Source organism: Bacillus cereus (assembly GCF_007678085.1).
GTDB classification, from domain to species: Bacteria; Bacillota; Bacilli; order Bacillales; family Bacillaceae_G; genus Bacillus_A; species Bacillus_A cereus_BE.
The window spans coordinates 57672-173014 of the sequence record NZ_VEDW01000007.1 but is presented as its reverse complement, the minus strand read 5'-3'; the positions used below and the strand labels follow the sequence as shown (position 1 = coordinate 173014).

Below are 115343 nucleotides of genomic sequence, written 5' to 3'. Positions count from 1 at the left end.
ATTGGAACAATTCTAAAAATAAATGAATATTTTTAAAGTACCAATTGACAGCATCATCCAATGTAGTCTACTATATTACTAACAAAAAGTTTACCTAAGGAAACTTTTTAAACTTAAACTAACAATATAGAGATGAGGTAACTTTTATGGTATCGGCTAATACAAAACCACTTTCCGAATTTAAGACAGGAGAGTTTGTACAGATTGAGAAGATACAATTAGAAGGAACTATGAAACGACGTTTATTAGATTTAGGATTTATCCCTGGCGCAACGATTAAAGTATTACAGCGCAGTCCACTTGGAGATCCGGTCGCTTATCAAGTAAGCAATACAACTATTGCACTACGTAAGGAAGAAAGTTCCCTTATTTTCGGGGTATTAATAGGAGATGATTTCAGATGAGCAAACATCGCATTGCTTTAGCTGGCAACCCGAACACCGGGAAAAGTACATTATTTAATACTTTAACAGGCTTAAAACAACACACTGGAAACTGGACGGGAAAAACTGTTTTAAAAGCTGAAGGGGAATATGAACATAACGGAAGTAAATATACATTAATAGATTTACCTGGAACTTACTCACTATATTCAAATTCTGCGGATGAAGAAGTAGCAAGAGATTATATTATATTTGAAAAGCCAGAAGTAACTGTAGTTGTTATTGATGCAACTGCAATGGAAAGAAATTTAAATTTAGCACTCCAAGTGATGGAAATGACAAGCAATGTAGTCATTTGTATTAATTTAATTGATGAAGCGGAGAAAAAAGGCATCGTTATTGATGAAAAGAAATTAGCGAAATCACTTGGTGTACCGGTAGTTAAAATTTCAGCCCGAAACCGAGTTGGTATTGGGCATTTACTAAGCGTCATTGCTAAAGTAGCAAATAAAAAGCTAATTCCAACACCAATTAAAATTTCTTACAGCGAAAAAATCGAAAGTATGATTCAGGAATTAGAACCACAAATTTATAAAGTGTTCGGTGATATGTATCCAGCACGTTGGATTGCGTTACGTATATTAGATGGAGATAAAAATTTCTTAACTACACTTCAAAAATATCATAACGAACCACTTGTAAGGGAGGTCGTAATAAATGGAATCTCACTCAGCCAGTAAAGCTCTTCCATTGGACTATATTATTCAACATGCACAAACACTTTCAAAAGAAGATATACGAGATGACATTGTCGGAGATATTTACCGAACATCTGCAAGCATATGTAAAGAATCTGTTCAATATACAAATACTGATAAATTGTATCGTTCCGAAAAACTAGATAAAATTTTCACATCTCCAATCTGGGGATTCCCAATTATGCTCGGTATTTTATCTATCATTTTTTATCTTACAATCGCTGGTGCTAACGTACCGTCTGATATGATTGCTGAGTTTTTCGGATGGGCCGAAGGATATTTAACATCTTGGTTCCAAGCTGCGCATGCACCTGAATGGTTACATGGTATTTTAATACTCGGTTTATTCCGTGGTATCGGTGCTGTTATTAGCGTTATGTTACCACCTATGGCCATCTTTTTCCCGATGTTCGCACTATTAGAAAACTACGGATACTTACCACGCGTTGCATTTAATATGGACCGCTTATTTAAACGCTCTGGTGCACATGGCAAACAATCTTTAACAATGGCAATGGGCTTTGGTTGTAACGCAGCAGCCATCATGTCAACGCGTATTATTGAATCACCACGTGAACGTATGCTTGCAATCTTAACAAACAACTTCGTTCCTTGTAACGGTCGCTGGCCGATGTTAATTTTAATGGCTTCATTATTTATGGCTGCTGGTTATACAGGTAGTATGCAAACATTAGTTACTGCTGGTGTTGTAGTTGGGATGGTTGTAATTGGTGTTATTATGACATTAACTGTTTCTTGGGTACTATCAAAAACAGCTTTAAAAGGTGTTCCAACTCACTACACACTTGAGTTACCACCGTACCGCAAGCCAAAAGTTTGGAATACAATTGTACGTGCAACACTTGATAAATCAGTCTACGTTTTAAAGCGAGCTGTCGTTGTTGCTGCCCCTGCGGCTGCATTAACTTGGTTACTAGCTAATATTTTTATCGGTGACACAAGCTTACTTATGTATTTTGTAAACTTCCTAGATCCCTTTGCTAAAATGTTAGGACTTGACGGTTTTATTTTAGCTGCGTTCATTCTTGGACTACCGGCGAATGAAATTGTTATCCCAATTTTACTAATGTCTTATTTATCAACCGGAGCTTTAACTGAAATAGATGATTTTAACCAAATTAAAAATCTATTCTTAGAAAACGGTTGGACTTGGTTAACAGCGTTAAACACAATGTTGTTCTCACTTCTTCATTTCCCATGTGGAACAACACTGGTTAACATATATAAAGAAACAAAAAGTGCCAAATGGACATTCTTATCGTTTGCAATCCCTACCGTTATCGCCATTGTTGTGACATTCCTCTCTACACAATTGGTACATTGGTTAGGGCTTGTATAAAGCAAAGCATACATAGAAGGTATCCCCCTTCACATTTGCTTTGCGCGAAAGAAACCTGAAAATCATTCAGGTTTCTTTTTTTGCGCATCAGTATTCCAAGGCTGCGCTCCATACATTGTGAGTTTCTTATGAATAAAGTATATGGCTCCCGGAAGAGCCGCCATTAATATCGTGCAACTAATTCCTAATCCAGTAAACAATTTCCATCACCTTATTTCACTTTCTTCGGTAAAGCTGAGCCTGAATGTTCAATTGTCGGATTAACATGAACATTAATTTCAGCATTACTAAAATAATTCTGACCTTGATCCCAATTCTTACTAATTTTCTTCCACTCTTTATAATTATGCCTCTTATATGCCTCTCCTAATTCCAATACATCTACCTTATATTTTTTTTGAACAAGCTGTATAGACTTTTCAATACGCTTCTTCATTTCCTTTGAAATCTCTTTCTTTAAAAGCTTTTCATTCATCACTTGTTTCGGTTCATTAAAATGTAACTCAGCTAATATGCCTTCTGTGGACAATTGAATATCAAACTTCGGTTTTGTAGCATTTTCAGTAGACACCTGGATCTTTCGGCGCAACTTATGAATTTCATATGTAATGAGCTGATTCTTTTTACGAACAGTAAAGAAACCTCCAATTTTTTTACCTATTACATAGTTCATTCCTAATGTTTGTTCTCCACTCAAAGTTCCAACGCACTTATTATCCTTTCCACGGATCAATGCCGCTCCTTCCATTTGTACCCCTTGTTTAGTTAATCCTAAGAGAGGTAATGCAAAACTTCGATCCGCGATCATTTTCCCTTGTACCTCACCAATTCTCGCCGCCTCAATCATTTGAGCGTTTTTCGGAGGATGTTCAGCTAACATATCAATGTACTGCGCCGGTAAGTTTTCAGGTTTGGCGCTCTGTTTTAAAATAGATTCTGCATTTTTCTTGGAAACGAACAAACGAATATTTCTTCTCATTTCATGATCACGAAAATATACATCTAACGTATTTTGCAAAACATACGGATTCGCTAGTAATTCATCCGAAAAAATAATGACTTGTATATGCGGAAAAAATAATGTTCGACTAATTTTTTTAGCAATTATTCTTATTTGCTCAAAGACGCTATCTGCTTTCGCACTTACGTTAATATAATTTTCACTATCTCCATCGCCCTGTCCACCTTGTTGTGCTAACTTACTGGGAAGTACCATCTGATACGTCCCTTTCATAATCGGATTTGATTTCTTTTTCTTCACAATATCGTAAGCTGCGCCTACTACAAATCCTCTTTCTTCTATTTCTTCCAGTTCAGAACACCCACTTATAAATCCAGCTAAAACCATAACCATTATAATTTTAAGAAGGTTTTTCATTTCTACCATTCCTTCTTTTTATTTTATATACAATAAAAACTAACAAAGGAGCTAACACGACAAACCCCATATCTATCCAGGCTAAATATGTTCCATAACTTGATAACGTATCTAAATTACCAGGGAGCATATTCAACATAAAAATTATAGGCGCGCTTCCGAAAATAAAAATATGTTTCTTCACTTTCGGAAACATGGCACAAAACAATAAAGATGCGACGTCATAGTACATTGCTGTAGTGTTATAAATAGTAATAATCCAAGTCGTAAAAAAAATTGCATCGAACCTTTCTAAAAAACCTCCACCAATTTCAATCTCTTTCCCTAATTCAATTGTTGGATATGTCAATCCACGAGTTGTCATATACGTAAAAACACTAATACAAGTTACATAAATTAAAATATATGAGAGCACATTTACTATCACGGCTTTTGCAACTGCCATTGGTGCCTTTTTCGCTGTCTTATCATTCAACAACACAGCATAAAACAGAGCTACCTCAAATCCAATAAATGTGAATATAGAATTTTTAACCCCAACAGCGTACTGACTTACTTCCGTTTGAAAAGCTGGAAATAAATTATTTATTTCCATTAAATTTATATTCAATAAAGAAAGAAGCACTATCGCAATTAAAACAATAGGTAAAAATAGAACATTTAACCTTAATAAAGCCGCTCTTGATCCTGCTATTCCGTAAATAACAACTAGTAAGAAGAAGAAAGACAGTAGTTGTATCGGTGTCTCACTAAATAAATATGTTTGAGAAATAATTGAAATCATTCGCGATTCATATGCTGTCAAAGCAGCAAACGTCAATACTAAAATACTACTAATTGTGTATGCAACAGGCTTCGTCAAATGCGCACTTGTATATTGAACAAAGTTTTGTTTCGGGAATAAAATAGCTACCCTCGTTACAAACCAACCTAAAACTGCACATACTAATCCACCCAAAAGTAAAATAATCCAACCGTCCGAAAATAAAGTTTGATTAGCAATATCTCGTGGCATAGACAATGCTCCTATACCAATAATGGTCGATGATACCGCAAACCCAATTTCCCGAGATCCAATCTCTTCATCGCCATACTCAAATGGTTTCAATTATTTTCGCTCCTTTGGACGTATTGTAGAATCTTTCGTTTGTAAATATTCTGGTCTATCTTTCAACATCGATTTCGGCATACGAATAAACTCTTCTTTCCAATCTTTATAAAATGCAGGAGCGATTGGAGTTGTATACGGTACACCAACGCTTGTTAAATTTGTAATATGAACAGCAAGCGCAATAAGCGCTAAAATAATCCCATACAAACCAAAAGCAGTCGCTGCTAATACAAAGACGAAAAGTAAAATACGAAACGTAATCGTAATGCTATATACAGGGAGAGAAAAGGTAGCAATAGCTGTAACCGCAATAATAATAACTAAAAAAGGATTTACAATTCCTGCGTTCACCGCTGCTTCTCCAATTACAAGGCCACCTACAATCCCAATTGTTTGCCCCATCGGTTTCGGCAACCTAATTCCTGCTTCTCGTATTAGCTCCATCGTTAATGCCATCATTAACGTTTCAATATATGCAGGAAACGGAACCCCTTCTCTTGCCCCAGCAATTGAATAAGCCAATTTAGAAGGAATAAGCCCTTGGTGATATGAGACGAGCGCCACATACATCGCTGGCATTAAAATCGCAATTATACCAGAACCCATCCGCAAAATTCTTAATAAAGTCCCAATTACCCAACGCTCATAATGATCTTCCACAGATTGAAAAATATCAACAAATACTAGCGGAGCTATAAGGGCAAACGGTGATCCATCCACCAAAATAGCTGCCTTTCCTTTCGCTAATGAGGCCACAATATTATCAGGCCTTTCCGTATTCAAAAACTGCGGAAACGGTGACAAATTATTATCTTGAATTAATTGCTCAATCGTACCAGTCTCAAAAACGACATCTGTCTCTATTGATTGAAGACGCCGATCTAGCTCTTTTACAATGTAAGGATTAATAATGTCTTCTATATATACTAACGTCACTTCTTTTTGGGATCTCTTCCCCATAATATAAGATTGGAATCTCAGCTTTGGGTCACGTAAACTACGACGAATTAACATTTTATTCACATTAATATCTTCATTTAACCCAACTCTTGGTCCACGGATTAAATCTTCTGTTACCGGCGGTTCTAAACTTCTTTTTTCCCACGCTCTACTATTAATCACGATAGCGGTTTGAATATTATCAATTAATATAACCGTATCTCCCGCTAAAATCGCATTTATAATATCCGGAAACGTTGTCTTCTTACCAACTTCCGCAATAGAAATAAAACGATCTAATAACGTCTGAACGACAGCTGCTTCTTTTTGTACTTCTTCATATTGGAGTGTACGAACTACATATTTATAAACATTATCCTTATCTGTTAACCCACATAAAAAAATAACAGCACAGCGTGTAAAACTACCAGCAAGGGCAACCTCCCTAATTGTTAAATCATTAGGCGAACCTAACTCATCCCTAATTTCTTTCATAACTTCAAATAAGTTACCTTTTAGCTCTAACAAGTCCCCCACCTAACTTCCTTTTCAACAAGTTTTTAGTTAGATTCCGCTAATAGAAGAAAATATATACAAAAAAGAGCTATCTCTTTTCAAAGATAGCTCTAGCTCACAGATTACTTTCCTACTATTATATTGTCTGTTTGTATAGATACATTTTTCGTGAATCCGCTAACGATAAACATTACAATCATATTCATTAACAATGCGACTATACCTACATTTAAATCTTTTATATATTGAGGAAAACCCGGAAACATAGTAGCTATAGTTGAACCAGATAAAGTAATATATGCGACCACTAACAACCCCATGCACATTCCTGCAATTGCACCTTGCTTCGTAATAACTTGACGTGGAAACAAACTACATACAAGGGCCGGGAAAAGTTGCGTTACTATACTATACCCCATTAAAAGAAGTGCCCCTATTGTTTCTCCACCTTTAAATGTAAACAATACTGCAACAAGTGTTACTACAGGCACAAATAATTTTGCAACTTTCGCAACTTGTCTATCTGAAGCAGATGGGACCATTGTTCGGTAAATGTTTTTTGCTAACAAAGTAGATGCCGCCATAACAAGCATGGAACCCGGAACTAATGCGGTTAAAACCCCAGCACTACCAATAATCCCAATAAACCACGGATCAAAAGTTTGAAGAGCGAGACGGAATAACGAAAGATCTACATCCCCTCCCTTTAATCCAGGCACTTGCAGTATAGCAGCAAAACCTGCAAAGAATACGAAAAGTAAGACTAAAGAATAGAGTGGCATAATGGCCGCATTTTTACGAAATACTTTTTCATTTTTTGCAGAGAAAGCCGAAGCAAATGTATGGGGCCACATATAGAAACCGAGAGCTGTTAATACAATAGTAGAAACAAACCAAGAAATGCTCATTCCTTCATCAGGTAAAGATAAAAAGCCTGGTTTCGCTGCTTCTACCGCTTCAAACATCGGCTGAAATCCTCCGTAATAATGGTACGGTAAATATATACCTAAAAACATAACGATAAACAGGATCATAATATCCTTCAAAGCGGCTGTCCAAGCAGATCCGTGTATGCCTGAAACCATTACATATATCGTTATGACAATTGCACCAATCCAAACTGCAATAACCGGTGATACCCTTCCGTAAGAGGCTTCCGAAACGATAATCCCCAACCCTTTTAACTGTAAAACAAGGTAGGGGATAATTGAAATAACCCCAATGATAGAAACGATAATGCCAAGTGTCTGACTCTTATATTTCTTCACAAAAAAATCTGGCTGTGAAACAAGATTATGCTCTTTCGCATACTTCCAAACTGGCGGCAATAAAAAGTAAGATAAAATATAAGCTAATGCACCATAACCTAAAATATAGAACGTAGGCGCTCCTTTACTATAAGCCCATCCACTTCCGCCTAAAAATGTGAACGTCGTATAAATTTCACCTGCCATTAGAAGAAAAACAAAAATAGTGCCAAATCCTCTTCCACCAACTGACCATTGCTCTAAATTCATATCTTTTCCATGTTGTGCCCGAATCCCTAAAAATAGTGCGAGAAACAAAAATAAAATAATGATAAGTAATGCGGTCATTTCACATCCCCCTTATTAGCAGGATCAAATATATAAACGAGCCCCATACAAAGAGACGTAATGAGCACCGATAATAATACCCAAAATAATAAAAATGGCATCCCTAATACGTAAGGAGTAACTGAATTAGCAAATACTGGTCCAATAACTAAACAAAAAACTGGAATAAGCGCTACTACGTGTATTTTCTTCATCTCATTCTCCTTTACTTATAAAATTCATAATGGATGATACAAAGACTTCCACTCCAATCGGTAATGCATCTTCATCAATCGTAAAACGAGGGTGATGGTGAGGATATATAATTCCTTTCTCCTTATTTCCTGCACCGATAAAAAAGAATGTCCCTGGCGCCTTTTGTAAAAACGCTGAAAAGTCTTCCCCAGCCATCGTCGGCTGTAAACGAGTAACGCGTTCCCTTCCATAAAGCTGTAATGCCGTTTGCTCAATAACCTCTGTAACTTCATAATCATTTACTACCGGTCGATATCCATATTCATAAGAAAACTTATATTTCGCCCCGTAAGCTTCCGTCACATGCTTCACAATCCGTTCAATCCTTTTCTCTGTTACTTCTCGCAACTCATGTCTTAAACTCCGCACTGTCCCCTCAATCTCCGCTTGTTCTGGAATCACATTATGTGTTGTCCCAGCGTGAAATTGCGTAACAGATACTACAAGGGAATCTAACGGATCTGTGAGGCGAGATACAACTTGCTGAAGTTGCGCAACAACTTGTGTACCGATTGCAATACTATCAACTGTTTCATGAGGGATTCCAGCATGTCCACCTTTTCCTTCTATCGTAATTTTAAAAACATCCGGGGCAGCCATTGCAGCACCATAAATTACACCTATTTTACCAACCTGTAACGATGCCCAAAGGTGAGCACCAATAATATAATCCACACCTTCCATTACACCCGCTGCAACCATTTCCTCTGCACCGCCAGGAAAGTTTTCTTCTGCATGTTGAAAGAGAAAACGAATCTCCCCTTTAATCTTCTCTCTTTCCTCTACTAACTTATGTACAACCCCAAGTAATATCGCTATATGTCCATCATGGCCACATGCATGCATCACACCTGAATATGTGGAAATAAAATCAAACTCATTTTCTTCGTGAATAGGAAGAGCATCCATGTCAGCACGGACCGCGATGGTTTTACCAGGCTGTTTACCAATTAACCTTGCCATTACACTATATTTAGTAGGTCTTGACACTTCTAAATGTGGGATTTCCCGAAGTATATTGAATACAAACTGTGATGTTTTTTCTTCTTGAAAAGATAACTCTGGATACTTATGAAAATGCCTTCTCCACTCAATCAACTGATTCTTTAATAAAACAAGTTCCTTTGCGACATCCATTTCTCTTCATCCCTTCTTCACTAAGTTAAATGTTATTATAACGTGAATTGTTAACTTTTAAAAGAATCTTCTGAATTTTCTATCACTAAGAACTAAAAATAAAAAGCCATCAAAAAGATGACTTTTTCATTATTATAAAATAGTGATTGCTTGTTTCCCCATTTGCTCCCAAGCTCTCTCAAACTCTGCACGCGGAACAGCCAAACGCGGATTATTTTTAAGCGGATCATTTACATACACAAAGTTTTGATCATATCCAATTACTACTACACTATGCTCAAAATATGTAATTTTCACTTCGCCAGAGCTTGTATTCCATGTTTCAAAACTACTCTCAGCTAGTGGTTTAAACGTTGTATTAATAATGACCCATACTGGCGACCCAGAACTAACTACTTTATACATATCTTGCACGTCTCTACCTGTTAAATTAACTACTTTTCCAGGAATATATTTTTCTGCTAAATTAAAAATGGGTTGATTATATACACCATATCCTGGCTCGGTCTTCGTATAAATATTTCCAACGAATCCCTCATAAGGATTTCCACGTAAACCATTTTGTTCAAATGGAACACGATGAATCTCGCTAGCAAGTTGCATCTTATCTACTTGTATACCTTTGTATTGTAGCAACATAGCCAAACTTGTAACTTCACATCCACGAGGTAATTCTGGTAACTGTTTTATAAACGGAACATTTTCAATCATAGTCGCTTCTTTCATTTCAGATAGAAACTCTAAACGGAACACTTGCGCCTTTTGTATAATTTTATCTTTTCCTATAAAAAACGCGGCAGCAAATATAATTCCAAAAACAAAAAGATATTTTAACTTTTTCATTTTAAACAAAACTCCATTAATTATTATTTTACAGACATACCTCTTATCATTGTACCTTTCTTCTTACTAGTTTGCTAGAAAGATTCTGTGAATTATTGTTCACACTTTCATCGTTATAAAATTCTAATTATTTTTAATAAAAAGAAAAAACGATATACTTTTCTGAATATTTTTGCTAAAATCAAAATAATTAACATAGTGAAGATATCACCTTGTTAATAAAAATATTCTTAAAGTATTTAGTCATAGTTCGCATTTTTACATACTCCATTCATTTCATAATAAATAAACCGAGTATGTGTCACATCCCCCACTAATGATTAAAAACTCGGAATGAAAATCAATTCATACATACAAGAAAATAACGAGGTGAGGGGCATATGAATCAACAAGTAGAACAAACAGATTTAAAACGAACAATGAAAAGTAGACATCTATTTATGATTGCACTTGGTGGCGTTATTGGAACTGGCCTATTTATGGGATCTGGTCAAATCGTCCATAATGCCGGTCCTGGCGGTGCTATTCTTGCATTTTTAGTCGGTGGATTTGTTATGTATTTAACGATGTTATGTCTTGGTGAATTATCCGTTGCTATGCCAGAAGCAGGTTCATTCCAAAGCTATGCAAGCAAATTTATTTCACCTGGTTTTGGATTTGTTGTCGGTTGGATGTATTGGTTAAATTGGGCTGTTACAGTTGGGGTAGAGTTAACAACTGTAAGTATTTTAATGAAACGTTGGTTTCCAGACGTTTCTTCTTGGATTTGGTGTGTTACATTTGCAGTTGCACTCTTTCTTGTAAACGCATTATCAGCAAAGGCATATGCAGAAGCAGAATTTTGGTTCGCAAGTGTAAAAGTCGCGACCATTGTTATTTTCATCGCACTCGGTGGTGCAGTTATGTTCGGTCTACTAGATTTTAACGGAAAACCAGCGCCAATGCTTCACAATTTCACTGAAAATGGTGGATTATTTCCAAATGGTGCATTAGCTGTTCTTCTTACGATGATTACAGTAAATTACTCCTTCCAAGGAACAGAATTAATCGGAATTGCTTCAGGAGAAAGTGAAAACCCTGAAAAAACAATCCCAAAAGCGATTAAAAATACCATTTGGCGAACTCTCTTCTTCTTCGTCCTAGCAATAGCAGTTGTTGTAGGTTTACTCCCATGGCAAGAGGCTAATCTAGTCGAAAGTCCATTTGTGCTTGTATTTGATGTGGCTGGTGTTCCATATGCAGCTGACATTATGAACTTTGTTATTATTACAGCGGTATTATCCGTAGCCAACTCTGGTCTATACGCAAATTCTCGTATGCTTTGGGCGATGGCAAAGCAAGGAATGGCAAGTCCAGCTTTTACAAAGTTAACGAAAAAAGGTGTGCCACTAAACGCATTAATTTTCAGTCTACTCTTTGCAAGTTTGTCTCTATTAACAAGTATATTTGCGGCAGATACTGTCTTTTTAGTTTTAACATCTATTGCAGCTATGGCCGCTGTCGTAGTTTGGATGTCAATCGCGGCTTCACAGTTTTTCTTCCGTAGAAACTTCTTAAAAAACGGCGGAGACATTAACGATTTAAAATATCGCACACCGCTTTATCCAATCGTTCCAATCGCAGCATTCTCACTCAACTTCATTACATTTGTTAGTTTAGCTTTCATCCCAGATCAGAGAATTGCTCTTTATTGCGGCATTCCATTTATGATCTTTTGTTACATTTTATACCAATTAAAATATAAAAAAGTTGTCACATTTGAACAACAAATACACCTAAAAAAAGAAGTAAACTAAATATACAAAATATTCAGCTATCTTTCTTATGATAAGATAGCTTTTTTCTATTTCTTGGATATCTTGGTATAACTTTATTTATCTTAAAATTTTCACAATCACGTTTTTCTCTGGAAAATAGTTTACAATGTAATCAAGTTACAAATGATATTCACCTTAAAAAGTGTGCATTTGTGTCTATTTTTTAACAATATCACAAAAACTATTGCCATCTATAAATTAATAGGTTTATATTGTTTTATTGGCATAGTTTCAATCCAAGGAGAAAGGAGATTTTCAATCGTGCAACTAAAGAAAACGTTTTGGAAGCTGGCTTCGCTTCTTCCGTTATCATTACTTCTGTTCCTCGGTGGCTGTGATAAGAAACTCGCAGTATTAAATCCGCAAGGACCTGTTGCAAAAGCACAGTATGATTTAATTGTTTGGTCATTCTTGCTTATGTCATTAATTATCGCAATTGTATTCATCTTGTTTACAGTCATCTTGATTCGTTATCGTGAAAAACCAGAGAATATGGACTATGAGCCACCTGAACAACACGGTAACACATTATTAGAAATCATTTGGACGCTTGTTCCTGTTATTATCGTTATCGCATTATCGATTCCAACAGTAAAAGCAACTTATGCTTCGGAAGAGGTTCCGAAAGAGTCCAAACATATTAAACCAGTGGAGATTTATGTTACATCTGCAAACTGGAAATGGTTATTCAGTTACCCAGAGGAAAAAATTGAAACCGTTAACTATTTAAACATCCCAGCTGGTGTACCAATTCAATTCAAACTGACTTCTGTCGGCCCAATGAATGCTTTCTGGGTACCAGAACTTGGTGGTATGAAGTACACAATGGATGGCATGATTATGGACCTTTATTTACAAGCTGATAAGCCAGGTTCTTACCTAGGTCGTAGCGCGAACTTCTCTGGTGAAGGATTTACTCATATGGAGTTCGAAGTTGAAGCAAAAACTAAAGAGAAATATGACAAGTGGGTTAAAGAAGTACAACAAACTGCTCCTAAACTAACAGAAGATAAGTACAACGAAATTGTTAAACCTGGTGTAGTTGGTCGTATGACATTCTCTAGCCATCACTTAAGTTATGTAGATCCAAAATCACTTGAATATTGTGATTACAACTACTACAAAAACAAAAAATAATAGCTATAATTCCAACAGATTGGAGTGAACACAGTGAAGCTTGATGAATTCTTTGTCACAGGTGACCCGATTATTTACGGTGCAGACGCTTCTATCGTTCTTGTGACATTAGCAATCATTTTCGTACTAACAAAGTATAAAAAATGGAAATGGCTTTGGGACGAATGGTTAACAACTGTTGACCATAAAAAGATTGGGGCCATGTATATTATCTCTGCGGTTATTATGTTATTCCGTGGTGGTATGGACGGTTTAATGATCCGTGCACAGTTAACATTCCCAGAAACAACTTATTTAAACGCTGAACACTATAACGGAATCTTCACAACACACGGTACAGTTATGATTCTTTTCATGGCGATGCCATTCGTTATGGGATTAATGAACCTTGTAGTACCATTACAAATTGGGGCTCGTGACGTTGCATATCCGTTCTTAAATGCTTTAAGTTTCTGGTTATTCTTTGTCGGAGCAATGTTATTCAACATCGCTTTCGTAATCGGTGGTTCTCCAGACGCTGGGTGGACTTCTTACTTCCCAATGGCAGGTACAGAGTTTACTTCTGGTGTAGGAAATAACTACTACGCAATTGCATTACAGATTTCAGGTCTCGGTACGTTAATGACAGGTATTAACTTCCTAGTTACTATCTTAAAAATGCGTACACCTGGTATGACTTTAATGAGAATGCCAATGTTTACTTGGTCAATCTTAATTACAACAATTATCATTATTTTCGCTTTCCCAGTATTAACAGTTGCTCTTGCATTAATGACATTTGACCGTCTATTCGATGCTCACTTCTTTACGATGGCGAGCGGCGGTATGCCGATGTTATGGGCCAACCTATTCTGGGTATGGGGTCACCCTGAAGTATATATCGTTATTTTACCGGCATTCGGTATTTTCTCTGAAATCATTAGTACATTCTCACGTAAACGTCTATTCGGTTACAGTGCGATGGTATACTCAATGGTTGCAATTTCTTTACTAAGTTTCGTCGTATGGCTTCACCACTTCTTCACGATGGGTGCAGGTCCAGCGGTTAACTCATTCTTCTCGATTTCGACAATGGCGATTTCGATTCCAACCGGTGTTAAGATCTTTAACTGGTTGTTTACACTGTATAAAGGACGTATTCGTTTTACAGTTCCAATGCTTTGGTCATTGGCATTTATTCCAAACTTCGTAGTCGGTGGGGTTACAGGGGTTATGCTTGGTATGGCAGCAGCTGATTATCAGTACCATAACAGCTACTTCCTAATCGCTCACTTCCACTACGTATTAATCGCAGGTACAGTATTTGCTATGCTTGCTGGATTCACATTCTGGTATCCAAAAATGACTGGTCATATGTTAAATGAACGCCTAGGTAAATGGACATTCTGGATCTTTATGAGCGGATTCAACATCTGTTTCTTCCCAATGTACTTCTTAGGTTTAGACGGTATGACTCGTCGTATGTACACTTACTCTGAAAGTCTTGGATGGGGATGGCTAAACCAAATCGCATCTGTTGGTGCGGTAATGATGGGTATTGGTTTCCTACTTCTTTGTTACAACGTAATTTGGAGTGCTCGTCACGGTGAACGTGACACAACTGGAGATCCATGGGATGGCCGTACACTTGAATGGGCAACTCAATCTCCTGTACAACATTACAACTTCGCGCAACTTCCTGAAATCAAAGAAGCTGATGCTTTCTGGTACATGAAAAAACGCGGAGAAACAGTTACACCAGCAGCAGAAGATATTAAACCAATTCACATGCCAAGTAACTCTGGTGTGCCTATTATTGCGTCTTTATTCTTCGGTCTTGCAGGTTTCGCATTAGTATTTAGCTGGTTCTGGCTTGCAGCAATCGGCGGCGTTGGTATTTTAGCTTGCTTAATCTATCGTTCATTCGATTACGATGACGGTTACTATATCAGTGTTGATGAAATTAAAAAATCAGAACATGTAGCATGAGAGGTGAAATGATATGGCGGCTTTAGATAAAAGCTTACCTTTGGAATATCAATCCGAGCAAAGCAGATTGAATATCCTAGGATTCTGGATTTTTCTTGGGGCTGAAATTATGCTGTTCGCAACACTTTTCGCCTCTTATCTAGTACTTGCTGGTCGTACGGCAGATGGCCCAACACCAGCACAACTGTTTGAACTTAAAACGCTTTTAATTCAAACATTACTACTTTTAACAAGTAGTTTCACATGTGGTATCGTAATTCACGAAATGCGTAAGCACAATCAAAAAGCAATGCTTGGATGGTTCATCCTTACATTACTTTTAGGTGCAGGTTTCCTATTCTTTGAAATCGAAGAGTTCATTTTGTACATCGGTGAAGGCGCAACAATTCAAACAAGTGCTTTCCTATCTGCATTCTTCGTTCTTCTTGGAACGCACGGAGCCCACGTAACAGGCGGTATCATTTGGGCAATTTGTGTTATTATCCAAATTTTAAAACGAGGTTTAACACCAGTTACAGCTCGTAAAGTATTCATTATCAGCTTATACTGGCATTTCCTTGATCTTGTTTGGGTCTTTATTTACACACTAGTTTACTTGAACGGGATGGTGGCGTAAATGGGTCAAAATAACAACCAAGCAAACGGGCACGCACATAGCGGATTCCCTTGGTCACACGTTTTCGGATTTATTTTATCGCTTGCACTAACGTTTCTAGCGTTATATGTGGCACTTTATACAAACCTGCCACTTTCAACGATCTTAACAACTATTATCGTAATGGCTGTTGCGCAAGCGTTGTTACAATTAATTATGTTCATGCATTTAAAAGAAGGAGAAGGAAGAGTTCAAATTCTTACTATGATATACAGTTTCTTCGTTGCAACAGCAACAGTTGGTTTAACTGTATGGATCTTCTTCTCAATGTAATGTACATGAAAAGACTGCTGAGGTTTCTCAGCAGTCTTTTTTTATTCCCTCCCCTATTACATCCACTTTACGGAATTAACAACAGAATCATGAAAAATATACTTATTATGACAAATGTTAAGAAAACTCTTTCTTTATGAAATCGAATCCATATGCGTTGCTTTTCTACCTATTATATGGCTAAATAAGTACTATATTTATTTGAAGGGAGAGAACGCAATGGAACATCACACTTCTGTTCTATCACTTATGGTTGTCGTTGCAATCGCGTTTTTCGTTCCCCTTTTGTTACAACGCTTTAAATTAAAAGCACTTCCTGTCGTTGTTGCAGAAATCATCGCAGGAATCTTTGTAGGTAAAAGTGGGTTTAATATTATTGAGCCAGATATGTGGCTTCAAGTCTTATCGACACTAGGATTTATCTTCTTAATGTTCTTAAGCGGTTTAGAAATTGATTTTTCTATCTTTAAACAAAAAGGGAAAAAGAATACGACAAACGAACCAAACACATTCCAAGCAGCAAGCATTATCTTCTTATTTATTTTCATCTTATCTTATGCCCTATCATTACTATTCGTATGGCTAGGATTCGTAGATAATGCAATGTTTATGACTTTAATTATTTCAACTATTTCTTTAGGTGTTGTTGTACCAACATTAAAAGAAAATAACTTAGGAAAAACGGCAATCGGACAAATCATTTTATTAGTCGCTGTTATTGCAGATTTAGTTACAATGATTTTACTTGCTGTATTCGTCGGATTAAATTCCGAAAGCGGCCAAAGTATGTGGCTCCTTCTTCTTCTATTCGGCGCTGGTATTGTTATTTACTTCGTTGCAAAACGCTTTAAAAACATTCCATACTTAGATAGCTTAAAAGCTGGTAGTGTACAAATTGATACACGAGCTGTTTTTGCACTCATCTTAATATTAGTTGGGTTATCTGAATCTGTTGGAGCTGAAAATATTTTAGGTGCCTTCTTAGCAGGTGTACTTGTATCGTTATTATCACCAAATGAAGATATGGTTGAAAAGCTTGATTCCATCGGCTACGGTTTCTTCATTCCTATTTTCTTCGTGATGGTTGGCGTAAACTTAGAGGTTTGGTCTATTTTTAAAGAACCTTCTAGTATGCTAATGATCCCAATTTTAATTGTAGGACTCTTTATCTCAAAATTGTTACCATCACTCGTTTTACGAAAATGGTATCCACGTAATATCGTACTAGGAAGTGCCATCTTATTAACATCGACACTTTCTTTAGTTATTGCAGCTGCACAAATTGGTGAAAAACTAGGAATCATCAGTCCAAGTTTATCTGCTTCGCTGATTTTAAGCGCAGTTATTACTTGTATTTTTGCACCTATATTATTTAAAAAAATGTTCCCGAAAGTAGAAACACCAAAACCAAAAGTTTCTATTATTGGTGCGAGCAGAATTACCCTTCCGTTATCACTTGATTTAAAACGAGAAGATTATGACGTAACACTTTATATGATGCGTCAAAATAAAATAAATGATGAGGAAGCGAAATCACATGACTTCCCTATCGTAAAATTAGATGACATCACGATCGCATCATTAACTGAACAAACAGCATTTAACGCAGACCGCGTTGTTGTTGCAACAAGTGATGATGAGCAAAACTTATTATTAGCAGAACACGCAAAAGAACTAGGTGTTGAACATGTTATTGCAAGTGTAGAAGATCCTCTTCTACAAGAAAAAGCAACGCAAGAACATATCGCTGTATTCTCAACAATTAACTCTACACGCATTCTATTACGTGCACTTATTGATAAACCAAGTCTCGTTCGCTTAATTACAACAGCAAACGAAACAGTCCGTGAAGTTGAACTACGAAGCAATAAATATAACGGCGTGGCACTTCGCCGCCTTCCGTTTTTAGGCGATGTACTAGTCATTCAAATTTATCGCGGGAATAAAGCATTAATTCCGCATGGTGATACGAGACTACAGCACGGTGATACATTGCTTGTCACAGGTTCAAAAGAACATATTGATACGTTGAAAAACATATTAGAATAGAAAATGCCCCTCACATAATTGAGGGGCATTTTTTTCATTTCATATGGTAAAATGTTACTATCACATATTATGGGGATGGATCACATTATGTCTATTGTAACTTTAGCTCTTTTATTATTAGCGGAAATACTCATTGCCATTATTCTCATCGGTGTTAGCATTGAAATTTGCAGTTACGGATGGAAAAAATCGAATGGAATAAAATACTCTTGCCTCTTACTTTCACTCCTTCTCGGAACTGCTAGCATACTCGGACTTTTCGCCGCACCTGCCTATTTCTTTATACAATTAACAGAAAACGCCTTATAAGAAAGGATGTTCATATGATTACCGTGAAAAACATTGATGGATCTGAAACTTACGTATTACGTCAAAAAATTTTACGCCCGAATCAAACATTAGCAGATTGTAAATACCCTTCCGACTATGAAACAGACACCTTCCACTTAGGTGCATTTATAAACGATGAACTGATTAGTATCGCTTCCTTCTCAAAAGAAATATATCCTGACTTACTAGCAGGTGTTCATTATCGTCTAAGAGGAATGGCCACATTACCTGAATTTCGAAACAAACGTGCTGGAAGCTCCTTAATTCAGAAGGCGGAGCAAGTCTTGCAAGAACGCCAAGCAAATATATTATGGTGTAATGGCCGCATTACTGTAGCTGACTATTACAAGCGCTTAGGCTTCCAGGAATATGGTGAAATCTTTGAAATTGAACCGATTGGCCTTCATAAAGTACTATATAAAAAAATATAAGAAAAGCTTTCCGCAATATCGGAAAGCTTTTCTTATATTTCAATCTTCACTTTTTATTCTTTTCATATATATGTATATAAACAAACTAGGAACTAAAAAACTAGCAAACATAATAAGTCCTGTTATACTAATTTCTTTTATCGAAATATCCGGTGTTACAATGATACAAATAGCTAAAATCCCAATAACAATACCTACTGGAATGAATAATAGCTTCCTAAAATAACTACGAGATACTCCCCCTGTATGCTCATACACTTCCACCGAGTTTTTTAAGTTTAAAAAGTTGATAACTATTATCCCGACCATAAATACCATTAATAAATCTGAAACACTTTCATATCCTGCATCTTGCAAAACATAGCGATAAAACACAATACCTAGTATGACGATATTTTGTAAGATGAAAACGAGTCTAATATGTTTTAGCCCCTCAATCATTAAACGTTCATCTTTCACCATTCTCATCCCCTCACTTCTCTTCCTCCCAAAATAAATCATTCAATGTTTTGTCTACCGCATAACAAATTTTCAAACATAAATCTAAAGACGGGTTGTATTTCCCCTTCTCAATTAAACTAATCGTTTGCCTTGTAACGCCTACTTTTTCTGCTAATTGTTGCTGTGTTAAATCTAACTGAACACGCGCGACTTTTATTTTGCTTACAGCCATTCATGTTCCTCCTCTATCCTTATTGTAACATATATATTCCATTATGTAATTTATATTTTACTTAATTGACTATAATTTCACTTTATCTCGCTATTTATAAGCAGGAACATCCCTACTTCAATATTCGGCTAGAGCAAAATAGTTCGGCGGGAAATTAACTGCCCCCACTGATTATAGTTTCACTTTATTATACACAAAAAAAGAGCCTCTCATAAGAAGCTCCCTCTCCTATATCTATATTATATGAATAAATGACATCCAAATAAAATTGTAAATAAGTATAGTAACGGATGTACTTCCATACCTTTTCCTTTCACAATTTTTAAGACTGGATACACTAAAAATCCAATTGCAATTCCATTCGCAATACTAGACGTTAACGGAATACCAACGAAGATTAAAAATGCTGGTAATGCATCATCAAATTCATTCCAATTAATATCACGAAGACTTTGCGCCATTAAACTACCTACAATAATTAATGAAGGAGCTGTAATAGCGGCTACACTTGATAAAGAAGCAATAACAGGGCTGAAGAATGCCGTTATAACCGTTAGGCCAACTACTACAATACCTGTTAATCCTGTTTTACCACCTGCAGCAATACCAGCTGACGATTCAATCGTCGCTGCTGTTGGGCTTGTCCCAAAGATAGAGCCTGTAGTCCCGCCAATTGCATCCGCAATAAACGCTTTACCAAAACGTTTCTCTGTATTATCTGTAATTAAACCTGCTTGTTTAATTAAACCGAGTAATGCACCTGTTGTATCAAATAACAGTACAAGTAAAAATGAAAATACAACGCCATATAATCCATATTCAATGACATCTGAAAAGGCGTTGATTGGATTTGAAACGATAATTCCCTCTGGTAAATGAGGCATCGCAACAATTTTATCCGTAAACTTCAGTTGCCCTGTAAAGAAGGCGATAATTCCCGTCACAATCATACTAATAAATAATGCACCGCTCACACGCAATGCCATTAATACCGCCGCTAAAATCAAACCAATTAAAGTTAAAATAACGGCTGGAGAATGGAAGTCACCAATCGTAACTAAGTTAGATGGATGATCAACGATAATTCCAGATAGACGTAATCCAATAAAAGCAATAAATAACCCAATCCCACCTGCAATCGCATGTTTTAAACTGTCAGGAATTGCGACAATTAGCTTTTGCCTAAATGAAGTGAATGATAATAAAAGAAAAATGATACCTGTTACAAATACTGCTGAAAACGCAATGACATATGTAATCCCCTCTGCCTGTTGAACAACAGAATAAGCAAAATACGCATTCATTCCCATAGCTGGAGCAATAACAATTGGATAGTTAGCTAAAAACGCCATACATAGCGTCCCTACAACCGTCGCAATAATAGTTGCCGTAAAAGCTTGATCAAATGGTACACCTGCATCAGATAATATTTTCGGATTGATGACAAGAATATACGCAAATGTAAAAAAAGTTGTGATGCCAGCTAAAAGCTCTTGCTTCACAGAAGTGTTATATTTTTGTAATTGAAACATGGTTATGTACCCTTCCTACATCTAAATTATTATCACACATTCTTTTCTTACTAGTATGTGAGAAAATATAATACTTAATCTTAACAATCAATAAAAAGAAGAGTCAATATATTCGCTAATAGTTCGAATTTTAAGTTTAAGTCTGACAAGTATAGATGTAGTACAGTTAACTATGTTTATTTTTGTAGCATAACAGATAGAAATGTTTTATAATTTGAAATAGTTAAATATTTAGCAAACGCATTCAAATATCGTTCACTCTACAAGGGGGATTCTTCTTATGCAGCAAACAAACAAATCTGGAACTTTAAACCGAGGTTTAAAAGAACGACATATTACTTTAATGTCACTCGGTTCAGCTATTGGCGTTGGACTATTTTTAGGATCCGCTTCTGCTATTAAGCTAGCTGGCCCTTCTATTCTACTAGGCTATATGATTGCTGGACTCGTTATTTTTTTCATTATGCGAGCACTCGGAGAAATGGCAATTGAACAACCTGTTGCCGGTTCTTTTAGTAAATATGCTTATGATTACCTTGGACCGCTAGCTGGCTATATTACCGGTTGGAACTACTGGTTCTTATGGGTTGTGACTTGTATGGCTGAAATTACAGCAGCTGGCATTTACATGCAATACTGGTTCCCTGATATTCCGCGCTGGACTTGGGCTTTACTCGCTCTATTATTAATGAGTGCTTTCAACTTTTTATCCGTAAAAGTATTTGGAGAACTTGAATTTTGGTTTGCTCTCATCAAAATTGTCACAATTATCTGTATGATATTAGTTGGTGCTGGTATTATTTTATTCGGATTCGGAAACGGCGGTATCGCTACCGGCATTTCTAATCTTTGGTCACATGGTGGCTGGTTCCCAAATGGTTTTTCCGGGTTACTACTCTCCATGCAAATGGTGTTATTCGCTTATTTAGGGGTTGAATTAATTGGGGTTACAGCGGGTGAAGCACAAAATCCGAAAAAAACACTCGCAAAAGCAATCGATAACGTATTTTGGAGAATATTACTGTTCTACGTTGGGGCTCTATTCGTTATGATGGCAATTTATCCATGGAACGAACTTGGTGAGAAAGGAAGTCCATTCGTATTAACATTCCAGCAAATCGGTATCGCAAAAGCAGCAGGAATTATTAACTTTGTCGTATTAACAGCAGCTCTTTCTTCTTGTAATGGTGGTTTATTTAGTACAGGCCGTATGCTATATACATTAGCTCAGCAGAAAAAAGCTCCTGAAAGATTCGGTCGTTTAAATAAAAATGGCATTCCAAGTCAAGGGATTGTAGCAACAGCTACCGTCTTACTCGTTGGTGTTATATTAAACTATCTTGTGCCCGCAAAAGTATTTACATGGCTCACTAGTATTTCAACTTTCGGAGCGATTTGGACTTGGGGCATCATTTTAATCGCTCAAATTAAATTCCGTAAAGGATTGCAAACTGATCAAAAGGACAAGCTAACATATAAAATGCCTTTACATCCATTCAGTTCATATTTCTCACTCGCTTTCCTTGCACTAGTATTAGGTATAATGGCGTATTCAGAAGATACAAGAATTGCATTGATTGTTGGTCCTATTTGGCTTATTGGTTTAGCTATCGTGTATTACATGAAAGGGTTCCATAAAATTGACGAAACACCTAATTCAAAAATTAGTTAAGCCCAAAATCTCTTCCTATTTACTAGGAAGGGATTTTTTCATTATTCACACAAATATTTCTCAATTAAATTAACGCTATCTTTACACTATTTAATATTTTCTATCTTTCTTTCCCTCAAAAAATAGATTACATTATTAAAGCAAATATGTTTATTAGGGGGATTCTTCTATGAAGAATAAAAAATGGATTACATTTTCTTTAGCAACAGCAATTACACTAAGTATAGGAGCTTCATTCATTCCGTCTACTTATGCGGAAAGCTCAGTAGACCCAGCTCCTGAAATTGCTGCAAAAGTTGTAAATCAAAATAGTGGGAAGAAAGTCTTATTCGATAATACACACGGTCAAACTGCCGGGACCGCTGACTGGGTTATTGATGGCGGTTTTTCTGACTTCGGAAACGGTATTGCCCAAAACGGATATCACGTAAAAGAACTTCGTAAATCCACGCCGATTACGTACGAAGATTTAAAAGACTACAATGTATTTATCGTTCCAGAAGCTAATATTCCTTACAAAAAATCTGAACAAGATGCAATGTTACAATATGTGAAAAATGGCGGAAGTATTTTCTTTATCGCTGACCATTATAATGCAGATCGTAATAAAAATCGCTGGGACTCTTCTGAAGTATTTAATGGATATAGACGCGGTGCGTGGGATAATCCTGCAAAAGGAATGTCTGCTGAGGAAGTAAATTCACAAGCTATGCAAGGAGTAGAAAGCTCTGATTGGCTATCTGACAACTTCGGTATTCGCTTCCGCTACAATGCAATCGGTGATGTTGCAGCTCAAAATATTGTGTCACCTGAACAATCATTCGGAATTACAAAAGGTGTTTCATCTGTAGCAATGCATGCTGGTTCTACTCTAGCAATTACAAATCCAAAACTAGCAAAAGGACTTGTTTATCTTCCAGAAAACCCGTCAAAATGGAATAACGCTGTTGATAGCGGTGTTTATAACGGCGGTGGTGTTGCAGAGGGACCTTATGCCGCTATCGCTAAAGTAGGACTTGGAAAAGCTGCCTTTATCGGTGACTCTTCTCCTGTTGAAGATGCATCGCCAAAATACGTTCGTGAAGATTCTGGCCAAACAAAGAAAACTTACGATGGCTATAAAGAAGAAAACGATGCTATCTTACTAGAAAACATCGTAAATTGGCTATCGAATAAAGAAACATTTACAAGTTTAGATCAAGTAAATGGTTTACAACTTGATTTGCCTACCACTTTACAATCATTTGAACAACCAATCTTATCAACTGAGCCACAACCTGAACCTTGGAGTGCGCCAAATGCAGGTTATCAATGGTTTAATACAAATACTTTCAAACCAGGTTCATACGGTTATAACGGTGCTGTAACAGCAAACGACTACGTAGTTACACACCCTAGCACTCTACCAAACAATGAAGTGTTCCAAATCAAAATTCAAGTAAATAACTTATTACCAAACACAACATACAATAATTACTCTTTAGGCATCTTCACTACTGGTGGTACACAAGTAGCAAAAGTTCAAAATTCAAATGGTACTTGGCCATCTACTTTTGGATATAGTAGTGCATTTTCTTTCACAACAAACACCTTAGGTTCTGCTGAGAAGATTGTAAATGTGCAAATCAACCCAAATACGACTGGACAAGCAACACTTCGTCTACGCCAAAATACAACAGCGAAATATAGTGAGACTGTAACGATTAATAAGAAATAATGAAAAAGGCAATCCGGATATGGATTGCCTTCTTTTTACTTCTCTTCTTTTGAGAAAAACATCCTTGAAATAACGATACCTATACTACCGACTATTAAGAATAAAACTGCCCTAATCATCATCGATACTTCTGGTAAGTCCAGAAGGAATAGCTTCCCTATCGTTACAACTAACACGACTAAGCCGGCATACAATATTTCACTCATATTTTTATTCCGTCCAAGCCAAACTGCAAATAATGCATATACCATCCATAATAACGATACAGATACACTTATTATACTTCCATCTGTAGAAAGCACTTCACCGACTCTAGTAATTGCAATAAATATGATAACCATAAACCAATAGAGCGCTATAGAATAAACATATTTTCCAAAGCTCATTAACACATCTTTCGCTTGTTTCATGCAGTAATAAAATGTACCTATTAAAATAATATGAGCAACGAACCCAGCTGAAAGGAAATGATCAAACGGGCTAAAAATAGTCTGTATCATTCCAATCGCATAAACCGTCGCACTAACATACAATTTTATTTGTTGTTTTACTTTAATAGCAGTCACCATACCGAGGAAACCTTGTAATAATAATACAATCGCTGCATTCACTAAACTATACTCATATAAAATTGCTAAACTAAATGCCCCCATTGCGAAACCAAATAAAAGATTTGTAAACGTAGAATGTCGATTCTTCCTATATTCAAACGCGAACATAGTAGCGTGTACGAGAGCACTTATCATTAATCCCCATGTTGTAAATTCAGGTATTTTTGAAATAGCTAATATAAAGAAAACTGCATTCGCACTAAATATTGCCAAGCGTGGTTCTACTATAAAATTTCTCTCCGTAAACATATGCCAAAATAATAGTAAGTGAATTAAACCATAAACAACTGTTAACTGTACTTGCAAATCTTCTACTAACATTGACATAATGGCAAAGAAGACGAAAAGGACAATAGCAGCAACAGCATAAGAAATCATATATAAATACTGATAACGATTTTTCAGCGCATACCATAATAAGCTAATTGTTAGTATCGTCTCATATCCAAAGAAAATATACGGATTAGGAGTCGTACTATTTAATAAGAATGGCACGAAGAAAGCTCCTACCGCTACGAAAATAGTAAGATATTCCGATTGATACCTCTTGGCTACATAAATACCTAAAATGACCCATGCAATATTACACGCAAATGCAACACTTGCTGGAATAAATCCATATAAATAATGTGCCGCAAATGTCGTTAAAACTATACCCGTAATACTTCCTCCTGCTAATACTAACCCTAACGCTTGCCGCTCTCGTTTAATTTGAATATCCCCTATATAATAAAAACCGATTGATAGGACAATACCAAACACAATTCGTATTGCTGGCGTTAATAATCCAGCATCTACCCCTGCTTTAAATAACCAGATTACTCCAAGTAACATAATACCGACAAATATGCGTGGTAACCACGTTTGGCAAAACTGAATAATATTAAATGGTTCTGGTTTAAAAGCAGATATATCTACTTGTTTTACCTCCCGTTCTTGCACGGGCTCTTTTATTGTAACTACTTCTTCTTTTGGTTTTTCTTCCGTTACCGTTTCAATATATTCTTTCTTTTCCTCCCTAACATGTTGCTGAGCATTTTCTACTTCTATTTCTTTTTGTTTTGCTTTCAATTCAAAGAGTGCTTCTTGAATTGTTTCAATTGCCGTTTCGAGCGCTTCTATTTTCTTATTTAAATCTTCCTTCATACGCTCCCCCCTCACCATTCATTCAAAACCTATATATTACCAATTAACTTTATCATACTATTAGTCTATTCATTTTCAATACCATTTTTCCAAAAAAGAAAGGTGCTTTCCGAAATAGGAAAACACCTCTTACTTATTTCTTCTTATTGAAAACAATACTCACGATAACACCAATGCAAACACCTATAATAGCTGGAACAATCCATCCCACACCTTCTGTATAAAACGGAATGTATTTCAATACTGATGTCCACTGATTCATCATTACATTTTTATTAAAAATATCGATTGCACTAAATACCGCTACAACCCCAACTGTTACTACATATACGTATGCATGCTTTCCAATATACTTATGGAATAACCCTAAAATAATAAGCGTTAATGCAATTGGATAAATAAATCCAAGAATTGGTACTGATACTTTTAAAATTTGTGTTAATCCTAAGTTAGCTAAAATCATACTAACAAAACTTAATATACATGCCCAAACTTTATACGCTACTTTCGGAAATGCACTTGCGAAAAATTGACTACAAGATGTAACAAGTCCAATTGAAACACATAAACACGCGATCGTAAAAATAAGACCTAATAAAACGACTCCACCTTGTCCAAATAACGTCGTCATCACTTGTGCTAATACGTTCGCCCCATTATCAAATGTACCTAACGAACCGCTAATTGAACCAACATATCCAAGTATGACATAAATAATAGATAATAATAGTCCTGCTCCAATTCCTGCAATGCTCATATATTTCGCTAAACCTTTATCATCTTCAATACCTTTTGCCCGAAGAGCATTTGCAATAACAATCCCAAAAATTAAAGCTGCTAATGCATCCATCGTTAAATACCCATCTAAAAACCCTTGGAACATAGGAGCTTGTCCATAATTTCCAGCAGCTTCTTTCACACTACCTACTGATGTAAACATACTCTTTATAAATATAAGGGCAATCATACCTAATAATAACGGTGTTAAAACCTTTCCGAACAACCCCATTAATTTAGACGGTGATAAACTTAACCAGTACACGATACTAAAGAAAATAACCGTATAACATAATAAAACTACGCTTCCCGCTTCTGGGAAGAACTGACCTGGCCCCATCTCAAAAGCTAAACTTCCTGCACGTGGTATACCAAGTCCTGGTCCAATAAATAAATACACGATACACGGAAAAATAATGGCAAATGAAGAATGAACCCTACCCGCTAACGTTTGAAAGCTTCCTGCTTTTGCAATCGCAATAACTCCCAATATAGGCAGACCTGTTGCTGATATAATAAACCCTACTAATGAAATCCACACATGTTCTCCTGCTTCATACCCAAGGAAAGGTGGGAATATAAGATTCCCCGCTCCAAAGAACATCGAAAATAACATAAGACTAATAAGTAAAATTTCTTTTTTCTGTAACAATTTCATTTCTTTCTCCTTCTTTAATTTCATCTTTTATGAAATCAATTTCACATATAAAAAAGTGCAATAAACCGCTTCCTTACAAAGAAAACATAGTCCATAGTCTAACATAAAAGAAACACCCATTCTATAGCTATATCTCTTTTCCAATTTCTTCTGAAAAATCAACCTTTATTGACTTATAATAGTTAATAAGGTAAAATATTAAATGTACAAAATTATTAACTTTGTGTTTGTTTGTGTCAGGAGGAAAATAACATGGAATCAGCGATACAACTAGAAAGAGAACAACAAAGAAAAAAGAAACATCCTCCAGGTTTATACTTACTCTTCTTTACAGAAATGTGGGAAAGATTTAGTTACTATGGATTACGAGGATTATTAACATTATATTTAACGACAGCTTTAGTAAGCGGTGGTCTTGGGTTTAGTCCCGCATGGGCACTCTCCATTTACGGATTTTATACTGGAGCCTGTTATTTCACACCAATGATTGGTGGATACTTAACAGACCGGTTCCTAGGTAGACGAAAAGCTATCACAATTGGTGGTATAACAATGGCAATCGGTAACCTTACACTATTCGCCATGCAAAACCAAGTCGGCCTATACCTCGGATTAGCGCTTATTATTATCGGTAATGGATTCTTCAAACCGAATATCTCTACACTTGTTGGAGAATTATACGAAGAGAATGATCCAAAACGTGACAGTGCATTTACCATTTTCTATATGGGTATTAACGTCGGATCATTTTTAGCTCCACTCGTTTGCGGATTTTTATCAGAAAATTTATTCAAAACAACAGTTGATGGCGTTGTACATTACGGATTCCGTTACGGTTTCTTAGCCGCTTCAATTGGAATGATCATTGGACAAATTTTATTTACAACACTATCAAATCGCTTCCTTGGTGATATCGGTAAAAAACCAACTCGCGATTTACAAACAACAGATGGACAACCATCAGTAGGAGATACACCGTTAACAAAAAAAGAAAAACAGCGTACCGCAGTTATCGTCATTTTAACATGCTTCGTTGTCTTCTTCTGGGCTGGCTTTGAACAAGCTGGTAGTTCATTAACATTATATACAAACAAATTTGTAGACCGCTCTGTGTTCGGATGGGAAGTTCCAACATCTTGGTTCCAATCGGTCAATCCATTATTTATTATTTTACTTGCTCCAGTTATTTCGGCATTATGGGCAAAACTTGCAACTCGCAAGCGCGGGGATTTAAAAATCCCAACTAAAATGGGACTTGGTATGATCTTGCTCGGTATCGGTTATATCATTCTCGTTATCGCTACATTAAAAACTGGTAGTGATGAACATAACATTACAGAAAAAGCAAACTTACTATTTATCGTCTTTACGTATCTTTTCCATACGTTAGGTGAGCTATTCTTATCACCTGTTGGACTATCAATGGTTAGTGCACTTGCCCCAGTAAAACTTGCTTCTTTATTAATGGGAGTATGGTTAGCAAGCTCAGGAATCGCTAACATTTTAGGCGGACAACTTGCAAGCTTCACAACTTCACTTGGATATGCTGAAGTATTTACCGTAATCGGAGCTGTAGCAATTGTATTAGGTTGTGTTTTATTACTAATTTCTAAGAAATTAGTGAAATGGATGGATTAAAAAAAGATGAGGGATTTCCCTCATCTTTTTTTATGCATTCTTACCTTTTTCTATCGCTTGTTCGTACAGCTCTTTATGTTCTTTATATTCACTTGGCACAAAATTCTTATAGAAGAACGCAAGCCAACTGTCGCCTTTTTTATATCCTTCTTCTCTAATTTCTGCTGCTTTTTTATTTGATTTAAATCCTTTAATAAACCATTTCTTTAATGATTCATTTTTTTCATACTTAGCAGGAACTTTCAAATCATAGTTTTCAAATGCATACTTATAGCCAGCTTTTTCTACTGCTTTTTTTGTAGACTTATAGCCCTTTTCATAAGCTGTTTCATACGCCTTCACGTACACATCTTTCTCTCTATTTCCAGGATTCTTTTCAGCTAGTTCCTTACCTGCCTTTTCCCCTAGTTCAGCTTGCTCTTTTTCAATTTTTTCTGTTCTTTCTTTATTCCCTACTTGGAAACCTTCTGCAAAGTTCGACTTAAACTCCGGAGCAATTTGACTGTCTTCCATCGTCTCTTGTGCTAAACCTTGCTCTTTTCCTTTTTCAAAATGCGTTTTCTTCTGCTCTTCTAAAGACCAAGATGCAGTATAAGCTGTTTTAAATGCTTCTTTATATGTATCTGATTTTCCAGCTAAATGTGATTCCGCATCATTTTTCCCTGCTTTAAAATCAGTCCCTCCACTTTTTTGTCCCTCAAGCTGTCCTTTTTCCATATCAGCTTGACGCTGTGCTTCCTCTCGCTTACGTGCCTCTTCTGCTTTTCTTTGATCTTCAGCTACACGTTGTCTCTCTTCCTCTGCCTTTCTTTGTTCCTCCGCTACACGCTGTCTCTCTTCTTCAGCTTTACGCTGCGCCTCTGCGGCACGTTGTTTTTCAGCCTCAGCATTGCGCTGCGCTTCCGCTTGTCTTTCAGCTTCTACAGCACCATTATTATTTTGACTAGGAGCTGGACTCGTTGCACCACTACTAGAAGCTGGCTTATTGTGATAATGATATTCCCCGTACTGCAATCCCCATTTTTCACAATTTGTACGACACGTATGTCCCCCATTAGCATCTGTACGCCCTGGATGCGCATAGGCTGAAATTGGAGCTACCAATAACGCTACACTTGTTGTTAAAAGAAGTTTCTTCACCTGTTGCTTCACTCTTGTTCCTCCCAAAATCTTGAATTCTAACTTTATTATACATAAATAGAAAAATACTTAAATACCAACTAAAATATTCTATTATTTCTCAACATTAGTAAAAAAGAAGGTCAACTCTTTAAAGAGTTGACCTTCTTTTTTACTTTTTCGCCTTCGTTCCTAATAAATCACCAGCAACAACGTAACGCTTAGAATTATCCTTCACAGATACACATGTAATAAGCGTTATTTCATCTTTCCCATGATCTTCAACAACTTCCCACTTATCAGGCGTTACTTCAGATACACCAGTAACCGCATATTCATATTCGTTTTCATTATCATACAAATAAATTTTGTCGCCTTTTTTTAAAGAGGCTACATCACTAAATAAAACACCTTTTTTAGACATGTTATGTCCTGCTAATGCATAATTCCCTTTTCCCATTACTTGATTTTCTTTTACTGTCGCTGCACCTGATAATAGGTTTTTCTCAGTAGAAGATTTTAAAACAGGAAGTTCTAATGAAACACTCGGGATCGAAATACGACCAATTACTTGTTTCTTATCTAATGATGCATTCGCTACTTCTGCCAAGTCTGGTTGATCAATTTTCGAAGCATCTACAAATTCCGTCTCATGTTTTTCATAATCCATTTTTTGAACAGCCTGTACATTTTCAGTCTGTTTCTTTTCAGCCTGATATCCATCATAAAATGGCTTTCCGATTAACACACCACCTACAACAAATAGAAGGATTGCTACTATACTATAAATTCTTTGCTTATTCATATACAATTCCTTTCCCTTACAAAATCTTACTCTATATAAAATGATAAGATAATATTGCTATATGTACAAGTGTAAGCTGAAAAGAAACCTTCTTGCCGATGCAAGAAGGTTTCTTTTTAAGCTAATTTATTTCTGTATAGTGATACGTGGAATACTGTCATTTGAATAAAGAAAATAGAAAATAGAATATACAATGGGTATCCAGGAAGATATTCATTAATAATAGGCGAAAAAGTTAAAAATCCAACTGCACAAGGTAACACAAACCATAACGATACAAATGTTGTTCGACAAGCTTTATCCGTAATGGCTTTTTCACGTTCATCTTCTAGTGGAAATAATAATGGATACATCCAAAAAGATAAATTCTTGTACTTTTTCTTTTGAATTCTATAAAAAATTGTAACTATAATAGCTCCAATAAATAATAAAATGAATGGCACTCCATTAAACCATACTTCAAATGGGAATCTCTCGTTTTTAATTATATCTGCCAACTCTGTAATAACACTATAAAATTCAACAAATGTCCAGCATGCTAAAGCAGTATAAAGCACATTTATAATATAAGAAAAACCAATCCTATTCATCCTCTTCCCCCTCCTTATTTAAAACAAACACATCTTCCATCTTTAACTGAAATACATCGCAAATCATAAGCGCTAATAATAATGAAGGAACATAATCCCCTTTTTCAATTGCAGCAATCGTTTGTCTCGTCACTCCAACCTTTTCTGCTAATACACTTTGCGAAAAATTAAACCGAGCTCTTAATTCCTTCACTCTATTTAAAATGGTCAAATTTACCACCTCTCATTTATATTGTATGCTAACCTTAACAAAATGTAAACTCTACTTAACATTAGTTTCATAAAAAAATCCAACTTGACGTATTGTAAAGTTGGATTACATGTTAGTTTAAAATTGTAACTTTAACTGTTCTTCTGCCCCAGCTACTTGATGAACCTTTATCTGGCATTAAAACATCAATTCTGTGACCTTTAATAGCTCCGCCAGTGTCTGCTGCAATAGCAACTCCATACCCGTCAACCTTTACAGTAGAGCCTAATGGAATAACAGCTGGATCAACCGCAATTAATTTCATTCCTGGGTTTGCAGTTAAATTATAACCTTTACCACCTGGTCCCCATGCAGAAAATACTTGTTGACCTGGCGCATAACCATTTTCAGCTGGATCCGCTGTATAAGCTGTAGCTTCTACATAGATCTCTCTTCCACCAGCAGTTGGCTTCGAAGGCTGTTCAGGTTCTACCTTCGAATTATTATTAGCAACTGGTTCGGCTGGTTTACTAGCTTGTTCTTGCTTTTTCTTTTCAGCAATTTCTGCTTGTGCTTTTACTAAAGCTTCTTGCTCTGCTTTTGCAGCCGCTTCTGCTTTTGCACGCTCTTCCGCTGCAATTCTTGCTGCTTCTTGCTCACGAGCAATCGTTTCTTGCACTGCCTTCATGTTTGATTCGATTTTAGCTTTTTCTTCTGCAGCTAAATTAAGTTGGCTTGCAACCTGATTATATTTAGCTTGAACTGTTTGTAAGTTAGCTTGACGCTTTTTCAAGTTATCTTGCAGTTCAGCTTGTGCTTTTGCTAATTTTTGTTTGTCTACTACTAAAGATGCTTCTTTCTCGTCAATTGTTTTCTTATCTTCTTCAATTTGACGAAGGTCTTGTTCTTGTAGACGTAAAATCTCTTTATCAGCTTCTAGAATAGTAGAAACTGCGTTCATACGTTGTAGGAAATCAGCAAAGTTTTTTGACTCTACAACAACTTCTACTACTAAACTTGTATTTGAACTGTTTTGAACAGAAACCATACGTTTTCTCATAATGTCCTTGCGCGCAAGAACTTTATCTTCTAAAACGACAATCTCTTTCTTTTTTTGTTCAATCTGCTTATGTGTTTCATCAATTTTACGTTGAATAGCAGCTTGATCCTCTTTATTTTTTGCAATTGTATTATTTAAATTATGTAGTTCGTTTTCGATACCTTGAATTTCTTTATTAACAGCTTGCTTCTCTTGCTCTTTCTTTTGCATTTCTGCATCGTTTTGCTGCAATTGCTGTTGCATGTTGTTAAGTTTCTCGTCGTTTGACTCTGCTTTAACAGCGACTGTACTAGAAAGACCTATAATTCCTGCTAATACTAGACTACTGATTCGCTTAAAATAGTTCATAATCCGACTCCCTTCTTATACAGTTATACATGATTTATTTTACAGTTTGTTTACAATATCATTAAATACAGTTTATTTTTCATGACGAAAAAAAGGGAATTATGCATAAAATGTAATAGATTCTTAAATATTTAACAATTCCTATATTTAAAAATTATAAAAGATGCTAAAATCCAAATATAGAGAAAATATAACTTCTAAAGGCGGTTGAAATAAATATATGTTTACTCAAAAGAAATCACTCCAACATAAAATTGATCAATTAGAAAGTCGTATACAAGAACTAGAAGCAGAATTAAAACAAAAGGATATCGAACAACAAGAGACTATTTCTTCTATCCACGATCGTGTACAAAGCGTTGTTCAAGAACATAAACTTGTAAATAGCCAGCACCATACACTTCAAAATTTAGTTCAACAATTAAACTCATGTTTCGAAAATGTTTCAACGCGCACGACACATTCCAATGAATTGAATAACGAAATGTTACAAAAAGAACAAAGTTTAATTCAATCTATTGAAGAAATTATTGACTGTTCTAATGAAGGTAAAGAATCTGTTCACCGTTTACTTATTGTAATTAACAAATTAGGTGAACAATCTCAGCGTACGTCTAACAGTATGAATCATTTAAGTGAACGCTCAAAAGAAATCGAACAAATTGTAGAAGTCATTCAAAACATTGCAGCACAAACAAATTTACTTGCTTTAAATGCAAGTATTGAAGCCGCGCGTGCTGGAGAGCACGGTAAAGGATTCGCTGTCGTTGCTAATGAAGTAAGAAAACTAGCAGAAAGTACAGCGGAAAGTACAAAAAACATCGGCAACTTAACGAAAAAAATTCAAGAAGAAATTGAAAAAGCATACGATAATACAAAAGATAATTTACATTTAGTCGATGAAGGTGTAGAAATGAGTGCCGATACAAACGCTAGAATCGAAAATATTTTAATTATGATTCAAACGTTACAAAACGGTGCTACCAATGTTATTAAAGCTATCGAAAACCAAAAATCTTGTAATGATGATATATTACGAGAATTTGCTAATACACAACAAATGTTCCAAAAGTTAAATACTACTATTATGAATCACATTCATGATGCTGAGAAAGTCGATGTTCAATTAACGAAAAGTCTTGAAGAAACAGTAGTTTTTCATTAATAATAAAAATCCCTTATACTTTTATAAGGGATTTTTATTATATTTCGAATATTTATTTCTTCTCAATATTCATCTGTATCTTTGTTATAATGGACAAGTTATTTCTTTAGACTATTAAACAAGGAGGTTATTATGGAACAATTTCACTACATTTTAAAATATTTAATTCTTGGTCTGTTCCAAGGACTAACAGAACCCATTCCGATTTCTTCAAGCGGGCATCTCGTTTTAGCACAGCACTTGCTAGGACTAAAAATAGAAGGGTTTAGCTTCGAACTACTTGTTAATTCAGCTTCATTATTAGCTGTGTTACTTATTTATAGAAAGGACTTAATTCGTCTAACGAAGAATGGTCTATCTTATATCTTTACAAGAGCAGAGGACGCAAAATCAGATTTCTTCTTTATTATTTATCTTGTTGTTGCGACGATTCCAGCAGGTGTTATTGGTGTTTTATTTAAGGATTACATCGACCAGTACTTAAAAGGTGTGAAGATGGTTGGGATTTCCCTTCTTATTACCGCTGTCGGTCTCTGGATTATTAGAAATTTGCGTGGACGTAAAAATGATGGCGATCTTTCTATGAAAGATGCAATCATCGTCGGATTAGCACAAGCTTGCGCACTCATTCCTGGAATAAGCCGCTCAGGTGCAACAATTGTAGCGGCGATGTTACTTGGTATGAAGCAAGAAACAGCACTTCGTTTCTCATTCCTACTATATATCCCTGTTAGCTTAGGTGGCTTATTACTAAGTATTACAGACATTGCAAAAGATCCAAATCTAGACACACTATTCGTACCATATGTCGTTGCTTTTATCGCAACATTTATCATGACATATATTTCGTTAAAATGGTTTATGAACATTATGGCAAAAGGAAATTTAAAATATTTCTCTTTCTATTGTATTATCGTAGGTGTACTTACTCTTATTTTCTTATAAAGTGAAACTTACAAAGCGAAAAGCGAATCATTCTATTAAACTAGGAGGCATCGCTTTTTTATACCTTTATAATGATAAAGCCCCTCTTACTTTTTTGTGCAGTAAGGGGGGCTCTTTTATGCGTATACTTTCTTTTCTTGACAATACAAACGAATAACATGTTTATTTTGTTGAAATACATCATGCGTTAGGCGGATAATAATAAAATTTCGTTTTGTTTGATCATCATGAACAAAAATCTGTTCTCCCTCCTGAAAATGCCATGCACTTTCAAAAGTTGTAATATGATCCCCACTTACAGAAAAAAGCTCATATCGCATATCTTGTACCCTCTCTCAACTAATGATAATCATAATATTCTTATATTAAATTTAGTATAACTTAATTCCATTGAAATTTGTAATTTTTTCTATTTCGAAATATTTTAATTTTGTTTTAAGGTTCTTTTAACGTTATAATGATAAACGAATTTTCATTGAAAGGAGCTTCATTTTGACTGCATATTTATTTCCAATAAAAACAGCATTTATTTTATTTCCTATTTTAGCGATGTTTCTATTAATCCCTTTTTTAATATTTAATTATCGCAAATATGGTTATTTGAATAAATGGCGTTCATTTATTTTATATTCACTATTACTCTATGTATTAAATGCTTATTTTCTTGTTATTTTACCTTTGCCACAAACATATGATACATGTAGCCTACAACCGGCTAATACACAACATATGCAACTCTCGCCATTTTATTTCATACAAGAGATTAGTAATCATACCTCGGCAATTTTAACGAAGCCAGCTACGTACTTCTATTTATTAAAGGAATCTGCGTTTTTACAAGTCGCTTTTAACGTTTTATTAACTGTTCCATTTGGTATGTACTTACGCTATTATTTCCGACGTAGTTTCTTACAAACAGCGTGCATTTCTTTTTGCCTTTCGCTGTTCTTTGAGTTAACACAAGTAACTGGATTATATGGTATTTATAATTGTGCCTATCGCTTATTTGATATTGACGATTTGTTTTTAAACACACTAGGCGGCGTAATTGGTTTTATCATTGCACCAATATTTACGTACTTCCTTCCGAAAACAAGCGAACTAGATATTCGTATTGATTTAGAAACAAAACCAGTCGGATTTATTCGTCGTCTCATTGCTATGCAAATTGATTGGATTTTCTTATCTATCGTTGTACCGTTCATTAAAAACAAAGGGAATTCACTATTTATCGCTAACATCCAATCTTATACAAATGTATACGAACTCCTTTTCATTACATGTTCAGTCTTCATTTACTTTATTATCATTCCATACTTTACAAATGGAAGAACAATAGGAAAAGCATTGCTTCGGATTTACATTAAAGGCCAGGCAGAGCGTATTACACTAAAAGAATTATTCATCCGCTACGGTATATTCTATTTCATTTTAGGTGGAATCAATTATATTCTTTCGAGTAGCTCTATCTTAAATCTTAAAGAGCCTTTGGTATTAGTAGTTATATTATTATTCCAACTCGTAATTAACGGTCTATTTATTATTCATGTTTTATTACATGTATTTAGTCGTGATAAGTTACTATTTTACGAGCACATTAGTCACACAAGAAATGCGATCATACTAAAAAAAGCTGACAAGTAATACTTTGTCAGCTTTTTTTCATAATCGTAAATAATTTTTCTGTGTAAGGATTTGAAAACACTTCTGCTTCATCTAGTAACTTTCTCACCTTTAGAAACGAATGCATTTCCGGATATATATTTTGTAATTTTTCGTACGTTAACGTATGCATTTTCCCCCAATGCGGGCGCCCTTCATACTTTAGAAAAATTTTCTCCACCTCACCAAAATAAGCAGCATACTTCATACCTTTATACATATGAACAGCAATGTACGCTGAATCCCTTCCGTATGCTGGACTGAGCCATATATCATCACTTTTCACATAACGACATTCAATCGGAAAGTGTACTTTATACTTTTTCTTTTCAATAAGATTTGATATTTCTTCTACAACGACCTGCATATACTTTGACGGAACACTATACTCCATTTCATAAAATGGAACTGCACGAGATGTAGCAAATACTTCATAACTCGGACCAATTATTTTTGTATTCGGTACAGCTTTAGCTGATAATCGACTTACTCCTTTACTTATAGAAGGAAACCATTTACATCCTTTAGATAACAAAGAGAACATCTTATTTTCAAGCAACTCTACCTTGAGTTTATGCCATTTCAAATCACTTTTTTTACCCGTCGTTTCATTTGTAAATTTCACTTGTACTTCATCTGAATAAGGAAAAACGAAAAATTCAAAATGGCGATTTTTTTTATATTCTTCTAGCTTGTTCATTACAGTAGATAATGACTGTTTTTCACTTTTATAAACAAGTGAATAGGCTGGAATAACCTTCAATTTTATTTTTACAATGATACCTAACATTCCAAGCGATAACTGAAAGCCTCTCCAATATTCCACATTCTCAGTTTCCGAACAAACTATACTCTCACCTGTAGATAAAACTGCAGTAATCTCTATCACTTGTGTTGATAAACTTCCAAAGGTAATACCCGTTCCATGAGTCCCTGTACTAATCGCTCCTGCAATTGATTGTGAATCAATATCCCCTAAATTTTCTTGCGCATAACCTTTTTCTGCAAGTAACTTCCCTAAGTCATGTAGCTTTGTTCCTGCCCATACTTCGGCAACCATCTTCTCTTCATCAATATTCACAATACCTTTCAATTCATCTAAAGAAATTAAAATTTCTTCCGTCTGCACAAGAGGGGTAAACGAGTGTCCTGAACCGACAACGCGAATTTTCTTCCCTTCTTTTCGTGCAAGCTCTACAACTTCTACTACATCTTGTATACTTTCTGGATACATCGTATAATGCGGTGTTCCTTCTACATTCCCTGTCCAATTTCTCCATTTCTGTCCCTTTATAGAAAGCATTGGCCATCCCCCCGATATGTTGAATACTCCCCAACAATCTCTCCTTCTTTCACACGATATAAAAACGGAAACCGTTCACATAACTCTCCAGCTTTACTATGACGAAACAAGATAGCATCTCCTATCTCTACTCGTTCCTCACCGTTATAAAAAATTGGTGTTTGTACTTCACCAGCGCCTTCTAAAGCTAATAGTTTGGCATCATTTGGCCTCCAAATCTCAGGTTCTTTATCTTTCCCGATTGCGCCTGAGGCAATATATCCACCACCTAGACAAGTGTAAATAAACGGGGCTGGTTTACGCACAACTGGTAAAGCAAATCCGACAGCTGGATGAAATTGCACCTCTTTATAATAATCAAATAGCTTCGGAGCATAAAAAGCAGAGCCTATTGTAATCTCCGAAACTGCATTATCTTTCTCAGTTGTTTTTATGCTTCCTGTGCCTCCCCCATTTACAAACCTTAGTTCAATACCTAGTTTTTGGATTTCTTTTACGATATGTCCTCTTCTTCCTTTAACTTCTAACACCGATTTCTTCTTTAAGTACGAAATCACTTTACTTTTCACTCGTTGATTCGGTATGTGATCTCCTACCCCAGCAATTTGTGCTTCATATCCCATGACACCGTCTAGTATTAAAAATGATGATTCCTTCAATCTTTTTACTATTTTCAAAGCACCCTGCACATCTTTTACCGGTGATCTTTTGACCCCAAAATGAAGCTTAAAAAAACGACTACTCATATCAATATCTAAGCAAACACGAAAACATCCTTTAGACTTCTCAGCAATTTTTTCTAAATAAACAATATGATCTTCACAATCCACCATACAAGTTATAATGAGCCCTTGCTTTGTTAGCAAACTTATTTCATGTAACGCCCTATCATCATAAGCAGGATATCCGAGCAATAAATCATTGAATCCTTGTTCAATTAAAAACAAAACTTCCCTAGGTGAAAAACACATAATACCTTGAAAACAATCGTTTGCAGATAAAATCTTTTGCATAACCGGAACAGAACGTAACGATTTACTCGCTATACGAATCCTCTTATTCCCACTTAATTCTATAATCGATTGAATATTTCTATCTAAAGCCACTTCATCCAAAAATGCACACGGTAATGGAACCTCTTTAAAAATTCCTCGATCCACATTTTTCTCTCCTCTTTTCAATATGTCTTATACATATTGGAAAGAAAGTTGAAATTTCCTCTACAAAATAAAAAAGTTTCTTCCTATTAAGAAGAAACTTTTTTAGGACTATTTCATAGAAATAGTTGCCTCTACTGGATAATGGTCAGAGTAATCATTATATGTATATTTTTTAAGCCATGATGTAACAGTCCACTGTGGAGATTTCGGTTGTAATACTTTATTCTCTATAAATGACGGATTCGCATGGTCCTTACTTGCGATAATATAATCTAAATACTCGGCAGGGCTATCAGGGAAATTATATTTTGCTATACTGTTTGTCGTCGCATCCCAAGTTGCTGTATGTCCCGTATAAGATGGAATAGAAGCGTGCAATGTTTTGAACATGGATGCGTACTCTGAGTCACTATTGTTCTCTGCATTTATTTTATTCACGTTCATATCACCACCAAATAGAACGTACTCGTCATTTGGTATATTTTTATTTTTAATAAAATCTTGAATTTCTTTTAGCTGGTTTGTACGTACAGATGCAGGTGAAGTTTTTCCGCACATACTATCTTCAGCCTGCAAGTGTGTCCCAATCACATGAACGAAATGATCATTTTTCTTAATTTTCGTGTATACAAACCCTTTATTTGATAAATTATCTGGTCCGCATCCTTTTGAAAATACGTATTGAACCTTTTCAACGATCGGCCATTTACTCACGATTGCAACGCCTCCATCTTCAGGCGTTGAAGATGAATAGCTACCTAACGTTTTATCCCATTCATTTCCGTTACTACGACCTAATACCGCTGTTTGATTTGGATATTCTTTCTTCAAATTCCCTAACAAACGATCTGATGCGCTATTATCAAACACTTCATTTAATATAATAACGTCTTGATTCTTTATATAATCTGCCGATCCAATTAAATCAGCACGCTCACTTTGTCCCCAGTTCGGATATAAGTTTGTTGATAACATGTACACATTATGTGTCATCACTTTTAATGTATCATTTTTATTTGTAGACACTTCCGCTTGAGCTGAGGATCCACTATATAAAGCCGCTAGACCGATTCCAACGCTCAGTATACTTTTTAGGAATTTACCTTTCACGTTTCATACCTCCATTTGTATAGTAATAAAAAGGCCAAATACTCTATTGTGAGATTTGACCTTTTTTAAATACTTAACGATCTCCGTACGTATCAAACCAAAGCTGAATGTATCCAGCAGTAACACGTTGTGCATCCATTAATCGCTTACCTGTCATTGGTGTAACTTCAGCGCGCCATTTATCTGCATATTCTTGTGATACAGCTGCTTTTACGAACCAATCTTTCGTATTATCATTTACAATGCCAGCGTAATCTTGTTTCGCTGCTACTGCCGCGCCATGAATCCACTCTTCTGGATTTGTACCTTTCCAGTTCCAATACCCATTTCCATCCGTTACTTTATAATTATCTTTTATCATATCTACAAAGTTTTCATATTTAGAATGGAATCCTTGTGGGTACGAAAGATTTGTAAAGTTTGCCGCATGCATCGGTTGGTTTACATCTCCTAAATAATGAAGAGATAATCCTAAATAGAAGAATGCTTGTTTCATATCTTTATTTTTATATGATTCACCAGCTAATTCAAAATATTTAGCTCCAGTTTCTTTTGCCTGCTTTGCAAATGGAATATATGTTTTTCCATTGTCTGGATCATAGAAATGTGAAGCAAATGTGCTATTATCATAATAAGGATTTTCATAGTCAGCAGCATAAATACCATTTTCTAATTCCGTACGCCATTCGTTTACTTGTGCAACTCGATCTTGTTTTACAAGTGTTGTATTGCGAGACATAATATCAATCGCACGGTTTACAATCCATAAATGAGAGTTTACACCTTCTTTATGTTTATCTTCAGCAGACCAACGGTGAACTATTTTTATTTTACTTCCCCCATCATTTTCATGAGCAAATGCAACACTTTGTAACGGCGCTACTAATGTAATAGCTGCTGCTAAAGCAAGTACTTTCTTTTTCATCTGAAATCCTCCATTTTATAATTGAATTATTGTAAACTTTTTGTTAGGATCCTATGATGTCGTCCGGTTAACCTATGACTAGAATATCCCACCTTTCATGAAATTTCTATCAATAAATTAAAATATGCAAATTTTCATATCATTATAACTTTATACATAGTGAATATAATGAATGAATGCACTTATATTGTAATAAAGTATTATTAAGCTACTACAAATGATTGTCTAAACTAATGTAAAAAAAGAGTAAAGCATCCACATGCTTTACTCTTTTTTTCTACTTGATAATATACTTGGCAGTTGTACATTAACTGCCAACTTATGAATAAATCCAAATACTAGTCCAATCCCAATAAATATGTATAAGATTGTAAATACCTTTCCGAAATCCGTTTGTGGACTAAAATTCCCATCACCTACAGTCGTCAACGTGACCACACTAAAATATAAAGCGTCAAGAGGACGTAATCCTTCAACTGTACTATAAAAAATCGTACCGGATGTTAATGTTAAGAATGTTAATACGAATAATACTTGAAATTCTTTATCTTTCCACGCTCGTAAACAAGCTTTTAGCATCCGTTTTAATGTCAACATAAATGAAAGCATTCGACTTCCCCTTCCAAACAAAATACCTGTAGTTAAAGGAAAGTCTATCACCTTTCTGTATAGAAAAAAAGTAGCCCTCTTCTATTTCTAGAAAAGGGCTACTTTTTACTATTCTCTATTATTTAGGTGAAACAAGAATTTTCACTTGTGTTTTATCTTTTACAAGTGCTTCAAATCCTTCTTCAACAACTTGATCTACTGTGATTTTTTTCGTAATTAATTTCTCTGCTTGAATTTGGCCAGAGCTAATTAATTTAATAACAGCTGGGAAGATATGACGATATCCAAGAATACCGATAACTTCTTTTTCTTTTAGTACAAGGTTGTTTGGCGTAATTGTTGCGTCTTTTTCCCATACACTAACAATTACAGTTTGTCCTTCAAAGCTTGTACTTTCAATTGCTTGACGAAGTACTACTTCAACACCTGTTACTTCAAAGCTCACATTTACACCTAAACCATTTGTTAAATTACGAATTTCTGCTAGTACATCTTGAGTAGCTGGATTTAATACGTAATCCGCACCTGCTAATTTTGCTAACTCTTGACGTTCTTTAGAAAGTTCTACTGCAATAACAGGAGTTGCTCCTGCTGCTTTAGCTGCTTGAATGACAAGAAGTCCAATTGGACCACAACCAAATACTGCTACAGCTTCCCCTTCTTTTAATTTACTTTGACGTACTGCATGAACGGCTACTGCTGCTGGTTCTACAAGTGCACCTTGTTCATACGTCATTTCATCAGGAATATGGTGAACCATATCTTCTGGTACTACTGTATATTCAGAGAAACCGCCGCCTTCTCCGCCTAGACCGTGGAAAACAAGTTGTTCACAAACATTGTAATGTCCATGTTTACAAGCTTCACATTTACCACAAGAATAAATAGGTTCTACAACGACGCGATCTCCCACCTTATGAGAAGTAACGCCTTCACCGATTTCAACTACCTCACCACTAAACTCATGACCTAAAATAACCGGTGCTTTTACGTGTGTTAATGGGTGCTCTTCTGTTGGAATAAAAATAGGTCCTGCTAAATATTCATGCAAGTCTGTTCCGCAGATACCACACCATTTAACTTTAATCTTAACTGCTCCTGGTCTTACAGTTGGTTCTGGTACTTCTTCTACTCGTACATCACGTTGATTATGCCAAAGTAGTGCTTTCATTTTATACATCCCTCTCTACGTATATACTTAACCTGGTGAAGTTTACAAATCTATTATAATACTTTCATCCATATATTTCAAAAAAACAATCTCATTTCCACTAAATTTTAACAAATAACGTTCAATATTTTGTCACTTTGTACTTTTTCCCACATCTGTTAATGCTAATTTCATTGCGGTTGAAATTAGCATTATGCCATAATAGCATAGGAGAGGTGAATATCGCTTGAAATATTTTATTTACTTTATTGTTATCGTAGCGTTTCTAGATACATTTTCACAATTACCTATTATGAGTACGTTCGCTCAAAGTCTGGGAGGATCTCCTCTTATTATTGGACTAGTTGTCGGTATGTACTCATTCGCTAATATGATCGGTAATATTATTGCTGGCGCTGCTGTCGATAAATTTGGTGCAAAAAAAATACTTTATATAAGCATGGGACTTACAAGTTTCATAGTCTTGTTATACACCGTTGTTCAAAGTGGTGAACAACTATTAGTTGTTCGCTTTATGCACGGCTTTAGTGACGGATTTTTAATTCCTGCTGCCTTTACGTTTTTATCAAAACAAACAAATGCAGCAAGACAAGGTAAGGCAATGGCTCTATCTGGTGCTGCTGTTGGAACAGCGGCAATCGTAGGACCGGCGTTCAGTGGAATTATGAAAGCAACTGCTGGTATAGAGTGGGTGTTCATTACCATTTCTATTTTAATGGTCCTTGGTACAATCGTATCTCTATTCTTCTTACCAAATAACGTATCAAGAAAAGATACTTCAAGAACACAAATGATGAACAAAGAAGATATGATTGAACTATTGAAATCAGAACCTTTATTACAAGCATATATTGGTGCTTTCACGCTAATGTTTTCACAAGGAATTGTCACGTATATGCTACCAGTGAAAGTTGAGGCATTAGCACTTAAAGCATCTACAACAGGTATGATGTTAAGTGTATTCGGAATTACTGCTATCCTCTTCTTCTTGCTGCCAACAAATCGTATTTACGATCGATTTAATCGTTCAAAACTCATGCTAATTGGTATTGCAGTAATGGCATTCGCGTTATCTTTACTTGGATTATTCGCAACAAAAGGTATGCTCTTTATCGTTATGATGATTTATGGCATTGGATTCGCTATCCTGTTCCCATCAATAAATGCATTACTTGTTGAAAATACGACAGATGATAAGCGCGGAAAAGCATTCGGATTGTTTTATGCTTTCTTCTCATTAGGAGTTGTTGCTGGATCCTTTACAGTTGGTGCAATCGGGGCATCCCCTAGCGTCAGCTTCGTTATCGGAACTGCATTCTTATTAACATTCGCTGGAATGATTTATGTAAGAAGCAAAGTAAAAAGTAAAGCAAAAAGCAAAGTAAAAAAGACAATGATGGGATAACTCCATCATTGTCTTTTTTTCGCCTAATATATATTACTTTTGCATATAACCAAGTAATACTGTAAATAAACTTATGTATAAAGACAATACTACATTTCTTCTTTTACAAAAAAAGTGTATAAATACCAACGATACTTCGACAATTTCCTCGGAAATATTTCCTTTCCCCACATAATTTGATACACTACATATGAACAGACACTTGTATTACATAAGCTAAAATAATAACTTACTGTACAAATTGAAAAGCACATTCTTCATAGGAAGAATGTGCTTTTATGTTATTAACGTTTAATCCAAACAGCGCCTGCCGATTTATCCTCTGCCTGTCCAACAACTTGGAATTTAAGTCCAAGGTTTGGAACTTTTCTTCCTGCGTCTACAATTTGTTTGTTACTATATACTTTTGAATCATCGAAAGTTGTAACACCTTGTAATCCAGAATAGTTAAACTGTCCACGTGTTAATGAATTTGCACTCCATGCTGGTGTTTGATCAAATGAAAATGCAGCGTCTGCAATTTGCATACCTGTATTACCGTAAGTTGGTTTCCCGTTTAAATTGCCAACAAATGCCTCTGGATGAGAATCTACTACGCCAAGGAACCCTTCACCTGGATGCGCCCCAACCCAGTTATCTTTGAAGCTATCATCTGCATACCAAACGACAAGACCTGTATTATACACAGGGCCTTTTCCTGCTTTTAATCCATTATCTGATCCCGCATAGTTTCTCCACTCTAAGTAGTAATAATGAGCTTTCTTCTCTGTCCCATCAGAAACAACAAAACCATTTACATTCATTTTAGACTGTCCTTCTGCATCATCAGAAAATACAACTTGTCCATCAACAGTTACATTTACATTATCCATCGCGAAACCTTTATATGTTACAGCTGGATCTGTAATATAATCGAATTGCAGCCTCACTTTTTTCCCTTTAAATTGACTTAAATCATATGATTTATCAATCCATTTCCCATCTGTTGTATCTTTATCTCCTTGGACTACTTTTTCTCCAAGTCTATCAATTAATGTTTTCGTTCCATCTTCTGTTATTGCATGTACTTCGACAAAATCGCACTCTGCTTCTAACTCATAATTTGCTTTATAATCGAATTTTGCATTTGTTCCTTTTGTTAAATCAAAGAATGGTGTTTCTAGTGTTGTATGCATATCATCTCCTCTTGTACTGTAATATGCATGCTTTCCAAACTCCGGCTTAATCGTTTCAACACTCTTACCTGGTAAGTTAACACGTACAATGCCTGGACGATTTGATTTCGTAACACTTTGATCAATATATGTAGGAACTCCTACACCACGCTTAATTTTATCGTAATCTACTTCTAAAATTTTTGCCCAGTTGCCGCCCATATTCTTTTGTAAGAAGTCTTTATTTTGTGGTGAGAAACTAGTTGGCTCTGTTCCTGCAATTTTCCCTGTCCAACTACCTCCACTCATTAATGACCAAGCTTCAACAGGTGAACCTGTTCCAGTATATTTCGTGTCATATTCATCTGGTAAGCCAAGGTCATGTCCAAATTCATGCGCAAATACACCTACTGCTCCATCTTCTGGTTCAATTGTGTAATCATGCGCCGCTACTTTTCCACCAAAGTAATCTACCTTTGATTTTGTACCTTCAACCGCTACTGGATCTATTGCTAATTTTGAACGATGTGACCAAATTGCATCATCACCTAATTTACCGCCACCAGCTTCTTGACCAACACCAGCATGGATTACCATTAAATGATCAATTACACCGTCAGGTTCATTTTGATTCCCGTCACCATTCGTGTCATATCTATCAAATTGATCAAATTGAGATAAATCTAATCCCTTCTCAGCAGCTGCATGTAAAGCTTCTTTCACTAAATCACGTGCACCTTTTGGACCTTTATTATCGTGTCCACTACTACCATCAGCACCGTAGTCAGCCGCTTTCCCTGGAACAGTTAGCCACTCCGTTACATATCCATCCGTCGTATAACTACCGCCAGACTGCTCTTCATAATATTGTTTAAACGTTTTTACTTTCGAACCATCAAATAATGTGTACGGTTCATTACCAAATAACATTTTTTGATAATGCTCTCTACTAAAGTCATTCGAATACATATACCCTGGCGTTTGATCAATATTATTATGTTTATAATCACTAAATTCAACGAGTAATACTAATACTTTATCTGTTCGAACAGATCCCTTATACGGAGCTTGTTTTGCTTTAGAAGTTGGAACTTGTCCATTCAATTGCTTTTTATTTGGTTCAGGTTTTTGCTCAGGACTAACATTTTTTTCAGGTTTCTTTACTTTCTCCTTTTCTTCCATTTTCTTCTCTTTTACTTTTTTCACAAAATCAGATGCCTCTTTAGCAGTATCCGCTGGAAGAATTTCTTTATTTGCCTGATCTCCTTGTTTCTTTTCAATATACTTTTCTACAGCCTTTTTCGTCTCTTCTTTAGAAGATGCTGGATTTATTGCTCCTCTTTCCTTCAGCGCTTCCGCTAAACGATCTTCTTGAATTAAATTGTAATCAATTGGTGTTGTAGATACATTGTCTTTCTCTTTTACTGACGTTTCTGCATACACTAGCGGAGTACTCATTACAGACGTGCATCCGATAATTGCAGTAATTGCTAATGATGATAACACTTTAAATGGCGCTTTTCTTCTCATTCTATTTCTCTCCTTTTATATATAAAACTTAAAATTCAGATAAATCGGTGCGTTTTTGTCGAAATCTCTGTTTACTCCTCCCTATATAAAAAGGCATAATTCTATAAACGTTAATCTTTCTGTTATAGAATCATGTCCTCCAGTTTTCTGGTCAGAACTTCTACCGTTTTATGTCGAAATATGAAAAATAAAAAGTGATTTGATATATATTAAATAGCTTATATAACAAATTTAAAAGACAATATGCAAAATTGCATGAAAATTCTTTTAAATAAAAAAAGAATCCTAGTCAATTAAACTAGGATTCTTGATTTTCTATTATTTCTCTTGTGTTTTTTCCCAATCAGCTAAGAATTTCTCAATTCCTTGATCTGTTAATGGGTGCTTTACTAATGAAGCAATTACGTTTGCTGGGATTGTTGCAATATGTGCACCGTTTAATGCTGCGTCAGTTACGTGAACACTGTGACGTACAGATGCTGCGATGATTTCTGTTTCAATGCCGTGAATTGCAAAGATTTCTGCGATTTGGCGGATTAAGTCCATACCGTTATGACCGATATCGTCTAAGCGACCTAAGAATGGTGAAACGTATGTTGCACCAGCGCGAGCTGCAAGCAATGCTTGCACTGCTGAGAATACTAATGTAACGTTTGTACGAATTCCTAAATCAGAGAATGCTTTTACTGCTTTTAAACCTTCCGTTGTCATTGGTACTTTTACAACAACGTTTGGAGCAATCTTCGCTAATTCTTTCCCTTCTTCAATCATTTTATCAGCTTCTAAGCTAATTACTTCTGCGCTTACAGGTCCTTCTATAAAGCTGCAAATTTCACGAATACGCTCATGGAAATCTACGCCTTCTTTTGCTACAAGTGATGGGTTTGTCGTTACTCCAGCTACTACGCCTAATGCATTTGCCTCTTTAATTTCGTTAATGTTTGCTGTGTCAATAAAGAATTTCATTTGTTATTCTTCCTTCCTAATTTTCATTTTATATTTATTTATTTTTCTTAATAAGCTCTAATTCAATCGGAATAGATTTGTCCACTTTTTTACCTTGTGTGATCTCTTTTGCTGTTTGCATCGCCTTCTCCCCGATTAATTCCGGTTTTTGAGCAACTGTTGCAGCCATACGCCCATCTTTAACCGCTTTTACAGCGTCTTCTGTTGCATCAAATCCAACAACGACTACATCCGTTTTTCCAGCAGACTTCAATGCTTCAAGTGCCCCTAATGCCATTTCATCGTTATGCGCAAACACGGCTTTAATATCACCATTTGCTTGCAAAATGTTTTCCATAACAGATAATCCTTTTGCTCTATCAAAATCAGCTGCTTGTTTTGCAACTACTTTTAAAGACTTATCCGCTACGTTATGGAATCCTTTCCCGCGCTCACGAGCAGCAGAAGAGCCAGGGATTCCTTCTAATTCAGCAACATTTGCTCCCCCGCCAACTAATTCACGAATGTAATCACTAGCCATTTGACCACCTTCAATGTTATTAGAGGCAATGTGAGAAACAACTTTACCTGAATTTGCAACGCGGTCTACTGTAATAACAGGGACATTTGCTGCATTTGCCGCACTTACTGCTGAAGCAACAGCATCTGAATCAGTTGGATTAATAACAACTACATCGACACCTTTTTGAATTAAATCTTCAACATCATTTGTTTGCTTTGCTGCATCATTTTGCGCATCAACAGCAATCAATTCAATGCCGCTTTCTTTCGCTTTCTTTTCTGCCCCTTTTTTCAAAGTCACAAAAAAGGGATTGTTTAAAGTTGAAACAGAGAATCCAACTTTAATAGTTTTATTTCGACCTTTATCGCTAGAATCCTTTGCCCATTCTGGTGGTTCCATTGAACAACCAGCAGTAATGACCATAATACATGCAACGAGTATAAGTAACCATTTCTTCATGAACTGTCCCTCCATTACGCTTCTTTTCGGCGATCAATTAATACAGCTAGTAAGATTACAAGTCCTTTTACAACTTGTTGGAAGAAAGAAGATACGCCTAATAAATTTAAACCGTTATTTAGTACACCGATAATTAATACACCAATGAATGTACCAACGATCCATCCTCTTCCCCCTGAAAGACTTGTTCCACCTAATACAACTGCTGCAATTGCATCTAATTCGTAAGAAGTACCTGCAGTTGGCTGTGCAGAATCTAGTCGTGATGTTAAGACAATACCTGCAAGCGCTGCCAAAATTCCGGAAAGACCATAAATCATTACTTTAATTCTCGTAACATTAATACCTGATAGTGCTGCTGCTTCTTCATTTCCACCAATTGCAAATGTACGGCGACCAAATGTCGTTTTCTTCAAAATGAAGTACAGTACTGCGAAAGCGATCATCATGGTAACAGCTGGTACCGGAATACCGAGAAAATAACCGCGTCCAAACATTTGGAACATTAAATGATCACCAAGACCAGTGATCGGACGTCCGTCCATATAAACAAGCGTCAACCCACGAAAAATAGTCATTGTTGCTAAAGTCGCAATAAACGGAGCTACTTTTCCCTTCGCTATGATGATACCGTTTACAATTCCCATTACAAGACCAGCCAATAATCCAACTGCCATTGCAAGAAACGGGTCCATGCCACTTGCCATCATTCCAGCAACAAGTGCACTTGATAATGCTAAAATAGAACCTACCGATAAGTCAATACCCCCTGTTAAAATTACAAAGGTCATTCCGAATGCAATAAGCGCATTAATCGATACTTGACGCAGTATATTAAATAAATTTGGAATTTCAATAAATGCTGGATTTAAAGCTGTAATTACGACGATAATTAATACTAAACCAATTAAAGAACCGAGTTGTTGTAATACATTCCCCTTCTTAGCCATCCTTACTCTCCCCCTGTAGCTAGTGCCATAATAGACTCTTGTGATGCCTCACCTTTCTCTAAAATGCCGCCGACTTTTCCTTCATGAATGACTAGAACGCGATCACTCATTCCTAAAACTTCTGGAAGCTCAGATGATACCATAATAACGGCATCTCCTTGCTCGGTAAGCTTATTCATAATAGAGTAAATTTCTTTTTTCGCGCCAACATCTACACCCCTTGTTGGCTCATCTAAAATGAGTAACTGCGGGTGGATACCTAGCCATTTTGCAATAACAACCTTTTGCTGATTTCCACCAGAAAGAGATTTCACTGCTTGCTCTCCACTAGATGCTTTCACATTAAGTAGCTTCATCATATCCGCTGTAAACTGTTGTTCTAGTTCGTTACTAAGGACACTTCCCTTTGAAAGACTTTCTAAATTCGGTAAAGCTAAATTTTCTCGAATTGAGAAATCTAACACTAACCCCTCAGATTTTCTATCCTCTGTAATGAAAGCTATTCTTTGTCTAATCGCATCTATCGGACTATCAATCTTTACTTCTTGTCCATTTATGAAGATTTGACCAGAATCTAACGGTTCGTATCCAAATATTGCTTTCATAATATCTGTACGGCCAGCTCCCATCAAGCCAGCAACACCAAGGATTTCACCTTTTCTCACTTGAAACGAAACATTTTCAAACTTCCCTTTTTTCGTTCCATTACGCATCTCGAAAATGATATCACCAATTTGACTATTTCGCTCTGGGTAACGTTCACCAATGCTGCGCCCCACCATCATACTCACTACTTCATCAAATGATGTTTCCGGAATTAATCTCTTTCCTACGTATTCCCCATCACGTAAAATCGTAATGGCATCACATATTGAAAAGATTTCTTCCATTCGGTGTGAGATATAAACGAACGAAACGCCTTCTTTACGTAATTTATTAATGACAGTAAACAACGTCTCAATTTCACGATCTGTTAATGCAGCTGTCGGTTCATCCATAATAATAACGCTTGCGTTTGTCATTAACGCTTTCGCAATTTCGATAATTTGCTGTTGTCCAACCGATAACTCCCCTGCCAACATAGCACCTTTTACATGTAACCCTAACTCCGCTAGTTGCTGCTGCGCAATCGCGTTCATTTGACGCGTACGTAAAATACCTGTCTTCCCATACATTAACTCTTTACCGAGAAACATATTTTCAGCTACTGTTAAATTTGATAATATGTTCAATTCTTGATGTATAAATGCAATACCGTACTCTTCAGCTTCTTTCGCATTTTTAAAAGTACGTTCTTGTCCATCAATCGTGATTGTTCCACCATCTTTTTTGTATACACCTGTTAAAATTTTCATGAGCGTTGATTTGCCCGCTCCATTTTCCCCCATCAATGCATGGACTTCCCCTGTTTCAATCATAAACTGTGCATTCTTCAAAACAGGATTACCATTGAACGCCTTTGAAATATTTTTCATTTCAATACGCATTCCCATCACTTCCCTTTATTAAAAAATCACGCCTGCATGTAAAATTACATTGGCATAAGGCGTAGCCTCTCCTGTACGAATAATCGCCTTCGCTTTCTTCGTATGCTCTTTAAATTGTTCATGCGATACATATTCAAATGCTGGTTCTATTAATTTCAGCTCAATCTCTTTATTTACTTCCGTATTATTGTTAATGACTTCTTCTGCTAACGTTACTTTTTCAATTGCCATATCATCAGCTACTACTTGCAATACATCTAAAAAGCTAGGTTTTCCAATCTCAACTGCTAAATCAATTCGTTTTACTCCGTCAGGAATTGGTAACCCGCAGTCTGCGATTACAATTGTATCTGTATGCCCAAGTGAAGCAAGGACTGATGCAATCTCACTGTTTAATACACCGTGCTTTTTCATCCAACAATCACCTGCACTTCACGTACTTTATCTCTCGTTGGCATACCGCCTTGCGCTCCAAGTTTCGTTACAGAAAGACCACCAGCAATATTCGCAAAACGAATTGCTTTTTGAAGTATTTCTCCTTCAGAAAGTGCAACTGCTAATGCACCATTGAATGTATCACCAGCTCCAGTCGTATCTACTACATCAACAGCAATGCTAGGAACATGTACAATCTCCGTACCATTATGGAAACGAACACCTTTAGAACCTTCTGTCATCAATAGTTTATTTGGATATTTAGCCAGTAAATCTTCAATTGGTGATGTAAAATCATCTAATACGATGCGGCACTCATGTTCATTGGGCGTAATATAAGTTGCCTTTTCTAAAATATCTTCTGATAACACTTGTGCTGGTGCTGGATTTAACATAACTGGAATATTATGCGCCTCACAAATAGCCAATACATATTTTACTGTTTCAAGTGGAATCTCTAGTTGAAGAACAACCATATCTGCTTTTATAAGAAGATCTTTTGAACGATCTACAACCGACTCATTTACAAGAGCATTCGCCCCTTGCACGACAACAATACTGTTATCTTCTTCTGCTAAAACGATATGAGCAATTCCTGTCGCCGTATCTGTAACCGGTACCACATAGTCGATAAAAACGCGTTCGTTCTCTAAATTGTTCCTAACTACAGTTCCATAATTATCATTTCCTACCGCTCCAACCATCGCTACATTTGCGCCTAATCTAGCTGCAGCAACCGCTTGGTTGGCTCCTTTCCCTCCTGGGATTGTATGAAATGCTTCACCAATTACTGTTTCTCCTGCTTTTGGACGTTTTTTTGAAACAGCCACTAAGTCCATTGAAATACTACCTACTACTGCAATATTTGGCATCTGTTTCATCTCCTTACTTCGTTGTATTTCGTTCTATAATTTCAATCGGTAAACGATAGTGTTTCTCTTTTAATACGTTTCCTTCCATCTGCTCTAACAACAACTCTGTTGCAATTTTCCCCATTTCATAAATTGGCTGTGCAACAGTTGTAATAGATGGATACATCATTTCTGTTAAAGAAATTCCATCGAATCCGATAATTTGTAAATCATCTGGAATAGAAATCCCCTTTTGAAGTGCAGCCTTTACAATACCTATTGCAATTAAATCATTTCCAGCAACAATTCCATCAATATGTGGGTATTCTTCTAATAATTCCACCGCTACACGCTCACTATTAGCTGGATCAAATGTACTCTCTGCAATCATATAAGAAAGATTACGTTGCGTAATAACGTCTACAAAACCTTCAAAACGTTCATTAGCCGTGCTTACGTCACGCGGTCCGCGAATATGCGCAATATGTTTACAGCCTTTATCTATTAATAACTTTGTCGCTGCCTGACTCCCTGCATAATTATCTGCATATACAGTAGGAATACGCTCATTAAACATACGGTCAATTGCAACAACTGGAACAGACAACTTCATGTAATTAACACTATTTTGTGGATTTGTTGCTACAATAAATCCATCCACATTATTTTGCCTGAGTACATCAATATATTGCTTTTCTTTCTCTAAACTCTCATCAGAATTACAAAGGACAACTGTGTATCCTTGCTTATGCGCTACATCTTCTACGGCACGTGCAACTTCTGGAAAGAATGGATTCACGATATTTGGAACAACTAAACCAATTAAACGAGATTTTTTATTATACAGTGAACGCGCTACTGTACTAGGTTTATAATCTAGCATCTCAATCGCTCGCTCTACTTTCTTTAATGTATCTTCATGAACATATCCATTTTTATTTAACACTCTGGAAACGGTCGCAACAGATACTCCCGCTAATTTTGCAACGTCTTTAATCGTACTCATTATCTTCCCTCTCCATTTCATGTAACCGTTTACAGAAAATAATATAACTTATTTCTATAAATACGTCAATCATTTCTCACGAAAAAGCTTTTAAGGTTATACTCAAAAAAGCACCGCCATAAGGCGATGCTTTTTCATTACGAATAGGATACAGTTTGTTCTTTTTCCTCTGTAGCTGGCTCTTCAGCCTCTTTTTTACGATCTGACAGTTTAATCTTCTGTAAGAAAATCGTAAAGATAGCGCCTACTACGATAAATACTAATCCTGTTAAGAATACAGTATGAAGTGAGTCTACTAAAGAGTTTTTCAAAATTGGTACAATGCTGTTAGCGAAAGCTTCTGGCATTTGTTTTAATGCCTCTGGACTAAATAACATCGAATATAAACCTTGTGGGTCTGTATGAATCATATCTTTAAATTTCGTTACCATTTGTCCCGCTTCTTTCGGGAATGTATCTAATACAGGTACTAAATTCTTTGTTAATGTTGTACCTGAAGTGTTATTCATAATCGATCCTAAAATTGTAATACCAAATGTTCCACCGATTTGACGGAAGAACTGACTTGATGATGTTACGACACCAAGGTCTTTTTTCGGGAAGCTTTCTTGTAACGCTAATGTTAACGTTGGCATTACAAGACCCATGCCTAAACCGATAACCATCATATAAGACGTTGCAGTTAATTTAGTTGTGTGCATATCCATCGTTGTTAATAACCAGAATCCTCCAGCCATTATAAGCATTCCTGTAATAATTTGTGGTTTTACACCAACTTTTAATACAAGTTGCCCACCGATAATACTCATCACAATCATTGTAATCATCATCGGCGTCATAATTGTTCCTGATTCAGCAGCACTTACTCCTACAATTCCTTGCATAAAGAATGGTACGAACATAATCGCACCGAACATTCCGATACTCATAAAGAATCCAATCGCATTTAGTAATGTAAATGTACGATTTTTAAAGAAATGCATCGGTAAAATCGGTTCTTCTGCTTTCGTTTCAACGATAATAAAGCTAACAATACCAATTAGAGCTAATGCAAACAACCCGATAATTTGCCAAGAATCCCATGGGTAATCTTTCCCACCAAATGTTAATGCAAGTAATAAACTTACAACACCGAGAATCATCGTAAATATTCCAGCAATATCAATTTTAATCGGTCCTGTTTGTTTATGTGATTTTAATCCCATTGCAATAAAGATTGTTGCTAAAATACCAACTGGTAAGTTAATGTAGAATACCCATCTCCAGTTCACTGCGTCTACAATCCAACCACCAACTTGTGGTCCAATTACAGAAGCAATACCGTATAACGCACCAAAAATACCTTGCCATTTCGCACGTTCTTTTCCCGTGAACATATCTCCGATAATAATCATAGCCATTGGCATCATAATACCGCCACCAAGACCTTGAATACCACGGAAAATAATTAATTCTGTCATACCATTTGCCATACCACATAACGCCGAACCAACCATAAAGATAACTAGCCCTGTAATATATACGTTACGACGTCCAAGTAAATCCGCTAATTTACCTGCAATTGGTACAACTGTCGTTGATGTTAACATATAAGCTGTTGTTAACCACGTCATTAAGCTTAATCCGCCTAGTTCACCGACGATACGCGGCATTGCTGTACCAACGATTGTTCCATCTAATGCAGCAAATAGCATCGCGATTATTAAACCGATTAACAGCAACTTTCTATTTATGTTTTCTTGTTGCTCCATGTAATCTCCTCAATTCCTCTTAGTTATTCTCTTTTTTCTCTTGTGTCCCGCAAATAATTGTTTCTAACTTCTCAAAGAGGCGTAACAAATCTTCTCTTTCTTGTAATTCTAAATGTGAGAAATATTTTGCAATATGCTCATTACGAGCAGTCATTGCCTCTTCTACTCTTGCTTTCCCCTTTTTTGTTAACTCAATGATGACAACACGGCGGTCATCTTTGTCGTGATAGCGTTCTACAAGCTCTTGGTCAATTAGGCGATCAATCATCACTGTAATTGCACTAGGCTTTACATACATCTTTTTTGCTAATTTTGTCGCTCTTGAAGCACCGTAATGATCTAAAATCTTTAAAATATAAAACTGCGGTGGTGTAAGTCCTGTTGCTTGCATTTGTTCTAATAACTCCGTCTGCATTTTCTTTCCAATTGAAAAGGCAAGAGCTTGAATTTTATCGATATGCGTCATATCATTTGGCATGTTATCCACCTCTTATTTAAGCAATAAAATATTTAACGTATTTAAATATTAATACCACGAATAAAATCCGTCAACACTTTTTATTTATAAAAACGTTTACATTTTTGTCACAAAGTTGTATAATTTTCGACGAAGTTAATATTGACAGTCACGGAGAATCGGAGTATACGGCTATGAATCATAAAAAAGGAAACTTTTTTATATTTCATGGCCTTTTTATATTCTCTTTGACTTACAACATTTCGAATTCATTAGGGGAGGATTTTCATTTTATGTTTTTCACACAATTATTTAAACCTGCGCCCCACGCGGAACGCTTACCAGCTGATCGTGTTGATAGCGAATACCGTAAATTACGTTTACAAGTATTCTTGGGTATCTTCATCGGCTATGCAGGTTACTACTTTGTTCGAAAAAACTTTTCACTAGCAATGCCATACTTAATCGAACAAGGCTTTAGTAAAGGGGAACTTGGGGTTATCCTTTCAGCAGTATCTATCGCTTACGGATTAAGTAAATTTCTTATGGGTATCGTATCCGACCGTTGTAATCCTCGCTACTTTTTAGCAGCTGGGCTATTTTTATCAGGTATCATTAATATTATTTTCGGCTCATTTTCGTTTATTACAACGAGCATTATACTTATGTTTGTCCTTCAGTTTTTAAATGGATGGGTACAAGGTATGGGATGGCCTCCTTGTGGTCGTACAATGGTTCACTGGTTCTCTATTAGTGAACGTGGTACAAAAATGTCTATTTGGAACGTTGCTCATAATGTCGGTGGCGCACTTATGCCTTCTCTTGTGACATTAGGCTTATACTTCTTCGCAAATGACTGGAAGAGTATTTTTTACTTCCCAGGTATTCTTTCAATTTTAGTTGGTATTTATGTATTAATTACGATGAGAGATACACCTCAATCTTGCGGATTACCTTCTATTGAAGAACATACTGGAGAATATCCATCAGATGAAAAAGTAAAAGATCGCGAACGCGAACTTTCAGTAAAAGAAATTTTATTTAAATACGTACTAAACAATAAATTTTTATGGTACATCGCTATCGCGAACGTTTTCGTTTATTTCGTACGTTACGGCGTTGTAGACTGGGCTCCTACTTATTTAGTAGAGGAAAAAAGTTTCACACATAGTAGCTCTCGTACAGCTTACGCTCTATACGAATGGGCTGGTATTCCAGGTACACTTCTTTGCGGATGGATGAGTGATAAACTGTTTAAAGGACGCCGCGCACCTGCTGGTATTTTATTTATGGTTGGTGTATTTATCGCCGTTCTTGTTTATTGGCTAAACCCTCCTGGTAATCCAATGGTTGATAGTATCGCACTTGTCGCGATTGGATTTTTAATTTACGGACCTGTTATGTTAATCGGTCTACACGCATTAGACTTAGCACCAAAAAAAGCTGCTGGAACTGCCGCTGGTTTAACTGGTTTCTTCGGTTACCTAGGTGGAGCTACTTTTGCTAGCGCAGCTATGGGCTTTATCGTTGATGCATTCGGATGGAATGGCGGGTTCATCTTATTACTTGTATCTTGTGTACTTGCAATGTTCTTCCTTGCTCTTACTTTAAACACAGGATCTGCAAAACAAAAACAAGCTTAAGTACTAATATTATTCTTATCAAAAAAAGAGAGGTTGTTCTTTCCAGAACACCTCTCTTTTTTCTACATATAAATCTTTTTTCTTACAAAAGATTTATCCTCCTCTCATTATATGTTAGCGTTTTCAAACAACTTCAATCCCTTATATAACAGCATTCAATCTCTATATAAAAAGATTTTTGAATATTTTCTCAACTTATACTTGTCAAACATTGTCAATTTATATTAAAATAACAACAACATACAAAATATTTAGTCTTTTCTGAAAAGATGGAGGGATAGCCATGAAGAATCCACTTCTTCGCATTGAAAACTTACAGACTTCTTTTCGCATACAAGATCAATATCATGCAGCAGTAGATGATGTTTCGTTAACTGTCCATGAAAATGAAATTGTCGCGATAGTTGGTGAATCAGGTTGCGGAAAAAGTGCACTTGCCCTTTCAATTATGCGACTTCATAATGAAGCAAATACAAAATTACAAGGGCAGGTTAACTATAAAGATAAGGATTTACTAACTATGTCAGCCGCAGAGATAAACAAGGTACGCGGATCAAACATCGGCATGATTTTCCAAGAACCTCTTACAGCGCTCAATCCGCTTATGACAGTCGGCAAACAAATCGAAGAAAATTTAAATTACCACACAAACCTTTCAAAAACAGAAAAAAAAGAACGCACCTTAGAACTACTCCACCAAGTTGGTATTCCAAAACCAGAACTTACATATAAACAATACCCACACGAATTATCTGGCGGAATGAGACAAAGAATTGTTATTGCAATTGCAATTGCTTGTAAGCCAGGACTCATTATTGCCGATGAGCCGACAACTGCACTTGACGTAACCATCCAAGCACAAATTCTAGACCTATTAAAATCTATTCAAGAACAAACAAAAATGGGCGTCATCTTAATCACACACGACCTAAGTGTTGTTGCTGAAACAGCTGATCGCGTCGTTGTTATGTATGCAGGCCAAATTGTGGAAACAGGAAAAGTGGAAGAGATTTTTAATAATCCTCTTCATCCGTATACTCGTTCTCTATTAAACTCAATCCCATCTGCATATGCTGAAAAAGAAAAATTGCATGTAATTCAAGGGGTTGTACCGACATTAGCTAAATTACCTCGTACAGGTTGTCGCTTCCAAGCACGTATTCCATGGATTAGACCTGATCAGCATGAAGAAAATCCAACCCTACATGAAGCAAAACCAGACCATTGGGTACGTTGTACTTGCTATAAGCATTTCACCTTCCAAGATAAGAAAGGAGATGACGTAACTCATGGCACTGCTTAAAGTAGAAGATTTAAAAGTACATTTCCCAATTAAAGGTGGTTTCTTCGGCCGCACATTAGATTATGTACGTGCTGTCGATGGCGTAAGCTTTGAACTACAGCCTGGTGAAACATACGGGATCGTTGGTGAATCAGGAAGTGGCAAATCAACAACGGGTAAAGCAATTATGCATTTAACGAAAGCAACAGAGGGTAGCATTCATTTTAATAATAGAGATTTAACAAAGTTAAGTCGCTCTGATCTACGTGAACAGCGAAAAGATATTCAAATGATTTTCCAAGATCCATATTCATCATTAAATCCGAAGAAACGTGTTCTCGACATTATTGCCGAGCCTCTTCGAAATTTTGAAAAACTCTCACCGGATGAAGAACGTAGAGCAGTCCAAGAATACCTTGATAAAGTTGGTCTAAATCCAGAGTCAATTTACAAATATCCACATGAATTTTCCGGTGGGCAAAGGCAGCGGATTGGTATTGCACGCGCTCTTACATTAAAACCGAAGCTTATTATCGCTGATGAACCTGTATCTGCGCTTGACGTCTCTGTACAGGCTCAAGTATTAAACTTCTTACAAGATTTACAAGCTGAGCTCGGACTAACGTACTTATTCATTAGTCATGATTTAGGTGTAATTCGTCATATGTGTGATCGTATCGGTGTTATGTATCGCGGACGTATTGTCGAAGAAGCAACTAGTGCAGAAATTTATAGTAATCCGCAACATATTTATACGAAGCGCCTAATATCAGCTATTCCTGATATTCGTCCAGAAAATCGAGAAAAACAAAGTAAACTACGACGCGAAGTAAATACGGAATACGAAAAATCTTATGAAAACTACTTTAATGAAGATGGTCGTGCTTACGATTTAAAACCAATCTCGCCAACACACCGGGTGGCATTACCATAAGGGAGTGATAAAACATGTGGAAATTTATACTACGTCGATTATTAGTTATGATACCGCAATTATTTGTATTAAGTATTCTCGTCTTCGCACTTGCGAAAGCGATGCCCGGTGATGCTTTAACCGGTAGAGCAATGGATCCAAGTGCTGATCCAAAAGTAATTGAAGAACAAAGAGAACGACTCGGGTTAAATGATCCTATTACAACACAATATGTACGCTGGATTAAAAATGTTGCTCAAGGTGATTTTGGTGTTTCTACTACACATAAGCTTCAAGTTACAGACCTGTTAGGTGAACGTCTTGGAAACACAATTACATTATCGCTTGCTATTTTAATCCTTACGTATTTAATTGCTATCCCACTCGGTATTATAAGTGGTCGTTGGAATAACTCATGGATGGATCGAATTATTACTCTATATAACTATCTTGGCTATGCAACACCATTATTTATTTTTGCACTAGTAATGCTCTTTGTATTCGGTTTTCAACTTGCTATCTTCCCAACTGGAGGTAGTGTAGATCCACAAGTAACTGAAGGTACCTTCGCCTATTACATGAGCAAATTAAATCATCTCCTGCTACCTGCAATATGTGGTGCACTTATTGGAACTGTTAGTACAGTCCAATATTTAAGAAGTGAAATTATTGATACAAAAATTAAAGATTTTGTACGCACAGCTAGAGCAAAAGGTGTACCAGAGTCACGAATTTATTCTAGGCATATTTTACGTAACTCTTTCTTACCAATTGCAGCTTTCTTAGGTTATGAAATTACTGGTTTAATTGGTGGATCAATCTTCTTAGAAAGCATATTTAGTTACCCTGGACTCGGTCAACTCTTTATGCAATCTATCACGCAGCGTGACTTTAGCGTTATTACTTCTTTAGTAATGCTTACTGGTTTTGCAACGTTACTTGGAACACTCCTTTCTGACATTATTCTAAGCATCGTTGACCCACGAATTCGAATTGATTAATAGAAAGGAGCAGACGTTATGTTAGCAAATCCTGAAAAACAAACAAACACAATTCAATATGAAAAAAGTCCATCAGGTTTCTCTATTATGTGGAGAGAGTTTCGTAAAGATAAATTAGCAATGTTCTCACTTGTCTTTCTTACCCTTCTACTACTAAGTATCTACATCTCATCCTTTATTATGAAGCAAGAGGATATTGTACGAGTTGATTTATTCGCCATTTATTCTCCCCCTTCTGCTGAACATTGGTTAGGAACAGATTATGGAGGACGTGACATTTTTGGACAACTTATGATTGGAACCCGAAATTCATTTACAATCGGCTTAGTCATTACAGCAATTACTTGTTTTGTTGGGATGACTATCGGCCTAATTGCTGGTTACTTTGGTGGAAAAATTGACAATATGATTATGCGTATTATTGATTTCATTATCGTTCTACCATTTCTAATGCTAGTTATCGTATTTATTACGATTGTTCCAAAGTTCAATGTTCTTACATTCATTTTGATTATGAGTATGTTCTTATGGACTGGGAAAGCTCGTTTAATCAGATCTAAAACATTAGCTGAAAAAGAATTAGATTACGTATCAGCTTCAAAAACATTAGGAACACCACATTGGAAAATCATAGCTTTCCAACTGTTACCTAATTTAAGTTCCATTATTATCGTAAGTGTCACATTAAACCTTGCTGGGAATATCGGCATCGAATCTGGTCTAACATTTTTAGGATTCGGTCTCCCAGAAAGTACACCGAGTCTAGGCACACTCGTTAGTTATGCCAGAAACCCTGATGTATTACAGGAAAAATGGTGGATTTGGTTACCCGCATCAATCATGATTTTAGTATTGATGTTGAGTATAAATTTTATCGGCCAAGCGCTACAACGTGCAGCTGATGCAAGACAAAGAAAAGGTTAAGGGGTGGAGAATCTATGAATAAACCAAAATTTTTCAAAGTATTAAGTACACTGGCTGTTTCAACTTTATTACTTTCCGCATGTGGCGGTAACGGTGAATCTAAAAACACGAGTAGTCAGAAAAAAGTAGAAACGAGTAAATTTGCTACTTTAACAAAAAATGACAAAAAAGAAATACAAGATGGCTCTCTTACATATGGTCTTGTATCAGATACACCGTTCGGTGGAATCTTAAACCGTGTCGTATATGAAAAACAACCTGATTGGGAAATCATCTCAATCTTCGATGATTCATTACTGTGGACAGATAAAAACTGGGAAATTAACAATGAAGGACCAGCTACATTTAAGATTTCAGAAGACGAAAAAACAATTACAATTTCAATTAAAGATAACGTAAAATGGCATGATGGTAACCCGGTTACCGCTGAAGATTTAGAATTTGCATACCTTGCTATTGGTCACCCGAAATATGAAGGTGCTCGCTATTCAAAACAAATGCCTCTTATTGAAGGAATGGAAGATTACCATGCTGGAAAAGCTGACAAAATCTCTGGTGTAAAAGTAATTGATCCAAAAACAATTTCTATCACATATAAAGCACCAAATCCGTCTATGAAAACTGGAATTTGGGCAACACCTCTACACAAAAAATATTTAGGCGACGTACCGGTTGAAAAATTAGCTGAATCTGATAAGGTTCGTAAAAATCCAATTGGATTTGGACCATTTAAAGTGAAAAAAATCGTTCCAGGTGAAGCTGTTGAATTCGAGCGGTTCGATGATTATTGGGGCGGAAAACCTAAATTAAAAAATATTACATTAAAAGTTGTTAACCCATCTGTTGTGAACGCTTCATTAAAGAATGGTGATATTGATATCGCTGAAGTTAGTGCAGATCAATATCCGAATGTAAGTAAATTAAAAAATACACAATTAATTGGACAAACTGACTTATACTATAGCTATATCGGTTTTAAATTTGGACGCTTTGACAAAGACAAAAAAGAGAGTGTAATGGATAACGATAAATTTAAAGACGTAAAATTACGCCAAGCAATGGCATATGCAATCGATCGTCAAGAGATTGGTGATAAACTATATCACGGACTTCGTTTCCCTGCCAACTCACCAATTCCACCATCTTTACCTAAGTTCCATAACAATAAAGTTGGTGCATACGATAAAGATTTAGAAAAAGCTAAAAAATTATTAGATGAAGCTGGATATAAAGACAAAAATGGTGATGGTTTCCGTGAAGATCCAGCAGGAAAAGAGTTTAAAGTCAATTTCTTAGCAATGAGTGGTAGTGACACAAGTGAACCACTGGCAAAACATTTTATTCAGTCTTGGAAAGATATCGGCTTAAAAGCAGAACTTGTTGATGGCCGTTTACACGAAATTAACTCCTTCTACGACATGATTGAAAACGATGATCCAAAAGTTGATGTTTTCTCTGGTGCATGGGGTACAGGTTCTGATCCAGATCCTTCCGGAATTTGGGCAAAAGGTGCGAAATTTAACAATGGTCGCTGGGTAAATGATGAAAATACAAAATTATTAGAAGAAGGTATTTCTGCAAAAGCTATGGATGATAAATACCGTACAGATGTATACAATAAATGGCAGAAACTCATCCACGATGAAGTACCATTAATACCTCTTCATTACAAATTTGAATTAAAAGGTATTAATAACCGCGTGAAAAACTATGACATCGCTCCTGGCGCAAAATTAACTTGGAAAGACGTTACAGTAACAAGCGATAAAGCAGAAACAGAGAAATAAGAAAATAGCTCCTGGCGCTAAGATACATGCCAGGAGCTATTTTTCATTTATAATCCTTCTCTTACTATTGATAACAACCAATTCCTTCCCTACTCTGAGATTAAAAGATTTGATGAATCATCTTTATTACAACAGCTAACGTAACAGATGCAGCAAATCCTCCTAAACAAATAAGACCGACACCTTGGCTATATGATAAATTTTGAAATGCTTTCATCTTTTTCATCCTCCCTCTCTCCCCTTCGATATGTTTATTTTACCAATGGAATAATTTTCATAACATCGATTTCACTAACAACTAACTTACAAATTTGTAAGTTAACAATTTCCCTTTTAAGTTATATATCTAGTATGTCCGCATTCCCCCTCTTTATACGCAAAAAAGACCTCGCATTATATCAAGGTCTTTCTTACACTACAGAATATCTCACTTAATTTATTTAATAATCATCACCGGGCATTTCACTCGTTTTGCTATTTTATGACTTACACTACCAAGCACCATCTCTTGTAGTGTATTTAATCCTCTACTTCCAGCTATAACAAGATCTATATCCCCTGTATTTACATATTGAACGATCGTATCTCCAGGATCACCATGTAATATCGTAATTGTATAGGGAATGTTCTCTTGCTTTAATAAACCTTCAATCTCTTTTAATTTATCTTTTCGACTAGCCGATATTGTTTCTAAATCTGTTTGGCCTTGTATAATATCTGATTTTGCCGTTCTATTATCTACTACGTATACAACTTCAACATTTGTTTCTTCATTAAATTTCGCAATATATGTTGCATGTTCCGCTGCTCGAAGTGCATGTTCAGAACCGTCACATGCTAATATAATTTGTTTGTACATATGCTGAATCCCCTTTTCGTTATCCTACTCGTATTATATATTAAAGCCCCCTAAAAAGGAGGCTTCTAACTAGCAATTCTTTTATTATAAGTAGCTAAATTTGAAATAATCTTCGAGCTTCGTTCATTTAATCCCGTTATACTTACTTTCGCGCCACTTTGTTCATACTTCATAATGACTTTATCAATTGCGACTACCGCTGAATCATCCCATACGTGTGCATGAGTAAAATCCAACTCAATTTCTTTTACATCTTCCTCAAATGAAAAATGATTTATAAAGTCTGCTGTAGATGCAAAGAAAAGTTGACCGTGAATTTCGTATATTTTCTTATTTTCAATATATAAATGTTTCACGTGAATCTTTGCCATATTGAATGCAAATAAAACCGCACTAATTACTGTTCCGATAATTACACCTAACGCTAAATTATGTGTAATTAAGACAATCACAACTGTTACGATCATAACTAATGCATTTCCTTTTGGTACCTTATGAATCGTTGTTACAGAGTTCCAATCAAATGTTCCGATTGAAACCATAATCATAACTGCAACTAAAGCTGCCATTGGAATATGAACGACATAGTCACCTAAAACAAATAGTAATACGATTAAAAATCCGCCCGCTACAAATGTTGATAAACGACCTCGTCCACCCGATTTAATATTAATAACAGATTGTCCAATCATTGCACATCCTGCCATTCCTCCGAAGAAACCAGCGACAATATTTGCAATACCTTGCCCACGTGCTTCTTTATGTTTATTACTTTCCGTATGCGTCATATCATCTAAAACCGAAGCTGTTAATAATGACTCTAGTAAACCGATAATTGCAAGCATAACTGCGTACGGTAAAATAATCCCTAATGTCTCAAGCGTAAAAGGCACATCAGGCATACTAAAGAACGGTAATTCTTTCGGCAAGCTTCCCATATCCCCTACTGTTTTCAACTGTAATCCACTCATAATTGCAATACTTGTCACAATAATAATGGAAATAAGTGTAGACGGGACAGCCGTCGTAATACGTGGAAATACATATATAATTACAAGTCCTAATGCAACAAGTGCATACATTTGCCAAGTGGCATTTTTAAAATGCGGCAATTGCGCTGTAAAAACTAAAATTCCAAGTGAATTTAAAAAACCACTCATAACAGATTTCGGAACAAACTTCATAAATGAGCTCAGTTTGAACACGCCAAAAATAATTTGGACAATACCCGTTAATATTGTTGTAGCAAATAAGTATTGCAAACCATGATCCTTAACGAGTGTTACCATTAATAATGCCATTGCACCTGTTGCAGCTGAAATCATTCCAGTTCGTCCGCCAACAAATGAAATGGTAACTGCAATACAAAAGGCTGCATATAACCCAACGGTCGGATCCACGCCTGCAATAACAGAGAAAGCAATCGCTTCAGGAATTAACGCTAAAGCAACGACAATTCCCGATAGCACGTCCCCTCTCACATTGGAGAACCAATCATTTTTTATCGTTTGAAACAAAATACCACTCCTCTACTCTTTTCTCATTTGATTTTCTCCATAAGAAAATCTAAGCCGGCTGCACGAAGGCTATTATATAACGAGTGGAGATATTTTTGCTATGTAAAAGTTTCCTAAAAAAAAGACGCTACTTCGGTAGCGCCTTTGCTCATTATATTAATGTCCACCGTGCCCTTGACCACTTTCCTGAACAATCTCTAACCTCTCATCCAATATACCTTGTGTTTCAAATGAAATATCACTCGTACTTCCTAATAAGAAGCCGTGGTTATACGGTCCAAGGGTTGGGTCATCTTTAAACTTCGGCTGAATACTAGCAAGGAAGTCATACACTGGTTGTGAAGCTTTTCCTTCTTCTAACAATACAACAGGTGCGTGTTTACCCATATGTGAAAATGGTGCTCCTGCAACTGCTAAATCTGGTGTTTTGCTTGAAACAAATGATAAACCGTGACCTGGTTTTGTGAACCCCCAGCCAAATTTCGTTTTCTCATCTTTAAACTTCGCAAATGCAACCGAATTTTCTGTTGGCGTTTCCCCGCTAATACGCGTTACTTTTCCGTATTTACTTAACTCTTTTTCTACTGCTTTTGAAATGATTTTTTCTGGTCCTAATACATATATATTCGCTTTATCTTTTCTCATTTTTAATGCTTCTATCGTCGCTTCTGGCACCTTTTCTTTTTCTGTATATAAAAGCGGTTCTGGCATATGAGAGATCCAATTTACAGCTGGTGTTGTATATAAACGTCCTTCTTCTTCAGACGATCCGATAATAACACTATTTGGGTAGCTTACTGTTATATCGGCATATTCTTTATCCACATCTTTAGCAAATGTAGCTGGATCCGTTTCTTTTATTTGCTTTACTTTATACTCTTTTAATTGCTCGAGGATAGATGCACCTACATCCCCCATCACCATAATTTGTGTTCCGTCTTTCGTTCCGAGTGGATTTAATCGTTTTATTTCTTTTAACGTCATTTCGGGTACCTTTTCTTTTTCTATAAATAAAATTGGCCCGTTATTCGGATGATGAATAAGATCCGCACTCGCAATACCTAATTGCCACTCATTTACTGGTACTAAAATAATAGCGCCTGGCTGATTCTCTTTATGCGTTGCTGGCCATATCGTTTGCGAAGTTAATACTGCCATTTGCAGCGGATCGTTTGTGTTTAATCTCGTTACATTTTTTAAGCTTGTCGTTAATAAATCATTCGATGCACCTTCGTTCATTTCTTTCGGCGCAGTTACCTCCTGATTCATTTTCATTTCCTTTTGCTCTGTTTTTTTCTCTTCTTTAGATTCATGATTTTTATGATCTGTGTTCGTTTGCCCACAAGCCGTAAGACCAACTGCTGCAATTATTGTTATCCCAAAAATTCGGGTCATCTTTTTCACTATACCGCCTCCGTATGAATCGTTTTCGAGTCAATATGATTACCTAAAATGGAATTTCAACTTTACAATAACAAGCAATTCTGAAGAAATTATGCAGACCCATGATAATCTGCACCATTTCTTCATGATTTTGACTTACAATTTAAGTAATAAATACAAATGCGGAGGTACTCTATGGTTGATATACTACTCGTAGATGATGAGCCGAGAATGCTTGAATTATTAACACTTTATCTTACTCCCATCGGATACAACTGCGTATGTGCAGTATCCGGTGAAGAAGCTATTTCACATATAGAAAATCAAAACTTCAAATTTGTTTTACTTGATATTATGATGCCAAAGATGGATGGATGGGAAACGTGCAAAAGAATTCGATCATTTAGTAACGTTCCTATCATTATGGTAACGGCTCGTGATCAAACAGTAGATGTCATTCAAGGATTAAAACTTGGAGCGGATGATTACGTAACGAAACCTTTCCATGAAGAGGAGCTTTTCGCAAGAATTGAAGCTGTTTTAAGGCGAACGAATCAACACGCGCAAATCCAATATCACGGCATCTTATGGGATGAGGCAAAACACTTCGTTTCTGTCGATAATGAAGAACTTCTTCTCACTCCAATCGAATTCTCTTTACTCGGATTATTTTTACGTCATGTGAACTACGTATTAAGCCGCGATCAGCTCATTGAACGAATTTGGGGATTAAATACAAATACAGAAGATCGAACAGTCGATTCACATATTCGTAATTTGCGTGATAAATTGCGAAAAGTAAATTTTCCTATTGATCACCATTTAAAAACTGTTTATGGAGTCGGGTATCGATGGGTTGATACTTTAGATTAAGGAGCAAAACGATGAAGCGAATTTCTATTCAGCTCGGATTTTATTTTTTAATTGTTACACTTTTAATCGAAAGCGTTCTATTTGTCTTGCTTTATTATAGCCTTGTCAACAATAGAGTAAATGAAGAAATGACAGCTTTATTAAAGCGCGGAAATAGTCACAGAGATGTCCTTGAAAAGTATTTTGATAAGCAAACAATCTCCCATGTTGCACTAATGGAATCCGAAGCCGAAACCACTGTCGTTATTACAAATGCAAATAAGGATGTACTAGCTAAATCTAATGAAATTAATACTACTATAAAAAAGCATATTGAAAAGATGCAAACACGGACAGATCACGACGGAGCAATTATAGAGAATCATTGGAAAACATCTAATTATATATGTACAGTTAGCCCCATTATAGTGGCAGGGAAAACGGAAGGCTATGTATATATGTTCCTCGGAACGGAATCAATCGAGGAAATGGTTAACGGGCTAACAAGACAATTCATTATTTCCGGAGTCATTACTTTTCTATTAACAGCCATCACCATCTTTCTCTTATCACGGTTGTTAACAAAACCATTGTTACACATGAAACATGCCACTGAAAAAATGAGTAAAGGCGATTTATCTGTTTCATTAACCACTACTCGAAATGATGAAATTGGTGAACTAGCGTCATCTATTCAAATGCTCGCTAATGATTTACATTATATGAAAACAGAGCGAAGTGAATTTTTAGCAAGTGTTGCTCATGAATTACGAACACCGTTAACATACGTAAGAGGTTATGCTGACATTGCTTTAAAAGAAACCACATCTCCTGAGCAACGTTTGCGATATTTATCTATTATAAAAGATGAGTCTGATTACATTACAAACTTAGTTCAAGATTTATTTTCACTTGCACAAATGGAACAACATAACTTTTCTATTCAAGTAAAGGAAGTACATTTACACACCTTCCTGACTCGCATAGCCGAAAAAGTAAATGCCATATATAAAGAAAAATACATTAAAGTTTCTTTCTCTTGTCCTCCTACACTGCTAGTGAACTTAGATGAACAACGATTTGAACAAGTTGTGGTAAACATTTTAAATAACGCTTACAGACATTCAAAAGAACATTCTCATATAAACATTTCTGTTATAGAAGAACATAAACGTATTTCCATTACAATTGAAGATGAAGGCGAAGGTATTCCGCCTGAAGACCTCCCTCACATTTTCGATCGTTTTTATCGAGTTGATAAAGCAAGATCACGAGCTACAGGCGGAACTGGTTTAGGGTTATCTATCGTAAAAGAAATTGTAGAACTACACGGCGGAACTATTACTGTAACGAGCGAAGTCGATCACGGATCTTGCTTTATTATTTCATTGCCATCTATACAAAAACACGACTATTGATAGTAGTCGTGTTTCTTTATCCCGCTATTTGCCGGGCATTAAGACCCCCACTGATTAAAGTTTCACTTTATAATATAAATTTACAAATTGCCCAAAACGTTTCGTATCCGTTAAAGTTAAATTAATTTCCGGGTTCTTATCTTGGAATAACGGAACTCCAGAACCTAATATATGCGGTGTAATTGTAACAACATATTCATCAATTAAATTATTCTTAAAGAACTCTCTTAGTAGACTTCCTCCACCGACCATCCATATTTTAGATCCTTCTTGTGCTTTTAACCTTTTTGTAAACTCCACTACATCTTCATTTACAAACTCCACGTGTTCGTTTGAACCTTTTTGTGAGTTAGAAAAAACATAACATTTTTTATCTAAATACGGGAATGGTTCTATATGCTCTACTACATAATCGTACGTTCTTTTTCCCATAATTATTGTATCAATCGTTTCGTACATTTCTGTATAACCGTTATCCCCCTCTCCTTCGGTTTCCATTAACCACTCTAAATCATCATCTTCTTTCGCAATATATCCATCCAAACTAGCGGCTATAAATAAAACAACTTCACGTGACATCTCTTGTCCTCCTTACAACGTATATTGATAAAATGACCTTATACACACTATACTAACCTTAAAACATGACAATTCATGTCATGTTAAAAAAAGAAACGAGTGAGATAGTTGTCAAAAGCAAAACGTTTACTAGACATTCTTATATTCGCTTCTGCGAAAAGAACATTTACAGCTCAGGAAATAGCTGATGAATTTAACATTTCTGTTCGTACTGTCCATAGATATATTTTAGATTTAAGTGATATGGGATTACCCCTTTACGCAGAACAAGGTCGTAACGGAGGATATAAAGTATTAACGAATAGAGTCATTCCGCCTATTTTATTTACCGAAGAAGAAGCAGTATCCATCTTTTTTGCTTTTCAATCTTTAAGTTACTATCGAGACTTACCTTTTAACACAGAAATCAATTCCGTTACGCATAAACTGTATAGCTCCCTACAACATGATGCGAAAGTGAAAGTTGATAAAATACGTTCTTATATCGCCTTTTGGAATCCGAAGAGAACAATTGATACACCTCTTTTAAACGAAGTGTTAACCGCGGCTATTGAAAATAAAAATTTACATTTTCAATACGAATCTAAATCAGGGATAAAAACAAAACATGTTCATCCTATCGGTGTATACGCTCATGACGGGCTATGGTACTTACCATCCTATGACTTCAACAGAAAAAAAGTTTTACTGTATCGCGTTGATCGTATTCTTTCTATATTATCAACAGAAGAAAATGAAGATACATTTATGAATTTAGAAGAATGGTTTATCTCTAGCTCTAACGTAGTACACATTCCTACCCAGTTACATGTCTCATTAACAGTAGAAGGCGTGCGCCAATGTAAAAGTGTTCCTTACCTTGAAGAATTCGTGGTAGTCAACGAAGACGGGACAGGATATATACATTCAACAATTGATAAAGGTGAAATTAACTTTATTACTCCTTTATTTTATAGACTCGGGAAAGATGCACGAGTTTTAGAGCCGAAAGAATTGATAGATGGTTTACGTATGCGTGCGAAAGAAATTTTACATATGTATGAAGATGAAAAAAGCTGCTAACTATAAGCAGCTTTTTAGTCTTATTGTTTTACTATTGACGAATATCAAACCACCAACGATTTTTCGAATTCATATTTTCAGTGTCACCGCTCCCTCTGTAATTGAAAGCATCCAGAAAGATTGAATCTAGTTTATCCTCATCTACAAAATAACCTAAATTAACTTTTACCGTTTCTCCTGGTCGGATACTGCCAATATTGTAGAAGCTTTTTCCATCTCCGTGAGGCTCTAAATAATCAACCTCGCCTGTCATAATATTTTTTTCTGCGATTCCATCTTTCCCAGCATACTTCCATGCATTTCCTTTACCTTGAAGCACTTTTATGGATGGATGCATATAAATTTCTTCTGTCTCCTTTTTACCTATATTTTTCACTGTTGTTGTCAGGTAGACAAATTTAGGGTGAACTAATTTCCACTCTATCAATTTATCAATTGACTCTTTACCATTTCCCACTTTATATTCATCCCGCCTATATGGTATCAATTTTCCTGCTTGATCCAAAGCTTGATTCTCACTTAGTCTCCCTAATCCCATTTCGCTAAAGTTTTCTTGCTTAAAATCTTTAATTGCATCAAAAACTTCAACTTTTTCTATCACATATTCAATTTGGCTGTTATCCATAGATATCGTTACTGGAACCTTTTGCCCTATACGAAATAGTCGTTTGCTATCTTTTTTCAAAGGAATTACCTTAGTTGTTTTACCTTCTTGGCTAAAATACTTTTTATCATAATCGCTTATATGTGATGACTTTTCCTTTGATGTAGGCTCAAGTGAAACGCTCCCTAACACATCCATCATTTGTTCTTCGTTTATATCATTTCCAATGTAACTTTGTAACATAATTCCTTCTTCCTCAAAATAGAGAAAAATTACTCTATTAAACATTAAATCTTTATTTCCAGTGTCTCTATATACAATTACTGCCTTCTTACCATTTATTTCTTTTTCTTCATAACTTTTCGAGTACAGAGTTGGAAAGTCTGAATTCCCCTCTACTCTCCAAAGAACGAATGAAAATCCGCCCAGTGCGTAGTTATCTTTAAAGGAATATTTCATAGCACTATCATCAATTGCTTCCATATTTTCTGGCAATTTACCAACCTTCAACTTATACCACTGATCACTCTTTTTCGAATCCTTATTTGTTAAGGAAACATTTACTTCATAATTTTGTTTTTGAACGATCATATTATAGACTTTCACTGCTCCAAAAACGGTTGTCGGCATGCCGATCAATAAGCAAGCAGCAGCGATTAACATACGATGTTTTTTACGCTTTTTCTGCGGTTGTCCATCTTGCAGCTTCATTTCCTCCATAAACAATTTCTTTTTGCGCGTATATGTATGTGAAAATTCATGTTGTTTTTCAAGTTTATCAAAATCATCTAAAGCAATTTTTTCAGCAAGTTCATATATTTCTTTGGAGTTCTTTGAATTCGTCATGTTGTATACCTCCTATCATATTTTGGACTCGTTTTCGAGCGCGTTCAAACTGCTTGCGGACATTTGCCTCGGTTATCCCCATGACACTTGAAATTTCTTGATACGTTAAGTTATAGAAGACTTTGTACTTAAACACCTGTCTATTAGATTCGTTTAACTCTTTTAGCAATGCATCAATTTGAACCTCAGACATTTTACGTTTTTCCCACTCTTCAATATTTTCATCTACTGCCTCTACTGATTCTCTTTCATATTCTTCTAAAAATGTTTCATGTCGTTTATTTTTCCGGTAACTATCAATTGCCTTGTTTTTCGCGACCCTCAAAATGTAACGTTTAAGCTCTTGAGTATTCAAACTATGGAGCTTTTCCAAGTTTTTATAAAGAGTAATAAACGTCTCTTGAACTGCATCTTCAGCCTGCTGAATATTATTTAAAATAGAATACGCTACATAATAAATTTTTTGTTCGTACAACTCGTATAGCTCTTCCATCTTTTCATAATTGTTGTTTGTAACTTTCATATAATTCCTCCTCTCACTCTATATAACGAATGGGCGATATACTTTGTGACACTACAATATCTATTTATAGTTAAAATTAAATAACAGAATAAACAAAAGCCCAATTTCTCTATTTTAACTGAGAAATTGGGCTTTTGTTTATTAGAATTTTCCTGACTGTTTCCTTAAGAACATCCCTCTTACGCCTTTTTAGTAAGCAGTATTTGCTCTATCGCTTCTTGTAACAAATTCTGTGTCTCTTCCAAGTTATAATTCTTCTTTTCTCCTAGCTGTACCGTATAAAACTCAGCAAACGAGCGCTCTTTATATCTCGGTACGACATGCATATGATAATGCGTTAACTCATTAAATATTCCACCATTTTGACAAATTGTAATTCCATCAGGTTTATATAATAGCTTAATCGCTTTTGCAATCAGCTTAGAAGCATCCATAATGGATTTCGCTATAACATCATCTAATTCGTCCACTTCTACAACATGCTGCTTCGGCACAATTAAAGTATGTCCTGGATAGAAAGGTTCATGATCTAAAAAGCATGTTACATAGTCATCTTCATATATTTTATATATAATTTCTTCTTCGTTGGCTAATTTACAGCCTAAACAGTCCATTGCACTTTCCCCTCTTTCTAAAACATAAAAACGTGAGAATACGACTCTCACGTTTTTATGTTTCACTTTATTAGTTCAATGGTTTCCGTAACCTTTATACTATCTTTTACCGATTGAACAATCGTGCAATTTTTCACTGCAAGTTGCAGTGCTTTGTCCAACTGCTCTTCTGTAATGTTTTGTGCTTTAATTTTATAGTGCAAATGAATACTTTCAACTGGTTTTGATAAAGCTTCACTTCTACCAATTTCCGTTTCAATTGTAAACGTATCATATGTAATACGTTTCTTTTCTAAAATTGTTCGAAAGACAATTGCACTACATCCTGCGATAGAAGAAACGAGTAATTGTAACGGTGAATACCCGTTTTCTTTTCCAATCGCTAATGGACCATACGATAAATCCGCCTCAATATCATCGTGTTTGATTATTAGTTTCATTTGCCTTTTCCATCTCCACTTTCATCGGTTTCTTCCGTTTCTTACTCATATAATAATATATGTAGCAGAAAATGATAAATGGAATACCACAATATAACGCCATTCTTTGTTCTGGAATGAACGCTAAACTAATAACAACGATACTATTTGTAATTAAAGCTAAAATAGGAACGATTGGATATAGTGGTGTTCTATACTTTAAGTCCTCTAACTTTCCTCCGCCTTTTATATACTGACTTCTAAAGCGAAGTTGCGATAGAGCAATAATGATCCAACTTGAAACAGCCGATAAACCAGCTATAGATAATAAGTACATGTATACTGTATCTTCTGCAAGGAAGCTTGTGAATAAAGAAAGGCCAGCTACCGCAATCGTTACAACTAGTGCTGTAATTGGAATGCCACGTTTATTTACTTTCTTGAAAGAAGTTGGTGCCATTCCTTCATTTGCAAGTGACCATAATATACGAGTTGCCGCATATAATCCTGAATTCGCTACAGATAGTAACGCTGTAATAATAACGAAGTTCATAATATCAGCTGCGTATGGAATACCGATTTTATCAAATACAACTACAAACGGACTTTCAATTACGCCAGCTTCTTTCCAAGAAATTAATCCTACTAAAATCGTCATTGTTAAAATGAAGAATAACATAATGCGCCATACTGTATTACGGATCGCGCGTGGAATTGTTTTTTCTGGATTTTCACTTTCTCCCGCTGCAATCCCGATTAACTCTGTTCCTTGGAACGAGAAGTTAACTGTAATCATCGTAAGTAATACAGCAGCTAGTCCATTCGGGAATAATCCACCATCGCTTACAAAGTTAGAAAATAGAGGTGCTGCTTCTTTTCCGTCATATGATATAAACCCTAATAATGCACTACCACCAAGAACAACAAAGGCAAGAATGGTAACTACTTTAATACTAGAGAACCAAAATTCTAATTCAGCATAACTTTTCGCCGAAATTGCGTTTGACGCATATAAAATAACACCGAATACGAGACACCATACCCAAACATCAACATTCGGAAACCATCTTTTCATCATTAAACCGATTGACGTTAATTCTAGTCCTACTGTTACTGCCCAACCAAGCCAATATAGCCAGCCGATCATAAAGCCCGTTCCTGGTCCAATAAACTTCGTCGCATACTTTTGGAAAGAACCTGAAACTGGCATCGCTACCGTTAACTCTCCAAGACAAAGCATTGTTAAATACATAATAAATCCGCCCACTAAATAGGAAAGGATGGCTCCCCCTGGTCCAGCCTGATTAATGGTGTAACCTGAACCTAAGAAAAAACCAGTCCCGATTACACCACCTAGTGCGATCATAAATAAATGTCTACTCTTCATCGTACGATGTAATTTCTCATTCGTTGGTTGCTGCATCTAAATCCTCCCCCTACAAATACCCCTATATCTTGTTAAAATTTTCTGATAATAAAAATATACACGAAAGCGATTACATTTTCTATATAAAATTAAAACTTTTCTGATAAAATAATATAAAAAATCGAATTATCGCGAGATTAGATTATAATTAAAGGAAAATAAGGAGAAACAAGGAAAAACCTTTACATATATTGTAAAGGTTAACGAAGTTCTAATCTTCTCGATAAAATTGATAAACTATAGTTTACGATAAAGTACATACAAGCTACTACTATAAACGTTGGAATCATATAATTTACATTCTGTCCGCTAATAATTTGAGCATTATGCATAAGCTCTGGCAGTGATATACCAACTGCTAATGATGTATCTTTCAGCAATGAAATAAACTGACTGACAAGCGGCGGGACCATTCTTCTTAATGCTTGTGGTAAAATGATATGCCAAAGTGCTTGCACATACGTTAATCCTGAAGATCTTGCGGCCTCAATCTGTCCTTTTTCAATAGATAATAAACCACTTCGAACAATTTCAGATATCATTGCTGCTTCAAATATTGTTAAAGCAACAATTACAGCTGTTATAATTTCTAATTTCAATCCTACTTCTGGAAGTGCAAAATATGTGAAAAATATAATTAAAAGTAGTGGTAAGTTTCGAATCACTTCAACGATAATTCCTAATACTTGTGAGACTACAGGGATTTTCATGTAGCGCAATATTCCTATTACACTACCAATAATAAAGCTAAGTACAATCGCTACGAGTGCTACCTCTAATGTGATGAGTAATCCTTTTAATAAAAAGAGAATATGATCACCCGTTATAGCTCCCTTAAAATCCATTTACACCGCCTCCTTTGCTAAGCGTTTTTCTAAATAACGCACTAGCATACTGAGCGGAATTGTTAATATTAAATAAAACATCCCGACAAATATATAAACATCGAACGTAACAAACGTCTTCGTTGAAATTAAATCTCCTTGATACATTAAATCAGCACCAGCAATAATTCCAAGTATGGAAGAGTTTTTTACTAAGTTAAGAAATTGGTTTCCTAGAGGAGGGATTACAATTTTCATCGCTTGGGGTAAAACGACATGGTACATTGCTTGCGTATAAGTCAATCCTGAGGAACGTGCTGCCTCCATTTGGCCTTTCGCAACTGATAAAATACCAGCGCGAATGACTTCAGCAATAAACGCTGCAGTATATACGGTAAGCGTAGCTGTTCCTGCTACAAAACCATTTAAAGTAATTCCTATTACAGGTAAAGCGAAATAAAATATAAATGCAATTAATACGAGCGGAATATTTCTTACAAATTCTACAATAGTAGCCCCCAACCAATTTAAAATACGAATCGGTGCAATGCGCATTACAGCCAATGCTACCCCTAAAATAAAGCTTCCAATTAATGCGATTACACTAGACATCACTGTATATTTAAATCCTTCTAAATACATATCAATGTTATTCGTTAATATAGAAAAATCAGGCACATATTCTCCCCTCTTTCTTTAGAAGAAGAGGATGAGTACTCTCATCCTCTCACTTTTGCTATTTATCACTTTACTTCTCTGGTTTTTGCCCAATCCATTTCTCATATAATTTGTCATACTCTCCGCTTGCTTTCATGTCTTTAATTAAGCTATTAATCTCTTTCGTTAAATCATCTGCACCTTTTTGCACTGCAATTCCGTATGGTTCATCCGTAAAAATTTTCCCTACAACTTCATAATTTGAATCTTGTTTTGCCATGCCGTAAAGAATTGCATTATCTGTCGTTAAAACATCACCTTTTCCTGCTTTTAACGCCGTAAATGCCTCACTGTAATTTTCAAATTCTAATACAGTCGCTTCCGGTGACTTTTGACGAATGTTATTTGTCGATGTTGAACCTTTTACTGCTAACACTTTTACACCCTTTTTCACATCATCAATACTTTTAATATCGCTTCCTTTTTTCACGAGTAACGATTGCCCTGCTTTAAAATATACATCTGAAAAATCTACCTCTTTTTTGCGTTCTTCCGTAATTGTCATTGTTGCGATAATTGCATCAATGTCACCGTTTTTCAGTAGTGGAATACGCGTTTTAGACGTTACTTCTTTTAATTCTAGTTTCTTTTCATCTCCGAGAATTTTTTTCGCAAGCGCCTTTGCAACATCAACATCAAATCCTTCTACCTGCCCTGTTGAAGGATTTTTCAATCCAAATAAGTTCGTATCATTCTTCACCCCAACTACTAGTTTCCCTCGCTTCTTAATTTGCTCAACAGCCCCGCCTTGCTTCGTATTCGTTTCCTTCGCCTCATCTTTTTTACTTCCGCACCCGGCAACGACAAGTACGAATAAGCATGAAAATACGATTAAGGTAAACAACTTTTTCATTTTAAACATGAAATTCCTCCTTTAATGATTTAACACTCGACTTAAAAATAAACGTGCTCTTTCTTGTTCAGGGCTCGCAAAAAATTGCGCCGGTGTTGTATCCTCAATGATTTTGCCATCATCCATAAATAAAATCCGATCTGCTACTTCTCGCGCAAATCCCATTTCATGCGTGACAACGACCATCGTCATCCCTTCTTTAGCTAGCGTTTTCATAACATCAAGTACTTCCCCGATCATCTCTGGATCAAGAGCAGACGTAGGCTCATCGAATAGCATAATTTCTGGCTGCATTGCAAGCCCTCTAGCAATTGCTACCCTTTGCTGTTGTCCTCCAGATAATTGATGCGGGTATACACTAGCCTTCTCCGGGATTCCTACTTTCTCTAAATAAAACATCGCTGTTTTCTCAGCTTCCTCTTTTGAAACTTTATTTACTTTAATAGGTGCTAGTGTAATATTTTGAAGAACCGTTTTATGTGGATATAAATAAAAATGTTGAAAGACCATTCCGATATTTCGGCGTAATTCATTCATATCTGTTTTCGCATTGTGTACCTCCGTATTTTGTACAATTAACTCTCCATCTGTAATTGTCTCTAGCTGATTTATACACCGAAGCAATGTGCTTTTTCCTGATCCTGAAGGCCCAACAACTACTACCACTTCACCTTTTTTCACTTGCACATTAATATCTTTTAAAACTTGAAAGTTGCCATAATATTTATTTACATTACGAAACTCTATCACCATACTCCCCCCTTCCCCTAACAAAGCATGTACATTCTTTTTATATTCAAAAATAGGCAAAAAAATAACTTCCAGCCTCATTTTGTCCATAAAAAAAACAAAGGGATTTTCCCTTTGCTTTTTCACTTCTATTCGATTAAGATACTTCTTCTTTCTTATCTTTTCCGTATTCATGCTCCCAGAAATCAGCATTTTTAATTCCTAATGGCCCTGGATCAAATACTGGATCTTTTCCTTCTTTTTTCTGCTTTTCATAATCCTTTAATGCGACTAATGCAGGTTTTTGTAATAGTAAAATCGCAATGATATTTACCCATGCCATAATTCCTACACCAATATCACCTAAAGCCCAAGCTGTTGCTGCTGTTTTTATACAGCCGTAGAATACAGCTCCTAAAAATACAAATTTTAGTACCATAGACAGCCAAGGACGGTCTTTATCACGATTTAAGTACGCGATATTCGTTTCTGCAATGTAGTAATACGCCATAATTGTTGTAAATGCAAAGAATAATAACGAGATTGCAACGAAACCATTTCCAAATCCAGGGAAAACAGATTCTACCGCTGCCTGTGTATATCCTGGTCCTGGCTGAGCGCCATTTAATTTATTTACGATAAAGTTTTTTCCGCTTGCATCAAATACGTTATACATGCCTGTAATAATCATCATAAATGCTGTTGCTGAACAAACAAATAATGTATCAATGTAAACGGAAAATGCTTGCACTAAACCTTGCTTAGCTGGATGTGATACTTCCGCAGCAGCTGCTGCATGTGGTCCAGTTCCTTGCCCTGCTTCATTGGAATAAATACCACGTTTTACTCCCCAAGAAATTGCTAAACCGATAATACCACCGAAAGCCGCTTCTAAAGCAAAAGCACTTCTTATAATTAACATAAATGCTTCTGGCAATTTTTCAATATTCATAGCAACAATAACACAAGCTACTAAAATATAACCAACTGCCATAAACGGTACGACAACTTGTGCAACGTTAACGATTCGCTTTACTCCACCGAAGATGATAAGAGCTAATACAACAACTAATAAAGCCCCTGATACGGTAGTGTTAATTCCAAAAGCTGTTTCTAAACTTACGGCAATACTATTTGCTTGCACACCTGGTAGTAAAAGCCCCGTTGCAAGAATTGTCGCTGCAACGAATACTAATGCATACCATTTCACACCTAAACCTTTTTCAATGTAATAAGCAGGTCCACCGCGAAACTGTCCTTGATGTTTCGTCTTATATATTTGCGCGAGTGTTGATTCTACATAAGCTGATCCTGCTCCTAAAAAAGCCACTGCCCACATCCAAAATACAGCTCCTGGTCCACCGAATGCAACCGCTGTTGCTACCCCAGCTATATTCCCTGTCCCAACGCGCCCTGATAATGAAAGTGCTAACGCTTGGAATGAAGAAACACCAGCCTCTGATTTTTCACCTTGAAATGTCAGCTTCACCATTTCTCCTACATGCCTTACTTGTAAAAACCTCGTTCGAATAGAAAAATATAAACCTACTCCTAAACATAAATAAACAAGTGCTGGACTCCAAACAATATTATTTAACCAATTTACGAAAGCTTCCAACATTCCCCCTCCTTCTTTATAAAGAATATTCAGAATATATATAAAATTATAAGTGTATACCGAATCTAGGACAATATTATTTTAATAAAGTAAACATATTTTTGTATAAAAAAACAAAGTATATATTTATTTTATATACTTTGTTTTGAACAAAATGTATTATATATTCACAATTGCTTCTCTTTTTATAATTCTTTCGTACAGCTCTTCTGATAATTTCCGGAAGTTATCTGGCATATCTTTCCCTTTAAACTTCTTTTGAAGCGTGCCATATAAACCTATATCACGTAAACGTAAAAATAGCGGTAACGATTCATACCAACTATCCGCCAGTCTGTGCTCATACTCATATCCTTTTCGTAACACTTGCAATTGTTTACGAGCAAAATCTGTCTTCTCTTCCGTTGTCCACGGTGTAAATAGAACAGAGTAATAGAGAACCATTGCTAAATCGTGTATAAAGTAATTATAAGTCGCATCATCAAAATCAAAGATTGTTAGCTCATTTCCATCATAATGAAAATTACCTGGATGAATATCACCGTGCATAAGACCGAACGTTTCTCTTTCAATTGGAAGAGCCTTTATCTCATCCATTAATACCGTAGCAATCTTTTTCACTTGATTATCCTCTAATTCATTAACAATCCCGCTCTCGTCTTCTTCCCACGTATCACGATAGGCTGTTTTAGGATAGTTCATTGTTAGACGATGCAGTTGGCCAATTGCTTTTCCCCATGCTTCAAAGTAAGCATCTCCCCAATAAGGCGATCCTTCTCCTTTTACTTGCTCACCTTTTGCATATGTAAATAAGGAAGCGAAAAAGAAAGTTTTATCCTCTGCTCCAATTTCTTCTACAAGATTTTGAGACGTTGAATAAAGAGGTCCTGCTACCTTTGCTCCGTTCTCCGCAACATATCGTAAAAAATCTAGTTCAGCTTCGACTTCTTTTTTTGAACGATGAGAAGAGTGGGTTAAACGTAATACGTAATCTTCGCCACGATCGCCCTTTGCTTTAAAAATATAATTTTCAAAATCTCCAAGTGGCTTCTCTTCCACTGTTACACGAAATGTCTTTGCTGCTCTTGCTAAAATTTCTTTTGTAAAAACTCGTTCTACTGCTATTTCCATATGTATCCCTCCTATATATCTTCTTAATTCGACACAAATGTGAGAAGTACTGCTATGAAATTGAATAATGCGTGGGCAATCATAGCTGATAAAATAGAATTTGTTTTCTCATATAACCACGCAAATACTACTCCACTTAAAAAATTCACTGGTAATGTGTTATATGTTGGAATATGAACAACAGTAAATATTATAGAACTTATAAGCACTCCACCCCATATACCATATTTATCACGGAAAAATGTATAAAAAACACCTCGATATAAAATCTCTTCATAAATTGGTGATATAACTGCTGCTCCAATTACCGCGATACAGAAAGAATATATTGATTTATCATTTTGGACCGTCTCCGTTTTACTATTTTCAAAAGAAATACCCATTTTCTCCATTATCATTAATACAGCAATACTAACTACAATTAAGGTAATCAATGCTATAACTGTCCATAAAAAACCTTTCCATGAAAGCTTTCGAATTCCAATATCTTTCCAAGACAGTTGATATCTTTTTATACAAAAAAGATAAACTACAGTAGTAAATATCACCGCCATTATAAATCCCATTAATACTCCAGCATATAATGAGTTCCCTATTATTTTTAAAGCATATTCATAAAAAAGAGATTCAACTGTTATTGGGACAATAAGAAATACGAAAACTAATAAATATAAAATTTCTTTCCATCCCCACATATGCCTCAAAGTCATCTATATCATCCCCTATATCCTATTTTCTACAGTATAAAAGATGACGTAACGTAACTTTCAAGCTTATTTTTCTCAAATAATTCCAGCATAATTTTCTCTCAAAACAAAAAAGGGTTGATTCACTAAATCAACCCTTACACTATTAAAAATTCTATTTCTCAATTCTTCATCAATGGATTCTCGTATATAACATTTATTTTTATTTCTCTTCACCTTTTGTCTGCATTGAATTGAAAGTCCAATTTAATTTTAATGAATCTCCTTGAAATATATTTTGCTCTTCATCATTATCTACAAATGTGAACATTACATAGAAAGTATCATCATCACCAGGAGCAAGTCCATTTCCTTCTCGGTCTACAACACCTTTTTGTACAAGATCAGGAATACTTCCGTTTTGCGTAGCTACCTTTAATTCAGATAATGTAGTAGACCAAATTGGAACCTCATTTTTATCCAAATTCCACAAGAAATCAACACGGATATGATCACCAAAATCAGCATTTCCATTATCTCCTTTAGCATCAATTACACTGTAATCTGTCAGAAGTTTCACATCTCCTATTGCTAAAGTTCCTTTGTTTACTAATTGAAAACCACGCTCCATTTCATCACCTGGTTTAATATTGTCGACATTAATAACAACTTCAGGATTCACACTCAAATCTAAAGTACCCGCTGCAAAAGTGTTTTGTGATACTTCCTTATCACTAAAATACGCATATGTTCCCCCGCCAATTAAAGATACGCCAAGTGCTGCAGTTACAACACCCATACCAAGTTTTTTCTTAATACTCATTTCACAAGTCCCCCTATTTTTAAAGTTCAAACTACAAACCTTATTTCCATCCCACAAACAATAATAATTAAACAACTACCTTGCCCCATATCGAAAGCGAACTTAGTTTAAACTAATTACCTCATGTACCCAAACGACTATTACTTTTAAAATGACCGGTAATATTACCGTGAATCATTACCGGTCATTTGTTAGCTAATCTCATTTCATTTACTATTCATTGTCTGATTGCATTATTTACTCTAGAAGTTTGTCCACTTATTTTTTGGGTTCTAAGCCAATAGAGCGTAAGATTTTATCTAATGTCACTGGCCCTACATTTTCTTTCGGTTTCTGATTTCCTTTAGCATCTGGCCCCTTTTTCAAGAAGTTTTTCTCAATAAAACGAATATCTGTTTCATCTACAACACCATCTTGATTTATATCTCCATCTTTTACAGATACTTTTCCTTTTCCATACGATAAAGCCGCTATTCTAGCATCTTGAATATCTACCATTTTATCGCCGTTTACATCACCTGCAAGGTTATCATCCATGTCAGCTCTAAAGTTTTGTCCCACTAATTCACCGTCTTGCATCTTCCCTATTTTTGTTGTTAATTTACTATTTAAATGACCTGGCATTTCTACGAAAATATCATATTCTTTATCGCTTACTGGAACACTATGAATCTCAAATTGCCCATTTTCATTAATCGTTCCTGTATATTTCTTTCCATCCTTGCCAACTGCGTACACCTTTGCTCCTAGTTTTGTATAGTCTTTCTTACCTAAATACCCCTCTTCATTCAAGAAAGCTTCCAGACCAATATATCCTGTAACCGTTGAATGTTTTGAAACAATAGCAAAAGGTTTATCTTTAAACACAGGAATCTCATTGCCTTCTGTTGCACCAACTTTTGTATAAGAGAACTTATCTACTCCAAATGCAGTTAAATCATTAAAGTATTCATCACTCGTCATCTCGAATGTAACATCTAAAAATGGTGTATCTCCATCTAATCCTTTAAATTCTTTTCCTTCCAATGACGCGCCAACTTTCACCTTGTTTTCCCAAGCTCCTTCTTCACTTATCTTTGGATCTTCTAATTTAAGGTTCAGTCCATGTTGTTTTACATATTCCGTAAGTGTTGGATTTGGTTTCACGTCTGTAAATTTAAATAACTGCTTGTAATAAGGAATTTCAAATGTACCTGACATAAGCTGTTTTACATTATTAAGATTCAAAGTTAACGTAATTTTCTCTCCTAATTTGATTTTATCTTTGTCATAACTTGGAACAGCGTATTCTGTACCTTCTTTTACAAAGACATAATCTTTATATCCAGTTGCCATATTCCCTGCAGTTGCGAGGTCATATCCAAATAATTTTAAATTTAACGGCTCATTTATTTCCTCTGGAAGTACTCCAAATTTAAAATCACCATTTGCTTGAATTGTATTCAACCAACCTGATGGGAAGGCTGAGTTTTGATAATATACAATTTGATTAGCTTTTTGGTCATACTGCAAGCCTTTTGCCTTTAATGCATCTACTGTAGAATCATAAATATTACCATGCACCCATAATGCACGTTGGCCGTCTTCTTCTTTAAACATGGAATCATTGACTTCGTGTATACCAGGTTGTACATCCTTAAATTTCATTTCAGGTATTACATTATCAATGATTATGCTATCGCCTTTTGTATACGATTTCCCTTCTTTATCATATCCAACGAAGTTCAATTCGTAATCTCCATCAGGCAACATAACAGGTTTATCCCCAATTGGATGAGCTGGATCTCCTGTGAATGGAAGTACATACCCTCCCATACCAGAAAACATCATATACTCAACATTTGGTGTTAGACTACTTGCATTAAGTGTACCAACGACTCCTAATGCCTTCCCTGTCTTTCGGTCCTTCACAACTGCATCAATGGTTTCAAGAGGACTATTTAATTTAAATGTCAAAGGCGAACTAGGTCTTTCCATAAATGGATGGAATTTAGATGCATCTGTTGCCATTGCATCTCTCAGTAAATCCACAGACGCAATCCCTTTTTCTGTGAATTTAACTGCAAATGGTACTTGATATACTTCTTTTTCATTGTTTTTATTTGAAATATGAATATATCCCTCATATCTACCGAATTCAGCGTTTTCTGGAATGATAATTTCAGGGCTAATTTCCCCTGATGTACCAGGAGCTACTTTAATAGAATCTTGTACGTTTAGCTTCACACCATTCTTCGCTGCATCTTGCACACCTACACTCGTAGGTGAAAACTCTACTTCTAATTTAAACTCTTTCCCATCTGTTTTACTGCTGTTCTTAATTAACACTTTTCGGTTATCTTTAATAGGCCCAGTTTCAATTTGATTTTTATACCCAAATGCAATAGAACCTGTTTTTTCTTCAATTTCTATTTCTTCATCATCTACAACGTTTGATGTTTTATCGATAACCTCAATAGATGTGTCTGCATGAACTGCACGATATGCATCAATTCTTCCTGATCCCACCTCAAATACAGAATGCTCTTCTTTTAAATCAACTGCGGTATTCATAAGTGCCTCTTTTACTTCAAATGGACTATAGTTTGGATGTTCCTGTAAAATCAGTGCCGCAACCCCTGCAGTATGAGGAGTTGCCATAGATGTACCTGACATACGTCCATACGCTACTGGATAATTTTCTCCATCCTTTGGATCATTAATATATTCAGGAACAGTTGAGAAGATAGACACACCTGGTGCTACAATATCTGGCTTAATATCATCTGTTTTAGCTGCGGGACCACGGGAGCTGAAATCAGCTAAGTGATCTCCCTCTGTTTTTATATTACTAAGTTCTCCAAACGCTAACGACACATCTCCTTGTACAGCTTTTGCTTGTAATTTCTCACCATCTACTTTTGTTAAGCGGAACGATGGAATAGATGATGTACTTTCTCCAAGATAACTTGTAATTTCCCCAGCTACATTGTTATATACAATTACTGCCTTTGCGCCTGCTTCCTTAGCATTTTTAATTTTTTCATCAAATGTAATCTCACCGCGTTGGACAAGAGCTAACTTCCCTTTTATATCTTTCCCTGTAAAATCAGCTGATTTCCCAAGCCCTGCATATACAACTGATAAGGATTTTCCTTTCAAATCTTCAATCTTATCAGTAAAGCTTTTTCCAAGTAGCATCATCTTATCTACATGTACATCACCTGCATCGGCGGAAAACGTTGGAATAGTCATTGCAGCGTCACTGGCTCCCACTGTAATGGGAAGTGCTGCTGCACTAGGTGATCCAATGGTACCTTCTCCCGGACCACTATTACCAGCTGCTACTACTGTAACAACACCAGCTAACATCGCATTATTCACTGCGATAGAAGTAGGATATAAAGGATCATTAATAGACGCTCCTAGTGATAAATTGATAACATCCATATCGTCTTTCACTGCTTTATCAATCGCAGCAAGAATACCACTTGTTTGACCACTTCCATATGGCCCCAATACACGATATGAATATAAATCTACATCTGGAGCAACGCCCTTAACCGCATAATCTACATTATTCTTTTTGTCTGCAGAAATTGTTCCAGCTACATGAGTACCATGGGATGTATAATATGCACTTCCCTCATAAATCTCAGGATACCCTCCAGAATTTTGCCAATCCTTATACGTTGTTTCCATCGGATCAGCATCATTATTAACAAAGTCCCATCCCTTTATAGAATTTGGATCAATTTTGCTTGGATCTTCACCTTGTTTTGCACGATATCCTTTATATGCATCTTTTAAATCTGGGTGGTTGTAATCAATACCTGTGTCCAGTACACCTACCTTAATTCCTTTACCTGTTATTTTTTCATCATGTAGCTTGTCCACACCAATTTGCGGTACACTATCTGCCATTTTTGGCTCGATCCCTACCTTAGCTGTTTCTTTCGGTAAATCAATTTTGACCTCACGATCTTCCCATACACGCTTAACCATACCGGTACGAACTAAATCTTCAATCATATTCGCGGGTAAAGAAATCGCTACACCATTAAAAGCATTCTTATATTCTCTTGTTATTTTTGCAGCTTTTAAATGTGTCCCTTTCTCTTTATTCTTTTGAAGCTGTTCAAGTTCTGCTTTAAATCCTTTATGTGATGCTTCTACCTTTTGTTCTGCATTTGAAAGAGCTACCTTTTTCCCTTTAGCCGCTTGTTTTAATACTTCAATTTTGCTAGGTGCTTGCTTAAATTCTATAATCACATTCACATTATTAGGACTTGTTGTATTGATACCTGGCGAAATAACAAAACCTGGTTTTGTATCTAACGTTTTCAAGGCATTACGTTGTTCCTTTGTAAGGCCTTTCAAGATAGCATTTGCATCATCAATTCCAGTTAAAGTAGATGTATTTACCTCTTCCGCTAATACGTTATATGGAATCCCTTGAGACAATAACATTCCAGCTGTTAACGTTCCAATAAGTATCTTTCCAAATTTCCCTCGTTTCATATTGCATCTCCCCATTTTTAATATTATTTTTTGAAACAAATTGACTCTTAAATTCCCATTCAGCATTGGAAACTCTAGTAATCTTAATATTTTGTATCACGAAAGATTTCCAACACCACTACCATCCCCATACCTCATATAGCTAATCACTCACTCTACTCTTTCTATAAGAGCCCCCCATCATTTATTTTCAACAAAATATTTTTACAAAATGAATTATTAACAAGGTTAAAATGTAATTCTATTTTTATTATTCCACATTTAGATTATTCTGAAAATTAAACAAAAGGAGTATCTTTTCTCTAAGGATTCTATGTCTGCATAGTACAAAAGAACTACCTTGCTCTTTATTCTTTGTAATATAGAATAAAGAAACACGATAGTTCTTTTAAAGATCTCTTATTTAATCCAACGGAACCAATTGATTTCGAACAGCATAAATCACTGCTTGCGATCGACTTTTCACATTTAGTTTTTTAAAAATTTTATTGATGTGAATTTTAACTGTTTTATCACTAATATATAGAACTTCAGCAATTTCTTTATTACTAAGTCCTTTTACTAATTCAAAGAGAATTTCCTTTTCACGTTCCGTCAGTTCATTTTCATTTGATTCTACTTTCATTTTTTGCTGATGATATGTAATTAATTTTTTAGTCATACGCGGATGAATAACTGAATCGCCTCGATATAACATCCGAATTGCTGCTACTACCTGCTCCGATGATGAATCTTTCAATAAATACCCATCAGCACCAGCTTGGAGTGCATCCATTAAATACTCATCATGCTCATACATTGTAAACACAAGTACTCGGCAATTCGGATAATTTTTTTTCACCAACTCTGTAGCTTCAATACCATTTTTCCCTGGAAGATTAATATCCATCAAAATACAATCTGGTCTGCATTCTTCTACTTTTTCCAATACTCCGTCCCCAGAGCTAGCTTCTCCAACCACTTTCATATCAGATTCATCCTCTAGTATGCTCCGAATTGCGTCTCGTAAAAAAGCATGATCATCTGCGACTAATATTTTAATCATTTTACGCACCCCTTGTTTGTGAATCTGGAATTAACAGTGTAATTTCTGTCCCTTTCCCTACAGAACTATCAATCTGTAAAGTAGCCCCTAATTGTTCAGCTTGTTCATTCATATGTAATATACCATAATGTGGCTCATTCTTCGTTTTAACCATAGACTCAAATAATGAAAAACCAACTCCATTATCCTTAACTCTTAAAAGTATGTGCTCACTTTGATAGCTGAGTAAAACATCAGCCTTTTCTGCTTTTGCATGTTTTACAATGTTTTGCAAACTCTCTTGTAATGTATCAAAAATAACCCTTTCTTTTGAAAAACTAAGCGCACGTACATGACCTCTTTCATGATATGTAATATCTAGTTCGTATTCTTGTTTTAAAGATTTTATTTTACTCGCTATCGCCTGCTTAAGTCCTAATTGTTGTGTCGGATATGGTTTTAAAGCATAAATAGAATAGCGAACTTCCCCTAAGCTTCTTCTTAAATCTTTTATACTTTTCTCTACTACTTGCTGCATATCTATTGGGTTATCACGGTATTTTTTCTGTGCGGATTCTAGTTGGAATATCACCCCGGCTAATGTTTGCGCAATACCATCGTGAATTTCACGGGCAATTCTATTTCTTTCTTCTAAGATCATTCTTTTTTCCTGTTCAGAAATTAATATCCTTGTTTTAACTACGTTAGCTAATTGGTTAGAAAATGTAGCTAACGACTGTACATCTTCCGGAAAGAAACCCGCATTTCTACTTTTCCCTGCAACAAACATTCCGACTAGTTCATCATTTACTATAAGAGGAAAATATACAAGTGAGCGTATGACACTATCAAATATTTCATCTCCAGGAGCCGTACCAATTTCCCAATCATTAAATACAAGATTTTTAGAAAGTTCCTCAAACACCTTTGTTTTTTCTGAATCATCAGAAATATGAGGGCGTACTTTTCCATCTTTTAATAGAATATTCCAGTTCCCATCATCTTTTGTCCATATTACATATGCTTGTATACCAAAAAAACCTTTAAGTGCTTGTTTAATATGCTTCAAGTTTCCTCCAGTTAATCCTCGACTAATTTCGGTCGTAATAAGAAATAACTCATATAATCGTTCCTTCTCCATCCTTATCCGTACAGAAAAAGAACTAATAATTGAAGCTGCTACAAGTGGAAAAAAGAAAAACAGTACTGTAAGCTCGTTTACTTCCACACTATATGTACTAATTAATACATGCATCAGTGCTGCATAAGAGAAACCAAAAGTTTCGCAAAGAAATACAGTTACAGTTTTTTTATACCACTGATAGATTGAATATGGTTGTGGAAGGAGTATCATTAACAAATCGTAAAAGCGGTTGTTGAAAAAACAAAAAAACACGCAAAATAATAACAAAGATATTAAATTTTCATATAGAACTGACATATCTATCTTGTTAATTAATAAGGACATACATTTATTTGAAAACCATTGGGCCAAGATTAAACTAAGCGCATGCTGAGTACTATTAAATAACATTCTTTGTATCGGCGAACGACGATGCAGATGAATAATTAGTGTTACGAGTACAATAGCAATAATAGTTATATGGATTCCAAACTGCCAACTCATAGCGTAAATTATCGGAAAGGTAAGCGAGCTAGTTCCTCTCCAAAATCGTACAGGAAAATACTCTGCAATCCCCATAAATATTAATAATAATATTAATATCGTTGGATAAGAAGGGATTTTAATTTCAAGTAAAGATATAGTTATAGTAATCAAACCAAGAAAAGAAATGAAATAAAGATAAGAACTAGCAATCTTTTCTCTCATAAAGATAGAATTTACATCCTTCAAAACAACCCCTTCTTTCTTTATAAAACTTCATTTTCTCTATTATCCAATAAAAAACCGGCACTGGCAAAATGGAAGAACCTCCACTAGCCAATCACCGGCTGTGTACTGTACCTAAAAAGGCAAGACACAATACTAGTATTATAAATCGCTTTTCTTAAATTTCCTATTCATCGAATGATGTAATTATACATACCGCTAGGTTTACCACCCTATAGTACAAAAGATATATATTAATATCTCAAATATATCCTTTCTTTCTGTTCCCCTACTTTTTCTAAATAATCCAAGCATAAATTTCTCACAAACAACAAAAATTAACAGAAGTAACTTTATTCTAAAAGGGGTGGAAATTATGACAGAGCAAAAAGAACAACAAGAGAGTAAAAACCAAAAGCATATGTTTCCATCACTTCCGGAAAATATGAATTACATTGAAAATAAGCTCTGCCACTCAGATGATATAAAAAAATTAGATGTCCCTTTTCAAAACGGAAAAGGAACGATCATATATATTGAATCTTTAGCAGATCCAAATCTAATTCATCAATTAGCTCTTGAACCATTATTAACGCGGTCGGATTTGTCTTTAGATAAAGCTTTTTCTACGTTAAATATGAAAAAAGAAACGAATTTAAATTATGGGGTACAACTCTTATTACAAGGTAAATCCTTATATTTTCATGAACATGTCGATAGTTTTTGTATTTTCGAAACAGCTTTATCTTTAAAGAGAGATATAGCGGAGCCTGATAATGAAGGGATTGTGCGCGGTCCACATACTGGTTTTGTAGAGGATCTAGCAACTAATTTAAGCTCTATTCGTAAACTCATTAAGAGTCCAAATTTAGTTGTTAAGTATTTTACAATCGGTGAAGAAATGCACACGAAAGTGGCAATTGCTTATATGCAAAATATAGCGAATGACGATTTAGTTACAGAAGTGAAAAGAAGATTAGAAAAGATTAAAACGGATGCACTTATGTCACCAGGATACATACAAGAATTTATAGAGGATACGTCTTTCTCGCCATTTCCGCAGCAATTAAATACAGAGCGTCCAGATAGAACTGTTGCTAATTTAATGGAAGGACGTGTTGCCATTTTATCTGACGGAGATCCAACAACGCTCATCGTACCTGTTACGTTATTCGCTTTTTATCAATCACCAGATGATTATAATAACCGTTGGATTGTCGGTTCTTTCGTCCGAATGATTCGCTTAGTAAGTTTTTTAATTGCCTTTCTCTTGCCAGCTTTATATATTGCAACTGTCGCATTTCATCCCGATGTGTTGCCGCTCGAACTTGTGTATACGATTAAAGCTTCGTTAGAGAAAGTACCGCTTCCTCCTATTTTTGAAGCTCTCTTAATGGAGTTAATTTTCGAGTTATTACGAGAAGCTGGTATTCGCTTGCCGAGCCGTGTTGGACAAACAATCGGTATCGTAGGCGGTTTAGTAATTGGGGATGCAATTGTAAAAGCTGGGCTCGTTTCTTATACGATGATCATCGTAGTAGCTTTAACTGCAATCTCATCTTTTCTCGTTCCATCAAATGATATGAGTTCAGCAGTTCGGATTCTTCGTTTTCCATTAATGCTCCTTGCTGCTATATTCGGATATGTAGGAATATCATTCGGTCTCATTATAACTTTCGTTCACTTATGTCAGCTTCATTCATTTCATACACCATATCTTTCTCCTGTTGCCCCGATGCGGATTAAAGATATGAAAGATTCATTTGTAAGACTACCAATTTGGTCATTTTGGGAACGACCACATGATCCAAAACCGAAAAAAATGCAACGCCAACATGTAACGAGAGAGGATGAGGACGGTGACAAACACGCAAAGTAAAATTTCACTTGTTCAATTTACCTTTTTCGTTATTCAATGCCAAATTGGAGTCGGTATACTATCTCTACCTAACCGGCTTCATCCGATAGCAAAAGGTGGTGGCTGGATTTCTGCACTCATCGCTGGATTGGCAATTCAACTTATCATTTTACTTATGTGGCTTTTCTTAAAACGATTTCCTGATGCAGATATGTATGAGAGTGTTTGTATGCTATTTGGTAATAAGTTTGGAAAACTATTAGGTTTTGCTTATGTTTTTTATTTTATCCTTATCGGTATGACGGTCATGTTAAATGTTTGTAATGTCATTAAAGTTTGGATATTACAAGCAACTCCGTGGTATGCCATTCTCATGCTATTTACAATAGCTTGTTGTTATGTAGCTTATAATACGTTTAAAGTCATCGTACGATTTTATGTCATGACCTCTATTCTCATTTTACCTATGGCGCTTTTAATTGCCCTAGGGCTTTCCCGAGCTGATTTTTCTTATATTTTTCCCATTACAGAGGCTGGATGGTGGAATATTATTCAAGCATCGAAAGAAACAATTACAGCTATGTATGGTTTTGAAATCTTTCTCATCGCATTTCCTAAAGTAAATGGGAGTTCTGTGGCAAAACTGAAGGCAATTTCTATCGCTAATGGATTTGTGACTCTCTTTTATGCTTTTACTGTTTGGATTTGCTTTATCGTATTTAGTCCAAAACAAATTGAACTTATCCCAGAACCAGTTGCTTACTTATTACGTTCCTTACATATCGGGATTATAGATCGAACTGATTTACTATTCATACCAATTTGGATGATAACTGTTGTAGCTTCTATTGCGAGTTATTATTACGCTGCTTCAATCGGAATTAGACATATATTCAATCTTGCTAATCATAAAAAAGCTGTTCCAATCGTTGGTATTATTGCTTTTAGTGTAGCCTTATTTATAGATACACCTGAAGAATTAAAAGTAATTGCAACTTTCACTGATAAGTTCACCTATACTTTCATCGTTGTCCTCCCTCTTTTATTTCTACTTTATTCAGTAATAAGAAAGAAGAAAGGAGAACAATATGTTCCAAAAAAGAGTTAAATTACTTTTTATATTATGTACTAGTTCCCTCCTTTCTGGCTGTTGGGATCAAGAACCATTAAGAGAAGCGAGATTAGCTTATAGTATTGGATCAGATATTACAGAAGAGAATAAACTCCAGCAAACAATCGAGCTCGTAAAAAGTTCAAACGGAGAACAATCTTCATTCGAGAATGAAATACATTCAGCAACCGGGCATAACATAAGGGATACAAGCGATGCCCTAAAAAAAAATGTGACTGGAAATATTCGCTATTTTAAGTATGGTGTTCAATTACTAGGAACCAAAATTCTAAAAAAAGGTATACTACCCTATTTAGATGTCAGTTTTCGGGACCCAACAAATCCAACTGCTTTAGTAAAGCTTATTGCAGTTGATGGCGAAACGTCCGAGGTACTCGAAAAAAAGAAAGTAGGAAATTTATTAATTGGAGATTTTTTAAAGAAAAAAGTGAAAAGCTTAGAAGATATGAGTGTATTTCCAAAAGAAACTTTAGAAACAGCTGCTACAAAAATGTTAGATCCCGGTAAAGACTTTACCCTCCCTTCTATAAAAATAAAAGGAAAAGAAGTAGTTACAAACGGGTTAGCTTTATTTAACAATGATAAATTAACTGGGCATTTACCTTTGAAACAATCTGTTTTATTCGTGTTATTAACCGGAAAAATGGGAACAAGTGCCCGTATAACCCAAAAACTTACTAGCGATGAATCAGAGAAGACATCTGATTATTTAACAATGGAAATTAGCAATCGGAAATTAAAACGAGACTTAAAAATAACGACAGATAAAAAAGGAAATGTTTATGCTCACATTAAGCTACAACTAAAAGTAATAGCACTTGAAGCTCCGAGAGATAATCTTTACAAAATGGATGAAAGAAAAAAACTAAATAAAGAACTGTCTAAACAGCTTACGAAAGAAGCTAAAAAAATAACGAAAAATTTACAAAAGGCAAATTGTGATGCTTTCGGAATTGGTAGACACCTTATCGCATATCATCCTGACTTATGGAAGAAAAAAAATTGGAATAAAGATTATGCAAAAGTAAAATTCAAATCAGAAGTAGACGTAAATATTTTATATAGCGGTGTCTTAAAATAAAAAGGTTGTATGCCGCGTGGGCATACAACCTTTTATTTCGTATATCGATAGACAATTGATTCATATGGTCTTAAGTTGAGATTTGTAATATCCTTGCTTGAGTCTTTATAGTTTGACAATAATACTTCTTGCTTCATTTCATCTAATTGAACATGAGATGGTACAGAATACGTTATTCCTTCTCCGTAGAAGTTATTTATAACGAGTAGTACTTCATTCTCTGTAGTACGAGTATATGCCCAAACCTTAGCATGATTTTCATCTAAAATAGCATATTCTCCTTCTGTAATAACATCATATGTTTTTCTTAGCTGGATTAGTTTTTTATAATGATAAAATACAGAATCTTTATCTTCTAATGCCTTCTCTACATTTATTTCTGTAAAGTTTTCAGCCACTGAAATCCAAGGTGTGCTTGTTGTAAAACCACCGTTCACCTCTTCATTCCACTGCATCGGAGTACGGGAGTTGTCACGAGATTTTTGTTTTAAAATCCCGATAATCTCTTCTTTTGATAGTCCTTCTTCTCGCTTGATATCGTATATATTTAACGATTCCACATCGCGATATTGCTCGATGGATTCGAATTTAGGATTTGTCATACCGATTTCTTCGCCTTGATAAATGTAAGGTGTGCCCTGCAACATATGCATAGCTGTCGCTAACATTTTCGCAGATTCATTTCGGTACGTTCTATCATCACCGAAGCGTGACACAATACGAGGCTGGTCATGATTACACCAAAATAACGCATTCCATCCCCCGCCCTTTTGCATTTCAATTTGCCAATTAGACATAATCTCTTTTAATTTAATGAAATCAAAATCCGCTTTCGTCCACTTATCTCCATTCGGATAATCTACTTTTAAATGATGAAAACTAAACGTCATACTTAATTCATTGCGCTCAGGGTTTGAATATTTAATACAATTATCAATTGTTGTAGATGACATCTCTCCAACTGTAATTACATCTTTCCCTTCAAAAACATTCCGGTTCATCTCTTGTAAATATTCATGAACGCGCGGGCCATCTGTATAATATTTACGACCATCGCTCGTCGCCGTGCTTCCGTCATCGTTTAAAAACTGTTGATCTTTTGAAATTAAATTAATAACATCTAATCGGAATCCAGTTACCCCTTTATCTAGCCAAAAACGCATCATATCATATACTTCTTCACGCAGTTTTTCATTTTCCCAATTTAAATCAGCTTGCGTCTCATCAAATAGATGTAAAAAATATTGCTCTGTCTTCTCATCATATTTCCAAGCAGACCCACCAAACTTGGATTGCCAATTATTTTTTTCATCACGCCAAATATAGTAATTACGATATGGACTATTTTTATCTTCCTTCGCTTCTTTAAACCACTTATGCTCCGTCGAACTATGATTTACAACGATATCCAGCATAATTTCAATGTTACGTGCCTTTGCTTCTTCTAAAAGCTCTTCAAACTCTTCCATCGTTCCGTAAGATGGATCAATACTGTAGTAATCACTTACATCATATCCATTATCATTTTGTGGCGATTGGTATATCGGTGTTAACCAAATATAATCTACTCCGAGTTCTTTTAAATAATCTAGTTTTTCTGTAACCCCTTTTATATCACCGGTTTCTTTATTGTAATAGCTATTAAAGCTCTTCGGATAAATTTGATAAACTACACTTTTATGCCAATCCTTCATGTTTAACTTCCTCCTACTTCTGTTTTACTCGTTTTGCAAATAACCACGTTAACGTAAACGGGATTACAACTGCGATAACCATTCCTACAATAAACATTGGAATCGATTTCGGAATGATAGAAATAAATGCTGGTAATCCGCCAATTCCGATAGCAGGTGCTAATACACCATTTAACGTAATAAATATCGCTGCCACAGCCGATCCTATAATTGCTGCATAGAATGGGAATTTATTTCGTAAGTTCACACCAAACATAGCTGGCTCTGTAATACCGAAATATGCTGAAATCGCTGATGTCGATGCCATGCTTTTATCATTTTGATTTTTAGAAATCCAGAACATTGCAAGTGCTGCACTACCTTGCGCAATGTTAGAAAGAGCAATCATTGGCCAAATGAATGTACCACCGTGCTGTGCAATTAATTGTAAGTCGATAGCAATAAACATATGATGCATACCTGTAATTACAAGCGGTGCATATAATGCTCCAAACAATACTGCTCCAACTACTGGCACAGTTTCATATACACCTACTAATCCAGCTGTTAATAAATCTCCAATATGACGTGTAATTGGACCAATAATTCCTAATGCTAACACACCTGTTACGACAATCGTTGTAATTGGTACAACTAATAATTGAATTGCATTTGGTACATGTTTCTTTAAGAAGATTTCCACTTTACTTAATACAAATGCTGCTACTAAAACCGGTAAGATTTGACCTTGATACCCTACCTTTTCAATTTGAAATAATCCTAAAATATCGAAGTACTCAATCTTTTGTCCATCTAAACCAGTCGCTGCTTTTCCATAATCCCACGCGTTTAACAAGGCTGGATGCACAAGCATTAATCCCATAACAATCCCTAATATCGGACTACCACCAAAACGCTTCGTTGCTGACCAACCGACAAGTGCTGGTAAGAATACGAATGCTGTATTTGCCATCATATTAATTAAATCCCAAAGCCCACTTAAGTTTGGATAGACATCTAATAAATTTTTACCTTCAAAAAATAAGTCCTTTGCCCCTAATAGATTGTTAATTCCCATTAGTAAACCAGCTGTTACGATTGCTGGTAATATCGGCATAAATACATCTGAAAATACTTTTACAAACTTTTGAGCTGGATTTAATTTGTGGTTTCCAGAGTCTTTCACGTCAGCTACTGTCGCTTCCTTCATACCTGCAAGCGTTATCAATTCTGCATACACTCGATCAACATCTCCTGGACCGATTACAATTTGAAATACCCCAGCGTTATGAAACGCTCCTTTCACTAATGAAACAGATTGTAATTTATCGTTATCTATTTTACTTTCATCTTTTAAAGCGATACGGAGTCTCGTTACACAGTGTGCAGCTTGTTCAATATTGTCTTTTCCACCAATATACTGCAACACTTCCTCTGCTGTTTTACGATAGTCTTTCCCCATATTCCCGTCCCTCTTTTCTTTTTTTGATACCGTTTACAATTACATATTAACTCGTATATATAAGTTAGTCAACACTCGTATATACGAGTTTGTGATTTTTTTATAAAAAAAAGAGATGAAACGTTATTACGTTCCATCTCCTTATTTTCTCCGCGCCACATCGGAAAAATGAAAAATATCTAAACGGTGGCGTGATTCTGTATATTCGAACTGACTTCCATCATAAAAATGCGTAAAATTTTTCACAACGACAACATAGTCTGTTCCATTTAGATCTAAATACTTTCTATCGTCCTCTGTACATGGCTGCACTTCAATTACCCTCTGTGAGTAACTAATATGAAGACCTAGTTCTTTCTCAATGTATTTATAAATGGACTCCGCTGCAATTTCACTGGTTAATCCAGGAATATATTCCGATACAAAATGATTAATATCCAAAATTACTTTTTCTCCATCAATATTTCGTACACGTTTAATATAATCTATTTCTGTTTTCTCTTTCACATTTAATAGCTTTGCAACCTCTTTTGTCGCTTTTACTTTCTCCATTTCCACGACTTCTGTAATACAATGGCGTCCTAAACGTTCATTTTCTTCTTGGAAGCTTACAATACCACCAAAGTTAAATTCAATGTTTTTTCGCTTTAAAACGAAGACACCTTTTCCATGTATTTTTTGAACATATCCACGCTCTTGTAATAAATCTACAGCTTTTCTTACCGTACCGCGGCTCGCCTCATACTGCTTCATTAATTCAGTTTCTGATGGGATTTTGCATCCCTCTTTTAATTGTTTATTATCAATAGACTTGCTGATTGCTGTATAAATTTGTTCATACTTACTCATCATCTACAATAGCCCCTTGTCACCTTCTAATTCTATATGTATTATACCATGCTACACTCTTCTGCCAATCTCTCACTTATTTTCCAGTATAGGAAAAATACAGGTAAATATTTAATCTCTAAAACGTATTTTTATAAAAATTTTTATATTTTTCTTTCCATTCAAAAAAACATGTAGTATACTAACTTCAAAATCAGAGGAGAAAGGGAGCAAAGAACTATGCTTACTTATACAACAATTGTAGTTACATTTGCACAAAAACATCATCATCATACGTAACCCTTGAAACCTAGCGGAAAAATTACGCGTAGGTACAAGGGTTATTCCCGTTGTACCTACGCTTTGGCGAAGAGCCATGTAGGTATTTTTTATCTACATGGCTCTTTTTTTATTGCCAAAAAGCTAGTAAAAAATGATGTTTAAGCAAAACTTACTACAAAGGAGTTAACAAAAATGGAAACGAAAAAATGGGGATTATGGATTTTAACAGCTTTTGTGATCGGAAATATGGTTGGCGGTGGCGTATTTATGCTCCCAGCAAATTTAGCACAAGTATCAGGTCCAATGGGTTCTACACTTGCTTGGAGTATTACAGGTCTTGGCGTATTTATGATTGCACTCGTATTTGGAAATTTAGCAATTCGAAAACCAGAATTAAAAGCAGGACCACAAAGTTACGCTCAAGCAATGTTCCCTTCAAAAAAAGCGGGAAAAGTTGCAGGATACAGTATGGCATGGGGATATTGGGCTGCGAACTGGGCTGCAACAGCATCTGTTATTATTTCCTTCGCTGGATATTTATCAACATTCTTTCCAGTTTTACAAAGTAAGCAAATTCTCTTTTCAACGAACGGATTTTCACTAGAACTCGGAAAAGGATTAACTTTCCTCGTATGTAGCCTTATGTTATGGGGAATTCAATATATTCTTTCTCAAAATATTGACCGAGCTGGAAATATGAATCTTCTTGCTACCATTGCAAAGATTATCGGATTTACAATGTTTATTGTAATCACATTATTCATTTTCAATGCCTCTAATTTCGGAGACGGTCAAACATTTATGAATGAAGCGGGACAATCCATTTCGTTAGGTGGACAAATCAATTCAGCTGCTATCGCAACACTTTGGGCATTTATCGGTATTGAATCTGCTGTAATGCTTTCTAACCGTGCAAAATCTCAACGTGATGTAAAAAAAGCTACCATTTTCGGATTAATTATCGCTCTTCTTATTTACATGTCAATTACTCTACTTACAATGGGAGCTCTCTCACAAGATGCTTTAAAAGAATCTCAAAAACCATTAGTAGACGCGTTAAATTTAGCAATTGGCAATAAAGGTGCCTATATCATGGCTTTACTTGCACTTGTATCTTTATTTGGATCTACAGTTGGCTGGATCGTTGTTAGTTCAGAAGTACCTTACCAGGCAGCAAAGAATGGACTTTTCCCTAAATTCTTCGCGAAAACAAATAAAAAAGGTAGTCCCTCAAAATCATTATTTATTACAAATGTGATGACGCAAATTTTCTTGTTCTCAACGATTTCTGGTACCGTGTCAGAAGCTTATAATTTCGCTATCGTTGTAGCAACATTAGCTTATTTAATTCCATACCTTGTTTCTACGCTGTACCAATTCAAATTGGTTATTACAGGAGAAACGTATGATATAATGCCTGGCTCTCGAATAAAGGACGGCATCATTACTACATTAGCATTTGTATACTCTATTTGGGTTATCAAAACCGGAACCGCTGATTTAAAAACGTTCTTCTTAGGAATCGGATTATTCGTATTAGGTCTTATTCTTTATCCAGTACTAATGAAAAACTCAAAAAAAATAAATTAAAAAAGAGAAGCTACCAGCTTCTCTTTTTTATTCAAAATCTGTAATTAACTTTTCTTTTAACTCTCCTACAGATAAAGGTTTCGCATAATAAAATCCTTGTACATAATCACAACCCATAGATTGTAATAAACTTTCTTGCTCTACTGTTTCTACCCCTTCAGCAACTACTGCTAAATTTAAACTATGGGCAATTTCAATAACAGATTTTACAATCGTTCGCTCTGGCTGTGCATGATCATAATGAAATTCACGAATAAAGTTACGATCAATTTTTACTATATCCAGTGGTAGTTGTTTTAAATAATATAAGGAAGAATAGCCCGTTCCGAAGTCATCTAAAGCAATTAAAATACCCATATTTCTTAATTCTTGTAATGTAGCAATAATATAATCAAAATGACGAACAGCAATGCTTTCCGTTATTTCTAAAATTAAACGATTCGGTGGAAAGCCCGTTCTCCTTAAAATGCTACGTACAGATAAAATAAAGCGCTTTTGCATTAATTGTTGTATAGATAAATTCACAGATAATTTTAGTCCGTCTTGATACTCTGGCAATGTTTTAAACAAACGACATGACTTTTCTAATACCCAGTCCCCTAATTTTATAATAAGTCCAGATTCTTCAGCTACTGGAATAAATTCGCCTGGCGAAATCGGTCCCTCTTCTGTCGAACAACGTGCTAAAGCCTCAATACCAGTATATCTCTTCGTTTTCAAATCAATAATAGGCTGCAGCGCCACATCTAACTCTTCATCACGAATTGCCTTTTGCAAAGCAAATTCAATTTTCATTCTACGATTTATTTTCGCACGTAACTCATCTGTAAAGAAACACGCCGCATTTCTACCTTGTTCTTTCGCACTGTACATAGCTAAATCCGAATTTTTCAATAGCGTTTCCACATCTTGTCCGTCTTGCGGATATGAGCAAAGTCCTAGACTAGCTGAAATGTATACTTCATGCCCTTCAAGCATGAATGGTACCTGAAAACACGACAACACAGATGTCGCTAACTGCCTCATTTCATCTTGCGTATGATTTTTTGTTAACAGCACAAATTCGTCGCCACCCAGCCTAGCCAGAACATCTTTCTCTCCTAGCACATAATGCAACCGTGAAGCAACTTCGCTTAAAAGTAAATCCCCTATCATATGACCTAACGTGTCATTTACAAATTTAAAACGATCCAAATCAAAATAAATCATACCAAATTCTTTTTTGCCTGCAATCATCTCGTTGACAGTCGTTATTAACTGTAGTCGGTTTGGCAAACTCGTTAAAGCATCATGATACGCAAGTTCCCTATAACGACTCTCGCTTAACCGCAGCCTCTGTTCCGCTTCTTTCCTACTACTAATATCATTTCGGATCGCAATAAATTGATATGGCTCTCCTTTTTCATTTAAAAATGGAACAATTGTTGTTTTAACCCAATAACATGTCCCATCTTTTGCTCGATTTCGAATCTCACCTCTCCATACTTTTCCGCTCAAAATACGCTTCCAAAGAACTTGAAAAAATGTTTTCGGGTGATGTCCTGAATTTAAAATACGATGATCTTTCCCTATTAACTCTTCTCGTGGATATTTAGATATTTCACAAAACTTATCATTTACATATGTAATAAGACCATTTCGGTCTGTAATCGCAACAATTGAAGACTCATCTAATGCTAACTTTAAATCTCGCAATGAAGAGTCATATAATGCATGACCTCTTTGTTCTAGCATGCGCATCTCTCCTTGCTTCCTATCTGACTAAAACACAACTTGTTTCTTTTCATAGAAATAGAGACATTTCATTTCTTAATAATCGTCCTTTACATAAATCACATTTTGAAATATGCCGATTAAAATAACATAATATTATTTGTAATAAAAAGCAATATAATACCGTTTCAATTATAAATAGTTGTTTCTTATCGCTATAATTAGCTTACCTTATTATAGCTTCTTCATTCTCTTACATACCTTTATAACTAGCTCTATACAACTATTCACGAATAAGAATATAAAAATTTAAATTAGTATATATGTTTTAAAATTACAATAACAAAATATCAACATATTTTCACCTTTATTTTGGAAATATTTTATAAATAAATACTTTATTAAACTAAAAAAAGAGGAAAGCCTCTTTTTTTAGTTTAATACGGATATGTTATTTGCTGATAACCCGGATATGGAGTTGGGTATGGCACTGGATAAGTTACTGGGTACGGTGCTGGATAGTAGCCTCCACCTGCTGCACCCGTTAATGCGCCAGCTGTAAGCCCACCTAACACACCTCCAGCAAAACTTCCAGGGAAAAATCCACCGCCCCATGATCCGCCACCCCAGCCCCATCCGCCTCCGTGATGGTGGTGATTATAATGATTGTGTCCACCATGATGATTATGCCCGCCATTATGATGGTGCCCGCCATTATGATGGTGTCCTCCATGATTATGACGATAATACAATCCATTATTGTCTATATAATTCATGTTTCCCCTCTCCTTTTCCCTTTTCTCATCTTAATAGGTATTGTATGAATAGTACGAGCCTAGCTGGTAACCTATATTAAAAAAAATCTGTATAATACGGATAACCATACCTTAGGCTTCATCATGCATCTGCTACAATTCTAGAATATGGTTATCTCTCTTCCTATATATAAGAGGAAAGAGTTTTGTCCCTCTTACACTGTTTATTAACCAGCAAATAGCGGGCTAATAACGTAACAATATACTGTATGTAGGACAAATGCGGAAAGCATGAGGAAAATGTCTATATTTTGTAAAAAAAACAAAACACTTTATAATAAGAATGTCGGATTGTACCTTTTTATATAAGAAGTCTATATTTAAGAAAGATTAGAGGAATTTTATAGCAATGAAGAAGCCTATCGTTCAATTATTATTGGTATTTATAATTGTATCTATCGTACTCTTACTTTTAGATACGCCTATCCTCTCACTATATACCTTTTTCGGTGTATTATGGTCTCTTACCATCATAGGAATATCTTTCGTTATTTTTATCGAAAATAGATCTCCACAAAGCACCTTAGCATGGTTTTTAGTATTAGCACTTCTTCCCGTTGTAGGTGTGCTTTTATACTCTATTTTCGGGCGTAGCCGTTGGAGAAGAAAAAAACATCTCCATCGTTCAGAAGAACAAAGAAAATTATTCCGTGAAATATTAGAAGGAAGACGAGTAGAATTATCACTCACAGTCCCCTTACATGAGCGTTCTACACATTTAACAAAAGTTATACAAAAATTTGGAGGCGGACCTGCCGCAGATAGAACAACTACAAAGCTTTTAACAAATGGAGATCAAACATTTTCAGAAATTTTGCAAGCTATCGAGCAAGCAAAACATCACATACATATTCAATACTATATTTATAAATCTGATGAGATTGGTACAAAAGTTCGGGATGCTTTAATCAAAAAAGCAAAAGACGGTGTTATTGTACGCTTCCTTTATGATGGCCTCGGAAGTAACACTTTAAGAAGACGATTTTTACAACCTATGAAAGAAGCTGGTATTGAAATTGTAGAATTTGACCCTATTTTTTCAGCTTGGTTACTTGAAACTGTCAATTATCGTAACCATCGTAAAATTGTCATTGTAGATGGAGAAATTGGTTTTACTGGAGGTCTCAATGTCGGTGATGAATACCTTGGCCGTTCAAAGAAGTTCCCCGTTTGGCGTGATAGTCATTTAAAAATAGAAGGAAAAGCGTTATATAAATTACAAGCAATCTTTCTAGAGGACTGGCTCTATGCATCTAGTGGTTTGAATACTTATTCCTGGGATCAATTTATGAATAGACAATACTTCCCAGGTAAAGAAATTTCAAGTGCAGAAGGCGCTGTGCAAATTGTAGCAAGCGGACCAAGCTCAGATGATAAAAGCATTCGCAATACATTATTAGCTGTTATGGGATCTGCAAAAAAATCGATTTGGATCGCTACACCATACTTTATTCCAGATCAAGAAACTTTAACATTATTACGTTTAAGTGCAATATCTGGCATAGATGTACGCATTTTATATCCTGGTAAAAGTGATAGTATTATTAGTGATCAAGCATCTCAATCCTACTTCACTCCACTTTTAAAAGCTGGTGCCTCCATTTATAGTTATAAAGATGGTTTTATGCATGCAAAAATTGTACTCGTTGATGATAAAATCGCAACAATTGGAACAGCAAATATGGACGTACGTAGCTTTGAATTAAATTATGAACTTATTAGCGTACTATATGAATCAGAAACCGTGCATGATATAAAACGTGATTTTGAAAATGACTTTAATCATTCCACTGAAATTAAATGGAACGCATTCCAAAAAAGAAGTATCAAAAAACGAATATTAGAGTCTTTCATGCGACTCATTTCTCCTTTACTGTAAGCAATCAATATAATATTGATTGCTTTTTCTTTTGCATTTCTCCCCTTTCCTTTTCTTTGCATACCATATTAAAACAAGTTATCATAAGATGTATTACTTTATGAAAATAATGTTAGGTGGGAAATACATGTTAGAACAATTTCATATACATGCTGATTTAAAACAACAGCTTTCTACAATTCACGAAAAGAATAAGCAAGAAGCTGGTGAAAATGCACATTTAATTGGAAAGAAAATATATAAAGCATCTGATAACAGCATTATTGAAGATGCCATTACAGCACTTCTTCTTGGTAAAAACATTCTATTAAAAGGGCCGACTGGTAGTGGTAAAACGGTACTAGCTGAAACTCTTTCTTCTTTATTCCAAAAACCAATGCATAGCATTAACTGTTCTGTCGACCTAGATGTAGAAGGTATTTTAGGATACAACACACTACAAACGAAAGATGGCGCATCTGAAGTTACATTCGTTAACGGTCCTCTTATGAAAGCAATGAAGACCGGTCATTTCCTATATATTGATGAAATCAATATGGCAAAACCTGAAACGTTACCACTTCTTCACGGTGCATTAGATTACCGTAAAATGATTACTAATCCATTTACACAAGAAGTTGTATACGGTGATGACGAGTATCGTGTAATTGCGGCAATTAATGAAGGTTACGTTGGTACAAGTGAACTAAACGAAGCATTAAAAAACCGTTTCGTTATTATTGAAGTTCCTTACATTCAAGGTGATACATTAAAAGAACTATTATTAGCTGAATCAAAATTAAATGATGTTGCAACAATTGAAAAGTTTGTTGCATTTGCAAGCGACCTTATGCCTTTAGCTCGTGATGGACGTGTAAGTGAAGAGGCAGCAAGTATTCGTGGCATTATCGACGCATGTGATTTAGGTGTATATATTCCTGTTATGCGTGCAATTGAACGTAGTATTATCGCAAAATTAAACGATGAAACAGAACAAATGACTGTCCGTGAATTAGCAGAAAGTTATTTCTTTGAGGGATAATTCATGAGACAAATTTTTAGTGACAAAAAAATTGATGCGTCGCTGTTTCTACAAATGGAAAACTTAATGTATGCTCTTCTAAAAGAAGACGATGCCTACCTTGAGTATGGCTATAAAGCATACTACGACGAAATTGAAAAAAAGGTTGTCATTAGTCACTTTTGGGATGATCGAAAAGAAGAGGATACAGTAATCGGATTAAAAAGCGAAGTGTTTTTAAAAGCACTTGGTAATAAACATTACTCGGACATGACTTTAATTCGTTCTTATGCGATTGAATTACAAGAATCACCCTTAAAAAAGTTTTTAACACAATTATTTGTTCTATTAGAAGATTTACGTGTTGAGGAAATCGTAAAAAAATTACGTCCTGGCACAAAGCATGTTTTTAAAAGAAGAAAAGAAATGTATCGCAATTACTTTGGTTCACAAAATGAAATCAATCGTGTTCGTAACTATCACGGTGATCGTCTATTTTGTCTCTGCTATCTTTCATTAACGAGCGATAAATATGAAATGTTTAATAATGAATATTTCGAGCAAATTGAAGCAATTTTGCATGAAACATTCCAAGCTCGTAATACAGAAGACATTATGTATATCGTTGAGAAGATTCGCTATCGCTTAGAAGGACTTCTTGAAAGTGATATGCTTAATAATTATTTCGGACATGCTCCGCTTTATTTATCTGTTATTGCAGACGAAAAGAACTGTCGCGTCGAAGATTTAGCAAATGATGATACACAACTTATAGATGACGATGAAAATAAAAACAAAATGGATGAAAGTTTCTCTACATGGCATCGTGAAAATAAAAATAACGAAAACGAGAACTTTTTACGCTTTGAATTAGAAAGCGGAACAAAAACAAACATGATGGGCGATACTGCTCGTGAATCAGAAGATGGCGACCAAGCACTTGGTTCTGTACAAGGTACTTCTCAAAAGAGTACACAATCCAACTTTGATGGCGCCGATACAGAAGAAGCAAGAGCTTCACATGCTTCTAGCCAAAACGAAGGTGCATACGGTAAGTATAACGTTGGTGCTTCTCATACATTTAAAGAAGCTCGCAAAGCAAATACCGATGAGAAAAAAGATTACCAAGCTATCAAATCAGTCGTTAATAAAGATGTAAAAGAATTAAAGAAAATTATCGAAAAAACGATTGAAAATAAAACGAATGCAAATAGTGATAAATATTACGGAAGACTTCGTAAAAAATTCCTTCGTATTTATACTGAAAAGCAGCCGCGCATGTTTTATAAAAAAGGGCAAGAATCACAAGAACTCGACGTTGCATTCCAATTACTAGTGGACTGCTCTGGTTCTATGTATAACAAAATGGAAGAAACGAAAAAGAGTGTGGTCCTATTCCATGAAGCATTGAAATCTTTAAAAATCCCGCACGCTATTAGCGGATTTTGGGAAGATGCTTCTAGTGCCAAGCCTGAAGATAAGCCGAACGTTATCCATGAAGTTGTAACGTATAAAAACTCAACGTTACCAAACGTTGGTCCCGAAATTATGCAGCTCCGCGAAGAAGAAGATAACCGCGACGGATATATTATTCGTATCGTTTCTGAAAAGCTTGCAAAAAGACCAGAAAAGCATAAATTCTTACTTGTCTTCACAGACGGTGAACCTTCTGCGCTAGACTATCAACAAGACGGTATTTTAGATACGCATGAAGCTGTCAAACTTGCTCGTAAAAGTGGTATGGAAGTAATCGGAATATTCATCGAAGAAGGCGAAGCGAAAGAAGCAACTTATCAATTAATGAAGAATATTTATAACCATCACTTCTTAGTTGCAAATCACGCTGAAGATTTACGTCTGAAGATTAAACCACTATTGAAAAAATTATTACTGAAGACGATTGAATAGAAAAACAGGAGCGTTGTCGCTCCTGTTTTTTCTTTCGATCACTTTGTTTCTAGTTGAAACTTGTATGGAATGGCTACTTCTAATAATGCCTCGAATCCGCCATCGTAGAATGGGAATCGTTCATTTGCGATTGTTCGATCCACCCACTCTATTGCAGAAATTTCTTCTTCATCTTCTGCAATAAGTTCACCTGTTACTACATTTGCTCGGAATGTAAACAATAGTGCATGATTCCCTAACTCTTCAAAGAATTTTTCATTAATCGCAACAAGTCCACCTGCCACAGCAGTTACACCTGTCTCTTCTTTTACCTCCCTTACTAGAGCTTCTTCTAACGTTTCACCCTTTTCAACAGCCCCACCTGGCAATGACCAAACATTTTGTTCTACATTATGTACCATTAATATTTTATCTGTTTCTTCTTCATGTATTAGTGCATATACGACATCAACTCTTTGCATGTTGCTTTTCTCCTTCAATTAACTCATCCATTGTAAATAAGGAATGTAGCTGTAAGCCATCTTCTAATAAGTTTTCTCTTCCCTCTTTCGTTCGTTCAATCACGCCTAGAACATGATGGACTTTCGCACCCAGTTCTCTTAAATCCTTCGTACTTAATAATATTTGACCACCTGTCGTAATAACATCCTCAACAACACAAACATTTTTCCCAGTAATATTAACGCCTTCTGCTAACTTGCATGTACCGTACTTCTTCGCTTCTTTTCTTACAAATACAACTGGTATACCTGTTTGTAAAGATAATGCTGTTGCTACTGGAATTCCTCCCATCTCTAAACCTGCGAGTACTTCTGTATCAGGAGGAATGAGCTCTTTCAACTGTTTAGCAATTTCTAATAACAGTACTGGATTAGATTCAAATAAGTACTTATCAAAGTATTGATTTGATACTTGTCCCGATTGAAGTTTAAATGTTCCCGTTAAACGTGACGTATTGTAAATTTCCTTTGCTAACTCCCATTTCTCCATTGTATCTCTCCCCTTTATGCACAAATTATCTCATTCTATCACACTTGTAATTATTTGTATATTCCTAAAATACAAATAAAAGGGCCGATTCCTAAGAATCGACCCTTCCTATTAATTCATCACTAACTCAGCTGTGAGCTTTTTTTTTAACTTAGCCAACATGTCCGTTGTCATTTTGTCTAAATCGTATTCTGCTTTAAAGCCCCACTCGTTCATTGCTGCTGTTGCATCAATAGAGTTTGGCCAGCTATCAGCGATTGTTTGACGAGCAGGATCTACAGCGTAATCCATTGTAAACGTCGGAATGTGTTTACGAATGGATGCTGCGATTTGCTCTGGCTCAAAGCTCATTGCTGTAATATTGAACGCGTTTCTATGCACAAGTTTACTTGGATCAGCTTCCATTAATGAAATGATCGCTTGTAAAGCATCTGGCATATACATCATATCCATGTATGTTCCTTCTGCAATGTATGAGGTGTATGTGCCTTTTTTAATTGCCTCATAATAAATTTCAACTGCATAGTCAGTTGTTCCGCCTCCTGGAGGAGCTACGTAAGAAATTAAACCTGGGAAACGTACACCGCGCGTATCAACACCAAATTTTTGATGATAATAATCACATAATAATTCTCCTGCTACTTTGTTTACCCCATACATCGTAGTAGGACGCTGAATTGTATCTTGTGGCGTATTATCTTTCGGCGTTGATGGACCGAATGCACCGATAGAACTTGGCGTGAAAAACTTACAGTTTAATTCACGAGCTGCTTCTAATGCATTTACAAGTCCGCCCATATTTAAATTCCATGCAAATAACGGATTTTTTTCTGCTGTTGCTGAAAGTAAAGCTGCTAAATGAATAATTGTATCTACTTCATTACGCTTTGCGATATCATGTAGTTTTTGTCCATCTGTTACATCTAACGTTTCAAATGGACCAGACGTTACTACTTCACTATCTGTTTCACGAATATCTGTTGCAATAACATTTGATGCACCGTATACATCACGAAGTTTCATTACTAGTTCAGAACCAATTTGCCCTAAAGAACCGGTTACTAGAATTTTTTTCATTTTCCCCACTCCTCATTTGCAAGCTATTCAAAAGATGCCCTTACTTAAATGATGCCCATTTCTTTCCCTACTTTTTCATACTTACGAATTGCTTCATCTAACATTTCTTTCGTATGAGCTGCTGTAGGCATATTACGAACGCGTCCTGTTCCTTTAGCTACAGTTGGGAACACGATAGATTTTGCATATACGCCTTCTTCATTTAGACGTTTACTAAATTCTTGTGTTAACACTTCGTCACCAATAATACAAGGTGTAATTGGCGTTTCACTTTCTCCAATGTTAAAGCCAAGTTCTTTTAACCCTTGTTTTAAATAGCGACCATTTTCCCATAAACGATCGTGCAACTCTGTGCTTTCCATTAAAATTTCAATTGATCGCATACATGCAGCTGCATCAGCTGGTGTTAATGCTGTAGAGAATAAGAATGGACGTGAACGAACTTTTAACCAGTCAATTAAGTTTTGTTTCCCTGCTACATATCCACCAATTACCCCAATTGCTTTTGATAATGTACCAATTTGGAAATCAACTTTATCAGATAGACCGAAATGCTTTACAGTTCCTGCACCTTTTCCAAGTACACCTGAACCGTGTGCATCGTCTACATATGTCATTAAATCTAATTCTTCTGCAATCTCAACAATTTCTGGTAATTTCGCAACATCTCCATCCATTGAGAAGACACCGTCTGTAATTACCATTAATTTATTGTAAAGACCTGATTCTTTCGCTGCGATTGCTTTTTGGCGTAAATCTTCCATATCCGAATGTTTATAAACAATAATTTTTGCTTTTGATAAACGACTACCATCAATAATAGAAGCATGGTTTAATTCGTCTGAAAGAATCGCATCATTTTTATCCATAACGGCTGAAATCGCTGCCATATTACAGTTAAATCCTGATTGGTAAGCAATTGCTGCTTCTGTATGTTTAAACTTTGCAATTGTTTCTTCTAATTTAATATGCAAATCTAAAGTACCGTTAATTGTACGAACAGCCCCTGCTCCAACACCGTACTTATGAATAGCACCAATTGCTGCTTCTTGCAAACGGCTATCTGTTGCTAATCCAAGATAGTTGTTTGAAGATAAGTTAATATATTCTTTTCCGCCAATTGTAATGATCGGTCCATTTGAACTCTCAAGCGGATCAATTACGTTATAAAGCCCCTTTGATTTTAAATCCTCTAAATTTTCTTCTAAAAATTTTGCAAGTGTTTTACTAGACATTGTGAAGCCTCCCATCGTTCATGTAAGCGAATTATTGTCTTAATAGTTCTAATAATCCCTCTACTAGCTTAACACGTTTTCAGAATTTATTATAGAAAAATAGTTTAAAGTAACCGCTTACAATTCTAGATTATATATGATTCATTACAAGAAATCTATCATTTACTTTTCATATTTGGTAGAATAAAAAAAATATTTAAGGGGGCTTCAATCATGGCATTTACTGAATCTGATGTATATAATAACGAAGCATTTTTTAAACAATATATGAAACGAAGATACGGAGAAAATAGCCCAAATGAATCACTTGAAAAACCAGCCTTCTTTCAACTCATTGGTGATGTGAAAGGAAAGAAAATCCTCGATTTAGGCTGCGGTGACGCAAAATTCGGCAAGGAATTATTAGAAAAAGACTGCCACTCTTACACTGGTATTGAAGGCTCTGAACTTATGTATGAAAAAGCTAAAAAACAACTAGAAAATAAAAATGGGACCGTCCATTTTTTAAACCTCAAAGACTACACATACCCTCCTGCTACTTTTGATTTAGTAACATCTAGACTCGCCTTACATTATATCGAACATCTTCCTATCATTTTTCAAAATGTGTACGAAACTTTAAAAACAAATGGAATCTTTACTTTTAGCGTTCAACACCCTGTTATTACTTCTTCATTTGAAAGCTTGCAAACGAGCGGAAAAAGAACGAGCTGGCTCGTCGATAATTATTTCAAAATGGGAAAGCGCGTTGAACCTTGGATTGATCAAGAAGTTATTAAATATCATCGTACAACGGAAGAATATTTTACTTTATTACAACAAACTGGATTTACGGTTACAAATATAAAAGAAGCTACACCAAGTCAAAATTATTTTCAAAGCGCGGAAGAATATGAACGTCGTTTACGAATCCCCCTCTTTCTCTTATTCTCTTGCAAAAAATAAAAAAGACGATGAATCCTCATCGTCTTTTTTATTATCTCATTGCCTGAGCAACCTCTTTACGTACATGTCTTCCTTTTCCGTGCGGAATACAAAGTGGCGTCCCAAATAACGGATCCGTACTAATTTGACACTCCATTCGGAATACATCACGTACTAGCCTCTCATCTACTACTTCTTCCGGCTTACCTTGTGCATATATTTGTTTATCTTGAATGGCTACGATATTATCTGCATAACGGCATGCCAAATTTAAATCGTGTAATACCATAACAATTGTTCTTTGTTCTGTTTCATTTAATTCGAATAATAAATCTAGCACTTCAATTTGGTGAGTCATATCTAAATAGGTAGTAGGCTCATCCAATAAAATAATATCTGTATCTTGTGCAAGCGTCATTGCAATCCAAGCACGTTGACGTTGTCCACCTGAAAGAGCATGCACATCACGCTCAGCAAATTCTGTCATACCTGTTGCTGCAAGTGCTTTCTGTACCATTTCCTCATCTTTTTCTGACCATTGCTTCAGCCATGTTTGATACGGATAACGTCCTTGCTTTACAAGTTGCAATACTGTAAGCCCTTCTGGCGCTTGCGGTCCTTGCGGTAAAATTGCCATTTGACGAGCGATTTGCTTCGTTTGCATACTTTGAATGGCTTGATTATCTAACAAAATGTCACCAGTTGTTGGTTTTAATAATCTAGCTAGTGAACGCAATAAAGTTGATTTCCCGCAACCGTTAGAGCCGATAAAGATTGTAATTTCACCTTTTGGAATTTCTAAATTCAACTCATCAATAATAATTGTTTCACCATAAGACAACGTCAAGCGTTTCGTCTCCAATGCTTTTTGCATATTCATCTCCCTTTATGAATTCCGACTTTTATAAAGTAAATAAATAAAATAAGGTGCACCAATTGCTGATGTAAATACCCCTGCTGGAATTTCAAGTGGGGTGAAAACTGTACGCCCAATTAAATCTGCAGCAAGTACTAAAATTGCACCAACGATCGCCGCAACCGGGAGTAATGCACCGTATAAAGAACCAACTAGTCTTCGTGAAATATGAGGTGCCATTAAACCGACAAATCCAATTCCTCCAGCAAAGGCAACTGCTCCACCAATTAAAGCTGTACTAAGTAATAACATAAATATGCGTGACTTCGTTAAAGGAACACCAAGCCCTACCGCAATATCATCCCCTAGCTCTTGCGCATTTAAATGTCTAGCAGCTATAAATGATATTACCGTTAAAATGAGAACCCACGGTGCAAGCACCATAACGTTTTGCCATGAAGACCCGTAAACAGTGCCTGTAATCCATACATTCGCTTGACTCGCTTGGTAAATTGGTGCTAACAACATAAACAAAGTCGTTGCCGCTTTCGTTAATGCCCAAAAGCCAACACCAATTAAAACAAGACTAATCGGTGATAATCCATCATTTCTCCATGCAAATAAATATACAAAAAGTGCTACAATCGTTGCCCCAACAAAAGCTGCTAACGGCATATAATGAATGCTTACAGTTAGCGCATTATTTTTATCACTAAATATAGCTAAAAATAAGACAACTGCAACACTTGCACCACCTGTAATCCCGATAATATCCGGAGAAGCAAGTGGATTTCGAACGAGACCTTGTAAAATACATCCTGCTACAGCAAGTGCGATTCCTACAAGGATGGCAATTAAAATACGCGGCATACGAAACTTATTTACAACCATATTTGACATCGCATCGCCATTTCCAGTGATCGCTTGCCATACATCATAAGGAGCGATTTTCATGTCTCCCATACCTGCACTCGCAAAAAATAATCCTATTAAAACAACTAGTAAACTAAATAAGACGAGACAAGCTCGTTTATACATTAAAAACGAGAGCCCGCCTTTTCCTATACGAAACGGAATATACTTCTTCATTTGCTAAGCCCTCTCTTACGTGCAATATAAATAAAGAATGGTGCCCCGATAAATGCTGTCATAACCCCTACCGGTACTTCTTGTGGCATAATGACATATCTTGCTGCTATATCAGCTAAGATTAATAGTATTGCACCTAATAACCCGCTATATGGTACTCTCCACCTATGATCTACTCCAACTAGAAATCTGGCAAAATGCGGGGTAACAATACCAATAAATCCAATTGGACCTGCGACCGCAACTGAACCACCAGATAGCAAGACAATAATAAGTAGTACGAATGATTTCATTAAAATCGTTCGTTGTCCAAGCCCTTTTGCAACGTCTTCCCCCATCATTAATGTATTTACTTTCCCTGCCATCATAAGAGATGCGATCCAGCCTACTAATAAATACGGGAATACAGATTGTAAAATTTCTAACTTTCTTCCTTGCACAGATCCGGCAAGCCAAAATAATACCTCTTCCATCGCTTTTTCATTTAATACAAGTAACCCTTGTGTTAATGATGAAAATAACGCACTGATTGCGACCCCTGCTAATGTTAACTTAAGAGGCGTTGTCCCTTCTTTCCCTAAAGAACTAGAAGCAAATACAAGTACAGCTGCAATTGCTGCCCCTAAAAAGGCAATCCACGTGAAAGCTGATAATGATGTCACGGAAAAAAGAACAATTGCTACAACTATGAAAAACGCAGCACCTGAATTTAATCCAATAAAATCTGGAGAAGCAAGTGGATTCTTCGTTAAAGTTTGCATAAGACAACCAGCAATGGCTAAACTAGCACCAACACTAGCTGCAATTAACGCCCTTGGTAGACGCACATTTTGAATAATAATATGTTCATTGGAACCATTAAAATGGAAAAAAGCATCTAACGCTAATTTCCAACTCGTATTTGTATATCCGAAAATAATACTTCCCCAAATACAAATAATGACTGCAATGATTCCAACAAATAATCCAATCCATTTTGCTTGATTTGTTTTTAATAACATGCAGCGTTTCCCCTTCAATGTATAATGATACGTTGTAAGTGTATTTCAACTTAATTCCTATTGTCAACGACAATGAGAATTATTTTCAATATATATATTGACATTCAAA

The 115343-nt window shown here is 35.7% G+C and carries 103 protein-coding genes; 35 read left to right on the top strand and 68 right to left on the bottom strand.

From position 1 onward, the window contains the following. The first annotated feature begins 146 nt into the window (after window positions 1-146). Genes FS742_RS25115 through FS742_RS25105 form a run of 3 tightly spaced genes read left to right on the top strand, consistent with a single transcriptional unit; the run spans window position 147 to window position 2501 of the window. Window positions 147-404, top strand: coding sequence for a FeoA family protein (locus FS742_RS25115; RefSeq protein ID WP_000252989.1), 258 nt, complete (start codon window positions 147-149; stop codon window positions 402-404). Next, on the top strand, window positions 401-1123 hold the full coding sequence (locus tag FS742_RS25110) for a FeoB small GTPase domain-containing protein (RefSeq protein WP_144615876.1): 723 nt from the start codon (window positions 401-403) through the stop codon (window positions 1121-1123). Before FS742_RS25115 ends, FS742_RS25110 begins: the two co-directional genes overlap by 4 nt. After that, window positions 1101-2501 (top strand): nucleoside recognition domain-containing protein, encoded by a 1401-nt coding sequence (locus FS742_RS25105; protein WP_144615874.1) that lies wholly within the window; start codon window positions 1101-1103, stop codon window positions 2499-2501. Before FS742_RS25110 ends, FS742_RS25105 begins: the two co-directional genes overlap by 23 nt. Window positions 2502-2563: 62 nt before the next feature. Here the strand turns inward: FS742_RS25105 and FS742_RS27735 are convergent, their stop codons facing one another. From FS742_RS27735 to FS742_RS25070, 8 genes are all read right to left on the bottom strand, one after another. Next, on the bottom strand, window positions 2564-2701 hold the full coding sequence (locus FS742_RS27735) for a hypothetical protein (protein ID WP_186327215.1): 138 nt from the start codon (window positions 2699-2701) through the stop codon (window positions 2564-2566). Window positions 2702-2712: 11 nt separating this feature from the next. After that, the gene (gerLC, locus tag FS742_RS25100; protein WP_144615872.1) at window positions 2713-3879 is read right to left on the bottom strand and encodes a spore germination protein GerLC; all 1167 of its coding nucleotides are present in this window, start codon (window positions 3877-3879) and stop codon (window positions 2713-2715) included. Beyond that, window positions 3863-4987: a spore germination protein GerLB gene (gene gerLB, locus FS742_RS25095; protein WP_144615870.1), complete on the bottom strand. Its 1125-nt coding sequence runs from the start codon at window positions 4985-4987 to the stop codon at window positions 3863-3865. The genes gerLC and gerLB overlap by 17 nt, the downstream gene beginning before the upstream one ends. Next, complete coding sequence (gerLA, locus tag FS742_RS25090; RefSeq protein WP_144615868.1) at window positions 4988-6466, bottom strand: spore germination protein GerLA; 1479 nt, start codon at window positions 6464-6466, stop codon at window positions 4988-4990. A gap of 101 nt (window positions 6467-6567) precedes the next feature. Further along, window positions 6568-8040, bottom strand: a complete 1473-nt coding sequence (locus tag FS742_RS25085) for a sodium:solute symporter family protein (RefSeq protein WP_144615867.1) — start codon at window positions 8038-8040, stop codon at window positions 6568-6570. Then, window positions 8037-8234 carry a DUF3311 domain-containing protein gene (locus FS742_RS25080; protein ID WP_144615865.1) on the bottom strand — a complete coding sequence of 66 codons (198 nt, stop codon included), beginning with the start codon at window positions 8232-8234 and terminating at the stop codon, window positions 8037-8039. Before FS742_RS25080 ends, FS742_RS25085 begins: the two co-directional genes overlap by 4 nt. A 1-nt stretch (window position 8235) precedes the next feature. Beyond that, window positions 8236-9411, bottom strand: coding sequence for an amidohydrolase (locus tag FS742_RS25075; protein WP_144615863.1), 1176 nt, complete (start codon window positions 9409-9411; stop codon window positions 8236-8238). 132 nt (window positions 9412-9543) lie between these two features. Further along, the gene (locus FS742_RS25070) at window positions 9544-10254 is read right to left on the bottom strand and encodes a C39 family peptidase (protein ID WP_144615861.1); all 711 of its coding nucleotides are present in this window, start codon (window positions 10252-10254) and stop codon (window positions 9544-9546) included. A gap of 380 nt (window positions 10255-10634) precedes the next feature. Here FS742_RS25070 and FS742_RS25065 point away from each other — a divergent pair, with 380 nt between their 5' ends. The 8 genes from FS742_RS25065 to FS742_RS25030 all read left to right on the top strand — a co-directional run bounded on the left by FS742_RS25065 (window position 10635) and on the right by FS742_RS25030 (window position 18914). Next, window positions 10635-12050: an amino acid permease gene (locus FS742_RS25065; protein WP_144615859.1), complete on the top strand. Its 1416-nt coding sequence runs from the start codon at window positions 10635-10637 to the stop codon at window positions 12048-12050. Between the two features lie 282 nt (window positions 12051-12332). Further along, window positions 12333-13208: a cytochrome aa3 quinol oxidase subunit II gene (locus FS742_RS25060; protein WP_048527849.1), complete on the top strand. Its 876-nt coding sequence runs from the start codon at window positions 12333-12335 to the stop codon at window positions 13206-13208. A 33-nt stretch (window positions 13209-13241) separates the two neighbouring features. Next, window positions 13242-15176, top strand: coding sequence for a cytochrome aa3 quinol oxidase subunit I (gene qoxB / locus FS742_RS25055; RefSeq protein WP_048527848.1), 1935 nt, complete (start codon window positions 13242-13244; stop codon window positions 15174-15176). Window positions 15177-15189: 13 nt separating this feature from the next. Then, a complete protein-coding gene (qoxC, locus tag FS742_RS25050) occupies window positions 15190-15792 on the top strand; it encodes a cytochrome aa3 quinol oxidase subunit III (RefSeq protein WP_048527847.1) in 603 nt (200 codons plus the stop codon). Beyond that, window positions 15793-16104, top strand: a complete 312-nt coding sequence (gene qoxD, locus FS742_RS25045; protein WP_000531382.1) for a cytochrome aa3 quinol oxidase subunit IV — start codon at window positions 15793-15795, stop codon at window positions 16102-16104. A gap of 219 nt (window positions 16105-16323) precedes the next feature. Then, the gene (locus tag FS742_RS25040) at window positions 16324-18153 is read left to right on the top strand and encodes a monovalent cation:proton antiporter family protein (RefSeq protein WP_144615857.1); all 1830 of its coding nucleotides are present in this window, start codon (window positions 16324-16326) and stop codon (window positions 18151-18153) included. A gap of 51 nt (window positions 18154-18204) precedes the next feature. Next, entirely contained in the window at window positions 18205-18462 is a 258-nt protein-coding gene (locus FS742_RS25035; RefSeq protein ID WP_144615855.1) for a DUF4022 family protein, read from the top strand. A gap of 14 nt (window positions 18463-18476) precedes the next feature. Next, window positions 18477-18914 carry a GNAT family N-acetyltransferase gene (locus FS742_RS25030; protein WP_144615853.1) on the top strand — a complete coding sequence of 146 codons (438 nt, stop codon included), beginning with the start codon at window positions 18477-18479 and terminating at the stop codon, window positions 18912-18914. A gap of 39 nt (window positions 18915-18953) precedes the next feature. Here FS742_RS25030 and FS742_RS25025 read toward each other — a convergent pair whose 3' ends face one another. The 3 genes from FS742_RS25025 to FS742_RS25015 form a co-directional block, all read right to left on the bottom strand. After that, entirely contained in the window at window positions 18954-19382 is a 429-nt protein-coding gene (locus FS742_RS25025; protein WP_144615851.1) for a hypothetical protein, read from the bottom strand. A gap of 4 nt (window positions 19383-19386) precedes the next feature. Then, window positions 19387-19587, bottom strand: a complete 201-nt coding sequence (locus FS742_RS25020; RefSeq protein ID WP_144615849.1) for a helix-turn-helix transcriptional regulator — start codon at window positions 19585-19587, stop codon at window positions 19387-19389. A gap of 239 nt (window positions 19588-19826) precedes the next feature. Further along, window positions 19827-21119 (bottom strand): NCS2 family permease, encoded by a 1293-nt coding sequence (locus FS742_RS25015; RefSeq protein ID WP_144615847.1) that lies wholly within the window; start codon window positions 21117-21119, stop codon window positions 19827-19829. Between the two features lie 280 nt (window positions 21120-21399). On the opposite strand from FS742_RS25015, the gene FS742_RS25010 reads away from it, so the two are divergent. After that, the gene (locus FS742_RS25010) at window positions 21400-22791 is read left to right on the top strand and encodes an amino acid permease (protein WP_144615845.1); all 1392 of its coding nucleotides are present in this window, start codon (window positions 21400-21402) and stop codon (window positions 22789-22791) included. Window positions 22792-22960: 169 nt separating this feature from the next. Next, entirely contained in the window at window positions 22961-24508 is a 1548-nt protein-coding gene (locus tag FS742_RS25005; protein ID WP_144615843.1) for a DNA-binding protein, read from the top strand. 35 nt (window positions 24509-24543) lie between these two features. Here the strand turns inward: FS742_RS25005 and FS742_RS25000 are convergent, their stop codons facing one another. Next, the gene (locus FS742_RS25000) at window positions 24544-26265 is read right to left on the bottom strand and encodes a DUF2339 domain-containing protein (protein WP_144615841.1); all 1722 of its coding nucleotides are present in this window, start codon (window positions 26263-26265) and stop codon (window positions 24544-24546) included. Between the two features lie 133 nt (window positions 26266-26398). Continuing rightward, a complete protein-coding gene (gene brnQ1 / locus FS742_RS24995) occupies window positions 26399-27700 on the bottom strand; it encodes a branched-chain amino acid transport system II carrier protein BrnQ1 (protein WP_144615839.1) in 1302 nt (433 codons plus the stop codon). A gap of 252 nt (window positions 27701-27952) precedes the next feature. Between brnQ1 and FS742_RS24990 the strand changes: the two genes are divergently transcribed. Beyond that, on the top strand, window positions 27953-29338 hold the full coding sequence (locus FS742_RS24990) for a peptide MFS transporter (RefSeq protein ID WP_000443151.1): 1386 nt from the start codon (window positions 27953-27955) through the stop codon (window positions 29336-29338). A gap of 30 nt (window positions 29339-29368) precedes the next feature. Here the strand turns inward: FS742_RS24990 and FS742_RS24985 are convergent, their stop codons facing one another. The 5 genes from FS742_RS24985 to FS742_RS24965 form a co-directional block, all read right to left on the bottom strand. After that, window positions 29369-30490 (bottom strand): YHYH domain-containing protein, encoded by a 1122-nt coding sequence (locus FS742_RS24985; protein ID WP_144615837.1) that lies wholly within the window; start codon window positions 30488-30490, stop codon window positions 29369-29371. 139 nt (window positions 30491-30629) lie between these two features. Beyond that, window positions 30630-31262: a class A sortase gene (locus FS742_RS24980; RefSeq protein WP_001041719.1), complete on the bottom strand. Its 633-nt coding sequence runs from the start codon at window positions 31260-31262 to the stop codon at window positions 30630-30632. Between the two features lie 116 nt (window positions 31263-31378). Next, a complete protein-coding gene (locus FS742_RS24975; RefSeq protein ID WP_001079697.1) occupies window positions 31379-31852 on the bottom strand; it encodes a DUF2178 domain-containing protein in 474 nt (157 codons plus the stop codon). Continuing rightward, window positions 31845-32063 carry a helix-turn-helix transcriptional regulator gene (locus FS742_RS24970; RefSeq protein WP_000154007.1) on the bottom strand — a complete coding sequence of 73 codons (219 nt, stop codon included), beginning with the start codon at window positions 32061-32063 and terminating at the stop codon, window positions 31845-31847. The genes FS742_RS24975 and FS742_RS24970 overlap by 8 nt, the downstream gene beginning before the upstream one ends. 112 nt (window positions 32064-32175) lie before the next feature. Then, a complete protein-coding gene (locus tag FS742_RS24965) occupies window positions 32176-33450 on the bottom strand; it encodes a 3D domain-containing protein (protein WP_001105806.1) in 1275 nt (424 codons plus the stop codon). Window positions 33451-33670: 220 nt separating this feature from the next. Here FS742_RS24965 and FS742_RS24960 point away from each other — a divergent pair, with 220 nt between their 5' ends. Beyond that, complete coding sequence (locus FS742_RS24960) at window positions 33671-34615, top strand: methyl-accepting chemotaxis protein (RefSeq protein ID WP_144615835.1); 945 nt, start codon at window positions 33671-33673, stop codon at window positions 34613-34615. 132 nt (window positions 34616-34747) lie between these two features. After that, window positions 34748-35560: an undecaprenyl-diphosphate phosphatase gene (locus tag FS742_RS24955; protein WP_000434542.1), complete on the top strand. Its 813-nt coding sequence runs from the start codon at window positions 34748-34750 to the stop codon at window positions 35558-35560. 116 nt (window positions 35561-35676) lie between these two features. Here FS742_RS24955 and FS742_RS24950 read toward each other — a convergent pair whose 3' ends face one another. After that, window positions 35677-35880, bottom strand: coding sequence for a hypothetical protein (locus tag FS742_RS24950; protein WP_001268328.1), 204 nt, complete (start codon window positions 35878-35880; stop codon window positions 35677-35679). A gap of 172 nt (window positions 35881-36052) precedes the next feature. On the opposite strand from FS742_RS24950, the gene FS742_RS24945 reads away from it, so the two are divergent. Continuing rightward, entirely contained in the window at window positions 36053-37204 is a 1152-nt protein-coding gene (locus tag FS742_RS24945; protein ID WP_144615834.1) for a VanZ family protein, read from the top strand. A gap of 7 nt (window positions 37205-37211) precedes the next feature. Here the strand turns inward: FS742_RS24945 and FS742_RS24940 are convergent, their stop codons facing one another. From FS742_RS24940 to bdhA, 6 genes are all read right to left on the bottom strand, one after another. Then, on the bottom strand, window positions 37212-38525 hold the full coding sequence (locus FS742_RS24940; protein WP_000948933.1) for a D-arabinono-1,4-lactone oxidase: 1314 nt from the start codon (window positions 38523-38525) through the stop codon (window positions 37212-37214). Continuing rightward, window positions 38513-39685 carry an amino acid deaminase/aldolase gene (locus FS742_RS24935; RefSeq protein ID WP_144615832.1) on the bottom strand — a complete coding sequence of 391 codons (1173 nt, stop codon included), beginning with the start codon at window positions 39683-39685 and terminating at the stop codon, window positions 38513-38515. Before FS742_RS24935 ends, FS742_RS24940 begins: the two co-directional genes overlap by 13 nt. Before the next feature lie 108 nt (window positions 39686-39793). Continuing rightward, the gene (sph, locus tag FS742_RS24930; protein ID WP_144615830.1) at window positions 39794-40795 is read right to left on the bottom strand and encodes a sphingomyelinase C; all 1002 of its coding nucleotides are present in this window, start codon (window positions 40793-40795) and stop codon (window positions 39794-39796) included. A gap of 73 nt (window positions 40796-40868) precedes the next feature. Next, the gene (gene cerA / locus FS742_RS24925) at window positions 40869-41720 is read right to left on the bottom strand and encodes a phospholipase CerA (protein WP_144615828.1); all 852 of its coding nucleotides are present in this window, start codon (window positions 41718-41720) and stop codon (window positions 40869-40871) included. 264 nt (window positions 41721-41984) lie between these two features. Then, window positions 41985-42329 (bottom strand): potassium channel family protein, encoded by a 345-nt coding sequence (locus tag FS742_RS24920; protein WP_073517263.1) that lies wholly within the window; start codon window positions 42327-42329, stop codon window positions 41985-41987. A 118-nt stretch (window positions 42330-42447) separates the two neighbouring features. After that, on the bottom strand, window positions 42448-43500 hold the full coding sequence (gene bdhA, locus FS742_RS24915; RefSeq protein ID WP_000645834.1) for a (R,R)-butanediol dehydrogenase: 1053 nt from the start codon (window positions 43498-43500) through the stop codon (window positions 42448-42450). Window positions 43501-43726: 226 nt separating this feature from the next. Between bdhA and FS742_RS24910 the strand changes: the two genes are divergently transcribed. Then, window positions 43727-44905: an MFS transporter gene (locus FS742_RS24910; protein ID WP_144615826.1), complete on the top strand. Its 1179-nt coding sequence runs from the start codon at window positions 43727-43729 to the stop codon at window positions 44903-44905. Window positions 44906-45189: 284 nt separating this feature from the next. Here the strand turns inward: FS742_RS24910 and inhA2 are convergent, their stop codons facing one another. The 10 genes from inhA2 to FS742_RS24860 form a co-directional block, all read right to left on the bottom strand. Then, on the bottom strand, window positions 45190-47589 hold the full coding sequence (gene inhA2, locus FS742_RS24905) for a M6 family metalloprotease immune inhibitor InhA2 (protein WP_144615824.1): 2400 nt from the start codon (window positions 47587-47589) through the stop codon (window positions 45190-45192). A gap of 318 nt (window positions 47590-47907) precedes the next feature. After that, window positions 47908-48555 carry a fructose-6-phosphate aldolase gene (fsa, locus tag FS742_RS24900; protein ID WP_000667666.1) on the bottom strand — a complete coding sequence of 216 codons (648 nt, stop codon included), beginning with the start codon at window positions 48553-48555 and terminating at the stop codon, window positions 47908-47910. Window positions 48556-48589: 34 nt separating this feature from the next. After that, complete coding sequence (rbsB, locus tag FS742_RS24895; RefSeq protein WP_144615822.1) at window positions 48590-49516, bottom strand: ribose ABC transporter substrate-binding protein RbsB; 927 nt, start codon at window positions 49514-49516, stop codon at window positions 48590-48592. 14 nt (window positions 49517-49530) lie between these two features. Next, the gene (locus tag FS742_RS24890; protein WP_001074641.1) at window positions 49531-50466 is read right to left on the bottom strand and encodes an ABC transporter permease subunit; all 936 of its coding nucleotides are present in this window, start codon (window positions 50464-50466) and stop codon (window positions 49531-49533) included. A gap of 2 nt (window positions 50467-50468) precedes the next feature. Continuing rightward, window positions 50469-51953, bottom strand: coding sequence for a ribose ABC transporter ATP-binding protein RbsA (gene rbsA, locus FS742_RS24885; RefSeq protein ID WP_144615820.1), 1485 nt, complete (start codon window positions 51951-51953; stop codon window positions 50469-50471). 18 nt (window positions 51954-51971) lie between these two features. Beyond that, window positions 51972-52367: a D-ribose pyranase gene (gene rbsD / locus FS742_RS24880; RefSeq protein WP_144615818.1), complete on the bottom strand. Its 396-nt coding sequence runs from the start codon at window positions 52365-52367 to the stop codon at window positions 51972-51974. Then, window positions 52364-53260, bottom strand: coding sequence for a ribokinase (rbsK, locus tag FS742_RS24875; protein WP_144615817.1), 897 nt, complete (start codon window positions 53258-53260; stop codon window positions 52364-52366). Before rbsK ends, rbsD begins: the two co-directional genes overlap by 4 nt. A 13-nt stretch (window positions 53261-53273) precedes the next feature. Beyond that, window positions 53274-54245: a ribose operon transcriptional repressor RbsR gene (rbsR, locus tag FS742_RS24870; RefSeq protein WP_144615815.1), complete on the bottom strand. Its 972-nt coding sequence runs from the start codon at window positions 54243-54245 to the stop codon at window positions 53274-53276. A gap of 137 nt (window positions 54246-54382) precedes the next feature. After that, window positions 54383-55996, bottom strand: a complete 1614-nt coding sequence (locus FS742_RS24865) for an MDR family MFS transporter (RefSeq protein WP_144615813.1) — start codon at window positions 55994-55996, stop codon at window positions 54383-54385. 19 nt (window positions 55997-56015) lie between these two features. Then, window positions 56016-56474 carry a MarR family winged helix-turn-helix transcriptional regulator gene (locus FS742_RS24860; RefSeq protein ID WP_001132358.1) on the bottom strand — a complete coding sequence of 153 codons (459 nt, stop codon included), beginning with the start codon at window positions 56472-56474 and terminating at the stop codon, window positions 56016-56018. Between the two features lie 272 nt (window positions 56475-56746). Between FS742_RS24860 and glpT the strand changes: the two genes are divergently transcribed. The 6 genes from glpT (at window position 56747) to opp4A (ending at window position 64003) form a co-directional block, all read left to right on the top strand. After that, window positions 56747-58096, top strand: coding sequence for a glycerol-3-phosphate transporter (glpT, locus tag FS742_RS24855; RefSeq protein WP_144615811.1), 1350 nt, complete (start codon window positions 56747-56749; stop codon window positions 58094-58096). A gap of 283 nt (window positions 58097-58379) precedes the next feature. After that, window positions 58380-59399 carry an ABC transporter ATP-binding protein gene (locus FS742_RS24850; protein ID WP_144615884.1) on the top strand — a complete coding sequence of 340 codons (1020 nt, stop codon included), beginning with the start codon at window positions 58380-58382 and terminating at the stop codon, window positions 59397-59399. Then, the gene (locus FS742_RS24845; RefSeq protein ID WP_144615809.1) at window positions 59386-60312 is read left to right on the top strand and encodes an ABC transporter ATP-binding protein; all 927 of its coding nucleotides are present in this window, start codon (window positions 59386-59388) and stop codon (window positions 60310-60312) included. Before FS742_RS24850 ends, FS742_RS24845 begins: the two co-directional genes overlap by 14 nt. A 14-nt stretch (window positions 60313-60326) precedes the next feature. Then, entirely contained in the window at window positions 60327-61292 is a 966-nt protein-coding gene (gene opp4B, locus FS742_RS24840; protein ID WP_144615807.1) for an oligopeptide ABC transporter permease, read from the top strand. A gap of 18 nt (window positions 61293-61310) precedes the next feature. Beyond that, a complete protein-coding gene (locus FS742_RS24835) occupies window positions 61311-62216 on the top strand; it encodes an ABC transporter permease (RefSeq protein ID WP_144615805.1) in 906 nt (301 codons plus the stop codon). Window positions 62217-62230: 14 nt separating this feature from the next. Beyond that, complete coding sequence (gene opp4A / locus FS742_RS24830) at window positions 62231-64003, top strand: oligopeptide ABC transporter substrate-binding protein (RefSeq protein WP_144615803.1); 1773 nt, start codon at window positions 62231-62233, stop codon at window positions 64001-64003. A gap of 100 nt (window positions 64004-64103) precedes the next feature. Here the strand turns inward: opp4A and FS742_RS24825 are convergent, their stop codons facing one another. The 4 genes from FS742_RS24825 to FS742_RS24810 all read right to left on the bottom strand — a co-directional run bounded on the left by FS742_RS24825 (window position 64104) and on the right by FS742_RS24810 (window position 67783). Next, complete coding sequence (locus tag FS742_RS24825) at window positions 64104-64229, bottom strand: DUF4027 family protein (RefSeq protein WP_000738295.1); 126 nt, start codon at window positions 64227-64229, stop codon at window positions 64104-64106. Between the two features lie 210 nt (window positions 64230-64439). Beyond that, complete coding sequence (locus tag FS742_RS24820; protein ID WP_144615801.1) at window positions 64440-64862, bottom strand: universal stress protein; 423 nt, start codon at window positions 64860-64862, stop codon at window positions 64440-64442. Between the two features lie 65 nt (window positions 64863-64927). Beyond that, entirely contained in the window at window positions 64928-66379 is a 1452-nt protein-coding gene (locus FS742_RS24815; protein WP_144615799.1) for a SulP family inorganic anion transporter, read from the bottom strand. 156 nt (window positions 66380-66535) lie between these two features. Next, on the bottom strand, window positions 66536-67783 hold the full coding sequence (locus FS742_RS24810) for a cell wall-binding repeat-containing protein (protein WP_144615797.1): 1248 nt from the start codon (window positions 67781-67783) through the stop codon (window positions 66536-66538). A gap of 174 nt (window positions 67784-67957) precedes the next feature. Between FS742_RS24810 and FS742_RS24805 the strand changes: the two genes are divergently transcribed. Together FS742_RS24805 and FS742_RS24800 are read left to right on the top strand one after the other, a co-directional pair. Then, window positions 67958-68635 (top strand): response regulator transcription factor, encoded by a 678-nt coding sequence (locus FS742_RS24805; RefSeq protein ID WP_144615795.1) that lies wholly within the window; start codon window positions 67958-67960, stop codon window positions 68633-68635. Window positions 68636-68646: 11 nt separating this feature from the next. After that, window positions 68647-70032: a sensor histidine kinase gene (locus tag FS742_RS24800; protein WP_144615794.1), complete on the top strand. Its 1386-nt coding sequence runs from the start codon at window positions 68647-68649 to the stop codon at window positions 70030-70032. A gap of 54 nt (window positions 70033-70086) precedes the next feature. Here FS742_RS24800 and FS742_RS24795 read toward each other — a convergent pair whose 3' ends face one another. Further along, window positions 70087-70611: a dihydrofolate reductase family protein gene (locus FS742_RS24795; protein WP_144615792.1), complete on the bottom strand. Its 525-nt coding sequence runs from the start codon at window positions 70609-70611 to the stop codon at window positions 70087-70089. A gap of 108 nt (window positions 70612-70719) precedes the next feature. Between FS742_RS24795 and FS742_RS24790 the strand changes: the two genes are divergently transcribed. Continuing rightward, complete coding sequence (locus FS742_RS24790; protein WP_144615790.1) at window positions 70720-71673, top strand: helix-turn-helix transcriptional regulator; 954 nt, start codon at window positions 70720-70722, stop codon at window positions 71671-71673. Window positions 71674-71704: 31 nt separating this feature from the next. Here FS742_RS24790 and FS742_RS24785 read toward each other — a convergent pair whose 3' ends face one another. The 16 genes from FS742_RS24785 to FS742_RS24710 form a co-directional block, all read right to left on the bottom strand. After that, on the bottom strand, window positions 71705-73123 hold the full coding sequence (locus FS742_RS24785; RefSeq protein WP_144615788.1) for an anti-sigma factor: 1419 nt from the start codon (window positions 73121-73123) through the stop codon (window positions 71705-71707). After that, a complete protein-coding gene (locus tag FS742_RS24780) occupies window positions 73089-73646 on the bottom strand; it encodes an RNA polymerase sigma factor (RefSeq protein ID WP_144615786.1) in 558 nt (185 codons plus the stop codon). Before FS742_RS24780 ends, FS742_RS24785 begins: the two co-directional genes overlap by 35 nt. Before the next feature lie 179 nt (window positions 73647-73825). Continuing rightward, window positions 73826-74260 (bottom strand): HIT family protein, encoded by a 435-nt coding sequence (locus tag FS742_RS24775; RefSeq protein WP_144615784.1) that lies wholly within the window; start codon window positions 74258-74260, stop codon window positions 73826-73828. Between the two features lie 62 nt (window positions 74261-74322). Beyond that, entirely contained in the window at window positions 74323-74700 is a 378-nt protein-coding gene (locus tag FS742_RS24770) for an OsmC family protein (RefSeq protein ID WP_144615782.1), read from the bottom strand. Then, window positions 74675-76102, bottom strand: a complete 1428-nt coding sequence (locus FS742_RS24765; protein WP_144615780.1) for an amino acid permease — start codon at window positions 76100-76102, stop codon at window positions 74675-74677. Before FS742_RS24765 ends, FS742_RS24770 begins: the two co-directional genes overlap by 26 nt. A 203-nt stretch (window positions 76103-76305) precedes the next feature. Further along, the gene (locus FS742_RS24760; RefSeq protein ID WP_000345976.1) at window positions 76306-76950 is read right to left on the bottom strand and encodes an amino acid ABC transporter permease; all 645 of its coding nucleotides are present in this window, start codon (window positions 76948-76950) and stop codon (window positions 76306-76308) included. Further along, entirely contained in the window at window positions 76951-77607 is a 657-nt protein-coding gene (locus tag FS742_RS24755; protein WP_144615779.1) for an amino acid ABC transporter permease, read from the bottom strand. Window positions 77608-77677: 70 nt separating this feature from the next. Next, complete coding sequence (gene glnH / locus FS742_RS24750) at window positions 77678-78508, bottom strand: glutamine ABC transporter substrate-binding protein GlnH (protein ID WP_101167998.1); 831 nt, start codon at window positions 78506-78508, stop codon at window positions 77678-77680. 12 nt (window positions 78509-78520) lie between these two features. Next, window positions 78521-79249 carry an amino acid ABC transporter ATP-binding protein gene (locus tag FS742_RS24745; protein WP_164970758.1) on the bottom strand — a complete coding sequence of 243 codons (729 nt, stop codon included), beginning with the start codon at window positions 79247-79249 and terminating at the stop codon, window positions 78521-78523. A gap of 136 nt (window positions 79250-79385) precedes the next feature. Beyond that, window positions 79386-80846 (bottom strand): alanine/glycine:cation symporter family protein, encoded by a 1461-nt coding sequence (locus FS742_RS24740; RefSeq protein ID WP_000387178.1) that lies wholly within the window; start codon window positions 80844-80846, stop codon window positions 79386-79388. A gap of 159 nt (window positions 80847-81005) precedes the next feature. Beyond that, window positions 81006-81977: a phosphotransferase enzyme family protein gene (locus FS742_RS24735; RefSeq protein ID WP_144615775.1), complete on the bottom strand. Its 972-nt coding sequence runs from the start codon at window positions 81975-81977 to the stop codon at window positions 81006-81008. A gap of 23 nt (window positions 81978-82000) precedes the next feature. Then, the gene (locus FS742_RS24730; RefSeq protein WP_144615774.1) at window positions 82001-82687 is read right to left on the bottom strand and encodes a CPBP family intramembrane glutamic endopeptidase; all 687 of its coding nucleotides are present in this window, start codon (window positions 82685-82687) and stop codon (window positions 82001-82003) included. A 199-nt stretch (window positions 82688-82886) separates the two neighbouring features. Next, on the bottom strand, window positions 82887-83486 hold the full coding sequence (locus FS742_RS24725; protein WP_144615772.1) for a TasA family protein: 600 nt from the start codon (window positions 83484-83486) through the stop codon (window positions 82887-82889). Between the two features lie 258 nt (window positions 83487-83744). After that, window positions 83745-87986, bottom strand: coding sequence for a S8 family serine peptidase (locus FS742_RS24720; protein WP_144615770.1), 4242 nt, complete (start codon window positions 87984-87986; stop codon window positions 83745-83747). A 403-nt stretch (window positions 87987-88389) separates the two neighbouring features. After that, window positions 88390-89031 (bottom strand): response regulator, encoded by a 642-nt coding sequence (locus FS742_RS24715; protein ID WP_000590658.1) that lies wholly within the window; start codon window positions 89029-89031, stop codon window positions 88390-88392. 1 nt (window position 89032) lies between these two features. Then, the gene (locus tag FS742_RS24710) at window positions 89033-90865 is read right to left on the bottom strand and encodes a GAF domain-containing sensor histidine kinase (protein ID WP_144615768.1); all 1833 of its coding nucleotides are present in this window, start codon (window positions 90863-90865) and stop codon (window positions 89033-89035) included. Window positions 90866-91217: 352 nt separating this feature from the next. Here FS742_RS24710 and gerKA point away from each other — a divergent pair, with 352 nt between their 5' ends. Genes gerKA through gerKC form a run of 3 tightly spaced genes read left to right on the top strand, consistent with a single transcriptional unit; the run spans window position 91218 to window position 94912 of the window. After that, the gene (gene gerKA, locus FS742_RS24705) at window positions 91218-92720 is read left to right on the top strand and encodes a spore germination protein GerKA (protein WP_144615766.1); all 1503 of its coding nucleotides are present in this window, start codon (window positions 91218-91220) and stop codon (window positions 92718-92720) included. After that, window positions 92701-93807: a GerAB/ArcD/ProY family transporter gene (locus FS742_RS24700; protein ID WP_087955431.1), complete on the top strand. Its 1107-nt coding sequence runs from the start codon at window positions 92701-92703 to the stop codon at window positions 93805-93807. The genes gerKA and FS742_RS24700 overlap by 20 nt, the downstream gene beginning before the upstream one ends. After that, a complete protein-coding gene (gene gerKC, locus FS742_RS24695) occupies window positions 93788-94912 on the top strand; it encodes a spore germination protein GerKC (RefSeq protein WP_087955432.1) in 1125 nt (374 codons plus the stop codon). The genes FS742_RS24700 and gerKC overlap by 20 nt, the downstream gene beginning before the upstream one ends. Window positions 94913-94944: 32 nt before the next feature. On the opposite strand, the gene treC is transcribed toward gerKC, so the two are convergent. The 3 genes from treC to treR all read right to left on the bottom strand — a co-directional run bounded on the left by treC (window position 94945) and on the right by treR (window position 98899). After that, the gene (gene treC / locus FS742_RS24690; RefSeq protein WP_144615764.1) at window positions 94945-96606 is read right to left on the bottom strand and encodes an alpha,alpha-phosphotrehalase; all 1662 of its coding nucleotides are present in this window, start codon (window positions 96604-96606) and stop codon (window positions 94945-94947) included. A gap of 13 nt (window positions 96607-96619) precedes the next feature. Beyond that, window positions 96620-98047 (bottom strand): PTS system trehalose-specific EIIBC component, encoded by a 1428-nt coding sequence (gene treP / locus FS742_RS24685; RefSeq protein ID WP_144615762.1) that lies wholly within the window; start codon window positions 98045-98047, stop codon window positions 96620-96622. A gap of 141 nt (window positions 98048-98188) precedes the next feature. Then, window positions 98189-98899: a trehalose operon repressor gene (gene treR / locus FS742_RS24680; protein ID WP_144615760.1), complete on the bottom strand. Its 711-nt coding sequence runs from the start codon at window positions 98897-98899 to the stop codon at window positions 98189-98191. Between the two features lie 450 nt (window positions 98900-99349). Between treR and FS742_RS24675 the strand changes: the two genes are divergently transcribed. Then, window positions 99350-100747: an amino acid permease gene (locus tag FS742_RS24675; RefSeq protein ID WP_144615759.1), complete on the top strand. Its 1398-nt coding sequence runs from the start codon at window positions 99350-99352 to the stop codon at window positions 100745-100747. Window positions 100748-100774: 27 nt separating this feature from the next. Here the strand turns inward: FS742_RS24675 and FS742_RS24670 are convergent, their stop codons facing one another. Together FS742_RS24670 and FS742_RS24665 are read right to left on the bottom strand one after the other, a co-directional pair. Then, window positions 100775-102481, bottom strand: a complete 1707-nt coding sequence (locus tag FS742_RS24670) for a putative bifunctional diguanylate cyclase/phosphodiesterase (protein ID WP_144615757.1) — start codon at window positions 102479-102481, stop codon at window positions 100775-100777. 416 nt (window positions 102482-102897) lie between these two features. Further along, window positions 102898-103236: a cobalt transporter gene (locus FS742_RS24665; RefSeq protein WP_144615756.1), complete on the bottom strand. Its 339-nt coding sequence runs from the start codon at window positions 103234-103236 to the stop codon at window positions 102898-102900. 388 nt (window positions 103237-103624) lie between these two features. On the opposite strand from FS742_RS24665, the gene FS742_RS24660 reads away from it, so the two are divergent. The 3 genes from FS742_RS24660 (at window position 103625) to FS742_RS24650 (ending at window position 108062) form a co-directional block, all read left to right on the top strand. After that, complete coding sequence (locus FS742_RS24660) at window positions 103625-105154, top strand: cardiolipin synthase (RefSeq protein WP_144615754.1); 1530 nt, start codon at window positions 103625-103627, stop codon at window positions 105152-105154. 127 nt (window positions 105155-105281) lie between these two features. Next, window positions 105282-106175: an ATP-binding protein gene (locus FS742_RS24655; protein ID WP_144615752.1), complete on the top strand. Its 894-nt coding sequence runs from the start codon at window positions 105282-105284 to the stop codon at window positions 106173-106175. 3 nt (window positions 106176-106178) lie between these two features. After that, the gene (locus FS742_RS24650; protein WP_144615750.1) at window positions 106179-108062 is read left to right on the top strand and encodes a vWA domain-containing protein; all 1884 of its coding nucleotides are present in this window, start codon (window positions 106179-106181) and stop codon (window positions 108060-108062) included. 38 nt (window positions 108063-108100) lie between these two features. Here FS742_RS24650 and FS742_RS24645 read toward each other — a convergent pair whose 3' ends face one another. The 4 genes from FS742_RS24645 to FS742_RS24630 form a co-directional block, all read right to left on the bottom strand. Next, complete coding sequence (locus tag FS742_RS24645; RefSeq protein ID WP_144615748.1) at window positions 108101-108523, bottom strand: NUDIX hydrolase; 423 nt, start codon at window positions 108521-108523, stop codon at window positions 108101-108103. Continuing rightward, complete coding sequence (gene pyrE / locus FS742_RS24640) at window positions 108510-109052, bottom strand: orotate phosphoribosyltransferase (protein WP_144615746.1); 543 nt, start codon at window positions 109050-109052, stop codon at window positions 108510-108512. Before pyrE ends, FS742_RS24645 begins: the two co-directional genes overlap by 14 nt. Window positions 109053-109163: 111 nt before the next feature. Beyond that, complete coding sequence (locus FS742_RS24635; protein WP_088028473.1) at window positions 109164-110129, bottom strand: L-threonine 3-dehydrogenase; 966 nt, start codon at window positions 110127-110129, stop codon at window positions 109164-109166. A 44-nt stretch (window positions 110130-110173) separates the two neighbouring features. Further along, window positions 110174-111364, bottom strand: coding sequence for a glycine C-acetyltransferase (locus FS742_RS24630; RefSeq protein WP_000095906.1), 1191 nt, complete (start codon window positions 111362-111364; stop codon window positions 110174-110176). A gap of 213 nt (window positions 111365-111577) precedes the next feature. Between FS742_RS24630 and FS742_RS24625 the strand changes: the two genes are divergently transcribed. Then, window positions 111578-112309 (top strand): class I SAM-dependent DNA methyltransferase, encoded by a 732-nt coding sequence (locus tag FS742_RS24625; RefSeq protein WP_144615744.1) that lies wholly within the window; start codon window positions 111578-111580, stop codon window positions 112307-112309. A 31-nt stretch (window positions 112310-112340) separates the two neighbouring features. On the opposite strand, the gene FS742_RS24620 is transcribed toward FS742_RS24625, so the two are convergent. From FS742_RS24620 to FS742_RS24610, 3 genes are read right to left on the bottom strand one after another with little or no spacing between them, the layout of a single operon-like run. Next, the gene (locus tag FS742_RS24620) at window positions 112341-113162 is read right to left on the bottom strand and encodes an ABC transporter ATP-binding protein (protein ID WP_144615743.1); all 822 of its coding nucleotides are present in this window, start codon (window positions 113160-113162) and stop codon (window positions 112341-112343) included. Between the two features lie 12 nt (window positions 113163-113174). After that, window positions 113175-114233, bottom strand: coding sequence for a FecCD family ABC transporter permease (locus FS742_RS24615; RefSeq protein WP_000760067.1), 1059 nt, complete (start codon window positions 114231-114233; stop codon window positions 113175-113177). Then, window positions 114230-115234 (bottom strand): FecCD family ABC transporter permease, encoded by a 1005-nt coding sequence (locus FS742_RS24610; RefSeq protein WP_144615741.1) that lies wholly within the window; start codon window positions 115232-115234, stop codon window positions 114230-114232. The genes FS742_RS24615 and FS742_RS24610 overlap by 4 nt, the downstream gene beginning before the upstream one ends. Between the last annotated feature and the right edge of the window lie 109 nt (window positions 115235-115343).

What these genes read in the sequence shown, in the direction of transcription:
- FS742_RS25115 (WP_000252989.1), top strand. Translation starts at nt 147, where the DNA reads ATGGTATCGGCTAATACAAAACCACTTTCCGAATTTAAGACAGGAGAG.
- FS742_RS25110 (WP_144615876.1), top strand. Translation starts at nt 401, where the DNA reads ATGAGCAAACATCGCATTGCTTTAGCTGGCAACCCGAACACCGGGAAA.
- FS742_RS25105 (WP_144615874.1), top strand. Translation starts at nt 1,101, where the DNA reads ATGGAATCTCACTCAGCCAGTAAAGCTCTTCCATTGGACTATATTATT.
- gerLC (WP_144615872.1), bottom strand. Translation starts at nt 3,879, where the DNA reads ATGAAAAACCTTCTTAAAATTATAATGGTTATGGTTTTAGCTGGATTT.
- FS742_RS25085 (WP_144615867.1), bottom strand. Translation starts at nt 8,040, where the DNA reads ATGACCGCATTACTTATCATTATTTTATTTTTGTTTCTCGCACTATTT.
- FS742_RS25080 (WP_144615865.1), bottom strand. Translation starts at nt 8,234, where the DNA reads ATGAAGAAAATACACGTAGTAGCGCTTATTCCAGTTTTTTGTTTAGTT.
- FS742_RS25075 (WP_144615863.1), bottom strand. Translation starts at nt 9,411, where the DNA reads ATGGATGTCGCAAAGGAACTTGTTTTATTAAAGAATCAGTTGATTGAG.
- FS742_RS25070 (WP_144615861.1), bottom strand. Translation starts at nt 10,254, where the DNA reads ATGAAAAAGTTAAAATATCTTTTTGTTTTTGGAATTATATTTGCTGCC.
- FS742_RS25065 (WP_144615859.1), top strand. Translation starts at nt 10,635, where the DNA reads ATGAATCAACAAGTAGAACAAACAGATTTAAAACGAACAATGAAAAGT.
- qoxC (WP_048527847.1), top strand. Translation starts at nt 15,190, where the DNA reads ATGGCGGCTTTAGATAAAAGCTTACCTTTGGAATATCAATCCGAGCAA.
- qoxD (WP_000531382.1), top strand. Translation starts at nt 15,793, where the DNA reads ATGGGTCAAAATAACAACCAAGCAAACGGGCACGCACATAGCGGATTC.
- FS742_RS25040 (WP_144615857.1), top strand. Translation starts at nt 16,324, where the DNA reads ATGGAACATCACACTTCTGTTCTATCACTTATGGTTGTCGTTGCAATC.
- FS742_RS25035 (WP_144615855.1), top strand. Translation starts at nt 18,205, where the DNA reads ATGTTACTATCACATATTATGGGGATGGATCACATTATGTCTATTGTA.
- FS742_RS25030 (WP_144615853.1), top strand. Translation starts at nt 18,477, where the DNA reads ATGATTACCGTGAAAAACATTGATGGATCTGAAACTTACGTATTACGT.
- FS742_RS25025 (WP_144615851.1), bottom strand. Translation starts at nt 19,382, where the DNA reads ATGAGAATGGTGAAAGATGAACGTTTAATGATTGAGGGGCTAAAACAT.
- FS742_RS25020 (WP_144615849.1), bottom strand. Translation starts at nt 19,587, where the DNA reads ATGGCTGTAAGCAAAATAAAAGTCGCGCGTGTTCAGTTAGATTTAACA.
- FS742_RS25015 (WP_144615847.1), bottom strand. Translation starts at nt 21,119, where the DNA reads ATGTTTCAATTACAAAAATATAACACTTCTGTGAAGCAAGAGCTTTTA.
- FS742_RS25010 (WP_144615845.1), top strand. Translation starts at nt 21,400, where the DNA reads ATGCAGCAAACAAACAAATCTGGAACTTTAAACCGAGGTTTAAAAGAA.
- FS742_RS25005 (WP_144615843.1), top strand. Translation starts at nt 22,961, where the DNA reads ATGAAGAATAAAAAATGGATTACATTTTCTTTAGCAACAGCAATTACA.
- FS742_RS25000 (WP_144615841.1), bottom strand. Translation starts at nt 26,265, where the DNA reads ATGAAGGAAGATTTAAATAAGAAAATAGAAGCGCTCGAAACGGCAATT.
- brnQ1 (WP_144615839.1), bottom strand. Translation starts at nt 27,700, where the DNA reads ATGAAATTGTTACAGAAAAAAGAAATTTTACTTATTAGTCTTATGTTA.
- FS742_RS24990 (WP_000443151.1), top strand. Translation starts at nt 27,953, where the DNA reads ATGGAATCAGCGATACAACTAGAAAGAGAACAACAAAGAAAAAAGAAA.
- FS742_RS24980 (WP_001041719.1), bottom strand. Translation starts at nt 31,262, where the DNA reads ATGAATAAGCAAAGAATTTATAGTATAGTAGCAATCCTTCTATTTGTT.
- FS742_RS24975 (WP_001079697.1), bottom strand. Translation starts at nt 31,852, where the DNA reads ATGAATAGGATTGGTTTTTCTTATATTATAAATGTGCTTTATACTGCT.
- FS742_RS24965 (WP_001105806.1), bottom strand. Translation starts at nt 33,450, where the DNA reads ATGAACTATTTTAAGCGAATCAGTAGTCTAGTATTAGCAGGAATTATA.
- FS742_RS24960 (WP_144615835.1), top strand. Translation starts at nt 33,671, where the DNA reads ATGTTTACTCAAAAGAAATCACTCCAACATAAAATTGATCAATTAGAA.
- FS742_RS24955 (WP_000434542.1), top strand. Translation starts at nt 34,748, where the DNA reads ATGGAACAATTTCACTACATTTTAAAATATTTAATTCTTGGTCTGTTC.
- FS742_RS24950 (WP_001268328.1), bottom strand. Translation starts at nt 35,880, where the DNA reads ATGCGATATGAGCTTTTTTCTGTAAGTGGGGATCATATTACAACTTTT.
- FS742_RS24940 (WP_000948933.1), bottom strand. Translation starts at nt 38,525, where the DNA reads ATGCTTTCTATAAAGGGACAGAAATGGAGAAATTGGACAGGGAATGTA.
- cerA (WP_144615828.1), bottom strand. Translation starts at nt 41,720, where the DNA reads ATGAAAAAGAAAGTACTTGCTTTAGCAGCAGCTATTACATTAGTAGCG.
- FS742_RS24920 (WP_073517263.1), bottom strand. Translation starts at nt 42,329, where the DNA reads ATGCTTTCATTTATGTTGACATTAAAACGGATGCTAAAAGCTTGTTTA.
- bdhA (WP_000645834.1), bottom strand. Translation starts at nt 43,500, where the DNA reads ATGAAAGCACTACTTTGGCATAATCAACGTGATGTACGAGTAGAAGAA.
- inhA2 (WP_144615824.1), bottom strand. Translation starts at nt 47,589, where the DNA reads ATGAGAAGAAAAGCGCCATTTAAAGTGTTATCATCATTAGCAATTACT.
- fsa (WP_000667666.1), bottom strand. Translation starts at nt 48,555, where the DNA reads ATGAAATTCTTTATTGACACAGCAAACATTAACGAAATTAAAGAGGCA.
- rbsB (WP_144615822.1), bottom strand. Translation starts at nt 49,516, where the DNA reads ATGAAGAAATGGTTACTTATACTCGTTGCATGTATTATGGTCATTACT.
- FS742_RS24890 (WP_001074641.1), bottom strand. Translation starts at nt 50,466, where the DNA reads ATGGCTAAGAAGGGGAATGTATTACAACAACTCGGTTCTTTAATTGGT.
- rbsA (WP_144615820.1), bottom strand. Translation starts at nt 51,953, where the DNA reads ATGCGTATTGAAATGAAAAATATTTCAAAGGCGTTCAATGGTAATCCT.
- rbsD (WP_144615818.1), bottom strand. Translation starts at nt 52,367, where the DNA reads ATGAAAAAGCACGGTGTATTAAACAGTGAGATTGCATCAGTCCTTGCT.
- rbsK (WP_144615817.1), bottom strand. Translation starts at nt 53,260, where the DNA reads ATGCCAAATATTGCAGTAGTAGGTAGTATTTCAATGGACTTAGTGGCT.
- rbsR (WP_144615815.1), bottom strand. Translation starts at nt 54,245, where the DNA reads ATGAGTACGATTAAAGACGTTGCAAAATTAGCGGGAGTATCTGTTGCG.
- FS742_RS24865 (WP_144615813.1), bottom strand. Translation starts at nt 55,996, where the DNA reads ATGGAGCAACAAGAAAACATAAATAGAAAGTTGCTGTTAATCGGTTTA.
- FS742_RS24860 (WP_001132358.1), bottom strand. Translation starts at nt 56,474, where the DNA reads ATGCCAAATGATATGACGCATATCGATAAAATTCAAGCTCTTGCCTTT.
- glpT (WP_144615811.1), top strand. Translation starts at nt 56,747, where the DNA reads ATGTTTTTCACACAATTATTTAAACCTGCGCCCCACGCGGAACGCTTA.
- FS742_RS24850 (WP_144615884.1), top strand. Translation starts at nt 58,380, where the DNA reads ATGAAGAATCCACTTCTTCGCATTGAAAACTTACAGACTTCTTTTCGC.
- FS742_RS24845 (WP_144615809.1), top strand. Translation starts at nt 59,386, where the DNA reads ATGGCACTGCTTAAAGTAGAAGATTTAAAAGTACATTTCCCAATTAAA.
- opp4B (WP_144615807.1), top strand. Translation starts at nt 60,327, where the DNA reads ATGTGGAAATTTATACTACGTCGATTATTAGTTATGATACCGCAATTA.
- FS742_RS24835 (WP_144615805.1), top strand. Translation starts at nt 61,311, where the DNA reads ATGTTAGCAAATCCTGAAAAACAAACAAACACAATTCAATATGAAAAA.
- opp4A (WP_144615803.1), top strand. Translation starts at nt 62,231, where the DNA reads ATGAATAAACCAAAATTTTTCAAAGTATTAAGTACACTGGCTGTTTCA.
- FS742_RS24825 (WP_000738295.1), bottom strand. Translation starts at nt 64,229, where the DNA reads ATGAAAAAGATGAAAGCATTTCAAAATTTATCATATAGCCAAGGTGTC.
- FS742_RS24820 (WP_144615801.1), bottom strand. Translation starts at nt 64,862, where the DNA reads ATGTACAAACAAATTATATTAGCATGTGACGGTTCTGAACATGCACTT.
- FS742_RS24805 (WP_144615795.1), top strand. Translation starts at nt 67,958, where the DNA reads ATGGTTGATATACTACTCGTAGATGATGAGCCGAGAATGCTTGAATTA.
- FS742_RS24800 (WP_144615794.1), top strand. Translation starts at nt 68,647, where the DNA reads ATGAAGCGAATTTCTATTCAGCTCGGATTTTATTTTTTAATTGTTACA.
- FS742_RS24795 (WP_144615792.1), bottom strand. Translation starts at nt 70,611, where the DNA reads ATGTCACGTGAAGTTGTTTTATTTATAGCCGCTAGTTTGGATGGATAT.
- FS742_RS24785 (WP_144615788.1), bottom strand. Translation starts at nt 73,123, where the DNA reads ATGACGAATTCAAAGAACTCCAAAGAAATATATGAACTTGCTGAAAAA.
- FS742_RS24780 (WP_144615786.1), bottom strand. Translation starts at nt 73,646, where the DNA reads ATGAAAGTTACAAACAACAATTATGAAAAGATGGAAGAGCTATACGAG.
- FS742_RS24775 (WP_144615784.1), bottom strand. Translation starts at nt 74,260, where the DNA reads ATGGACTGTTTAGGCTGTAAATTAGCCAACGAAGAAGAAATTATATAT.
- FS742_RS24770 (WP_144615782.1), bottom strand. Translation starts at nt 74,700, where the DNA reads ATGAAACTAATAATCAAACACGATGATATTGAGGCGGATTTATCGTAT.
- FS742_RS24765 (WP_144615780.1), bottom strand. Translation starts at nt 76,102, where the DNA reads ATGCAGCAACCAACGAATGAGAAATTACATCGTACGATGAAGAGTAGA.
- FS742_RS24760 (WP_000345976.1), bottom strand. Translation starts at nt 76,950, where the DNA reads ATGGATTTTAAGGGAGCTATAACGGGTGATCATATTCTCTTTTTATTA.
- glnH (WP_101167998.1), bottom strand. Translation starts at nt 78,508, where the DNA reads ATGTTTAAAATGAAAAAGTTGTTTACCTTAATCGTATTTTCATGCTTA.
- FS742_RS24735 (WP_144615775.1), bottom strand. Translation starts at nt 81,977, where the DNA reads ATGGAAATAGCAGTAGAACGAGTTTTTACAAAAGAAATTTTAGCAAGA.
- FS742_RS24730 (WP_144615774.1), bottom strand. Translation starts at nt 82,687, where the DNA reads ATGACTTTGAGGCATATGTGGGGATGGAAAGAAATTTTATATTTATTA.
- FS742_RS24725 (WP_144615772.1), bottom strand. Translation starts at nt 83,486, where the DNA reads ATGAGTATTAAGAAAAAACTTGGTATGGGTGTTGTAACTGCAGCACTT.
- FS742_RS24720 (WP_144615770.1), bottom strand. Translation starts at nt 87,986, where the DNA reads ATGAAACGAGGGAAATTTGGAAAGATACTTATTGGAACGTTAACAGCT.
- FS742_RS24715 (WP_000590658.1), bottom strand. Translation starts at nt 89,031, where the DNA reads ATGATTAAAATATTAGTCGCAGATGATCATGCTTTTTTACGAGACGCA.
- gerKA (WP_144615766.1), top strand. Translation starts at nt 91,218, where the DNA reads ATGACAGAGCAAAAAGAACAACAAGAGAGTAAAAACCAAAAGCATATG.
- gerKC (WP_087955432.1), top strand. Translation starts at nt 93,788, where the DNA reads ATGTTCCAAAAAAGAGTTAAATTACTTTTTATATTATGTACTAGTTCC.
- treC (WP_144615764.1), bottom strand. Translation starts at nt 96,606, where the DNA reads ATGAAGGATTGGCATAAAAGTGTAGTTTATCAAATTTATCCGAAGAGC.
- treP (WP_144615762.1), bottom strand. Translation starts at nt 98,047, where the DNA reads ATGGGGAAAGACTATCGTAAAACAGCAGAGGAAGTGTTGCAGTATATT.
- treR (WP_144615760.1), bottom strand. Translation starts at nt 98,899, where the DNA reads ATGATGAGTAAGTATGAACAAATTTATACAGCAATCAGCAAGTCTATT.
- FS742_RS24675 (WP_144615759.1), top strand. Translation starts at nt 99,350, where the DNA reads ATGGAAACGAAAAAATGGGGATTATGGATTTTAACAGCTTTTGTGATC.
- FS742_RS24670 (WP_144615757.1), bottom strand. Translation starts at nt 102,481, where the DNA reads ATGCTAGAACAAAGAGGTCATGCATTATATGACTCTTCATTGCGAGAT.
- FS742_RS24665 (WP_144615756.1), bottom strand. Translation starts at nt 103,236, where the DNA reads ATGAATTATATAGACAATAATGGATTGTATTATCGTCATAATCATGGA.
- FS742_RS24660 (WP_144615754.1), top strand. Translation starts at nt 103,625, where the DNA reads ATGAAGAAGCCTATCGTTCAATTATTATTGGTATTTATAATTGTATCT.
- FS742_RS24655 (WP_144615752.1), top strand. Translation starts at nt 105,282, where the DNA reads ATGTTAGAACAATTTCATATACATGCTGATTTAAAACAACAGCTTTCT.
- FS742_RS24650 (WP_144615750.1), top strand. Translation starts at nt 106,179, where the DNA reads ATGAGACAAATTTTTAGTGACAAAAAAATTGATGCGTCGCTGTTTCTA.
- FS742_RS24645 (WP_144615748.1), bottom strand. Translation starts at nt 108,523, where the DNA reads ATGCAAAGAGTTGATGTCGTATATGCACTAATACATGAAGAAGAAACA.
- pyrE (WP_144615746.1), bottom strand. Translation starts at nt 109,052, where the DNA reads ATGGAGAAATGGGAGTTAGCAAAGGAAATTTACAATACGTCACGTTTA.
- FS742_RS24635 (WP_088028473.1), bottom strand. Translation starts at nt 110,129, where the DNA reads ATGAAAAAAATTCTAGTAACCGGTTCTTTAGGGCAAATTGGTTCTGAA.
- FS742_RS24630 (WP_000095906.1), bottom strand. Translation starts at nt 111,364, where the DNA reads ATGTCTAGTAAAACACTTGCAAAATTTTTAGAAGAAAATTTAGAGGAT.
- FS742_RS24625 (WP_144615744.1), top strand. Translation starts at nt 111,578, where the DNA reads ATGGCATTTACTGAATCTGATGTATATAATAACGAAGCATTTTTTAAA.
- FS742_RS24620 (WP_144615743.1), bottom strand. Translation starts at nt 113,162, where the DNA reads ATGCAAAAAGCATTGGAGACGAAACGCTTGACGTTGTCTTATGGTGAA.
- FS742_RS24615 (WP_000760067.1), bottom strand. Translation starts at nt 114,233, where the DNA reads ATGAAGAAGTATATTCCGTTTCGTATAGGAAAAGGCGGGCTCTCGTTT.
- FS742_RS24610 (WP_144615741.1), bottom strand. Translation starts at nt 115,234, where the DNA reads ATGTTATTAAAAACAAATCAAGCAAAATGGATTGGATTATTTGTTGGA.